Origin of the sequence: Pseudoalteromonas sp. A3, from assembly GCF_025942345.1 — a bacterium.
GTDB lineage: Bacteria > Pseudomonadota > Gammaproteobacteria > Enterobacterales > Alteromonadaceae > Pseudoalteromonas > Pseudoalteromonas atlantica.
In genome coordinates this window covers 346,030-461,372 of the sequence record NZ_JAPCKL010000002.1, presented here as the reverse complement: position 1 = coordinate 461,372, position 115,343 = coordinate 346,030, and the positions used below count along the sequence as shown (strand labels likewise).

The 115,343-nt window shown below is 39.8% G+C and carries 103 protein-coding genes and 1 pseudogene (2 of these 104 only partly in view); 34 read left to right on the top strand and 70 right to left on the bottom strand.

Annotation, left to right across the window (positions count from 1 at the left end):
- Window positions 1-2,042 carry the 5' portion of a bifunctional diguanylate cyclase/phosphodiesterase gene (locus OIZ54_RS05115; RefSeq protein WP_264389900.1) on the bottom strand. 31 nt of this gene lie to the left of the window's left edge, so only the first 2,042 of its 2,073 coding nucleotides appear in the window; its start codon is at window positions 2,040-2,042; the stop codon falls past the left edge of the window.
- Between the two features lie 143 nt (window positions 2,043-2,185).
- Window positions 2,186-3,976 (bottom strand): M61 family metallopeptidase, encoded by a 1,791-nt coding sequence (locus tag OIZ54_RS05110; protein WP_264389899.1) that lies wholly within the window; start codon window positions 3,974-3,976, stop codon window positions 2,186-2,188.
- 203 nt (window positions 3,977-4,179) lie between these two features.
- On the opposite strand from OIZ54_RS05110, the gene OIZ54_RS05105 reads away from it, so the two are divergent.
- The 6 genes from OIZ54_RS05105 to OIZ54_RS05080 all read left to right on the top strand — a co-directional run bounded on the left by OIZ54_RS05105 (window position 4,180) and on the right by OIZ54_RS05080 (window position 11,270).
- The gene (locus OIZ54_RS05105) at window positions 4,180-5,715 is read left to right on the top strand and encodes a GGDEF domain-containing protein (RefSeq protein WP_121638513.1); all 1,536 of its coding nucleotides are present in this window, start codon (window positions 4,180-4,182) and stop codon (window positions 5,713-5,715) included.
- A gap of 79 nt (window positions 5,716-5,794) precedes the next feature.
- A complete protein-coding gene (ppnN, locus tag OIZ54_RS05100; RefSeq protein ID WP_004586396.1) occupies window positions 5,795-7,138 on the top strand; it encodes a nucleotide 5'-monophosphate nucleosidase PpnN in 1,344 nt (447 codons plus the stop codon).
- A gap of 10 nt (window positions 7,139-7,148) precedes the next feature.
- Window positions 7,149-7,922: a flap endonuclease Xni gene (gene xni, locus OIZ54_RS05095; RefSeq protein ID WP_264389898.1), complete on the top strand. Its 774-nt coding sequence runs from the start codon at window positions 7,149-7,151 to the stop codon at window positions 7,920-7,922.
- 69 nt (window positions 7,923-7,991) lie between these two features.
- A complete protein-coding gene (locus OIZ54_RS05090; RefSeq protein ID WP_004586398.1) occupies window positions 7,992-8,378 on the top strand; it encodes a DUF3192 domain-containing protein in 387 nt (128 codons plus the stop codon).
- A 6-nt stretch (window positions 8,379-8,384) separates the two neighbouring features.
- The gene (locus OIZ54_RS05085) at window positions 8,385-10,073 is read left to right on the top strand and encodes a hypothetical protein (protein ID WP_264389897.1); all 1,689 of its coding nucleotides are present in this window, start codon (window positions 8,385-8,387) and stop codon (window positions 10,071-10,073) included.
- Window positions 10,074-10,262: 189 nt separating this feature from the next.
- A complete protein-coding gene (locus tag OIZ54_RS05080) occupies window positions 10,263-11,270 on the top strand; it encodes an isocitrate dehydrogenase (RefSeq protein WP_121638510.1) in 1,008 nt (335 codons plus the stop codon).
- Window positions 11,271-11,472: 202 nt separating this feature from the next.
- Here OIZ54_RS05080 and OIZ54_RS05075 read toward each other — a convergent pair whose 3' ends face one another.
- Window positions 11,473-14,472: an immune inhibitor A domain-containing protein gene (locus OIZ54_RS05075; RefSeq protein ID WP_264389896.1), complete on the bottom strand. Its 3,000-nt coding sequence runs from the start codon at window positions 14,470-14,472 to the stop codon at window positions 11,473-11,475.
- Window positions 14,473-14,916: 444 nt separating this feature from the next.
- On the opposite strand from OIZ54_RS05075, the gene OIZ54_RS05070 reads away from it, so the two are divergent.
- Window positions 14,917-16,641, top strand: a complete 1,725-nt coding sequence (locus OIZ54_RS05070) for an acetolactate synthase 3 large subunit (protein ID WP_004586402.1) — start codon at window positions 14,917-14,919, stop codon at window positions 16,639-16,641.
- Window positions 16,641-17,138 (top strand): acetolactate synthase small subunit, encoded by a 498-nt coding sequence (gene ilvN, locus OIZ54_RS05065; RefSeq protein WP_004586403.1) that lies wholly within the window; start codon window positions 16,641-16,643, stop codon window positions 17,136-17,138. Before OIZ54_RS05070 ends, ilvN begins: the two co-directional genes overlap by 1 nt.
- A gap of 206 nt (window positions 17,139-17,344) precedes the next feature.
- Here ilvN and OIZ54_RS05060 read toward each other — a convergent pair whose 3' ends face one another.
- From OIZ54_RS05060 to OIZ54_RS04985, 16 genes are all read right to left on the bottom strand, one after another.
- Entirely contained in the window at window positions 17,345-17,620 is a 276-nt protein-coding gene (locus OIZ54_RS05060; protein WP_004586404.1) for an HU family DNA-binding protein, read from the bottom strand.
- Between the two features lie 206 nt (window positions 17,621-17,826).
- A complete protein-coding gene (locus OIZ54_RS05055; protein WP_024031747.1) occupies window positions 17,827-18,366 on the bottom strand; it encodes a DUF3833 domain-containing protein in 540 nt (179 codons plus the stop codon).
- Window position 18,367: 1 nt separating this feature from the next.
- Complete coding sequence (locus OIZ54_RS05050) at window positions 18,368-18,841, bottom strand: chalcone isomerase family protein (protein ID WP_264389983.1); 474 nt, start codon at window positions 18,839-18,841, stop codon at window positions 18,368-18,370.
- Window positions 18,842-18,891: 50 nt separating this feature from the next.
- Entirely contained in the window at window positions 18,892-19,404 is a 513-nt protein-coding gene (locus OIZ54_RS05045; RefSeq protein WP_264389895.1) for a DUF2878 domain-containing protein, read from the bottom strand.
- Entirely contained in the window at window positions 19,379-20,641 is a 1,263-nt protein-coding gene (locus OIZ54_RS05040; protein ID WP_004586408.1) for an SAM-dependent methyltransferase, read from the bottom strand. Before OIZ54_RS05040 ends, OIZ54_RS05045 begins: the two co-directional genes overlap by 26 nt.
- 53 nt (window positions 20,642-20,694) lie before the next feature.
- Window positions 20,695-21,432, bottom strand: coding sequence for a DUF1365 domain-containing protein (locus OIZ54_RS05035; RefSeq protein ID WP_264389894.1), 738 nt, complete (start codon window positions 21,430-21,432; stop codon window positions 20,695-20,697).
- Complete coding sequence (locus tag OIZ54_RS05030) at window positions 21,425-22,681, bottom strand: NAD(P)/FAD-dependent oxidoreductase (protein ID WP_264389893.1); 1,257 nt, start codon at window positions 22,679-22,681, stop codon at window positions 21,425-21,427. Before OIZ54_RS05030 ends, OIZ54_RS05035 begins: the two co-directional genes overlap by 8 nt.
- Window positions 22,678-23,388 carry an SDR family NAD(P)-dependent oxidoreductase gene (locus tag OIZ54_RS05025; RefSeq protein WP_264389892.1) on the bottom strand — a complete coding sequence of 237 codons (711 nt, stop codon included), beginning with the start codon at window positions 23,386-23,388 and terminating at the stop codon, window positions 22,678-22,680. Before OIZ54_RS05025 ends, OIZ54_RS05030 begins: the two co-directional genes overlap by 4 nt.
- 2 nt (window positions 23,389-23,390) lie before the next feature.
- On the bottom strand, window positions 23,391-23,819 hold the full coding sequence (locus tag OIZ54_RS05020) for a nuclear transport factor 2 family protein (RefSeq protein WP_121638505.1): 429 nt from the start codon (window positions 23,817-23,819) through the stop codon (window positions 23,391-23,393).
- Between the two features lies 1 nt (window position 23,820).
- On the bottom strand, window positions 23,821-25,212 hold the full coding sequence (gene phrB, locus OIZ54_RS05015) for a deoxyribodipyrimidine photo-lyase (RefSeq protein WP_264389891.1): 1,392 nt from the start codon (window positions 25,210-25,212) through the stop codon (window positions 23,821-23,823).
- Entirely contained in the window at window positions 25,212-26,165 is a 954-nt protein-coding gene (locus tag OIZ54_RS05010; protein WP_096042971.1) for a YbgA family protein, read from the bottom strand. The genes phrB and OIZ54_RS05010 overlap by 1 nt, the downstream gene beginning before the upstream one ends.
- An 8-nt stretch (window positions 26,166-26,173) precedes the next feature.
- Window positions 26,174-26,854 (bottom strand): ChrR family anti-sigma-E factor, encoded by a 681-nt coding sequence (locus OIZ54_RS05005; RefSeq protein ID WP_264389889.1) that lies wholly within the window; start codon window positions 26,852-26,854, stop codon window positions 26,174-26,176.
- Window positions 26,847-27,470 carry a sigma-70 family RNA polymerase sigma factor gene (locus OIZ54_RS05000; RefSeq protein ID WP_264389888.1) on the bottom strand — a complete coding sequence of 208 codons (624 nt, stop codon included), beginning with the start codon at window positions 27,468-27,470 and terminating at the stop codon, window positions 26,847-26,849. The genes OIZ54_RS05005 and OIZ54_RS05000 overlap by 8 nt, the downstream gene beginning before the upstream one ends.
- A 69-nt stretch (window positions 27,471-27,539) precedes the next feature.
- Window positions 27,540-28,121: an LON peptidase substrate-binding domain-containing protein gene (locus OIZ54_RS04995; RefSeq protein ID WP_004586417.1), complete on the bottom strand. Its 582-nt coding sequence runs from the start codon at window positions 28,119-28,121 to the stop codon at window positions 27,540-27,542.
- Window positions 28,122-28,344: 223 nt separating this feature from the next.
- Window positions 28,345-28,623: a hypothetical protein gene (locus tag OIZ54_RS04990; RefSeq protein WP_055254108.1), complete on the bottom strand. Its 279-nt coding sequence runs from the start codon at window positions 28,621-28,623 to the stop codon at window positions 28,345-28,347.
- 225 nt (window positions 28,624-28,848) lie between these two features.
- A complete protein-coding gene (locus tag OIZ54_RS04985) occupies window positions 28,849-29,208 on the bottom strand; it encodes a hypothetical protein (RefSeq protein ID WP_121638501.1) in 360 nt (119 codons plus the stop codon).
- A 167-nt stretch (window positions 29,209-29,375) separates the two neighbouring features.
- Between OIZ54_RS04985 and trhA the strand changes: the two genes are divergently transcribed.
- Complete coding sequence (gene trhA, locus OIZ54_RS04980) at window positions 29,376-30,005, top strand: PAQR family membrane homeostasis protein TrhA (RefSeq protein ID WP_121638500.1); 630 nt, start codon at window positions 29,376-29,378, stop codon at window positions 30,003-30,005.
- A 609-nt stretch (window positions 30,006-30,614) separates the two neighbouring features.
- Complete coding sequence (locus OIZ54_RS04975) at window positions 30,615-31,514, top strand: SDR family oxidoreductase (RefSeq protein WP_264389887.1); 900 nt, start codon at window positions 30,615-30,617, stop codon at window positions 31,512-31,514.
- Between the two features lie 271 nt (window positions 31,515-31,785).
- Here OIZ54_RS04975 and OIZ54_RS04970 read toward each other — a convergent pair whose 3' ends face one another.
- From OIZ54_RS04970 to OIZ54_RS04960, 3 genes are all read right to left on the bottom strand, one after another.
- Window positions 31,786-32,337: a diguanylate cyclase gene (locus OIZ54_RS04970; protein ID WP_264389886.1), complete on the bottom strand. Its 552-nt coding sequence runs from the start codon at window positions 32,335-32,337 to the stop codon at window positions 31,786-31,788.
- A 544-nt stretch (window positions 32,338-32,881) separates the two neighbouring features.
- On the bottom strand, window positions 32,882-33,193 hold the full coding sequence (locus OIZ54_RS04965; protein ID WP_264389885.1) for an MGMT family protein: 312 nt from the start codon (window positions 33,191-33,193) through the stop codon (window positions 32,882-32,884).
- Window positions 33,183-34,079 (bottom strand): LysR family transcriptional regulator, encoded by an 897-nt coding sequence (locus OIZ54_RS04960; protein WP_054981916.1) that lies wholly within the window; start codon window positions 34,077-34,079, stop codon window positions 33,183-33,185. Before OIZ54_RS04960 ends, OIZ54_RS04965 begins: the two co-directional genes overlap by 11 nt.
- Before the next feature lie 123 nt (window positions 34,080-34,202).
- Here OIZ54_RS04960 and OIZ54_RS04955 point away from each other — a divergent pair, with 123 nt between their 5' ends.
- From OIZ54_RS04955 to OIZ54_RS04945, 3 genes are all read left to right on the top strand, one after another.
- Entirely contained in the window at window positions 34,203-35,285 is a 1,083-nt protein-coding gene (locus OIZ54_RS04955) for an efflux RND transporter periplasmic adaptor subunit (RefSeq protein ID WP_024031767.1), read from the top strand.
- 2 nt (window positions 35,286-35,287) lie between these two features.
- Window positions 35,288-38,368: an efflux RND transporter permease subunit gene (locus OIZ54_RS04950; RefSeq protein ID WP_264389884.1), complete on the top strand. Its 3,081-nt coding sequence runs from the start codon at window positions 35,288-35,290 to the stop codon at window positions 38,366-38,368.
- A gap of 333 nt (window positions 38,369-38,701) precedes the next feature.
- Window positions 38,702-39,286: a hypothetical protein gene (locus OIZ54_RS04945; RefSeq protein WP_029774483.1), complete on the top strand. Its 585-nt coding sequence runs from the start codon at window positions 38,702-38,704 to the stop codon at window positions 39,284-39,286.
- Between the two features lie 9 nt (window positions 39,287-39,295).
- Here the strand turns inward: OIZ54_RS04945 and rluF are convergent, their stop codons facing one another.
- The 10 genes and pseudogenes from rluF to OIZ54_RS04895 form a co-directional block, all read right to left on the bottom strand.
- Complete coding sequence (gene rluF / locus OIZ54_RS04940) at window positions 39,296-40,282, bottom strand: 23S rRNA pseudouridine(2604) synthase RluF (protein WP_029774482.1); 987 nt, start codon at window positions 40,280-40,282, stop codon at window positions 39,296-39,298.
- A 76-nt stretch (window positions 40,283-40,358) separates the two neighbouring features.
- Window positions 40,359-41,438 (bottom strand): DUF418 domain-containing protein, encoded by a 1,080-nt coding sequence (locus tag OIZ54_RS04935; RefSeq protein ID WP_264389982.1) that lies wholly within the window; start codon window positions 41,436-41,438, stop codon window positions 40,359-40,361.
- A 34-nt stretch (window positions 41,439-41,472) separates the two neighbouring features.
- On the bottom strand, window positions 41,473-42,687 hold the full coding sequence (locus OIZ54_RS04930; RefSeq protein WP_029774480.1) for an EAL and HDOD domain-containing protein: 1,215 nt from the start codon (window positions 42,685-42,687) through the stop codon (window positions 41,473-41,475).
- 91 nt (window positions 42,688-42,778) lie between these two features.
- On the bottom strand, window positions 42,779-44,314 hold the full coding sequence (locus tag OIZ54_RS04925) for a glycogen synthase (protein ID WP_264389883.1): 1,536 nt from the start codon (window positions 44,312-44,314) through the stop codon (window positions 42,779-42,781).
- 41 nt (window positions 44,315-44,355) lie between these two features.
- Window positions 44,356-45,657: a glucose-1-phosphate adenylyltransferase gene (gene glgC / locus OIZ54_RS04920; protein ID WP_004586432.1), complete on the bottom strand. Its 1,302-nt coding sequence runs from the start codon at window positions 45,655-45,657 to the stop codon at window positions 44,356-44,358.
- 14 nt (window positions 45,658-45,671) lie between these two features.
- Window positions 45,672-48,210 (bottom strand): annotated as a pseudogene (locus OIZ54_RS04915) (glycogen/starch/alpha-glucan phosphorylase).
- Complete coding sequence (glgX, locus tag OIZ54_RS04910) at window positions 48,203-50,266, bottom strand: glycogen debranching protein GlgX (RefSeq protein ID WP_248450241.1); 2,064 nt, start codon at window positions 50,264-50,266, stop codon at window positions 48,203-48,205. Before glgX ends, OIZ54_RS04915 begins: the two are co-directional and overlap by 8 nt.
- Window positions 50,259-52,478, bottom strand: coding sequence for a 1,4-alpha-glucan branching protein GlgB (gene glgB / locus OIZ54_RS04905; protein ID WP_264389881.1), 2,220 nt, complete (start codon window positions 52,476-52,478; stop codon window positions 50,259-50,261). Before glgB ends, glgX begins: the two co-directional genes overlap by 8 nt.
- Window positions 52,471-54,468, bottom strand: coding sequence for a 4-alpha-glucanotransferase (gene malQ / locus OIZ54_RS04900; protein WP_264389880.1), 1,998 nt, complete (start codon window positions 54,466-54,468; stop codon window positions 52,471-52,473). The genes glgB and malQ overlap by 8 nt, the downstream gene beginning before the upstream one ends.
- A 9-nt stretch (window positions 54,469-54,477) precedes the next feature.
- On the bottom strand, window positions 54,478-54,780 hold the full coding sequence (locus OIZ54_RS04895; RefSeq protein ID WP_004586437.1) for an isoamylase early set domain-containing protein: 303 nt from the start codon (window positions 54,778-54,780) through the stop codon (window positions 54,478-54,480).
- Window positions 54,781-55,153: 373 nt separating this feature from the next.
- Here OIZ54_RS04895 and OIZ54_RS04890 point away from each other — a divergent pair, with 373 nt between their 5' ends.
- A complete protein-coding gene (locus OIZ54_RS04890; RefSeq protein ID WP_264389879.1) occupies window positions 55,154-56,077 on the top strand; it encodes a hypothetical protein in 924 nt (307 codons plus the stop codon).
- A 72-nt stretch (window positions 56,078-56,149) separates the two neighbouring features.
- Here the strand turns inward: OIZ54_RS04890 and OIZ54_RS04885 are convergent, their stop codons facing one another.
- Both OIZ54_RS04885 and OIZ54_RS04880 read right to left on the bottom strand, forming a co-directional pair.
- Window positions 56,150-57,322: a cellulose-binding family II protein gene (locus OIZ54_RS04885; RefSeq protein WP_264389878.1), complete on the bottom strand. Its 1,173-nt coding sequence runs from the start codon at window positions 57,320-57,322 to the stop codon at window positions 56,150-56,152.
- 128 nt (window positions 57,323-57,450) lie between these two features.
- The gene (locus OIZ54_RS04880) at window positions 57,451-57,879 is read right to left on the bottom strand and encodes an Lrp/AsnC family transcriptional regulator (RefSeq protein WP_031289416.1); all 429 of its coding nucleotides are present in this window, start codon (window positions 57,877-57,879) and stop codon (window positions 57,451-57,453) included.
- Between the two features lie 182 nt (window positions 57,880-58,061).
- Here OIZ54_RS04880 and OIZ54_RS04875 point away from each other — a divergent pair, with 182 nt between their 5' ends.
- The 6 genes from OIZ54_RS04875 (at window position 58,062) to OIZ54_RS04850 (ending at window position 65,080) form a co-directional block, all read left to right on the top strand.
- Window positions 58,062-59,267, top strand: coding sequence for an aspartate aminotransferase family protein (locus tag OIZ54_RS04875; protein WP_264389877.1), 1,206 nt, complete (start codon window positions 58,062-58,064; stop codon window positions 59,265-59,267).
- 45 nt (window positions 59,268-59,312) lie between these two features.
- Window positions 59,313-60,347, top strand: a complete 1,035-nt coding sequence (gene astA / locus OIZ54_RS04870) for an arginine N-succinyltransferase (RefSeq protein WP_264389876.1) — start codon at window positions 59,313-59,315, stop codon at window positions 60,345-60,347.
- 7 nt (window positions 60,348-60,354) lie between these two features.
- Window positions 60,355-61,821, top strand: coding sequence for a succinylglutamate-semialdehyde dehydrogenase (gene astD / locus OIZ54_RS04865; RefSeq protein ID WP_264389875.1), 1,467 nt, complete (start codon window positions 60,355-60,357; stop codon window positions 61,819-61,821).
- A 27-nt stretch (window positions 61,822-61,848) separates the two neighbouring features.
- On the top strand, window positions 61,849-62,652 hold the full coding sequence (locus tag OIZ54_RS04860) for a DUF1338 domain-containing protein (RefSeq protein WP_248462003.1): 804 nt from the start codon (window positions 61,849-61,851) through the stop codon (window positions 62,650-62,652).
- A 56-nt stretch (window positions 62,653-62,708) separates the two neighbouring features.
- Window positions 62,709-63,563 (top strand): transporter substrate-binding domain-containing protein, encoded by an 855-nt coding sequence (locus OIZ54_RS04855; RefSeq protein WP_264389874.1) that lies wholly within the window; start codon window positions 62,709-62,711, stop codon window positions 63,561-63,563.
- A gap of 293 nt (window positions 63,564-63,856) precedes the next feature.
- Window positions 63,857-65,080, top strand: a complete 1,224-nt coding sequence (locus OIZ54_RS04850) for a type III PLP-dependent enzyme (RefSeq protein ID WP_264389873.1) — start codon at window positions 63,857-63,859, stop codon at window positions 65,078-65,080.
- 159 nt (window positions 65,081-65,239) lie between these two features.
- On the opposite strand, the gene OIZ54_RS04845 is transcribed toward OIZ54_RS04850, so the two are convergent.
- Entirely contained in the window at window positions 65,240-66,520 is a 1,281-nt protein-coding gene (locus OIZ54_RS04845; RefSeq protein ID WP_256846284.1) for a flavohemoglobin expression-modulating QEGLA motif protein, read from the bottom strand.
- 146 nt (window positions 66,521-66,666) lie between these two features.
- Between OIZ54_RS04845 and OIZ54_RS04840 the strand changes: the two genes are divergently transcribed.
- The 7 genes from OIZ54_RS04840 (at window position 66,667) to OIZ54_RS04810 (ending at window position 73,437) form a co-directional block, all read left to right on the top strand.
- Complete coding sequence (locus tag OIZ54_RS04840; RefSeq protein ID WP_024031788.1) at window positions 66,667-66,924, top strand: DUF3081 domain-containing protein; 258 nt, start codon at window positions 66,667-66,669, stop codon at window positions 66,922-66,924.
- Window positions 66,924-67,229: a hypothetical protein gene (locus OIZ54_RS04835; RefSeq protein WP_024031789.1), complete on the top strand. Its 306-nt coding sequence runs from the start codon at window positions 66,924-66,926 to the stop codon at window positions 67,227-67,229. Before OIZ54_RS04840 ends, OIZ54_RS04835 begins: the two co-directional genes overlap by 1 nt.
- A 414-nt stretch (window positions 67,230-67,643) precedes the next feature.
- Complete coding sequence (betI, locus tag OIZ54_RS04830; protein ID WP_264389981.1) at window positions 67,644-68,219, top strand: transcriptional regulator BetI; 576 nt, start codon at window positions 67,644-67,646, stop codon at window positions 68,217-68,219.
- A 1-nt stretch (window position 68,220) separates the two neighbouring features.
- Window positions 68,221-69,684: a betaine-aldehyde dehydrogenase gene (gene betB, locus OIZ54_RS04825; RefSeq protein ID WP_264389872.1), complete on the top strand. Its 1,464-nt coding sequence runs from the start codon at window positions 68,221-68,223 to the stop codon at window positions 69,682-69,684.
- Window positions 69,685-69,694: 10 nt separating this feature from the next.
- Window positions 69,695-71,362: a choline dehydrogenase gene (betA, locus tag OIZ54_RS04820; protein ID WP_264389871.1), complete on the top strand. Its 1,668-nt coding sequence runs from the start codon at window positions 69,695-69,697 to the stop codon at window positions 71,360-71,362.
- A gap of 146 nt (window positions 71,363-71,508) precedes the next feature.
- Window positions 71,509-72,726 carry a BCCT family transporter gene (locus tag OIZ54_RS04815; protein WP_004586453.1) on the top strand — a complete coding sequence of 406 codons (1,218 nt, stop codon included), beginning with the start codon at window positions 71,509-71,511 and terminating at the stop codon, window positions 72,724-72,726.
- A 9-nt stretch (window positions 72,727-72,735) separates the two neighbouring features.
- On the top strand, window positions 72,736-73,437 hold the full coding sequence (locus tag OIZ54_RS04810) for a TorF family putative porin (RefSeq protein ID WP_004586454.1): 702 nt from the start codon (window positions 72,736-72,738) through the stop codon (window positions 73,435-73,437).
- A 260-nt stretch (window positions 73,438-73,697) separates the two neighbouring features.
- Here the strand turns inward: OIZ54_RS04810 and OIZ54_RS04805 are convergent, their stop codons facing one another.
- From OIZ54_RS04805 to fdxA, 3 genes are all read right to left on the bottom strand, one after another.
- A complete protein-coding gene (locus OIZ54_RS04805; protein WP_264389870.1) occupies window positions 73,698-75,605 on the bottom strand; it encodes a putative bifunctional diguanylate cyclase/phosphodiesterase in 1,908 nt (635 codons plus the stop codon).
- A gap of 237 nt (window positions 75,606-75,842) precedes the next feature.
- Window positions 75,843-78,089, bottom strand: coding sequence for a carbohydrate binding family 9 domain-containing protein (locus tag OIZ54_RS04800; protein WP_264389869.1), 2,247 nt, complete (start codon window positions 78,087-78,089; stop codon window positions 75,843-75,845).
- Window positions 78,090-78,229: 140 nt separating this feature from the next.
- Window positions 78,230-78,553, bottom strand: a complete 324-nt coding sequence (gene fdxA, locus OIZ54_RS04795) for a ferredoxin FdxA (protein ID WP_055254052.1) — start codon at window positions 78,551-78,553, stop codon at window positions 78,230-78,232.
- Between the two features lie 192 nt (window positions 78,554-78,745).
- Between fdxA and OIZ54_RS04790 the strand changes: the two genes are divergently transcribed.
- Window positions 78,746-80,353 (top strand): NAD(P)/FAD-dependent oxidoreductase, encoded by a 1,608-nt coding sequence (locus OIZ54_RS04790; protein WP_264389868.1) that lies wholly within the window; start codon window positions 78,746-78,748, stop codon window positions 80,351-80,353.
- 68 nt (window positions 80,354-80,421) lie between these two features.
- On the opposite strand, the gene OIZ54_RS04785 is transcribed toward OIZ54_RS04790, so the two are convergent.
- The 23 genes from OIZ54_RS04785 to dapA form a co-directional block, all read right to left on the bottom strand.
- Window positions 80,422-81,723: a DEAD/DEAH box helicase gene (locus OIZ54_RS04785; RefSeq protein ID WP_004586461.1), complete on the bottom strand. Its 1,302-nt coding sequence runs from the start codon at window positions 81,721-81,723 to the stop codon at window positions 80,422-80,424.
- 68 nt (window positions 81,724-81,791) lie between these two features.
- Window positions 81,792-82,223: an excinuclease ABC subunit A gene (locus OIZ54_RS04780; RefSeq protein ID WP_096042945.1), complete on the bottom strand. Its 432-nt coding sequence runs from the start codon at window positions 82,221-82,223 to the stop codon at window positions 81,792-81,794.
- Between the two features lies 1 nt (window position 82,224).
- Complete coding sequence (locus OIZ54_RS04775; protein WP_082430525.1) at window positions 82,225-83,028, bottom strand: MipA/OmpV family protein; 804 nt, start codon at window positions 83,026-83,028, stop codon at window positions 82,225-82,227.
- A 1-nt stretch (window position 83,029) separates the two neighbouring features.
- Window positions 83,030-84,259 (bottom strand): beta-ketoacyl-ACP synthase, encoded by a 1,230-nt coding sequence (locus OIZ54_RS04770; protein WP_264389867.1) that lies wholly within the window; start codon window positions 84,257-84,259, stop codon window positions 83,030-83,032.
- Complete coding sequence (gene fabG, locus OIZ54_RS04765; RefSeq protein WP_264389866.1) at window positions 84,259-84,984, bottom strand: 3-oxoacyl-ACP reductase FabG; 726 nt, start codon at window positions 84,982-84,984, stop codon at window positions 84,259-84,261. The genes OIZ54_RS04770 and fabG overlap by 1 nt, the downstream gene beginning before the upstream one ends.
- Window positions 84,981-85,436, bottom strand: a complete 456-nt coding sequence (locus tag OIZ54_RS04760) for a hotdog family protein (RefSeq protein ID WP_029772004.1) — start codon at window positions 85,434-85,436, stop codon at window positions 84,981-84,983. The genes fabG and OIZ54_RS04760 overlap by 4 nt, the downstream gene beginning before the upstream one ends.
- Window positions 85,429-86,598 (bottom strand): beta-ketoacyl-ACP synthase, encoded by a 1,170-nt coding sequence (locus OIZ54_RS04755; RefSeq protein ID WP_264389865.1) that lies wholly within the window; start codon window positions 86,596-86,598, stop codon window positions 85,429-85,431. Before OIZ54_RS04755 ends, OIZ54_RS04760 begins: the two co-directional genes overlap by 8 nt.
- A complete protein-coding gene (locus OIZ54_RS04750) occupies window positions 86,598-87,185 on the bottom strand; it encodes a DUF3261 domain-containing protein (RefSeq protein ID WP_096042941.1) in 588 nt (195 codons plus the stop codon). The genes OIZ54_RS04755 and OIZ54_RS04750 overlap by 1 nt, the downstream gene beginning before the upstream one ends.
- On the bottom strand, window positions 87,173-88,411 hold the full coding sequence (locus OIZ54_RS04745) for an NAD(P)/FAD-dependent oxidoreductase (protein ID WP_064387203.1): 1,239 nt from the start codon (window positions 88,409-88,411) through the stop codon (window positions 87,173-87,175). The genes OIZ54_RS04750 and OIZ54_RS04745 overlap by 13 nt, the downstream gene beginning before the upstream one ends.
- 4 nt (window positions 88,412-88,415) lie before the next feature.
- Window positions 88,416-90,662 (bottom strand): transporter, encoded by a 2,247-nt coding sequence (locus OIZ54_RS04740; RefSeq protein WP_264389864.1) that lies wholly within the window; start codon window positions 90,660-90,662, stop codon window positions 88,416-88,418.
- 29 nt (window positions 90,663-90,691) lie between these two features.
- The gene (locus tag OIZ54_RS04735; RefSeq protein ID WP_264389863.1) at window positions 90,692-91,213 is read right to left on the bottom strand and encodes an outer membrane lipoprotein carrier protein LolA; all 522 of its coding nucleotides are present in this window, start codon (window positions 91,211-91,213) and stop codon (window positions 90,692-90,694) included.
- Between the two features lie 14 nt (window positions 91,214-91,227).
- On the bottom strand, window positions 91,228-91,656 hold the full coding sequence (locus tag OIZ54_RS04730; protein ID WP_064387201.1) for an acyl-CoA thioesterase: 429 nt from the start codon (window positions 91,654-91,656) through the stop codon (window positions 91,228-91,230).
- Entirely contained in the window at window positions 91,649-93,211 is a 1,563-nt protein-coding gene (locus OIZ54_RS04725) for an HAL/PAL/TAL family ammonia-lyase (protein ID WP_413680439.1), read from the bottom strand. Before OIZ54_RS04725 ends, OIZ54_RS04730 begins: the two co-directional genes overlap by 8 nt.
- Window positions 93,195-94,154, bottom strand: a complete 960-nt coding sequence (locus tag OIZ54_RS04720) for an acyltransferase (RefSeq protein WP_264389861.1) — start codon at window positions 94,152-94,154, stop codon at window positions 93,195-93,197. Before OIZ54_RS04720 ends, OIZ54_RS04725 begins: the two co-directional genes overlap by 17 nt.
- Window positions 94,144-94,893, bottom strand: coding sequence for a glycosyltransferase family 2 protein (locus OIZ54_RS04715; protein ID WP_004586473.1), 750 nt, complete (start codon window positions 94,891-94,893; stop codon window positions 94,144-94,146). The genes OIZ54_RS04720 and OIZ54_RS04715 overlap by 11 nt, the downstream gene beginning before the upstream one ends.
- Window positions 94,886-95,251: a thioester dehydrase gene (locus OIZ54_RS04710; protein WP_264389860.1), complete on the bottom strand. Its 366-nt coding sequence runs from the start codon at window positions 95,249-95,251 to the stop codon at window positions 94,886-94,888. Before OIZ54_RS04710 ends, OIZ54_RS04715 begins: the two co-directional genes overlap by 8 nt.
- Complete coding sequence (locus OIZ54_RS04705) at window positions 95,235-96,605, bottom strand: AMP-binding protein (protein ID WP_264389859.1); 1,371 nt, start codon at window positions 96,603-96,605, stop codon at window positions 95,235-95,237. Before OIZ54_RS04705 ends, OIZ54_RS04710 begins: the two co-directional genes overlap by 17 nt.
- Window positions 96,592-97,056 carry a hypothetical protein gene (locus OIZ54_RS04700; RefSeq protein WP_264389858.1) on the bottom strand — a complete coding sequence of 155 codons (465 nt, stop codon included), beginning with the start codon at window positions 97,054-97,056 and terminating at the stop codon, window positions 96,592-96,594. The genes OIZ54_RS04705 and OIZ54_RS04700 overlap by 14 nt, the downstream gene beginning before the upstream one ends.
- Before the next feature lie 104 nt (window positions 97,057-97,160).
- Window positions 97,161-97,406: an acyl carrier protein gene (locus tag OIZ54_RS04695; RefSeq protein WP_004586477.1), complete on the bottom strand. Its 246-nt coding sequence runs from the start codon at window positions 97,404-97,406 to the stop codon at window positions 97,161-97,163.
- Window positions 97,407-97,428: 22 nt separating this feature from the next.
- A complete protein-coding gene (locus tag OIZ54_RS04690; RefSeq protein ID WP_004586478.1) occupies window positions 97,429-97,686 on the bottom strand; it encodes a phosphopantetheine-binding protein in 258 nt (85 codons plus the stop codon).
- Window positions 97,683-98,468, bottom strand: coding sequence for a lysophospholipid acyltransferase family protein (locus OIZ54_RS04685; RefSeq protein ID WP_264389857.1), 786 nt, complete (start codon window positions 98,466-98,468; stop codon window positions 97,683-97,685). The genes OIZ54_RS04690 and OIZ54_RS04685 overlap by 4 nt, the downstream gene beginning before the upstream one ends.
- Window positions 98,461-99,156: a beta-ketoacyl synthase chain length factor gene (locus OIZ54_RS04680; RefSeq protein ID WP_095206597.1), complete on the bottom strand. Its 696-nt coding sequence runs from the start codon at window positions 99,154-99,156 to the stop codon at window positions 98,461-98,463. Before OIZ54_RS04680 ends, OIZ54_RS04685 begins: the two co-directional genes overlap by 8 nt.
- Window positions 99,157-99,275: 119 nt before the next feature.
- Complete coding sequence (gene dapA / locus OIZ54_RS04675; protein WP_004586481.1) at window positions 99,276-100,193, bottom strand: 4-hydroxy-tetrahydrodipicolinate synthase; 918 nt, start codon at window positions 100,191-100,193, stop codon at window positions 99,276-99,278.
- Between the two features lie 172 nt (window positions 100,194-100,365).
- Between dapA and OIZ54_RS04670 the strand changes: the two genes are divergently transcribed.
- Window positions 100,366-101,028: a DUF6058 family natural product biosynthesis protein gene (locus OIZ54_RS04670; protein WP_264389856.1), complete on the top strand. Its 663-nt coding sequence runs from the start codon at window positions 100,366-100,368 to the stop codon at window positions 101,026-101,028.
- Window positions 101,029-101,136: 108 nt separating this feature from the next.
- On the opposite strand, the gene OIZ54_RS04665 is transcribed toward OIZ54_RS04670, so the two are convergent.
- The 3 genes from OIZ54_RS04665 to OIZ54_RS04655 form a co-directional block, all read right to left on the bottom strand.
- Window positions 101,137-101,424 carry a putative quinol monooxygenase gene (locus OIZ54_RS04665; RefSeq protein ID WP_004586483.1) on the bottom strand — a complete coding sequence of 96 codons (288 nt, stop codon included), beginning with the start codon at window positions 101,422-101,424 and terminating at the stop codon, window positions 101,137-101,139.
- A 65-nt stretch (window positions 101,425-101,489) separates the two neighbouring features.
- On the bottom strand, window positions 101,490-102,305 hold the full coding sequence (dkgB, locus tag OIZ54_RS04660) for a 2,5-didehydrogluconate reductase DkgB (protein WP_004586484.1): 816 nt from the start codon (window positions 102,303-102,305) through the stop codon (window positions 101,490-101,492).
- A gap of 154 nt (window positions 102,306-102,459) precedes the next feature.
- The gene (locus tag OIZ54_RS04655; RefSeq protein ID WP_264389855.1) at window positions 102,460-103,632 is read right to left on the bottom strand and encodes an MFS transporter; all 1,173 of its coding nucleotides are present in this window, start codon (window positions 103,630-103,632) and stop codon (window positions 102,460-102,462) included.
- Between the two features lie 114 nt (window positions 103,633-103,746).
- Between OIZ54_RS04655 and OIZ54_RS04650 the strand changes: the two genes are divergently transcribed.
- Window positions 103,747-104,634 (top strand): LysR family transcriptional regulator, encoded by an 888-nt coding sequence (locus OIZ54_RS04650; protein WP_264389854.1) that lies wholly within the window; start codon window positions 103,747-103,749, stop codon window positions 104,632-104,634.
- Window positions 104,635-104,900: 266 nt separating this feature from the next.
- Entirely contained in the window at window positions 104,901-105,944 is a 1,044-nt protein-coding gene (locus OIZ54_RS04645) for a metal-dependent hydrolase (RefSeq protein ID WP_264389853.1), read from the top strand.
- Window positions 105,945-106,132: 188 nt separating this feature from the next.
- On the opposite strand, the gene OIZ54_RS04640 is transcribed toward OIZ54_RS04645, so the two are convergent.
- Window positions 106,133-106,399 carry a hypothetical protein gene (locus OIZ54_RS04640; RefSeq protein WP_024031803.1) on the bottom strand — a complete coding sequence of 89 codons (267 nt, stop codon included), beginning with the start codon at window positions 106,397-106,399 and terminating at the stop codon, window positions 106,133-106,135.
- Window positions 106,400-106,623: 224 nt separating this feature from the next.
- Here OIZ54_RS04640 and OIZ54_RS04635 point away from each other — a divergent pair, with 224 nt between their 5' ends.
- Window positions 106,624-106,887, top strand: a complete 264-nt coding sequence (locus OIZ54_RS04635) for a type B 50S ribosomal protein L31 (protein ID WP_264389852.1) — start codon at window positions 106,624-106,626, stop codon at window positions 106,885-106,887.
- Window positions 106,887-107,021, top strand: coding sequence for a type B 50S ribosomal protein L36 (ykgO, locus tag OIZ54_RS04630; protein ID WP_264389851.1), 135 nt, complete (start codon window positions 106,887-106,889; stop codon window positions 107,019-107,021). Before OIZ54_RS04635 ends, ykgO begins: the two co-directional genes overlap by 1 nt.
- A 51-nt stretch (window positions 107,022-107,072) precedes the next feature.
- Here the strand turns inward: ykgO and OIZ54_RS04625 are convergent, their stop codons facing one another.
- Both OIZ54_RS04625 and OIZ54_RS04620 read right to left on the bottom strand, forming a co-directional pair.
- The gene (locus OIZ54_RS04625; RefSeq protein ID WP_004586490.1) at window positions 107,073-107,459 is read right to left on the bottom strand and encodes an OsmC family protein; all 387 of its coding nucleotides are present in this window, start codon (window positions 107,457-107,459) and stop codon (window positions 107,073-107,075) included.
- A gap of 200 nt (window positions 107,460-107,659) precedes the next feature.
- Window positions 107,660-108,049 (bottom strand): cytochrome b562, encoded by a 390-nt coding sequence (locus OIZ54_RS04620; RefSeq protein WP_264389850.1) that lies wholly within the window; start codon window positions 108,047-108,049, stop codon window positions 107,660-107,662.
- A 614-nt stretch (window positions 108,050-108,663) separates the two neighbouring features.
- Between OIZ54_RS04620 and OIZ54_RS04615 the strand changes: the two genes are divergently transcribed.
- A complete protein-coding gene (locus OIZ54_RS04615) occupies window positions 108,664-111,510 on the top strand; it encodes a TonB-dependent receptor domain-containing protein (protein ID WP_264389849.1) in 2,847 nt (948 codons plus the stop codon).
- Window positions 111,511-111,616: 106 nt separating this feature from the next.
- On the opposite strand, the gene OIZ54_RS04610 is transcribed toward OIZ54_RS04615, so the two are convergent.
- The 3 genes in view from OIZ54_RS04610 to OIZ54_RS04600 are tightly spaced (at most 24 nt apart) and all read right to left on the bottom strand, a layout consistent with a single transcriptional unit that may run on beyond the window.
- Window positions 111,617-113,395 (bottom strand): sugar phosphorylase, encoded by a 1,779-nt coding sequence (locus OIZ54_RS04610; protein WP_004586493.1) that lies wholly within the window; start codon window positions 113,393-113,395, stop codon window positions 111,617-111,619.
- 24 nt (window positions 113,396-113,419) lie between these two features.
- Entirely contained in the window at window positions 113,420-114,643 is a 1,224-nt protein-coding gene (locus OIZ54_RS04605; RefSeq protein WP_029771978.1) for a hypothetical protein, read from the bottom strand.
- Window positions 114,636-115,343 carry the end of an HAD-IIB family hydrolase gene (locus tag OIZ54_RS04600; RefSeq protein WP_264389848.1) on the bottom strand. It continues 1,038 nt past the right edge of the window, so the window shows 708 of its 1,746 coding nt (coding positions 1,039-1,746); its start codon lies beyond the right edge, outside the window; the stop codon is at window positions 114,636-114,638. The genes OIZ54_RS04605 and OIZ54_RS04600 overlap by 8 nt, the downstream gene beginning before the upstream one ends.

The window sequence follows — 115,343 nt, the reverse complement described above, 5'->3', positions numbered from 1 at the left end:
GCAGGCAGCGGTTTACTAAAATAGTAACCTTGAATCAAATCGCAATTTAGCTCGGCTAGTAATTTTTGTTGTGCTGATGTTTCTACGCCTTCAGCTACCACACTTAAGCCTAAGCTATGCGACATTGCAATTGTGGCTTTAACTAAGCTGTAGTCTTCTTGGTTTTCGGTAATACCACAAATAAAGCTGCGATCTATTTTTAATACCTCAAACGGATATTGCCTTAAATAGCTAAGCGATGAGTAGCCTGTGCCAAAGTCATCCATGGATAGTTTAATACCGAGCTTATTAAGTGCATACAATGACTCTGTAATATTGGTTTGTACGCTCATTAACACACCTTCAGTTATTTCAAGCTCGACATTTTTAGCACTTACTCCGGTTTTTTCTAACGTGCTTGCTATAAAACTTAGCAGCTCTGAATCTCTAAATTGGCTTGGCGATAAATTAATTGCCATGCTGTAGTTTTGTTGAGAGCTTGCCTGCCACTGCGTTAAAAATGCTAATGCCTGCTCAAAAACAAACTTTCCAATAGGAATAATTAAACCTGTTTGCTCTGCTAACGGAATAAATTCATCGGGCATAACCTTACCAAGCACACTATTGTTCCAGCGTAATAGCGCCTCAGCCCCAATTATTTTAAGTGTTTTAGCATCGCATTTAGGTTGGAAATACAATTCAAATTCATTTTTTTCAAGAGCAACATGCATCTGCTCTTCTATTGCTAACCGCCTTTTTATAGCGGTATTCATTTCGCTGGTAAAGCAGGCGTAGGTGTTTCTGCCAAGCGCTTTTGCTTGGTACATTGCTGTGTCTGCATGGCGTAATAAATCAGAGGCTGTTACCCCATTATCAGGGTACAAAGCCACGCCAATACTTAACGTTAATAACAATTCGCGGCCATCTATTTCAAAGGGGGTTCTAAAGCTTTTAAGTAAGCGTGTAACAATCGCATCTAGCTGTTTTTTACTTTGTAGCTCTGGTTGTAAAATAATGAATTCATCGCCCCCCAACCTGCCTACGGTCGCGTTTTCATTAACTATTTGGCTCAGTTTATTAGCGGCGCTGATAAGTAATGAATCGCCAATTTCATGCCCGAGTGTGTCGTTTACTTTTTTAAAGTCATCTAAGTCGATAAAAATAACAGCGGCTAAAGTATTTTTTTCGCTCGCAGTGCTAATCAGCTGAGTAAGTCGTTTTAAAGAATAAAAACGATTAGGAAGTAGCGTTAAGCTATCGTAATAGGCTTGTTTACGTATAAGTTTGTTTGACTCATGCTGATCTGTTATGTCGCGAATTATCAGCATGACTTGGTCTGAATGATGTAAATAACTCACTCGCGCTTCGAAATACAACACGCCTTTGGGTACTAAAAGTTCGTATTCAAAGCATACATTACCTTTGTGAATTAACAGCTCTTGAATATTGTCTTTAAACATTTTGGCTACAGTATAGGGCAATACGCTAAACATCGATTTATTTAAAAATTGCTCAGGCTGTAAATGTAAGTTGCTCAAATCATTTGCATGGTAATCAACTATGGTGCCATCCGGTTTGAGTAAAAAGTACAAATCAGGAATGGCTTCAAATACTTTTTCGAGCATCTGCTGTTTATCCATAGCTTGCGCTTGTGCTTGTTTTACATCGCTCAAGTCTATGTCGATGCAGTACATCTGTTTTACCCCATGCTGATTTGTAAACATAACATGGCTTGAAAACACAGTAACATTGCTGCCATTTTGATGCTGTAATGTAAGCTCAGCCGCGGGTATTTCGATATCGTTTATGAGCCACTCACGATGAGCATCTATAACCGCATCTTGCATTGGGGGCGGAATAATTAAATCTTCTAGTTTTTTTCCGGTTGCGTATTCCTTTGTATAGCCATAAAGCAGCTCACTGCCTTTATTCCAATAAATAACGCGGCGCTGCTCATCGTATCCTTGCACAGAAATACTGTGTATCGCATCAAATAACTGATGCAGCGGATCGTTAAGCACAAATTGATGTGAGAGGATTTGAGTGGTTTTTAATGACTTCATTTATACGCAACCTAGAGTCGTTATTAACACAATAATAGGACGTACTCTTAAAATTAGCACTTTTAGGTTGGTTTTTAAGTGATATACCTTTGCATAAGATATAAAAAAAGGAGCCAAAGCTCCTTTAATAGAACGCTATTATGTTAATCAGCTTGCACATTAATGGGGTGCTCTACCCCCACCCATGCTTTAAATAAGGCCCGTTGAGATAAAGTTGCATTTTTATCAGCAACCACCTTTTTAGGTTTATCATAATCTTGCGATAAAATGAGGGTTGTCGATTGAAGTGCATCGCGACGAATAAAATCGATAGTGACTTTTTCACCCGCTTTAAATACTTCTAAGCTCGATTTTAAATCTTTTCCAACATGCTGCTTGTTAACCGCCACAATTTTATCGTCTGTTGTGAGGCCCGCTTGCCATGCTGCTCCGCCTCTGCGAACGTGGGTAAGTGTTAATAACTCGCCGCTATTTTTTGCAGTGGCATCAATGCTTGCTAATGGCTTAGCGCTCTCAGGGCGAGTAAGCTTTAAGCCAACTTTACCTAATAAAGCATCAAAATCTATATTAGCTGGGGTGCTCACGTTATCGTGCCACCACGTTGTGTAGTCTTCACCTGTTAGGTCTTTTAATATTGCCAGTACATCTTGCTCAGTAAACCCTTGTGGTAACGTGTGCTTGTTGTATAAAGCATTGTGTACTTGGCGGTAATTAACTTTTGCCTGGGTTGTTTCTAATAAATGTATATCGAGCAACATAGAAAGCAATGAGCCTTCTAAGTAAATATTGGTGCTGTAATTACGCGCGTGGTCGCCGCCTTGGTTTATCCATTTATCAAAGCTTGTTTCGCTGGCACTTTGTACTTCTCGACCTGGTGTTTGTAAGTGGCGATTAATCGTTTTACTCATCACTTTAAAAAACTCATCGGTGGTTTCTATGCCTGAGCGCACTAATAGATGATCTTCAAAGTAGCTAGTAGAACCTTCCGAAATCCATAATAAATTTGAGTAGTTCATGTTGGTGTAATCATAAGGCGCCAGCCCTTTAGGGCGGTAAGCTTTTACATTCCAAGTATGAATAAATTCATGCGCGGCGGTACTTATAAAGCCTAAGTAGTCTTCGCGGCTACCAAAACGATTCCGTGGGCGCTGTATAATGGTTGAGTTTAAATGCTCAGTTGCCCCGCCAGCACCCGATGTAGCATGCACCATAAATACATAACGCTCATACGGGTAGCTATCCCAAATAACATTACCTGTGGTCACTAATTTTTTTAAATCAGTAAGCATTAGTTGCTCATCGTAGTTGCCTTCGCCCCATATAACTAACTCGTATTGGCGGCCATCTACTTCAAATTTATGAAGTTTGTTAATTCCTGTTTCTATTGGTGAGTCTACCAGTACATCGTAATCTGCGGCTTTAAAACTGTGTTTATTACTCGCATTTTCCATGCCTGATACAGAGCGCCACGCTTTTGGCACCTTTAAATCTACGGTAACTGGTTCTTGGCGAAACGATTCACTAAACATAAAAAAGCCAGATGCATCAATAAACGCATGGCTATCGTCTATGTGGCGTGCACGTTTACCTAACTCGTTTGCATATACTTGGTAATCAATATTCACGTGTGTTGGCTCAGCTAAATGCACTCGCCATGTGCTGTGATTAATTTTTTCCCATTTTAATGCATTGCCATTGTCGTCTGTGGCCGCAAAGTAACGTACCCCATTGGCTAAATTTAATATTTCGTAGCGACCAGTGCGCCATGCAGGCAATTTAACATCGATATGCGATTGCGCCGACTTTGGAAACTCTACACTTACATTACCTAAATGATGTTGTGGCTGTGTAATACTTAAAGAATAATTTACATCGGCTAACGCGGGGGCTGCAAAACAGGCCGCTAACATTGACAGGACTAAACGCTTTTTCATAATGACTCAAGGTTACTTATTATTTGAAATAAGCCTAACAAGGCATAAATTAAAAGTGAATTAAAAACGACAAACAACCTAATAGCTCAGTTTACATGCAGGGTCTAAGTAAAAATGCTAAGTTTTTAATTAGATAACTACACTTAATATGATTTTGTTGTAAACTGAAGGTAATGTAATTAATACGATGGCGGTATGCTTAGGTGTCTGAAAACTCTAACGCTGTAGATAAAAAGTTAAAGCAAGCAATTGAAGCAAGGATAGCCATTGAAAATGCGCGTAAGCTCCAAGTTGATACTTTATCAAATCTAACTGCAAAACTGTCTTTAAGCTGTAAAGGGCTTGATATTGAGCTTGATAATAAACTCGCCAAATTTAGAAGTTCGCTAAATAAAGGTGTCGGGTTTGAAATATTATCCCCTTTAATAGATGACATTTTATTGTTACTGCAAAACCAAGAGGCGTTACAAACAGCCCATCAGCGAGAGCTGTTTTCGAGCGTACAAACAGCCGGTAAGCTTTTACAAAAAACCAAAGGCTTACCAGATGATACCCGCCGCACCTTAAGACATTTACTCGACCACGAAATTAATAATGTACAGTCTACGCACGACTACATCCCGATATTAAATCAGCTTATTAACTTTTATCACCATGCTTTGCATAGCAAGCTTTCAACCACGGATGAAACAAGTACCAATGCTTCTCCTCGTATGGCTAAAAAGCTGTTAGAGCTTGCTAATGAGCTGGTGTTAGAGGATGAATCGACTGAACAAATTAAACAAATAAAAAATGCAATTACCGAAAACGATAATGTAGAAGCCCTGCTGCAAGCTGCTTTAAATATAATAAGCGTCGTGGTCAAAAATATCAGTAAAGAGCGCCAATCGGCACAAAGCTTTTTAGTCTCGCTTAACCAAACATTAGAAGAGTTGCACTCATCAATTGTATCTACCAGCCAGCACTCTAAATCAATGGGGGAAGAGTTCGATACACTAAATAAACGTATTGAAGGAAAAATAAAGCATTTAAACGAGCAAACCCAATCTGCTACGTCTATTTCCTCTTTAAAAGAATTAGTTGATAACGAGCTAAAATCACTCAGCCAAGACTTTATTGCTAAAGAGCAGCTAGAAAGAAAAGACCGCGAAACGCTGATTGCCAGCTTTGATGAAATTAACGAGCGAATCGGCAGCTTAGAAGGCAAACTAACCAAATATAAAAAACGCCTAAACGAGCAACGCTTTAAAAGTTTACTCGACAGCCTTACAAAACTTCCTAACAGAGCGGCTTTTGATGAACGTTACAATCACGAGCTTCACTTATTTAATGTCCAAGCCTCGGATGTTACCCTAGTGGTTATTGATGTGGATCACTTTAAGTCAATTAATGATAGATTTGGTCATACTGCAGGCGATATAACCTTACAAGTTATTGCAAAGGCGCTGCAAAAATCAGTAAGGCAGTCTGATTTTATAGCCCGCTACGGCGGAGAAGAGTTTGTATTACTAATGCCTGGGCTTTCGTTGTTAAACGCAGCGCAGCCGCTTGAAAAACTTAGAAAAGTGATTAAAAATATTCCTTTTAAATTTAGAGAAAAAGAAATAGAAATCACCATTTCGTTAGGCGCTACACAATTTAAAAAAGGCGATACACCGCTCAAAGCATTCGACAGAGCAGATGACGCCCTCTATGAAGCAAAGAAAACGGGTCGGGATCGCCTTTGTATGAGTAAATAATGTCATAATTCTCAATTAGTTTGAGTGCTAAAGTAGATGACATGCAGTTTTTACAATTTAAGCAGCAAGGAGAATGCCGATGTTAATACAGTTAAACCCGACTGGGGTTTTAGATTTACTGTCACAATTGGAAGTTGATTTATTAGAGCAATCTTCAGCCAGTGAACGTTATCGACTTTTTAGAAACTGTGCCTTAGCCGTCCTTAACGTAGGCAGCCACACAGACGCAAGTAATGAAATTTACGACAAATACCAAGACTTTGATATTCGTTTAGTCAGTCGCGAGCGCGGCATTAAAATTGAATTAGAAAACCCTCCCGAAACCGCCTTTGTTGATGGCGAAATAATTACCGGTATTCACGAGCATATTTTTTCGGTGATCCGCGATATTTTATTTATTTGCCAAAAATACGAAAAAGATCTTAAAGAACAAAAAGCCATTACCCACATGGTATTTGATATGCTTAGAAACGCCGGCGCGCTGCGTGTTAACAGCGAACCAAATATGATTGTGTGTTGGGGTGGACATTCAATTAACGAAATAGAATATAAATACACTAAACAAGTAGGTTACGAGCTTGGCTTACGTGGTTTAAATATATGCACTGGCTGCGGCCCGGGGGCAATGAAAGGCCCGATGAAAGGTGCCACTATTGGCCATGCTAAACAACGAATTAGCGAAAACCGTTATCTTGGTTTAACCGAGCCTAGTATAATTGCCGCAGAGCCACCAAACCCTATTGTAAATGAGCTGGTGATTTTACCCGACATTGAAAAGCGCCTTGAAGCATTTATTAGAACGGCGCATGCAATTATTATATTCCCAGGTGGTGCAGGTACTGCAGAAGAATTACTTTATTTATTAGGTATTTTGCTGCACCCGGATAACGAAAAACAGTGTTTGCCTGTTATTTTAACCGGCCCTAAAGAAAGCGAAGCGTACTTTAGCGAGTTATGTAAGTTTGTAGAGCTGACATTAGGCAAAGAAGCCCTTGATAAGTTTGAAGTAATCATTGATGATCCAGCTCTAGTAGGGCAAAAATTAAAATCAGCTATGGCAAATGTACGTAATTATCGTAAAAGCCAAGGCGATGCCTACTACTTTAACTGGACACTTAAAATCGATAACGATTTTCAGCAACCTTTTGCACCTACGCACGAAAACATGGCAAGTTTAGATTTGCACCTAGAACAGCCCAAGCAGCAATTAGCGGCTAACCTACGTAGAGCGTTTTCAGGAATTGTTGCTGGCAATGTTAAAGATGAAGGCTTACGCGCTATAAAAGCACATGGACCCTATGTGTTAAGTGGTGAGCCTGATTTAATGAAAGATATGGATAAACTATTACAAGCATTTGTAGACCAAGGTCGTATGAAGTTACCCGGTAGTAAGTATATCCCTTGTTATGAAATAAAAGCATGAGTTTGACTATTTGAAACCCCATTTACTTTTAATTGATGCGCTTAATTTAATTAGGCGCATTTACGCAGTTGACGCTAACCAAACACACCATAGTGAAGAGCAGATGCTAAAGGCCAGTTGCGCGCGCGTAGCACATGCTTGCAAAAAGCTTTTACAGTCAACAAATGCCACTCACGCTATAGCTGTCTTTGATGGCGACAAAAGCTGGCGCTACCACTTTTATAAGCAATATAAACACTCTAGGGCCCCCATGCCCGACACGCTTAAAAATGCGCTGCACTACTTTAAAGAAGCTATAGAGCAAACGGGTATCGTTGTATTTGAACCGCTCAACGATGAAGCCGACGATATCATAGCCACCTTAGCCGACAAAGCTGCAAAAAATAAGATAAACAGTACCATTGTTTCTACCGATAAGGGTTTTTTACCTTTTTTGAACGACTATATTTGTGTGTACGATTATTTTAAAAAGAGCTACCTAGATTGCGACAGCATTGAGCAGCGCTTTGGTATTGAGCAAAGTAAACTTATTGATTTTTGGGCCTTAGCGGGCGATAAAACTAACGATGTACCCGGCGTTAAAGGCATAGGGACTAAATCGGCTCAGCTTATTGTAAATACCTACGAAAGCATAGATAGCGCCATAGAAGATGATGCCCTATCAAGCAGTATTCAAAAAAAGCTAGTTGAGCAAAAAGACATGTATGTTATTTCTAAACAATTAGTCACTTTGCGTACAGATATACAGCTAGGTTTTAGTTTAAAGCAGTTAAGGTTGCATTAGTCGCATGTTGATAGCACTGTTTAAGCGCACAATATATACTCACTTTATTGTTGCGAGTGTGAGTTAAAAATGATTAAAAAGTTTATAAGATACTTAATATTAGGGTTAGGCTTGTATGCACTCATTGCGACTTTAGTGATCACCTTTTATAAAGATGACCCGCAAGCAATGATTTGGCAAGACCGTGAGGCCTTTAACGAGCGCTACATAAGAAAGCTGTCTATTGATGAGGCGGTTACTTTAAACAGTGTACTCGATTATTTAGGAAGCCCCGATTTAACCTATGCCAAACGTAATAAAGACCAAGTATGGCAGATTGTTTTTTACCGTACTCAGCACCAAACTTCAGATGGCATAACCACGATGGATGAATGCACCGGCTTATTATTTAAAAATGGTGAGTTATTTTTATGGGGCCCCAGCGCCTATACAACTTATCAGGAAAAGATCAGGTGATGGCCAATGGATGAGCCTATTTCAAAACAGTTAGTGCGGTTACTGCATAACACACATCAAATACTAACAATTTATAGTGACAAAACGCAGTGGCAACATCTTTATCCGCTTGTTGTACAAACAGCCCAGCACTATCGCGTTTTGTATCAGCAACACCCACACGCTTTACAAGCGCGTTTAAGCTTGTACACAAGCCAATACGACTTTGCTACAAACCTCGTTATTAACCAGTGTGTTATTAGCACCGCACTGTGCGCTAGCCAACAGTTTGATGATGAACTAACCGAGCTTTATATTGGTGTTGCATTAGTAGAGCATTGCTGCGTTGTAGCGCAACATAATAAAATTGCGCAGCAGCAAATGCTTACACTCAGCGATAAAAAAATATGGCGTTTTCGCCATCAGCTAGCAGCAAAAGTGTTGGTCAGTGCACAGCACCCTACCCAAAATAGCGTGCGTATGTTGGCTAAACTAAATAAGTATAAGCAAGCTTTACTCAGTACTAGCGACATAATGCTATATGACAATGCCATAACCTTGTGTGCATTAAGTAATATTATCGCGATGAACATCACCTATACATCGAAAAAGAACCCATTAAATTTTTACAAAGCTTTGGGTGAGTTGTATGTCAAAACAGCTAACCCATTTGCGCAAAGGTTAATTAAGGATTTAATAGCGCATATAGGCCCACACCTGCCAGGCAGTAAAATTGTTTACAGCGACCAAGCAATGGTTTACCTAGCAAGTGATGAGGCTAATAAGCATATACTTATTAATGCCAATAATGAGAAAAAACTGGCGTGGTACAAGGTTAAAACCTCACTTAAAGATCAACCAATGCAATGGCTATGTACTGATAAACGGGTATTATTTTTAGCCTGGAACAATGAGCACCTGGTACGTAAAGCCCCGGCGCAGATAAGTTCAAAGGCCGAATTAATAGCGTTAGTGAGTCATATAAAAGTAGCGCATGAATATAGTTTTAAAGGCTTAGATAAGTTACTAGCCCCTTTTAGTGAAATAACACAGAAGCTCTGCCAAGCCGTCAGGCCCTATAACAATCAGCACCAAGCCGCCAAAGACTTACGCCATAGCTTGTCGATGGTCGGCTACGATAATGCACCGGCGATTATTCAGCGGGTTATATTTGAGCAATTAGTGGATACATCACATCATCCGCACAAACACATCGTACTGAATAAACTTAATAGCTTTATTAGTATTTTAGCTTTAATGGTAAGTAATAACCCAAAACAGCAATTCGAACATATAGCCTTGCCCATCTATGGTTACGTACATTATTTATTAACCCATTGCAGTGCACAGCTCTGTGCAAAAGTAACCATAAGTAGCGTGCCTAACCAAACTTATAGTGCCCCATTAGCTGCCTTTTTTGGGGTGGAAGCGATTAATAATGAACATTTAAATACAGAATTAACACAACTACTGAGTGATAATCCATGGACCAAGCCCCTACTCGATGCTGAACAACAACCTAAAAAAGAGCTAAACGAGCAGCACAAATTATGGATTAGTTTAAAGGTCGTGGCGCAAACTATTTTTAAACCCGCTCTGCCTTTAACGCCTTGGCAAAAACAAACTTTAAATGCGCAGCTAAAAGCACAAGGCTTTAAATCTGAGGATGATTTTTTTGCGCAACTGCAAGGCTTATCGCTATATAACAGCATTTAAGTCACTTATGCTGACTATAAGCACAGGTTATACCCTGTATTTATAGTATAAACTGGCAAAATGGGCGATAAGTTGGTATAAATGCGCCCTCAAAATATATCCACATACGTCACATAAATGACCTAACAAGCAGTTACTATTATTAGTAATAATTTATGTGCGTTTTTTATTCTTTTAAAGGAAAAGTCAATGGCCAAACAAACCATCACAGTGATCAAAGGCGACGGCATCGGTCCGAGCATTATCGACTCAGCACTTGAAATATTAAAAGCCGCAGGTTGCGATTTTGATTATGAATTTGTTGATGCAGGCCTTGCTGCACTAGAAAAAACTGGCGAGCTACTTCCTCAAGAAACAATTGATACAATCGCTAAAAACAAAATCACTCTTAAAGGTCCACTAACGACTCCGGTAGGTGAAGGTTTTACGTCTATTAACGTAACATTACGTAAGCAGTTTGGTTTATACGCAAACGTACGCCCTGTTAAATCATTTGTTGGTACTAAAGCACGTTACGATGATATCGATATCATTACTATTCGTGAAAATACCCAAGGTATGTACTCAGGTGTAGGCCAAGTAGTAAGCGAAGACGGTAACGAAGCAGAAGCTAAATCTATAATTACTCGCGAAGGCGCTGAGAAAATCATCACTTTTGCCTACGAGTTAGCAGTACGTGAAGGCCGTAAAAAAGTAACCGCAGTACACAAAGCAAATATCTTAAAATCTACCTCTGGCTTATTTTTAAAAGTTGCACGTGAAGTTGCTGAGCGTTACCCGCAAATTGAATCAACTGAAATGATTGTTGACGCAACATGTATGAAGCTAGTAATGACACCAGAAGAGTTTGACGTTGTAGTAACAACTAACTTATTTGGCGACATTTTATCTGATCTTTGTGCTGGTTTAGTTGGCGGTTTAGGTATGGCACCAGGTGCAAACATTGGTGAAGATGCTGCTATTTTTGAAGCCGTTCACGGTAGTGCACCAGATATTGCTGGCAAAAACCTAGCAAACCCTACTTCAGTAATTTTAGCGTCTATCCAAATGCTTGAGCACTTAGATATGGGCGACACGGCTGAGCGTATTCGTAGCGCTGTAGCTGATGTAATTAAATCTGGCGATCGCACAACACGTGATTTAGGCGGCAGCCACGGTACAACTGATTTCACTCAATCAGTAATCGACCGTTTATAATTTAACAAGGTTAATCTTGTTTTAAGCCTAAAAGCCAGCATATTGCTGGCTTTTTTGTATTTTAACCTTTGCTGATAACATCACTTGGCATAACTACGCTATTTATTTTAAATAGAGTTTTTAATGCAGCGAGCATCATATTTATACCACTGGTGTTAAGTTATTAGACATTTAATTCGATTGGTATTACTTCACAAAATCATTAAACTTTATTGCTGGTACGCCGGTAAAATCCACTTATCACTAATAGCACAATTAAATAACCTATTGCCCCACCACTTGATGACGATTCACTTTGCGCTTCTTGTACCGAGACTGTTAGCTCACTACTTATAACTTCATTGGTTTGACTGTCTGTGAGCACAAGTTTTACTGAATAACTACCTGCACCTTGGTAATTATGACTTGGGTTTTGCGTTGTACCTAGTGGGCTGCTATCGCCATAATCCCAGCTATATGTATAATTACCAGATCCACCTAATGGTGAGCTATTAAATTGTACCGCTAAGTTATTTGCCGTATGGCGTGTACTTAATTGCAGCGGTGCATTAACACTCAAAGCATGTTGTTGGCTAACACTTATCCCTTGCGTATCAGTTACTATTAACGCGAGGGTGTAATCTCCAGAGTAGCTAAATTGGTAATCTAGGTTTTCAGTTTGCGATACGGGTTCACCATCTATAAGCCAACTCATGTTGTAAGGAGCTTCTCCGCCAGTTACGATTGCTTGAGCAGATAAAGTCGCACCGTTTAACTGATACGTTAAATTTTCAATTTCTAGCGGCTTTGTGATGGTAATTTGTTTAGTTTGTGTTTGCGTAGTCGTTTCACCCATTGCCGAAAAGGTAACGCTATAGGTGCCGTAATCGGCATAGGTATGTGTAGGACTTAGCTCAGTACTCGATTGCCCATCACCAAAGTCCCATAAAAATGTATCTGTTGGGGTTAACTTTAAACCGGCTACATTAAAGCTAACGGTTGCCTCGTTTACTGTTGTGGTTATTTGTTGTAGCGCATCATAGCTAAGCAAAAGCTCTGCTGTTTCACTTTCAGGGTGTTGGCTGACTATTTCAAAGTTAAACCCTTGGGGAGTAAGCACCACACCTGATTCAGCCTGCTGCGTAAAGCTGTAATCAAAATGATCATTAAACTCACTAATGGCAGCCAAGTCTTGATCGCCTAAACCTGCACTTTGCTGATATAAACTAAATGCAGCATCACGTACTTGTATAGGTGTATCTGCAAGTGTGGTGCTACTTGTACCGCGATAAATTGGCTTTTGATCCGCATCAACCACTAAATTAAAACCACCCCCAGGGTGATCAGTTGTGTTGTTGTTATCAAATGCACTATTGCTATACCACAATAAAACTCCCGGTGAATATTGCTCTGCTTGTAAGCCGGCATCCACACCTCTGTGCGCACGTAGCTGTAAATAGTAGTGGGCTGGTTTAGCATAAATATAACTACTCACGCGGCTAAAACCATTTAACGCTAAGTTAATACTTGGCTGCTCTGCGTTATTTTGCCAAATCACAGTATTGTTGTTTGTTATTTTTAAATCATCGGCTACAAAACCATAATACTGTGTGTTTGTATCGGTAATATACTCAATACTTAGTGTAATGGTTTGTCCTGCATATTGTGTTAAATCAAACTCATGCATTAAAAAACCATTAGGTTGCTGCGCATCTGCATGTAAAAACGAATCACCAGTTATATACGGGCCTATATCGCCATAATAAGGATTTGTCTCGATTGTATAATTACCAGCTAAAGGAGTTTGATTTACCTTTACTTGTACAAGGTCATAATCGCGCTCAATACTGTAGTAAGCTAAAAAGCTAAGTGTCAGTGGTGTAGCCGCCTCAGGTAAGGTCACGGTTTGTGAGAGCGTGTGTGTTAGGTTGTTACCTGTACCAGAGTAAAATTGAAAATCACCTTCAACCGGGGTTTTAAATTTTTCTAGCTGCTGCGCAAGTGTCACTTTAATTTGGCTTTGTTGCTGAGAAAGTGAGCTAGTATAAACAAGTGATTGCTGAGGCTGGCTGTTCACTTCCTCCATGGTTAAATTAAGCTGGTTCACCCAATTGCCTTGGTATCTGTTTTGTAAATACTCAAGCCCTTGTGCACTAAACATAACGGGCTTTGAGCCCCGAGGCCCACCAGCCCAGCTACCAGTAGACATTATTGACCAAGACGATACAGGCTCACCCACAGTATTTGACTGTAAGTCGTACTCATCTGCTAAACCTAAGTCGTGACCAAATTCATGCGCAACGACACCTATGCTGGCATCTATTGGGTTTATCGTATAACCCGATAACTTAACGCTACTACCCGCAATACTGACAGGTTCACTGTTTTCATCAAATACGTAGTAGCGGTGAGACCAAATTGCATCAACGCCTAAATAGCCTCCACCGGATTCTTCACCAATACTGGAATGAAAAACCATAACATGGTCGATAATGCCGTTTGGCTCGTTGATAATGCCATCGCCGTCAATATCATCTAAATCTGTTAAATCATATTGCGTTAAATCAATATCAAATTGTGCAGTGGCTTTTTCGACTGCTTCTTTTATCAGTGCGGGGGCATTTATATCGCGTGTGTTACCTACGCGCTCACCATAGGTTTTTGCATTACTATCTGCCCTAACCCACCCATATACTTGCCCGCTAAAAGTTAAGCTAGCGCCTGATGCGTCGTAATAATAATCGTATACGCTGCTAAGCGTTTCATTATTAGGACCAACAAAGCCACCTTCATTAAAAAGCAATTGTTGGTAATGCTCCTTTGTATAATTTTCGTAATACATATCGGTATCATCATCAACTAGTTGATTGTCATCGTGCTTTAAATCAGGAAAATCAATTAAAATAGCCAGTACTTTAACCTCATTTAGCGCGATGCTAGGGCTAGCCGCACTTGCATATTGCAGCTGCTTATTGGCTTGCTTAGCGGTTAAGCGGGCTTTCATGGTAGAAACAGGTTTTAACTGCAAAGGGTTAAGCCGTGCAGTATTCGCTAAGTAGCTTTCAACCGTTGGCTTGTTAGTGGTTTGTTGGGTATCAGCGCGTTTATTTAACCAATACTCTATTCTTTGTTTGTTAATAATACCTGGGTCATGCGCGCTGGTATTTGCTGCGTTAAGATTTAGGCTGCAAAGGAATAAGCCAAGCCATATTATTTTTTTCACTGTATCTTCCCCAGATAAATTATTGCTCTATCATACCTAATATATGCATTAAGCACAGCGCTCAAATCACCTATTTACCCATTATGGCTACTCGCTAAAATTAGCATAATTTCTTCATATTTTTTATATAACTACAAATAGCGTGCAACTTTTTAGTATTAAAACAAATTAATTTGAAATTTTAATCCAAAACAGCTCTTTCAAGGTTGACATAAGCACGTAAAACCCTTAAAAATAACCCCATATAGAATTTTTAATCTAAAGCAGCATTTTGCTTTTTATAAAGTGACAATTATGAAAAAACAACTTCACCTTTTAATCGTACTCGTAGTGGTCTTAGTGATAAGCCCAGCGGGGATGTATTAAAAAGTGAAATTGCTTTTTAAAAACCCTCGCACTACGCGGGGGTTTTTTTATGCATAAACAGCGCACAGAGGAATGAGGATGAGCAAACAAGAATATAATGGTTCTGAACTAGTTGTTCAGGCATTAAAAGAGTTGAAGGTTAAGTATATTTTTGGCTACCCAGGTGGGTCGGTTTTAGATTTATACGATGCACTTTTTCAACAAGAAGACATTGAACATATTTTAGTGCGTCACGAACAAGCCGCAACCCATATGGCTGACGGTTATGCCCGTGCTACTGGCGAAGTTGGTGTTGTACTTGCTACCTCAGGCCCTGGCGCAACTAACTGTATTACAGGTATTGCCACCGCTTATATGGACTCAATTCCGATGGTGGTATTATCGGGGCAAGTACCTACTAGCTTAATTGGTGACGATGCATTCCAAGAAACCGACATTGTTGGCTGTTCTCGCCCGGTTGTAAAACATAGTTTTAACTGCAGAAGCGCTGAAGAAATTCCGGCTATTTTGGCAAAAGCGTTTTACATTGCAAGTACTGGCCGCCCAGGACCCGTTGTTGTTGAGCTACCAAAAGATATGCTTAACCCTGCTATTAAGTTTGAGTACAACTTCCCTAAAACAACAGAGCTTAGAACCTACAGCCCAAATACAAAGGGTCACTCTAAACAAATTCGCAAAGCGGTTACCGCAATTTTAGAAGCTAAAAAACTGGTTATATACTCAGGCGGCGGTATTATTTTATCTAACACATCTGAGCAATTAACCCGCTTAGTTGAATCGCTCAATGCACCTATCACTAATACATTAATGGGCTTAGGCGGTATTTCGGGTATTCACCCAAATTACGTGGGTATGCTGGGTATGCACGGCACGCTTGAAGCCAATAAAGCCATGGCAAATGCCGATGTAATTTTAGCACTGGGAGCGCGTTTTGATGACCGTGTAACCAATAATGTTAAAAAGTTTTGCCCTAATGCAACCATCGTTCACGTAGATGTAGACCCGACCTCTATTTCTAAAACGATTAAAGCACACATTCCGGTTGTGGGCTGTTTAGCCACTGTGATGGAGCAACTGCAAACCGGCATAGATAAAAGTAGCATTCAAATTGATCGCAGTGCACAAGAGGATTGGTGGCGACAAATTATTAGCTGGCGCGAGCAAAAGTGTCTAAGCTACAACACCGATGGCGATAAAATAAAGCCTCAAGCTGTTATAGAAGCAGTGTATAAAGCCACTAATGGTGACGCATATGTAAGCTCTGATGTGGGTCAGCACCAAATGTTTGCAGCGCAATATTATCCATTTAAAAACCCTCGCCAATGGATCAATTCAGGGGGCTTAGGCACCATGGGCTTTGGCTTACCAGCAGCTATGGGTGTTAAGCTTGCCTTTCCTGATAAAGAGTCAGTGTGTGTAACCGGCGATGGCTCAATCCAAATGAATATTCAAGAGCTATCAACATGCTTACAGTACAACTTGGCTGTAAAAGTGGTTTCACTAAATAACCGCTCATTAGGCATGGTACGCCAATGGCAAGATATGATTTACGGCGGTCGCCATTCATCTTCATATATGGATTCATTACCTGACTTTGTAAAACTTGTTGAAAGCTATGGCCATGTAGGCATAAAGGTAGATACTTTAGATGAGCTACAACCTGCTATAGATAAAGCCATGAGCATTAACGACCGTTTAGTATTTTTAGATATTAACGTTGATGAAAAAGAACATGTATACCCAATGCAAATTAAACTAGGTGGCATTGATGAGATGTGGTTACGTAAAGGAGTAAAAGCATAATGCGTCGTATATTATCTATTTTATTAGAAAATGAACCGGGAGCCTTATCTCGCATTGTTGGGCTTTTTTCACAGCGCGCCTACAACATAGATAGCTTAACAGTGGGTACAACTGATGATGAGTCACTGTCACGTATCACCATTACCACTATGGGTGATGATAGAATCGTTGAGCAAATTACCAAACAAGTTAATAAATTAGTTGATGTACTTAAAATTATTGATTTAACCGAAATGAGTCACATCGAACGTGAATTATTACTTGTTAAAGTATTTGCCCAAGACGAAACCACCCGTGCAGCGGTTACACGCGTGGTAGATGTGTTCCAAGGTGCTATTTTAGATATGGGACGCCAAAGCTACAGCTTACAACTGGTAAGCAGCACAGACAAAATAGAATCGTTTTTAGACACCCTACGCCATGAAACCGACATTATTGAAGTGGTGCGCTCTGGTGCTGTAGGGATCGGCCGTGGTGACAAAGCGTTAAAAGCGTAATTAATTAAAGCTTAAGCGTTTAATATTAAATCCCTGCTAAGCAATTAGCAGGGATTTTTTATGCTAAGCCTTGCCTTACAACGCTCTGCATTAATACCTAATTAGGCATGTGGAAATAAGCTTAACTTAGGTAAGCTCGCTACTTTAATACAGGCAAAAAAAAAGAGCTAAATAGCTCTTTTTTAAAAAATTCTGTAAAACGCCAATTAAGGGTTTACTTGGTCTTTAAGACCTTTACCTGCTTTAAAGCTTGGGATAGTTGCCGCTGCGATTTGGATCTCAGCACCCGTTTGTGGGTTACGGCCAGTACGTGCTGCACGTTCTTTAACTGAGAAAGTACCAAAACCTACTAATGCAACTGAATTACCTTCTTTTAAAGAAGAAGTTACAGCGCCAGTAAACGCGTCAAGTGCACGTGTAGCAGCAGCTTTAGAGATTTCTGCATCAGTAGCGATTTTTTCAACTAATTGAGCTTTATTCATTGTTAGATTCCTATTCGTTATTATTTTGCCTTCGCAAAACCTATCTTTATGCATTTTTAAGGAGTTAGCAACAGCAAATTGCATTTTTTGCTTAAATACTTCGAAAATGCGTAAAATTTTAATAATTCTCGGTAAAATACAGCGTGTTGGGTTAACTAAAACTTAATTTAAGTACACAAAAGGCACACTTTAAATAACACACTGCTCTATATTTTTTCGATAACTAAGGTCACTTCCCCAACCTCGACACCAAACTTAACAATAGACGTTCGGTTTATCAAGCGCGATTGTGTAACCAGGTACATCCAATCATCAAAATTCACCTCAAGCGTACTACCGTCATAGGGTAAGGCCACATTGTAGTTCCAATGAAACACACTGCCTGCGCTTTTACCGGTTGCAATGCCAAGTACATCATCAGCACGTCCCACTAAGCTATTATCGTCATTAAGGGTGACATACCAAATACGCTTTTGTGTTTCACCATCGTCATACACAAAGTCTTCCTCTATAACGCCCTCGTTACCTTCCCAGCGCGCATTCATAGTGACAACAAGTTTACGTGTGAGTTCGCCTTTATAATCTTGCACAACGCCGTATGCTTTCAAATCGCCACTAAAAAACGCTTTAAAATCAAATTCTGGGTTGCTGCTATTGTAGTGCTCTACTTTTGGCGCGGAGCAGCTCACTAAAAATAATGCGGCCATTAAAATACATAGCTGTTTAAATTTATTTATATTGCGCATGTTAAATCCCTAATAATTGTTTTCTAAGTACTGGCTCTGAGGTGTTTGGGCTTAGCCAAATAGCTAAAAACTGGTTGGCAAATTGCGAGTCACTAATTTCACCTAACTTTTTATCATTATGATAAAAAGTAGCCTGACCGCTTGGTGATGTTTGTAAGCTTAACGACTCGCCTTTTTTAATGTCTGGCCAAAGAGCGAGTAATTTATCAGCATACTTAGCTGATAAATCACTTTTACCTAAATGCTGCCATTGCTCTTTAGTGGCTTTAACAATGTCTTTTGCTGCAAAGTCTCGCAAATAGGTGAGCGTAAATTTAACGGGGTGCGCCCCCTGTTTGTAACTCCCTGAGCGGGTATATAACGTTGCATCGTAAACATCCCAAAATAAATATTCCATGCGCGCCTCGCCCACTTTTTTAAAGTCAGTTTGCTCTTCGCTAAAGCTCAATGGGGTAAAAAAAGTAGCCATAATCATTGCGGCCGTTATTGCACATATTTTTGCGGTGATATTCATACAAGCTCCTGTTATTGCTTGCTAAAATTTATAATCGCTTTAATTTTTTGGTTAATAATAAGAATTAATGTAAAGGCAGCAGCCCACAGTGCGCCGTACAGAAGCCAAAACATCCACACAGGTGAATAAATACTAAGCACGCCAAATTGAGCGCCTGAATAATAACTAATTGGCGCCAAGGCTAAGCACACTAAATAGCCTTGCCAAAGTTTTAGATTAGTAATAAACGCCATTGATGTGTTTAAGCAAAGCAATAATGCTGCCCATAGCAAGGCTAACCAAAGCGGAAAAGGGGATACTTTAAATTCCAAAAGGTTTAGCTGCACAGCAAGGTATTCACATAACAGCGCAATTGGTAAAGCTTTTACTAAAAGCAACGCGTCGAGCTTATGCTGCTTTGATAAAACAAACATAAGCACAACAATACCAGAGGTGTATAAAACAGATTGAGCTTCTAAAAACAGTGATAAAAACCACACTGTTTGAAAAAGCACAAAATTAATAATTAAGGGCAATTTCGTCATTTTGACTAGTAAAACGTGGTTTACGTGCCGTTAAATGAACGGTACTGGTTGCTCGCGTTCTAAAAGCGCCTTCGCAGTAAGCAAAGTAAAATAACCATAATCTGTAAAAACGCTCATCAAACTTGTCACTGTCTAAGGTGTGCCAGTTATCAATAAAGCGTGTGCGCCAATCGGCTAGTGTTCTAGCATAGTGCGCGCCTATGTCGCTTACAGTATGAATAACCATATCGGTATTGTTCTTAATTTGCTCGCTCATCTCATTAATTGAAGGCAAACAACCACCGGGGAAAATATACTGCTGAATAAAGTCAGAGTTTTTTAAATAATGTTGATAACGTTGATCGCCAATAGTGATCGCTTGGATAAGCATTGCACCGTCTTCTTTAAGCAAGCTATTACATTGCTTAAAAAAGCTTGGTAGGTATTCATGCCCTACTGCTTCTATCATCTCTATTGATACAAGCTTGTCGTATTGACCTTCTAATAAACGGTAATCAAGCTTGAGCAAAGTTATATTATTTTCAAGTCCTAACTGTTTAACCTTGTTTTCAACATAGGCATATTGCTCATCAGAAATCGTTGTTGTGGTCACATGGCAGTTGTAATGTGTGGCCGCGTAAATCGCAAACGCCCCCCAGCCTGTGCCAATTTCAATAACTGAATCGCCTTCGTTTATCTCTACCTGCTCACAAATTTGTTTCAGCTTATTTTGTTGAGCGTCCTCAAGAGAGGCGTCTTTTGATGGATAAACAGCGCAGGAGTAAAGCATTTCCTCGCTTAAAAATGACTCGTATAAATCGTTACCTAAATCGTAATGTGCAACGATATTCTTTTTCGACCCAGATTCTGAGTTGCTGTTTTTAAGATGGTTAAAACGGTGGGCTAGGCCACTAAAAAACGAGAATTTTTTTTCAAAAGCATCTAGTTGTTTTTGGTTTATGGCAAAAATTTCGATGAGTTTGGTCAAGTTATCACATGACCATTGCCCAAGAATATAAGACTCACCAGCACCCACACTGCCAGATAGCGCAAATGCTTTGTACATGGCAGTGTCGTTAACGGTAATCGTGGTTTTTAAGTCTGAATGTTGTTGACCGAATACTGTTGAGCGACTGTTTTCAACTAACACTATTTGGCCTGTTTCAATACTTGCAAAGGCTTTGGTGACTAGCTTTTTATATAAGTTTGTAAACCAACCTGTTTGCTCTTGGCAGTTTATACTCGAGACTTTTTCCATCTTAAACCCTTTATAATTGTATCGCTACCCGCAACTAAGCTTGTTTAACTATACTAAGGTTTTCCTGAATGACCTAAAAAAGGAACCCTTTTAATAAACAGCTTAAGTGCTTGCACATAAATACCTTTGAAAATAGATAAAGTCATCGCAGGAAATTTTTTTAATAATTTATTAATTTCTTGCTTCGTTAACTGACTTCGCTTTAATCGTAAAGACGCGTCGAATAACAACTCATCCCCACGTTTATTTTCTATATGAATTAATGTGTTATCGGCTGTATGTTGTACCTGCCAATGGTAGTCCATATCTAAATTCATAAAGGGTGATACGGAGAAAGCCTTCTTAAAGTTCACTTTTTTTTGTAAGGGCACCAAATAATAATGGCGCTCATTCCACGGCGTATTGCTTACCTCAGCAACCATATATTTAAAGTTATCGGTGCTATTACCGTAAAAGTAAAAATTTACAGGGCTAAAATAAATGCCCATACACCTAAGCTGGCCAAGCATATAAATATGCGAAAACGTTTCTTTAACACCTAGTTTTTCTATTTGGCACTGTGCACGTTCAATAATACTTAATGGCTCTGAGTTTGACTGTGTGTTTAAATAATCGGATTGATTAAAACGCAGTGCTTTAAACCCAAAAGTACCTAGCATAGGGTGAATGTTATTAAGCAATAACGGATTTTTTAAATCTACCCACATCATATAAAGCGGGTATTTAAACTGATGGTTTTTTACCGCAAAGCGCCTGTGCCTTACATCGCCTAAGTATACAGCGCTATTCAAATTCAACACCTAATTGCTTAGCAACATCTACCCCACTGCGAACACCATCTTCATGAAAACCGTTATACCAATAAGCACCACAAAAATAGCTATTATTTTGACCATCAACAGTGTGCTTGAGTTTTTGTGCGGCAATGGATGCTTCGTTAAAAACAGGGTGATGATAAGTAAACTCACGTAATATATTTGCTTTGTTAATCCCTTCTAAGTGATTAAGGGTTACACAAAATTGTGTATCTGAGTCTATACCTTGCAGTATATTCATTTGGTATGTAACAACCGCTGCTTTGTCGGTGTTTTCGTTTAGTAAGTAATTCCAGCTAGCCCAGGCGGCTTTTCTATCTGGCAGTAAACTGGTATCTGTATGCAGTACTACCGAGTTTTCGGTATAAGGGATTGCACCTAATACAGCCTGTTCTTGCTCAGTCGCATCACCAAGTAATGCAAGGGCTTGATCTGAGTGACACGCAAATACCACTTTATCAAATTCAGCTTGTTCGCCATTTTCAAGAGTAATAATTACTTTATTATATACACGCGTAACCGTCTCAATGTCGGTATTTAGTTTTATCCGCTCTGCAAAACCTTTAATAAGCGGCTTAATGTATTGCTTAGACCCACCAGGGATTACATACCACTGCGGCCTGTTTGTAACATCAAGTAAGCCATGGTTGTAAAAAAAGTTTACAAAAAACTCAACCCCTACATTTTGCATCTCTTTGATGCTGGTTGACCAAATTGCCGCCCCCATAGGTAAAATGTAATGGTATTTAAAAAAGTCATTAAAGCCGTGCGTATCTAATAACTGACCCAGCGTTTGATCTTTAGGGTAGTTTTGCTCGCTGTGCATTGCTTTACATAATTTATTAAACTTAACTATATCGCTCAACAAGCGCCAAAACTTAGGCCTAAATATATTTCTTTTTTGAGCAAATAAACTTGCAAAGGTGTGTCCGTTGTATTCAAAACCACTTGCTTGATTATGAACACTAAAGCTCATTTGTGTTTCTTGTCTGTCTACGCCAATGCGCGCGAGTAGTTTTTCAAAGTACGGGTAGGTGCGGTCATTAAATACGATAAAGCCCGTGTCTATTGCGCGTTTAACCCCAGCATCCGATATCTCTACTGTCGCGGTATGACCACCAATGTAATCGTTTTTTTCAAATACAGTAATATCGTAATGCTTATGCAGTAAATGAGCACAGGTTAAACCCGATACGCCAGAACCTATTATTGCTATTTTTTTCAACGGGCTAATCCTTTTGCTAAACGTAACCAAAGTGGTAACGGTAAAATACGTAATGCTTTTAAAATAAGCGTAAACCGATAAGGAAAATGAACTTCTTTACGGCGTTTATTGATCCCCTTAATCATATAATCGGCGGCCTCTGTTGCAGTAACAGCCATAGGCATTGGGAAATCGTTTTTATCAGTAAGGGGGGTTTTAACAAAACCAGGGTGCACCAACGTAACATCAACATCATTTAAGTCGATTGCTAAACTTTTCGCTAAATAGCTTACCCCGGCTTTAGATGCGCCATAAGCCTCAGAGCGTGGCAGAGGTAAATACGTAACGCTTGAGCTAACAAGTACAAGTTGTCCGCCCGCACTAATTTTTGGTAATAGTGCCTCTAGGCAGTAGCCCATCGCCAGCAGGTTTACTGAAATAACTCGCTCAAACAAAGCGCTGTCAAAGTTACGGGCATCATCTACATACTCACAGTTACCAGCGTTAAGAATAACCTTATCAAAAGCACTAAACCCAAGGGTTGCTTGCTTTATGTCTTTAAGGTCTGTGGCATCAAACTGACACGTTTTAATATTGGTGTGTTTTTCAAGCTCAGCTAACTTTTCAAGGTTTCTACCGCAAGCAATTACCGTGTTGCCTTGCTGTGCGTACTTTATTGCAAGCTGCTCGCCAATACCTGAGGTTGCACCTGTAATTAAAATATTCATCGCTACCCTGCTCGTTTATCTATGTAATTTATAACGCCACCCAAAATGGGAATATGCTTGTATAGCATTTCAGCTACATTAAAATAGTCGCGGTGGTTAATAATTTTACCTTCTTTAAAAACCAGCTTACTGTGCCCTTCTACCGATATAGTTTTGCCAGAAGCCAGTTTTGGGTGGGCGTAATGCATAGTCCAATACAAAAATGCTTTGTCATCACGCTCGTAGGTGTCGCTAATATCAAACTGACAATGCTTAACATTACTATATAGATTAGAAAAATATCGGGTAAGCTCGCTTAGCCCGTGTATTTCGTGCATTGGGTCTTTAAATTTAATTTGCTCGCTGTAAATATCATTAAGCAAATGCAGGTTTGATTTATCGAGTTGTTGATATATTTCTACAAATTTTGCTACCGGTAATGCTGTTTCCATATCACCCCTTAAATGCAGCTATTGCACGCTCGCGAGCTGCTTTATGATCTACGATTGACGGCCAGTAACATTGCTTATCAGCCCCTATTGACGCTAAATAAGCATGAGGAAAATGAATATGTTTATCTGGCACTTTTTCAAGCTCTGGTAAATATTTACGTATAAATTTACCATTAGGATCAAAGCGCTCACTTTGAGTGATAGGATTAAATACGCGAAAATAAGGCTGCGCGTCACAGCCAGTGCTTGCAGCCCACTGCCAACCGCCATTATTAGAGGCTAAATCGCCATCAATAAGGTGCTGCATAAAAAACTGCTCGCCTTCACGCCAATCAATTAATAAATGTTTGGTCAAAAAGCTGGCGACCACCATTCTTAAACGGTTATGCATCCAGCCGGTTTGAACTAACTGTCTCATCGCTGCATCAACGAGTGGGTAACCTGTTTTTCCCTCGCACCAGGCTTTAAACTCAGCCTCGTTTTTACGCCATTTAACGCCATTGTACTTTTCGTTAAAGTTATCACCACGAGAAAGCTTAGGAAATTGCGCAATTAAATGACGATAAAATTCGCGCCAAATAAGCTCGTTTACCCAAGTAAAAGTTTTACTTTTAGATGTTGTTAAAATATCTGGGTAGCGGTTTTGAATATTAACCAGTAACTGCTTAGGGCTTATAATACCCAGAGCTAGATAAGGGCTTAAACCCGATGTTCCTTTAATGCTGGGTATATCACGCTGATCGTCGTAGCTACTTAATTTGTCGCAAATAAAATTATCAACAATGGTTGCTAAGCTTTCATCATCAACTGGCCATTTTTCTGAGCTGCCATCACTTTTAATTGCCTGTGCGTTGTTATTTATCGGCTGTTTTTTTAAAGGCCACGGTAATAAGCTAAAGTGAGTATCTTGGTGTTGTTTAAGCCACTGTTTTTTAAATGGCGTAAACACTTTGTACATTTCGTTACTTTGGTTTTTAACACTGCCTACAGGCGCTATTACATCTCCCTCATAGAGGGTAAACGTAATATTTTTATCATCACACTTTGCAAGTATTTGCGCATCACGATTTACTTCATTTAACTCATACTCTTTATTAGCAATTACATGTTCTACTTGATGTTTATCGCAAAATGATAAAAGCGCACTTTCACAATCGTCAAAGTAAGGAGCGTCAAAAATATGCAGCTCTATTGCGTACTGTGCTAGCTGCTCGCGTATATAATTGAGGCGTCTTTTTAGTAAATCTATTTGAATGGGAGCGGCGTTGTGTTGTTGCCATTGCTTTTCGCAGATAAAAAAAATGGCCTGTTTAGCGCCATTATTTAGCGCTTCAATAAGCGCTTCGTTAGAAAAAAGGCGCAAATCGCGCCTAAACCAGAAAAGTGTATTCATTATATGCCGTAACGTAATTTTAGTTCATTAGGGTAAGGATTAAAAAACACCTGCTTTTCTAGGTATTCATTAGGGTGTACTTTCAGATGATGTTTTAACAAAGTAAGCGGTACGTACAAAGGCACTAAACCTTGACGGTATTCATCGATGGCATCGCGTAGCTCTTGCTTTTCAACCTTAGATAAGTCTTTTTTAAAGTAGCCCTGCAAGTGCATTAACGTGTTGCAGTTATTCCTACGTGATGCAGGCTTTTTAAGGCCGTTCATTAACCCAAGAATGTACTCATCTGCTAAAGCGTTAATATCATCACCTTTATAAGTACCAAGTAAATTACCTAAGTCGCGGTAAGCTTGATAATTATGAGCCATTAATAAGTACTTATATTGCGAATGAAACTGGGTAAGCTTATGCACTGTGAGCGGCTCAGAAGCTAATAACTGCCACTGTTTGTACGCGTACACGCGCATTACAAAGTTTTCGCGTAAATGCATGTCGTTTAAGCGGCCGTTTTCTTCACATGGCAGTAATGGATTGTGCTTCATTATTTGCTCAGCAAAAAAACCAACGCCTTCAGAGGTATTGCCGGTGCCCGCCTCGTTATAAATTTTAATTCTTTCCATACCGCAGCTTGGGCTTTTCGCACAAAAAACAAAACCACTTAGGTTTTTAGCTTGCTCTGTGGCTACTTTTTTACCGTATTCAGTTAGCTTAGGCCCAACATCGCCAGTGCCATCTGGGCGACACACTTTTATTGTATCGCCTACGCGTACTTGGCGTATGGTTGGCCTAGGAATAGGTAACCCTACGGCTACCTCTGGGCAAAAACGCGTGTACTCTACATGTTTTCCAAGTTCATCCATACAAAAGTTAGACTTTTTATGGCCTGTATCAAAACGTACTTTTTCGCCTGCTAAGCAGGCGCTAATACCTATTTTTATTGTGTCTGTTTGCATAAATTCTCTTAATAAATCAAGTTACCTATAGGATTAAGTAACTTACTGAGCCCTTTATTAAAATGTAGCGCACTACTGACTACTGTAAAGCATAAACAGCCATCTTTTGTAAGTGGGGTGTGCTGATGAGAGCCATCTTGCCAAATAAAGTCTCCTGGCACGTAACTGCCCTCTTCATCACTAAATTCACCATCAAGTAGCAAGGTTACTTCAAAACCAGTATGAGTATGCTCGGGGATTTCGCCCCCTGCGCCAATATGTAAAAGGCTTGAGCGCAATGGGCCATCATCAATAGCAACGCGAGAGCGAGCAAGCTTACCCACTTGCGTAAAACGGCCATGCGAAATGCGTGTTAAGGCGCGTGGTAATTCGTAGTTATGCTCATTAACTTGTACGGTTACCGGCTCAACTTCGTAAACTTCATCAATGCTAGCATCGGCGGTTATCAAATCTAGCAGGTCGGCGTCAAAATCTGGCGATTGTAAATCATTGCTTAAATTTAATGTATCAGGGGCGTATGACGCATCGCTAAATACATCCTTTGCATTAGCGGCTTCAAGTTTTGCCACTTTTGCTTGGCAAACTGGGCACATATCAACGTGTATAGATACCGCAACGCTTAACGATGCAGGTAACTGCGCTGAACAATATTGTGCTAGTAAAGATTCACTAGGGTGATGTTTAATCATGCTGATCTCCCATTTCATTACGTAATTTTTGCAAGGCTAAACGCAATCGTGATTTTACCGTGCCTACAGGAATATTTAATTGTTGAGCAAGTTGCTCTTGCGACATATCTTGGAAATAAACACCTCGGACGACCTCTCGCTGTGCGGTTGGTAGTTTGTCTAGGTAACGTTTAATTTGTTGATCTTCCAAGTGGTCGCTAAATTCGAGTGTTGTATCTTGAGATTCGTTAATAAGTGGCCAAATATCTTCGCTTATATTTTCTTCTTTATTACTTTTCATTTTACGAAGCATATCAAATGAGGCATTACGCATTACGGTATATACCCAAGTCGTCGCAGCCCCTTTTTCGCTGTGATACAAATGCGCTTTACGCCACACTGAGGTTAGTGTTTCTTGTACAAGCTCCATTGCTTGTGCCTCAGAGCCAAATTGCTTAATTCCAAAGCGTTTAATTTTTGGCGCAAAGTATTCAAATAAGTAAGCAAACGCTCTTTTGTCTCGCGAAGTAGCTACATCAAGCAGAGCTTGCATAAGCTCTGCACTTGGCGTTTCTGGCATGGCAGTATATTTACCTGTATTAGGTTCACAACGTGGTGAGGGTTGTTGACTTACCATAATAATTAATCCCGTGTATGCTTTTGTATATATCTATACGCCAAGCAATTAAACGCAGATCACATTATTTTAGGCAAATTCATTGTTAATCACAGTATGGAGGAAGTTTAGTAAGTTAGCAAAGTTACTTTCGAACGCAAGTTGCTGTTTTTTATCGATAGATATAGGTAACAGTTCAAGCCAGCGCGCAGCTACCCAGGCTAAATTATCAAACTTGGTTTGCCTATATAAACTAGAAAGCTCTTTATTGTTTAAAAATATGTCCTGCAAAGAATCAGACAAGCGTTGATTATCAGCCGAAATTTCACTGTGGGAGTCATTGTACCAATACGGCGTATTGCAATCGCTTAATAAGCCATGGCGCAATTCACTTTCATCTTGGTATACGTCATTTATTTGCACGCTTTTAGCAGCGTACACATCAATGAGTAGCATATTGCTAGGGTCTTGATCAAAGTCGATAATATCGACCAAACAGCCCTGAGCGCTAATATTAAATGGCGTGTCGTGCTGGTAGGTGCACAGTACAAAACCGACATTATTTTGTAGTGCGGTTTTTACCATGTTTAAATACCTAGGCTCAAATATACGCAAACGCGTATAGCCTTCTGGTAACACAAATATTGGTAATGGGAAAATCGCACGTTTCATAAAGTCTACTTCTTTAAATTACACTGCCTTTATTTACGTGCGCTTTTACTAAGTCGATCAGCTTACTCAAATCGAATTATTTACCTATAAATTAAAAGTTGATCCAACTTCCCATACTTTTTATTACTTGTACCATATAGTAAACACTAATCATGCTTACAACAGGCGCCAACATAAGTGCAAATAATCCTAATTCGTTACTCATCGTCTTATCCTTTTACACTTATTTAGCTTTAACTTGCGTAGTTACCGGCATTGAAGACTGCGTGGTAACGTCAGCTTGTTCTTGCGCTTGATTTACAAATTGCTCAAGTACTGCCTGGGCATCAAAACTAAGGCTCTGCGAAATTGATTGTTCAAGCTCTGCCGTTGCTTGATTAATATAGCTTGTTACGTTTTGCGTTATAATATCAGTTACATCTAGGTCCACTTCACTCGCATGTACTTGCGAAGAACCTAATACTAATAAACTTGCCATAGCGATTTTAATTGAATGTTTCATAATGGTATTCCTTGTTGTGTATATTGTTTAGACGCAATAACATAATCAAGGGTTGTGCCAACAGAAAAATAAAAATTAAATCATTGATATATAAAGACTATATTAAAAACCATACAGCAACGCAGTATTCAGGCTTGGTTAATTTAACTAACCTTTTTAATTTTTTGACTAACTATTAGTAAATATTTTTAGTTCACTATTTGCAGTTTAAAACAACGACTACCATTACTTTTTATTTTGCGTATCGGGTTTAACTTTTTTACCTAACCGATAAGCATCAACCATACTTAGTAACCAAATGACCACCATTAAAGGAAGATATTTATATTCCCCAAGCTGAGCACATTCACCTGATGGATTACGGGCGGCTTGTAAAATGCCTGAAGCCGTCATCGGAATTTTACCTGCTAAAATTTCATTTGCGCTACATTGCGCTATAGCCAAAATATCACCTAATGTCATAAACAAAAGTAGCGTAAATACACCTGCAAAAATACAGCCTATAAAATGCTTTTTAAGCGAAAAATGCCCTGCCCCAGGATACACAATGGCAGTAAGTAAAACGGCTTTGAGCTCTTTTTTCATGATAAACGTGCCTTAATTAATTGAGACTATACGACCACACTATACCCGATTAATTCCCTTTAAAATCAATAAAAGTACGGTGACAAATTTACAGTAATAATGCTGACATTGAAACATTGAGCGTACACCTGTACACTCAAGTTTAATTAATAAGTGGTAGGACTAGTATGACTATAGAGGCACCCTATTCTCGCAAAGAAGAAAAACTCAATGTATTAAGCCATGCACTGGGTATCTTTTTTGCTGTGTTTGTAATGTGGGATTTATTTAAACAAGCCACCAGCGTAAAAGCTTATATTAGCACCGCTGTATATGGGGCTAGTTTATTTGTATTGTTTTTATCATCCACACTTTATCACGCCAGTGTACAGCCAAAATTACGCGCTTTTTATAAAAAGTGCGATCACTGCGCTATTTACGTATTAATAGCGGGTACGTACACCCCATTTTTATTGCTATCTCTAAATGGATTGTGGTCTTGGGGGACACTGAGTTTTATTTGGGCAGTCGCGCTTGGTGGCGTTGCTTATAAAGTGCTGGTTAAAAATGGTAATAAAAAAGTTTCGCTGGCTACCTACTTACTTATGGGCTGGTTTGCCCTTGCGATTGTATACCCACTTTATTTAAATATTGATGTAAAAGCACTGTACTGGTTACTGGCCGGTGGCATTTTTTATAGCTTAGGAACATTATTTTATAGCGCTAAAAGCACTCAATTTAGCCACGCAATTTGGCACCTCTTTGTAATAGCTGGGTGTGTTTGCCACTACATTTCAATTACTAATTACGTGTATTAATACATGTAATTAGTAATTTACTGCCACGCACATAAACCTCAATAATTTGGCTACCCTTCTATATAAAAGTGCGATAAAAGCGCGTTGTAGTTTAGGCGATATCACCTAAGCCTTAATTAAAAACGCTGTTATTTACGGCTTTGACTATAAGCCATTCACTGTCCTTACTCACCTAATTAACTAGCTCGATAAATAGCGTGTAACATTTTCGGTACTCTTATCCATTTTTTACCCATTTTTTTCACTTACTCCTTTCCTAGTTTTAAAATTAATGCTTTAAAATAAGTAATATAGCTTCATATTGTAAAAATAACGCTATGGCATATCTATTGCTCCTTCAATATACATGGTCAGTAAAACCTTGGCCAAGCAAATACGTTAAAGGAGATACAAAGTGGGCGCATTTCAAGCTGACTCTACAATTGAGGCAAGTGCTAGATTAGTAAGTTGCTACTTATACTCAATATTTTACAACCACACTCACTTTTACGTCTATTCCCGCCAAGCAAAGACATAGGTAACACGCATTGCTGCGTTATCTACCATTAGGCTCTTTGCGATTACATGCAGTTAATCCAACTTAAACTTTACGTTAAAGGAGACGTTGATATGCCAACTAACCAATTTACGATGCAAGACCCTAGAAGCCAATATCAAATGGGACGGACCGAAAAAGACAGTGAACAACCAGACCCAGGCCTAGATGAAATTTTAAAACCTAAAGCAGATCACGGCGAAGATACCTATGTAGGTAGCGACAGATTAAAGGGTCGCAAGGCGTTGATCACCGGGGGCGACTCGGGCATTGGCAGAGCGGTTGCCATTGCATTTGCCAGAGAAGGTGCCGATGTAGTTATTAATTACTTAGCCAGCGAAGAAGCTGATGCGAAAGAAACACTCGATATATTAAAAGCCAGCGGTAACAAAGCATGGGGAATTGCAGGCGATATCTCTGATGAGAGTTTTTGTAACGACCTTGTGGCGCAAAGCGTTGAAAACTTAGGCTCAATCGACATATTAGTGAATAATGCGGGTAAGCAACAGTTTGTTGCAGAGTTAGACGATTTATCTACCGAGCAATTTTGCCAAACATATGCAACAAATGTATTTGCTATGTTTTGGATAACAAAAGCGGCGGTAAAACATATGCCACCGGGCGCTAGTATTATTAATACAACCTCTATCCAATGCTATCAACCCTCTGCTGGGCTTCTTGATTACGCATCGACTAAGGGCGCAATTACAAGCTTTACTAAAAGCTTAGCAAAAATGGTGATTGATAAAGGCATTAGGGTTAATGGGGTTGCTCCAGGGCCAATTTGGACCCCGCTTCAACAAAGTGGCGGCCAACCGGCTAAAAAATTGCCTGAATTTGGTGATAACGTACCATTAGGCAGACCAGGTCAGCCTGCTGAACTAGCACCCACCTATGTATACTTAGCATCGCAAGAGTCAAGTTACATTACCGCGGAAATAATGGGCGTGACAGGTGGGCAGCATCTACCTTAATCATGCTGGTTCACTCATATTAGTTAATCTTAGCTTATTGATTTTATAAAATAATAGCGGCGTATTTACGCCGCTACTTTTACCTAGCCTTTTTCAATTATACCTAAATAAGCCCCACTAAGGATTGGTGAGGCTCTGGTCAACAATACCTTAGACAGCATCTTAGCTTGGTACTAAAACCTGTGTTCATACAGCACTATTTAGCTCAGTGTAAGCACGAGCGTGCCTATTTAGACACGCATAAATTAACTGCATAAATAACTTAAGCCGATTAAGTGTTATCTTTTTTAGCACGTATACCGCGAATGAACTCTTCTAAATAAGGCGTAAATTCTAGCGCAAGTGCTATAAATAGCACCGTTGCCAAGTAAGTTATTGGTAAAGGAGAGGCTTTTAATTGCAGCGTAAAGTCAGGAGGAAAGCCCCCTGGAGTAAATAAAGCGGTAAATTGCTCCCAGTGGCGCGCAATAATTAATACCAAAGCTAATAGGGGTATCATTTCTAAAAAACTGTGTATATGCTGCTCTACCGGCCCTACCCTTCGCTTACTTACCGCATAAGTTACATCCCACATTGCTGTAAGCTCATGCAGAAAAAACAACACAATACAAATGGCAATAATCAAACTATTAACTTCAAAAATTAAAACGAGGATTAACGGAATGCCCACTTCGGCAAACATTAATAAATGAATAAATGACTCTTTAGCACCGCTGGTTGTAGAAATATTACTACGTCGATGACAAAACCAATCAGCAATACCAGCAGCAAGCCAAACAGGGATCACAAAATACATCAAAATCAATAAAGTTGGGTCAGTCATAGTTTGTTAGTCCTTAATATTTGGTTTTAATAACCCCAATGCTTAAAACTAAACACTTACACTTCATCAGCTGGATTATTCATCACTAGCGATGTGAAAAACCGTATTTTTCAAATAATTTATCAGTCACTTTTAAGATGGCTTGAGGATTACTTACGTTTTTACGCTTTTACCTTTTGTAAATGAGATACCATTTTTAAACGCGCCCTTGAGCGAGCATTTGGTATGCTCAATATCTATTTACAACTAATAAGTAGTTCAAGTGTTATGCCAAATCTCGACGCTTAATTGATTTAATGCCATTTTAGCTAATAGGTAGGTGTAGAGGTGTTTTTTACTTTGCCGAATATATTTTTGTTGTGTAAGAAATAGAAAATATATCGCTTATCATTGTAAGTTTTTCATTCACAAAGCTAGATAAGAAGGTTGTGTTAAAGGCTGAATAACCCTATTTGTTGTAGATTTACGATAGCTAAAACAAAAAAGTAAGCCGCACACTTGTAATAAAGCAGCCTTTAAAAGCTTTTTTACGATAATACGTTCACTACAGCCATCTACACTCGCGCATATTTACTTTGTCGTTTTTAAAGCTAACCCCTTCTAATAATAGCTTTTGGCGCTGCTCTTGGTATTTATCACTGCCTGCAGGAAATGATATTTTACCTTGGCTATTTACTACTCTGTGCCACGGTATAACAGAATCATCTGGCATTTGCTTTAAAAGGCGCCCTACTAAGCGTGAATTTTGCGGATAACCGGCAAGCGTTGCTACTTGCCCGTAACTTGCTACAAAACCTGCAGGTATATTTGCAATAATGGTGTAGATTAGGGTTTCTTTATCAATATCAGCGGTCATTAACGTACGCCTCACTGAGTACTTTAAATTGCTCCCAAATAGAGCGCGCAACAGGGCCATGGTGTATTGCATCACGCCTAAATGCACGTACTTCTATACCAAACTCATCTTCTCTGTCGTTTATCTGTATTTGCTGCAACAGCCCGGCTTCTATTTCAGGGGCGCAATAGTCTATGTTCATCATTGCCCAGCCGGCACCAGCAAGCAAAAACGACTTTAAATTGGTTACATCGTCAATCTTCATTAAGGCAGAGCCTTTTGAGTAAGAAAGCTTGTCGCTGTCTATGCTTAAGTCACTTTCAAACATGGCCAAACACGGGTAATTTTGTAGCTCGTTAAAGGTCATGTACTTAGGAAACGCTTTAGTAGATGCAATAATTCCAATGTTTAATTTACCAATAGGTAGGCTCTCTAAGTGCCCTGTTGCATGAAATAAGTCAAACCAGGGGCCTATGCCTAACTCCACTTGCCCACTATTTACTTGCTCTAAAGAGACAAAGCGTTTGCCACTGGTTAAATTAAACTCTGTACGCTTAAATAGTCTAAAAGTATTACTTATGATCTCGTTATAACTGTCTTTTTGACAAATTTGCTCATAGCAAATTCGATATTGTGGCTCGTTACCCAGTGCAAGCTCTTTAGCAAGCTGAGCTAGCTCATCATTTGCATGCAATAATTGTTGTGCTTCGCGATGAAAAACACGCCCTTTTTCAGTTAACTGTAATCGGTACTTACTTCTATCGAGTAGTTCAAAGCCAATTTTTGCCTCTAAGTTTTTAATTGCTAAGGTAAGCGCAGGCTGAGTTTTATGTAATTTAAGCGCCGCGCCACTTAAACTTGCACTTTGTACAATGGCATCTAAAATTTGTAATTGATTCAGCTTCATACTGCGCTCAACATGATCATAAATAAAACTTATTATGTTTCTAAAATTTAATGAATTTTATTTTATATGGTTGCGGCGTATCCTGCACTTAATTATTTTGCCCATCATTGCCACGGAGAAGACATGAAACTCTTTCGTCTATGTATACTTACTACGACTTTACTTACCTTAATGGCCTGTTCAGAGCCAGAAAAGCAAGTAAAAGAAGAGCCCATTAGGCCTGTAAAGTTATTCAATATAGGACATGATTCGCAAACAAATGTGCGCAGTTTTCCTGCTGAAGTGGTTGCTAACCAAGGCTCGTACTTAGCATTTAGAGTCAATGGTGAACTGGTAGAGTTTCCGGTATTAGCAGGTGAAGAAGTTGAAAAAGGACAACTTTTAGCAAAGCTTGACCCAGAAGACTTTCAATTACAATACGATGATAGAAAAGCCCGTTATGAGCTTGCTAAATCACAACTTAGCCGCATTGAACAATTACTTGAAAAAAGAATCGCGAGTCAATCAGAGTACGATGAAGCATTAGCCAATATGCAAGTGGCAGAGTCTGCCTTTAAAATTGCCGAAACCAACCTAGAATACAGCGAACTGCGCGCCCCATTTGCAGGGACTGTAGCCAAAGTATTTGTTAAAAACTTTGAAAACATTCAAGCCAAGCAAAACATTTTACGCCTAGAAACCCGCGATTTAATGGATGTAGAAATCCAAGTTCCTGAAAAAATAATAGCGCGCATTAAAAAAGGCAGCGACTACCACCCTACCGTTGTGTTTGACGGTTATGATAACAAAGAGTACACCCTTGATTTAAAAGAGTGGGATACGCAGGCCGATCCTACTACGCTTACCTACAAAGTTGTTTTTTCGCTACCAGTGCCTAAAGACTTTAACCTACTTGCAGGGATGACAGGGCGTGTATTTATCGATTTATCAAAAGTAACCAGCTCGCAAGTGGCTTACACTATTTTGCCGGTTGAGTCGGTTTTTTCTGAAGCTAAAGAAAGCGTGTCAGATAACGCCTATGTGTGGATATATAACCCAGAAACCGGTGTTGTTAATAAACAAGCCGTTAAAGTAGGCCAAGTACACCGCGACGGTATTGAAGTCCTAAGCGGTATTAAAGAAGGCCAAATTGTCGTTTCTGCTGGCGTACACTCATTAGATGAAGGCATGAAAGTACGTCCATGGAATAAAGAGCGAGGCTTATAATTATGAGCTTTGCGCAACTCTCCATAGAGAAAAAAGTAATTAGCTGGATGTTTGCACTACTGCTGTTAATTGGCGGGAGTGTGTCGTACTTTGATTTAGGCCAACTAGAAGACCCAGAGTTTACGCTTAAAACCGCCATGGTTATTACTATGTATCCGGGTGCATCGCCACAACAAGTAGAGGAAGAAGTCACCTTCCCTATCGAAAATGCGATTCAGCAACTCCCCTACGTAGATTATGTGACCTCTATTTCATCAAATGGTAAGTCGCAAATATCGGTAGAAATGAAAAGCACCTACCGAAAAGAGCAGCTGCGCCAAATTTGGGATGAAATGCGCCGCAAAATTAACGATTTAGCGCCTTCACTCCCGAGTGGCGTTTACCCAAGCACCATTTTAGATGACTTTGGTGATGTATACGGCGTTATGTATGCGGTTACCGGCGATGGCTACTCTTATGATGAACTTAAAGATTACACCGATTACTTAAAGCGTGAACTCGTACTCGTTAAAGGTGTGAGTAAAGTGACCATTGCTGGTGAGCAACAGCCTCAAGTAATGGTTGAAGTGTCTACCCGTAAATTAGCGCAGCTCGGTATTGCCCCAAGCCATATTTTTGGTTTACTGCAATCGCAAAATACAGTCTCTAACGCAGGTAAAATTAGAGTGGGTGATGAGTCTATACGCTTTCACCCAACCGGCGAATTTAAAGATGTTAAAGAGCTCGAAACCCTACTTATATCAAAACCCGGTGCTAGCGAGCTTATTTACTTAGGTGATGTAGCCAAAGTATTTAGAGAATACGCAGAAGTACCCAGCAATGTTATTCGCTACAACTCAGAACAAGCGCTTTTAATTGGCGTTTCGTTTATGAATAGCGTGAACGTAGTAGATGTAGGTAAACGTATTGACGAGCACTTAGCAGAGCTTGAATACCAGCGCCCACATGGCATACATGTTGAATCGGTATATAACCAACCTAAAGAAGTAGAAAAATCGGTAGATGGCTTTATTGTCAGCCTAGTAGAGGCGATTGCCATTGTAATCGTGGTACTGCTTATATTTATGGGGTTAAAAAGTGGTATTTTAATTGGCGGTATTTTATTACTCACCGTTTTAGGCACCTTTATATTTATGAAGTTGTTCGCCATAGACCTACAACGTATTTCTCTGGGTGCGCTTATTATTGCCCTTGGTATGCTGGTAGATAACGCCATAGTAGTAACCGAAGGCATATTAATAAATTTAAAGCGTGGCCAAACTAAGTTAAAAGCTGCAGTTAATATTGTAGAGCAAACTAAATGGCCGCTACTAGGCGCTACAGTTATTGGTATTACTGCGTTTGCCCCTATTGGCTTAAGCTCTGATGCGACCGGTGAATTTGCGGGTAGCTTATTTTGGGTATTGTTTATATCGCTTTTACTAAGCTGGATCACCGCCATTACGCTTACGCCATTTTTTGCAAATTTAATGTTTAAACAAGATGAATTTAAAAAAGCTAAAAATGCTGAGGGCGAAGAGGAAGATGACGACCCATACCAAGGCTTTATTTTTACCGGCTATAAAGCACTTTTAGATGTGTCTATGCATTACCGTAAAACCACACTTGTACTTATGGTCGTGCTACTTTGCTCGGCTGTGGTTGGTTTTGGTGCGGTTAAACAATCGTTTTTCCCCGCCTCTAACACGCCTATGTTTTATGTAGATTACTGGCAGCAACAAGGCTCCGACATAAGAGCAACGCTAGAGGGAATTAAAAAGCTTGAAAACTACCTTCAAAAAGAAGAGCTAGTTGAAGAAATAACTAGTACTACAGGCCAAGGTGCTCCACGCTTTATGCTTACTTATGCACCGCAAAAGTCGTATTCGTCATACGGGCAGCTCATTATTAGAGTAAAAAACCGCGAGGCGGTGGCTGTAGTAATGCAAAAAGTGCGTGAATACTCGCAAAATACACCGCTTTCAGCTGAGCTTAAAATTAAGCCTATGGAAATTGGCCCCTCAACCGATGCTAAAATTGAAGCACGCTTTACAGGCCCCGATCCGGTAATACTGAGACGATTAGCCGCCCAGGCAGAAGAAGTTATCGCACTAGACGACGGCGCTTATAATATTCGTGATGATTGGCGCGCACGCACTAAAATGATTCGCCCACAATTTAACGAACAAAAAGCGCGCCGCTTAGGTATTAGTAAGTCAGACCTTGATGATGTTCTGCTTACTAGCCTTTCGGGCAAGCAAGTGGGTGTATATCGTGATGGTACGCAACTTCTGCCAATTATTGCTCGCTCACCGGCAAATGAGCGCCTAAATGTAGAAAGCGTTCACGATTTACAAATATACAGCCCTGTACTGGGTGTATTTGTGCCAGTAACACAGGTGGTTGACGAATTTGTGGTTGAATGGGAAGACAGCCTAATTATGCGCCGCGACCGAAAGCGCACAATAACGGTAATGGCCGATCACAACGTATTAGGCGATGAAACTGCCGCTAAGTTATTTGCACGCGTGCGCGGACCCGTAGAAGCAATAGAGCTACCGCGTGGCTATAAATTAGAATGGGGCGGCGAGTATGAGTCGTCATCGGATGCACAAGCCGCTATATTTGGTTCATTACCGCTGGGTTATTTAGCGATGTTTGCGGTAACCGTACTGCTGTTCAATTCACTTAAACAGCCTTTAGTTATTTGGGCTACAGTGCCACTTGCCATTATTGGTGTGAGTGCGGGCATGTTAATAATGAATGCGCCATTTAGCTTTATGGCACTACTTGGATTACTAAGTTTAAGCGGGATGCTGATTAAAAACGGCATAGTGTTGGTCGATCAAATAAATCTTGAGCTTCGCGATGGTAAATCGCCTTATCAAGCTGTGTTTGAATCTGGCGTTAGCCGTGTACGCCCTGTAGCCATGGCGGCTATTACCACCATTTTAGGTATGATCCCGCTGTTGTTTGACGTGTTCTTCCAGTCAATGGCGGTAACTATTATGTTTGGTTTAGGTTTTGCAACCATACTCACGCTTATTGTAGTGCCTGTGCTTTATACTGTTGTATTTAGAATAGACTACGAGCCTAGAAAGTAATTTAAAAGCCTTAAAGGACATTTAAAACGCAGCTTACCTCACAGTAGCTGCGTTTTTTATTATTTAAACCGAGGTTAAAGATGGACTTAATAAACTAGGTTGTATTTGTATTCTCTTTGGCTATTTTAGCTTTATAACCGACGAAAATGGCAATGTAGATTTAAACAACTACCGTTTCACGGGCGGTATTGCACTGGTAATAACAGGCATGTTTGACGGTACTTACGATTTAATTAAACGACTGCGCTCTAAAAACAGCGTATCTGCATTAGCCATTTATTTAGGGCTTTTTTTACTTTATATTGGCGTTGTGTTTTATAAATAACCCCTCAAATGACAGCAAAACAACTTTTTAGAATAATAATTACCGCTAGTTTACTATTCCCACCCCTATTTTTTATTGCTTGGGATGAAAATCTCGATCCCCCCTTTATTGCCAATACCGCTTATGATTTTTTAACACATAAGCTGCTTCCTGTTTTGTCAGTAATAATTAGTATTGCAGGGGGGATGTACGGATACAAAAAGTACAACGCATGCATAACATTTAAATCAAATTTTAAAGACTACTTAGAGGATGATGGGAAGCTTAGGGGCTGGCTGGGTATTTTGTTTATACCGGTTTTGGTTTATTTATGGCTGTGGGCTAGTTTTTGTATTTCAGTAAAGTTATGGACGTATTATTATAGCGACAATAGCTGGCAGCAAGAGTACCAGCTACTGGCTGTAGAGGCGTGTCCGAGTGATTACGAATACAGCTGCGCAAAACTGGTTGTGCTTGATTTACAAACTTACAGAAAGCGCTCTTTTAGGTGGTATTTAGATAAACCAGCATTAAAGCGGCTAAAAAATGAGAAAATAAACATCGTGGGCGTTAAAAGCCCACTAGGTAACGTCGTGCATCAAATACAATGGTAAGTGCGCACGCTATTTTTTTAAACTTAATGTGCCAGATGAACGCGCTTTACCGTTTGCTGGCTTTTTGTTGTTTGCGCTTTTGCTATCGCCTTGCGTATTTTTACTAGCTCCGCCTTTACCTACATAGGTGGTGGAGCGCTTTTGAAAAGGGGTGTTACTTCTTTGAGTGCGAGTGCCTCGCTCATTATTAAAGGCACGTGGGTTTTCCCCCTGAAAATCACGCTTTTTAGGCTCGCCTTTGTTATTGGCATTTTGCTTATTGGTATCAACCGAATGCTCTTGCGTTTTACCCGAATCGGCAATGGAGTCATTAATTTGCGCCATTTCTACGTCGGTTAAATGTCGCCACTGGCCTACTTTTAAGCCCTTTAACGTTACATTCATAATGCGGGTACGTTTAAGGGTTACAACTTCATAACCTAGGTATTCACACATACGGCGAATTTGGCGGTTTAAACCCTGCGTAAGCACAATTTTGAATTCTTGCGGAGCTGTTTGCGTCACTTTACATTTTTTTGTAACGGTATCTAAAATAGGAATACCGTTGGCCATTTTGCTCACAAATTGGCGATTGAGTGGTTTATCAACTGTCACCACGTATTCTTTTTCGTGGTTATTACCCGCTCGCAAAATTTTATTAACGATATCGCCTTCGTTAGTTAAAAAAATCAATCCTTCTGAAGGTCTATCTAAACGGCCGATAGGAAATATACGGGTGGGATAATTAACGGCTTTGACAATATTACTTTGAATTTTACTCTCGGTGGTACAGGTAATACCCACTGGCTTATTATACGCTATGTACACGCGTTTTGGTTTTTCGCGCAGCGGTTTTCCATCTACTAAAACAGTATCGGTATCAGCCACTTTTACGCCCATTTCAGGCGTATTACCATTAACTGTTACACGACCTTGCTCAATATATTTATCGGCTTCACGGCGTGAACAAAAACCTGTTTCACTAATAAATTTATTTAAACGTTTTAATTCGGTCATGGCACTGAATGGTCCTAATTTTAAAGGCGACTAGTGTAAACCACACGCCATTATTTTTCGCCCCTAATTTAAACCTTTACGCATTAATTTTTGCAATTTTTGCTTGAGTTAACCTGCGCCAAACATATTCCAGTGGCCCTTGCTCATAATAGCGACAATATAAAGCTGTAAACAATAGCTGCACGCTAACTAGCCCAGTCGCGACTATCCAATAGTCTATTCGGTTAAAACTTAATACCCACTGCGGATACAACACTTTATAAAGCAACAGCTGCATAAGTGTTTGGCATATATATAAGGTAAAAGCTAAGCGCCCCGTCTGCTGAATAAGCTGGCCCACATGAGCACGGTTATTACAAAATTTAACGATGAGATGAATATAAAATACAGCCATGAACAATGCGGCAAAGGTATTTATAAACTCTTGTATGGCGAACCCTGCTCCTCCTGTAAACTTTGACGCATAAAGCCTCATGCCTGAAAAAATAAAGGCGCCAGCTATGCAAACAATAAGGTGCGGCTTAGTTAAACCTTTACTAAAAACCTCATTTTTATATAAATATATGCCAATCAGCATTAGCCCTACGCACAGCCACATGATCATGATAGGAACAGCTACCAGCATTAATACATTCATACCTAGGTTACTCAAAAAGTAATCGACGTAATGCGGGCTATATAAATCGATATACTGTGCTGAATCACGATAAACGACCTCATCAGGCGCACTAAAAAGCACCAACCCCGTGGCTACACAACCAATTAAAAGAAACTCCCCTGCCCTTTTTACAAGCAGTTGGTCATTACTTTGTAAATATTTTAGGGCAAACCAGCCAGATACACCGTACAAAAATAAAATGTCGCCAGCCCAAAGTAAAAAACCATGTACCAAACCAAAAATGATAAGCCAATGCAATCGCGCTTTTAAAGGCGCTGTTGATTTAACTTTTTGCCATTGAATATAAAGCCCTGCACCAAACAGTAAGCTAAACAGCGTTCTAAATCGGCCATCAACAAAAAAAGTACTCACAGCATGGATAAGGGTGTCGCTAAAAGGCGGGGTAGATAAAGGAATATAGCTATAATCCATTAAGCCAAACGCATAGCCATTCATATACACTAAGCAAAGCACGGCAATGCCGCGAATAAAGTCCATATTATAATTTCGCATAATGAGCGGTTACTGTCCTCTAACTATTATTTTTATAATTATCTGCCCAATCTACGGCTTGATTATATAACCCTGGCAGCACATCACTTTTAACATTAAGTAATATAACGGCTTTTTCTAATGTCCACCAGCTTCCTGTTTCGTACGCTTGTACTACATTTAAAATATAATATAGGGTGTTTTTTTCGTTTAATAATGCCGCTTTAATATCATCAGGAAAAGGTAACTTTTCGACTAATAAACTCATAGGTTGATCGAGTATCGCATCTAGTAACGAAAACAAGCCGGTTAAAAACGCCTCACCCGCCAACGATTTAGACACCTGCTTTGCTATTAGCTCACAAAAGCGTGCTCTAACTACACACACTTGCATTAGTTCTGCAGGCTTTTTACCCGCGGTGTGTGCGGTAACAATTAAACTAACAAACTTTTTTAAACGCTCATGCCCTAAATACACTAACGCCTGCTTAATAGATGATATTTTACTCTGAATAGGAAAAACACCGCTGTTAATTAGCCGCATAAGCTTATAAGCCAAGGCCGCATCGGCTTCAAATAACGCACTAATTTGCTTTATATCTGGGCTTGGTTTCATTACTTGCGCGTAAATAGCCACAACTAACGCATAGTTATAATCAATGTCTTGCTGTTCGTGCATTGTGGGCTTGGCAAAAAAGTAGCCTTGAAAGTAATCAAACCCCATTTTATGTGCTTGGTGATAATCGGCTTGGGTTTCAATTTTTTCTGCTAATATTTTTATTTTTTTATGCTGTTTTAGTTTTTCTACAATCTCAGCAATATCTGATAAAGGCGTTTGCGCAATATCAAACTTTACTAGCTTAATAAACTTTAAAAATCGCTCCCATTGCTCGTTATAAACAAAGTCATCTAATGCGAGTTTATAGTTTTTATGAAAAAGCTCTCTGCAAAGCTGATAGTTATCGTCGGTGGGTTCAATGGTTTCTAGCAGCTCAATGACCACATCTTTGCAGGGTAAAAAGTCACATAAATTGTGCTTTAAAGAGTCTGGGCCTATATTTATCAGTGCCGTTTTACCTGAGGTGATGTGGCGTGTGCCTAAATTAAGCTGGTTTTCCATTATTAGGCGAGCAGTTGCTTGACCTTCTTCTATATCGGGAAAAAAGTTTTCAGCACTATTACGAAATAAAAGCTCGTAAGCAACTACATTTTGCTTACGATTGAATATTGCTTGCCTTGCAACAAATACAGACACATTACCTACTTCTTATTTATATACTCAAACTAAGTAATTAATAGCGTAAATAGGTATAAATGTCACTTCTACTGCGTTTAATTTTAATGATTTAGCAATACATGCTTGAAATATAATCAGCAGCGACCGTTTCCCACGAAAAACGTGCTCCTTTAGCATTAGCTGTAATGTTACTCCATTGCTTAGGATTTTGCTGTTTTAGCGTAAGGGTTTCAGTCAAGCATGTCATTAACCCATCAACTTGTTCATTCAACGAGCCGCCAGAAAATGAAAAGCCATTGTTGTTATGGCTTACGGTGTCTTTTAAACCGCCAACACTGTGTACTAAACAAGGTTGCCCTGCGCGCATAGCAAGCATTTGACTAATTCCGCATGGCTCAAACGAGCTTGGCATTAAAAATAAATCCCCAAGCTCATATAGGCTATCGCCAATACCTTGCCCATAACCTTTTAAAAACAATAAGTTTGCATTGCGTGCCATGGCCTTGGTAAAAATGCTTTCAAGGGCTTTGTCACCAGAGCCTAAAATAATAAGACGACCTTTAAAACGGTTAATTATTTCACACACGTTATCAAGCGCTAATGCATTACCGTATTGTTGGCAAAGTAATAACACCTTTTGCTCGGTCAGCCTGCCAACACTTGTTACGAGGGGCCCATCTATTGGCGTGTTTTTAAACTGCAGCATGCGCTGATGCGCCACATAGTAGCTCGTTTCAAGCTGCTCATGTTTTGCCATCCAGTTAAATAAAGTATGTTCAATACGCTCATACAAGAGCGATAAAGTAACCTGCTCAGGGTTTTTCTCAGGGTATTCACAGCCATTTAATATTCCCACCACCTTGCCTTGAGCCGATTTATTTTGTAAATCAAGCTCTAAGCCTTCTCCACCAAAAAAACCTTGCTGATAATTACTCGGCTTTAGTACCTCGGTACTGTAAGTAGGTGAGACTAAATGAACTTTATCTGCCAAATTTATAGCACTGCGCATAGGATTAAAACAGTGTGGGTAACGAGGGTCACACAAATGTTGCCCGTTATAACCTAACGAAGGAAACCAAGCCTCTAAACTCGAGTCGTCGTGTTTAAAAGGCCTGATCCCTTGCAGTGCTAAATTATGAACTGTATAGGCAATATGTAAATTAGCGAGGGTATCGTAGCGTTTATCAAATTTTAATAATACGGCGACACACGCGCTATGCCAATCATGTAGATGCAGTGCTTGAGGGCGCGTTATTAAACCCTGTAGCAGCGCTTCACATAGAGCTGCACTAAATAATGCATATTTTGTTGCATCAGTAGCAAAAGGTCGCCCGGGTTCGTCATTGCAATACACCGAACCCGATTGGCTAAACAATGGGTGCGAAATAACAAATTGATTAATGTGTGTGTTGTCATCACTTATTTTAAATAAAGATAATACCTGTGGCTGCGCTCTAAATATAACAGTGACATCACCTATATATTCACGTTGCAGTTGCTCAAACCCATAATCAGGAATAACAACATCTACGCTCACGCCTTGTGCTGCTAGTGCTTTTGGGGCATCTCTGACTACATCTGCTACCCCGCCCACTTTAGCGTTTGGTAAAGCATCGTTTTCTGCGGCAACCATTAATACATGCATTTATTTACTACTTCCTTAACCTTTGTTATTCGCATCCGATTTTAAGCGAACTTTTTATTTTCGTGTGCTTGACGTTCAAGCTTTTTAGCAAGTTCCGTGAGCATATCACGGGTGACTAATACGATGCCTTTTTTAGACACCCTAAAGCCATTTTCTTCATCGGCTTTTCTATCGTAGCCAATTTCAAGCCCTGCGGGTATTTCACAGCTTCGATCAATTATGGCTCGCTTAATTTTACAATGACGATTAATGAGAGCCCCGGGTAAAATAACCGATTGCTCTATTTCGCAAAATGAACGCACGTGCACGTTTGAAAACAGCAGTGATTTTCTAACCACTGAGCCCGATACAATACACCCTCCCGATACCGTAGAGTCTACCGCCATACCTCGTCTATCTTCATCATCGAAAATAAACTTAGCCGGTGGCAACTGCTCTTGGTAAGTCCAAATAGGCCAGGTTGGATCGTATAAATCTAGCTGTGGCTCGGGCATTACCAATTCCATATTGGCTTCCCAAAACGAGTCTAACGTTCCTACATCACGCCAATAAGGTTGCCCTTCTTGCATGGGATCTCTAAACGGAAACGCATACACACTGTGCTCTTCTATAATTGCCGGAATAATATCGTGCCCAAAGTCGCGGCCAGAACCTTCATTTTCAGCATCTTTTTTTAGCTGCTCAAATAAAAACTCAGTATTAAACACATAGTTGCCCATAGAGGCTAAGCAGGTACCTGGCTTACCAGGGACAGAGCTGGGGATCGAAGGCTTTTCATCGAAGCGACATACCCGATTTTTTTCATCAACGGTCATTACCCCAAAGGTATCTGCAGCCTCTTCAACAGGTACTTCAAGGCAACATACAGTCATGTCGGCGCCTTTTTGCACATGCTCGGCTAATAGAGCGCCGTAATCCATTCGATAAACGTGATCGCCTGACAAAATCATCACATATTTTGGCAGTTCGTGGCGAATAATATCCATGTTTTGAAAAACCGCATCGGCAGTTCCACAATACCACTCATCACCATTACGCTGAGATGCGGGTAAAATTTCAACCGACTCCCCCAGCTCCTTTTTAAAATGGCCCCAGGCGCGATTAACATGGCGAATCAAAGAGTGCGATTTATACTGTGTGGCTATGCCTACACGCCTCACACCCGAATTGATACAATTTGATAATGGAAAATCGATAATACGGTGCTTACCGCCAAAATAAACAGCGGGCTTTGCGCGCCAATCTGTCAATTCGTGTAAGCGTGAGCCGCGTCCACCAGCCAGTATTAACGCGTACGTATCTCGGGTTAAGCTACTTATGTAACGATTTGCATAACTAGGCATAATACTCTCTCCGTTTAGTCTGTGCTCTTAGTGGCATGGCTCGTAGTTGCGTGTAAGTCTGTTTCACTAATAGTTAGGGGGGGTTAGGTGCCAAATATCTTCACTGTATTGGCTTATGGTTCTATCGCTTGAAAATATGCCGCTTGCGGCCGTATTTAAAATACTCATTTGCGTCCAATGCGTTTGGTCTTTATACGCAGCCTCTACCTGCTTTTGCGCTGCCACATAGCTTTCAAAGTCATGTGCAACCAACCACGGATCGTGAGGGCTTTTAATAGCATTTATAATGTCGTCAAATAAATTAGGCTCAAACAGGTTAAATTGCCCGCTTTCGAGTAACTGCATTACATGGCTTAGGTCGCTGTTTTGCTCTATTAAATGTGAAGGGTTATATCGCGATTTAATATCATCAATTTGATGAGCCTGCGCACCAAACAAAAAGAAGTTATCAGCGCCAACAGCGTCTCTAATTTCAATATTCGCCCCATCTAACGTACCAATAGTAAGCGCACCATTCATCATAAACTTCATGTTACCAGTGCCTGATGCTTCTTTACCTGCGGTCGATACTTGCTCTGATAAATCGGTTGCAGGGCAAATAGTTTCCATTGCGGTTACATTATAATTTGGCAAAAACGCAACTCGTAAATAAGGCGCTGCAAGTGGGTCTTTATTAATAACCTCAGCTACGTTATTAATTAACTTAATTATTTTTTTAGCCATGTAATAACCAGGGGCAGCTTTACCCCCTAAAAGCACACAACGAGGTACTAAGTTTGTAGTATCGCCCCGGCGTATACGGTCATATAAATGAATAACATGAAGTACATTTAATAACTGGCGTTTGTATTCGTGAATACGTTTAACTTGTACGTCAAACATCATCTCTACATCAAAATCAACACCACAGCGCTCTTTCACCAAATCGACGAGACGTTGTTTGTTTTCGCGTTTAACATTTTGCCATTGCTGATGAAATGCGGTGTCGTCGAAGTAGCGGCGTAATTGGCTTATATCTGCAAAATCGCTAACCCATTTTGAGCCAATTTTTTCTGTAATTAAATGACTCAAGGCCGGGTTGCAGTGTGCTAACCAACGCCTTGGGGTAACCCCGTTGGTTTTATTATTAAACTTGTTAGGCCAAAGCTCATAAAAGGTTTTAAATAGCCCTTCTTTTAAAAGTTGGGTATGTAGCGCGGCCACACCATTTACCGAATAGCTGCCCACAATTGCTAAATAAGCCATGCGTATTTGCGGCACGTCGCCTTCTTCAATTAACGAAAGCGCACGCTGCTTACTTGCATCGCCTGGCCAATGCTGAGCCACTTGCGCTAAAAAGCGAGCGTTTATTTCATAAATAATTTCTAAAATTCGCGGCAATAGTTTTGCAAAAAGCGGCACTGACCATTTTTCTAATGCCTCTGGCAATAGCGTGTGGTTAGTGTAAGCCATTGTGCTGGTTGTAATTTCCCAAGCGTTATCCCAATCAAGCTCGTAGTCATCAACTAAAATGCGCATTAACTCTGCCACGGCAATACTTGGATGCGTATCATTTAATTGAAACACATGATGTGCAGCAAAGTCACTAAAGTCTTCGCCGTATTGTTCAACCCATTGCGATACAATATCTTGAATACTCGCTGATGATAAAAAGTACTGTTGACGTAATCTAAGCTCTTTACCATTTTCACTGCTGTCATTTGGGTAAAGCACCATTGTGATTTGTTCTGCTAGGTTTTTTTGCGCTACCGCTTCTGAATAACTCCCCGCATTAAACTCGGTTAAATTAAATTCGTCGGTCGCTTCTGATTTCCATAGCCTTAGCGTATTAACAATGTCGTTTTTATAACCAGGAATAGGCACATCATATGGCACAGCTAATACGTCGTGACAACCAACCCATTGACGGTGTTCGCGCCCATGTTTGTCGGTATAACTTTGTACGTGCCCAAAAAACTTCACTCGTTGTGATTGCTCAGGCGCGGCAAGCTCCCACGGGTGCCCCTCACGAAGCCAGTTATCGGGTTGCTCAACCTGGTGGCCATTTTTTAATGATTGGTTAAACATACCGTATTCGTAGCGAATACCGTAACCAACCACGGGAAGCGCAAGGCTTGCACAACTATCTAAAAAGCAGGCAGCTAAACGCCCAAGGCCACCATTACCTAGCCCTGCATCGTGCTCTGCCTGGGCTACGGTTTCAATTGTGGTGCAATACTCTTGCAGTGCACTGGAGACTTGTTCGTCTAAGTCGAGATTTAAAATTGCATTACCAAGTGCTCTACCCATTAAAAATTCTAGCGATAGGTAAGCGGTTTTACGGCGTTTTTCTTGCTTGATTTGTTGTTTGGTTTCTCTGCAACGTGCAACCAGCCGATCTCTGATTGTCAGCGCAAGCGCATGATATAAATACAGTTGCGACTCACCCACTTTGTCACGCCCTAAACTGTAATAAAAGTGCCGAGTTAAATCATCTTTTAAAGTGCTTTCATCAATTACAGGGCCTTCTTGCCACCCTTTTACCACACACACATTTTCGTCTTGCTTAGACATGACCATCGTCCTCTAAATTTGCACTAAAAACCCAGCTGCTTTGTGCTGAAATTTCGACTATTGCATCCTCTTTACTACTCACCGATGCGTTATGTACACTTGATAAAACCATCTCCCATTGCGCCGCGATAGGCGATGGGGGTAACTTACAAAAAACTGTTTTTTTACTCGCATTTAAAATGATTAATAAGGCGTATTTATTTTGCTTATCTAACAAGCTATACATTAAAAACTGGCGCTGTGGCTCGTGCCAATGCTCGTTGGTCATTTTTACGCCTTGCTCGGTAAACCATTTAACCGTAAAGCGCTCGTCAATATCTTCTGAAAACACACTGTGTTTAAACGCACTGTGACCACGCCTTATTTTTAGTGCATCGTCAATAAATCGGGTTAGTGAATGATTTAGCTGTGAGTCTTTCCATGCCAACCAGCTGGTGCGGTTATTTTGACAATACGCATTATTATTGCCCCCTTGCGAGTGACCCATTTCACTGCCTGAGGCAATCATAGGCACCCCTTTTGAGAGTATTAGCGTAAGTAAAAAGTTCTTTTGTTGCTGCCGCCTTAGGGCAATAATTTTGGCATCATTAGTAAACCCTTCAACACCACAATTGGTGGAATGATTAGCGCTGTGGCCATCGCGATTTTGCTCGCCATTCGCTTCATTATGTTTATGCTCATAACTCACCAAATCGGCAAGCGTAAAACCATCATGGCTGGTAATAAAATTAATACTGTTTAGCGGCCCGCGCTGGCTGTGCTCAAAAATATCAAATGAGCCATGAATACGTTTTGCTACATTTGCAATAACGCCTTCTTCGCTTTGCCAAAATCGGCGTATGACATCTCTGTATTGGTCATTCCACTCTCGCCAAGGTGCAGCAAAAGCCCCTAGCTGATAGCCACCTGGCCCTATATCCCAGGGCTCACTAATAAGCTTTACACGACTCAATACAGGGTCTTGTTCAATGGCTTGAAAAAACGCATGGGCGCTATTAAAACCATGGGCATTTCGGCCTAAAATGGTGGCTAAATCAAACCTAAATCCGTCTACTCCCATTACTTGCACCCAATAACGTAAGCTATCAAGTACCAGCTTTAAGGTTTTAGGATGATCAATATTAATGGTGTTACCGCAGCCGGTATCGTTTATATACACCTGAGGCTTATCAGCCACCGTTCGGTAATAAGCTAGGTTATCTAGCCCTCTGAGAGATAAAATCGGCCCATCGGCGCCCGCTTCTGCGGTGTGGTTATAAACCACATCTAAAATAACCTCTATATCCGCTTTATGAAGCTCGCTAACCATGCGCTTAAATTCGTTAATGTCATCATCAACTAAATAATCTTTATGCGGAGTAAAAAAGTTGAGTGTGTTGTAGCCCCAATAATTTTGCAGCCCTTTTGCCGTTAAAAACTGCTCACTTATAAAAGCATGTACAGGGAGCAGCTCTAGTGCGGTGACCCCTAAATTATGCAAATGCTCAATAAAGCTAGGGTGGCTTAAGCCTAAAAACTTACCTTGTAAATTTTTAGGGATATTAGGGTGTCGGCACGTGGCGCCTTTTACATGGCACTCATAAACAACGGTATTAGACCAGCTATGGTTTGGCTTTTTGTGTTTATAAGGCTGGCTATTAACAACCCGTGATTTAGGTATATCAATGGCATTATTAACGGTGCTTTTCGTGCCAATAGGCATTTGCCCATAGTGGCGCTCACTCCATGTGAATTCGCCAAATAAGTCTTTTGCATAAGGGTCAATCAGCAACTTGTGCTCGTTAAACAGCAGGCCTTTTTCAGGACTGTACTCCCCTTCTACGCGATACCCATATAATGCGCCTTCGGCTAATGGCGCTACATGGGCTGTCCATATACCGCCTTCGTTGATATGCATGGTTACTTTTAATATTTCAGAGTGCCCACTTTTATCAAATAAGCACACATAAGCTTGTGTTGCTTTAGGTGCGTACAAGCTAAAGTTAACGCCGCCACTGCTAATAGTTGCGCCAAGTGGATGTGGTTGCCCATGTGAAACCTCAAATCGATTACTCATCTTCAACCTTTTGTAAATAAATACTCGTTAACCCGCCCATTGCAATTTTAATGCTATGCGAAAAGCCATGAGCGCTTGCCTTAACGCTACTAACCGTGGCGTTTTTGTTTGCTGTTACTTTAATACCTGAGCCAAAAAAAGCGTCATCATCGGTGTTTAAAATAACCTTATATTTACCCGCTGCGGGTACCCCAATTTCATACTCTTGATAAGAAACAGGCGTAAAGTTTGCTACTACTACAATAAAGTCGTGGGCATTTTTAGCATAACGTACAAAACTAAATATACTTTGCTCATTATTGTTGTTATCTATCCATTCAAAACCCGCAGGGCTTGAGTCCAGTTCATACAGTGCAGGCGACTTTTTATAAACAGTATTAAGCGCTTGTACAGTGTTTTGTATACCGCGGTGGCTTTTATGCTCTAGCAAATGCCAATCAATAGAATGATTGTGATCCCACTCTTTTCGCTGTGCTATTTCGCCGCCCATAAACAGCAGCTTTTTGCCTGGGTGCGCCCACATAAATGCGTAATACGCACGTAGATTGGCAAATTTTTGCCAATCATCACCAGGCATTTTTTCAATTAATGAGCCTTTACCATGTACAACTTCGTCATGACTTAGCGGTAAAATATAATTTTCACTAAATGCGTACACCATAGAAAACGTCATTTCGTGATGATGATGCTGCCTATAAAGCGGGTCATGTTGCATGTAATGAAGGCTGTCGTTCATCCACCCCATATTCCATTTGTAGCCAAAACCTAAGCCATTGTGATCAACACTTTGAGTGACTCCCGGCCACGCGGTCGACTCTTCAGCCACCATCATAATGCCCTGATTATTTTTATAACTACGCAAATTTACCTGCTTTAAGCACTCAATAGCGCCTAGGTTTTCTCGCCCACCATAACAATTGGCAACCCATTCACCTTCTTTGCGGCTGTAATCTAAATAAAGCATTGAAGCCACCGCATCTACGCGCAGTCCATCAAGGCTAAATTGCTCTAGCCAATACATCGCATTAGAGATTAAAAAGCTTTTAACCTCTGGGCGGTCGTAATTATAAATATAGGTATTCCAATCAGGATGAAAGCCCTGTCGAATATCGGCATGTTCAAATAAATGCGTGCCGTCAAAGTGGTGTAAACCATGCGGATCACTAGGAAAATGCCCAGGCACCCAATCAAGTAGCACGCCTAAGTTTGCTTTGTGACACTGCTGAACAAAGTATTTAAAACTGCTGTAATCACCAAAGCGACTAGTTGGTGCAAATAAACCCACCGGCTGGTAACCCCAAGAGCCATCAAACGGGTATTCACTTATTGGCATTAATTGAATATGCGTAAAGCCCATTTCAAGCGTGTAATTAACAAGTTTGTCGGCAAGTTCGCTATAGCTTAAATAGCGGTTTTCTTCAGCCCTTTGCCATGACCCTAAGTGCACTTCGTAAATACTTATGGGCGCGTCTATATGGTTACGCTTTTGACGATTTTTAAGCTCGCTATCACTGAGCGAAATAGGCGTTGCTTGCTGTTGTAACACACTGGCCGTACCCGGAGCTTGCTGCATTTTAAAGGCAAACGGATCTGCTTTTTCAAGCACATCGCCTTGCTGTGTCACAATAGAAAATTTATAACAGGTATCGGGCTGAAGCCCTGCGATAAAAAGCTCCCATACACCACACGCAGGATGAAAGCGCATATAATGACGATTAGCTTGCCAAAGGTTAAATTCGCCAATAACAGATACACTGGCTGCATTAGGCGCCCACACACAAAAACGCACTCCATCAACCCCTTGTTGATTAATAAAGTGTGCGCCTAAATGTTTATATGCATGCTCTAAACTGCCTTCGTTAAATAAATACATTGCATCTGTATCTAGGCTGCTTACAAAGCTATATTCATCGTAAAAACATAATGCTGAGTTTGCATATTCAACGTTGCACTTATAAGGCTGGGAGGGCATTTCGTTGCTTGTTGCAATAAATAAATCGCTACTGTTATAACGCTTAGCAATAACTTTTTTATCATTAATAATAATATTTACATTTTTAGCCGCGGGTAAATACACGCGTATTTCGTAGCCATTTTTATAAGCATGTGCCCCTAAAAAACTAAAAGGGTCTTTAAATCTGCCGCCTTGAAGTGCAGTTACCTGTGCGTCGTAATGGGTCTGTAATGAATCCTTTGGTGCGGTACTACTCATATCCTTTCCTTATTGAATTAACTGCAGCCAAAGTACTGGCATTATTTTTAAAAATAGCGTTGCTTGAATGAGTTAAAACACGGCGCCAATTTGGGTATTCGGTATTAGTACCGGGTATATTCACCGGATACGTTTGTTTATCTAAATCATCAAGCTGAAGTGCAAATAAACGGGTCTCACTGTGTGCAAGTGCTTTGGCAAGTTCACCGTAAACGCACATAGCATCGCTAGTTTCGCTAAGTTGCTCTGCGCTATGTAACTGTATAAAACGCAGTAATCGTTGTTTTTCTTGTTGTCTTTCGTGCAATTGCTGTTGGTACTGCTGATCATCAATAAGCTGATACTGACGTTTAATATCTAAATCATCTGTTTGCCACCAGCCGCAAAATGGCGGTACGTCATGATTCGCTATCATAATTAAACAATGCTTAGGTAATTCTTGTAACGGTAAAAACTCGCCATCATGTTGTTTTTCAAAATAAAATAAGCTATTTGAATAAATACCACTTACAGCAAGTGCGTGTTTTACCTCGGGCGGGACTATGCCTAAGTCTTCACCTATTACTATGCACTGATTAAGGTGAGACTCTATTTTTAAAATAGCCAATAAGTGCTCGAAAGGGTAATAAACATAACAGCCATCTTGTGTATGGTTATTTTCAAAGCACCACCATAAGCGCCTTAGTGCCATAACGTGATCAATGCGCAAACCGCCAACGCCTTGCATGTTTGCGCTAATAAGTGAGCGATAAAAGGCAAAGTGATCATTTTTTAATTGTTGCGGGTTAAGCGCAGGCAGCCCCCAATTTTGCCCTGCTTGCGCCCAAGGGTCTGGCGGCGCGCCAATATTGGCATTATCACTAAAAAGTGATTGCTGTGATTGATACTCAACGCCATCTCCTGCACAACCAACAGCAAGGTCATTAATTAAACCTATTGCCATGCCTTTATTTAAACAGTGCTGCTGACAATGGCTTAATTGTAATTTAGCCTGCCATTGTAGGTAGTAATCAAAGGTAGGGTTAGCTGAATTTAGCGTAGTTAGGGTCTGGGCGTTTTGTTTGCAAAACTGGGCAAACTCATCGCGTCGTGAAGCGCTGGCATGTGCTTCAAAATGACTAAATAGCGCTTTAAATAATGTATATTTAACTGCGCTTACTTTTTCATAATTTATAAACTGTTCATTGCTGTTAAAAAGCGCTTTTACCTCATCACTGTGTAACAAAGCATCTAATTGTGGATTGTTTTTAGCATCAGCTGATAGTTCAACACAAATGTACAAAGGATTTAATAACGCACGGCTATTAGGGCTATAGGGACTGGCTCGCTCACTTTGCTGTGCAAACAGTAAATGTAACGGATTGAGTAATATGTAGTCCATGTGCTGCTGAGCACATAAATCACATAGCTCTAGTAAATCATTAAAATCCCCTACACCTAGGCCTGCTTTGTTTTTAACTGTGTACAACTGCAGCGAAAGCCCAGTGCGCTTAGTATCATCTACTTGAAAAACTTTTTCTGGGGTGGCCCACAATTGAATCTCTTTGCTTTGCTCCCCTACACTAACCAGCGCCTGATGATAACCTACCGGAATAGCCCCTAACGGCACTGCTACTTCAATATAACGCACGCCATGTACATAGTAATCGCCAGTGATGGCCAAATTATGTAAATTAGCACGCTCATAGGTAACGTTTAACTTTGGCAACGTTATCGCAACAGGTAAATCACGTTGACGCTCATCTATGCGAATATAAAAAAGGTTATCAGTTAAATTCACTAAGCTGGTATCGGGTGCTAACTCTAACCAAGGCGCAACATCTAATTGATAATTAAGCTGTGCTATTTGGTGTTCATCTTCGGTATTTACACCACAACATTGTAAGGCACGTTTGCGCGTGTCTTCGCTAAATATAACCTGCTCGCCCGTGTATTTAGTAAACTCATAACCGATACCGTGCAGATAAAACAACTGCGAAAGTGCGTCCATTTACTCGCCTTAATTTATGCGTTGAGTGTTCACTATGCTATTTTCTGTGCCAAATGTATTAGGTAGGTAGTCATCTGCTTGGTGGTCGTTATCCCAAATATCACCATTAATTAAATAACGAAAATGAAACTGCTGATCAACTGGCAAGCGTTGCTTACATTTAAATACCCCTTCTTTTTTATTAAGCTTCATAGGCACCGGCTGCCAATCGGTAAATTCGCCAAGTAAACTTACTTGCTCTGCATCAGGGTGGGTAAACTCAAAGGTAACTTCAGCTTCATTTTTTGTTTTGAAAAAACGTTTATTCAACATAGTAGGCTCCAACTAAACCAAAATGGGTACTTAATCTTTGCCACAGGGCCGATACAACACTTTAAAGGGCGATGTGGGGTGTATTTAAACATCATTAAACGCGGGTAATTTAAACAAATTTTTATTTACGCATTATTACAGTGCAAAAAAGTTTTTAGCTGCACATATAAGGTGCGATTACGATAAAAATTTTCGCTTATTAATGACAAACTAATGTACAGCAAGTATTAAACCAACTTAATCATTTTTCATTATTAATATATTGAGCAAAAAATCGTATAAAGGTTCACACTGACCTATAAAATTCTTTCGTTATCAGTGTGCTTAAGTAATAATACACAGCATCTTACGTCTCTGAAATACCAAAAATTTCATGTTGAAAAAAAGCATTTTATTTACTACGGTAATTGTATTTATTGCACTTGCCTCCTTTGTAAGCCTTTCTATACATACCCTTTATAGTAAAAAGCAATTATCAGTAGACCCTAAATTAAAAGAAATTTCAGGCATTGAGTTTGATAAAAAAAAGCGTTTGTGGGCGATTAATGATGGCGGTGACGACCCAAAACTTTATCGCCTGGGCGAAGATGGCGCTATTGAAAAAGAAATCCTTGTTACGAATGCTAAAAATATAGACTGGGAAGACATGACGCAAAATAAATTTGGTCATTTTTTCTTAGGTGATTTTGGCAATAATAAAAACGACAGAAAGTGGTTAACTATCTATAAAATAGAAAACCCAATAGATATAAAAACAGAGACCACCGAAGCCGAAATTATTAAGTTTACCTATCCTGAAATGGACGGCACTCCCATTACGCCTAACAAACGCAACTTTGATTTAGAAGCCTTTGTAGAATACAAACGCCATTTATATTTATTTACCAAAAATAGAACCGAACCTTTCGATGGCATAACCAATGTTTATAAAGTGGGCGATCATGCAGCCAATTTTGATGCTCAGTTAATTGATTCATTTAAAACATGCACAACTTTAGAAAAACTCTGTTGGATTACATCCGCTGCTCTTAGCCCTGACAGGACTAAACTTGTATTACTTGATTCTACAAGCATTTGGCTGTTCGAAAACTTTAAAGGCGACAAGTTTTTTTCTGGTGACGTGTCTCGAATCGATTTAGGTATTGTTACGCAAAAAGAAGCGATCACCTTTTATGACGATAATACGCTTATTTTTACCGATGAAGAATTTAAAGGGCTGGTAGGAGGAAATGCTTACGTTATTAAATTAAACGAAGCACAAAAAACCGTTATCAGACAAGCGCCAAAGGCTCTGTAAATAAATAGTTATACAATATTTACACAAAATTTTGCTATACACGCGGGCTTTAATAAGACGCTGCTCACGCTATTAATTTAATGCGTTGTTATTAAATGAGTGCAGCGCTTTTTCTACATCAACTCCCAAAATAATAACGCCAATATGATCGCCCTTGGCATTTTTTATCGGTAGACTTAATTGCACCTGAAAATGATGTGTTGAAGCATCATATTCAACACTGTCAAAGCGATATGCTAAAGACTGCTGGTATACGAGGCTAAATTTATTCTCATCCCCTTGCCAATAATCACTGGTGATTTTGCTTATAGCCACATTTTTGCCTTGCTTATCAGTCACTATAGTTTCGGTAATTATGCCTTTGAACTGCCTTTGCCATTGTTTTAAATATAATGAAGCATCAGTAAATAGCATATTTTTAGCTAAATCATGTTGATGTGTTTTAACTTCTTTTATCCAATGCTCGTCAGCGAGTTTAAGCGCTTTGTTAGTCAGCTTTATATGGTTACTTTGCGCCACGGCATCGATAATTATGGGCTGTGAAATTAACGCCTTTATTGGCTCTAACAACGTATTTAGTATTTGTACTTGTTCACCCTGTGATAAATAAAACGGTGCAGGGGCACATTGAGGAATCGTTTCGTCGAATTTTTCTAAAAAAGAAGGGTGCGAATTAATAAGCTTATTAGCAGCAAAAACACCTAAAGGCACATAACGATAAAATGAGCGCGGGTAGGCAGATGCGTCAATACCTAAGTGATCGGCAGCATTATTAAAATCATCTAAATCAAGTAATACTTTGTCTACTCTATGATGGTGAAGTACGTTTACTATTTCTTCTAGCGAGTTTACTTCAAGCAGCGAGGTAATATTTTGCGTTTTAAACCAATTAGCCTGATAACTGCCATGGACCACGCCATAACGTAATTTTTTGGGGTCTTTATTAACGCTATCGGGATGAGTAAACCAGTACCAATTTTCTAGGTAAATAGGTGATGACAACTTACCATACTGGCTCATCTCAGAGGTTAAATGCGTTGTAAAATACCCATCTAACCTATCTTGTTTTACCTCGCGACGAGCCCTCAGCCAAGGTAACGATTGCAACTCAAATGGCATATCCATATTGTGTAAAATACATTGCACTTGGTTAACCGCATTATCTGGTGTTGTAAGCGATACATTGGTACCAAATTTTAAGGGTTCAGTTAAAGTTAAAAGTGCTAAAAATAACGTTGGGGGCATAATCCATTGCTAAATAATTGTGTTAATTACAATTAGTATAGTAAGGCTTTGCCAAAATATCTAACTTCGATAAAATTAAATATTAAGTTAAATCAATAGGTAACCATTCGCTTCAGTAACACTTAACTTTAACGCTTAAATTTTGTTTCTAAAATCACTGACGATGTTGTGCGCTCTACCCCATCTAAATTACCTATATCATCAAGTAAATGGCTTAGCTTTTCTAAGTTTTGCGCTTGCACTACAGCAATTAAATCGAACTCCCCACTTATGGCATAAAGCTGAGAAATAGCATCAATCTGTTTAAGTTCTAAATTGGTTTTAGTGGTGAGTTTTTGCATCACCTTTATAGATACATGAGCCGAGACCATACTGGTCAAATAGTCTTCACCGTAGTCTACGCTATAGCCTTTTATAACTCCTGTTTCTTCAAGTTTTAACATACGGCTTTGCACGGTAGAGCGCGATAAATTAAGCATGCGTGCCAAGTCAGAAATACTGGCTCTTGCATTGGTTTTTAAAATTGAAAGTAGCTTTTCGTCTTGTGAAGTTATCATATTGCTTATTAATTTCGTTATTTTGACTTTTATTGTAATCATTTTTCACAAAATAGCACTGCAAATTTAACCTACAACCTTCGATAATAGTGCTTAATAACAAAAATTACCTAGCTGAGAAAACGCTAACGTTTTTATTTTGCTAATCTTTATTCAATATTCACAATTTTTAGGTGTACATAATGCAAGTAACAAGAGACTTATTTAACGATGTAATGGTGCCAAACTACAATCCGTCGGCAGTTATTCCTGTGCGCGGCGAAGGCTCACGTGTGTGGGATCAAAATAACAATGAGTTTATTGATTTTGCAGGCGGTATTGCCGTTAATTGTTTAGGCCACTGTCACCCAGCGCTTGTATCTGCTTTAAAAGAGCAAGGCGAGAAAATTTGGCACTTATCAAATGTAATGACTAATGAGCCAGCCCTGCGTTTAGCACAAAAAATGGTTGAAGCGACATTTGCTGATAAAGTGTATTTTGCAAACTCAGGCGCAGAAGCCAACGAAGCGGCTCTTAAGCTTGCTCGTCGTTTTGCACTTGACGAACACGGCGAAGAAAAATCGCAAATTATTGCCTTTAATAAAGGGTTTCACGGCCGTACATTTTTTACTGTAACGGTGGGCGGACAAGCTGCTTACTCTGATGGCTTTGGCCCTAAACCTGGCGACATTATGCATTGTGATTATAACGATATTGCAGCATTTGAAGCACTTATCAGTGATAAAACATGTGCCGTAATGATGGAGCCACTACAAGGTGAAGGCGGCATTATTTCACCAACAGATGAATTTGCTAAAAAAGTACGCGAGTTATGTACCAAGCACAATGCACTGCTAATTTTTGATGAAGTACAAACAGGCGTTGGCCGCACTGGCGATTTATACGCTTACGAAGGTTTAGGTGTAGTGCCCGATATTTTAACGACAGCTAAAGCTTTAGGCGGTGGTTTTCCTATTGGCGCTATGATCACTCGTACTCATATCGCAGAGCACTTAAAAGTTGGTACGCACGGCTCTACGTACGGTGGTAACCCACTAGCTTGTGCAGTAGCAGAAGCTGCATTTGACACCGTAAACACACCGGATTTACTCAACGGCGTTAAAGAGCGTGAACAACTATTTCGCGATGGTTTAAATGCAATAAACGAAAAATACAACGTATTTAGTGAAGTACGTGGTAAAGGTTTACTTATTGGTGCGGTATTAAACGATAAATTTGAAGGCCGTGCACGTGACTTTTTAGTTGCCAGTGCTAACAATGGTTTAATGAACCTTGTTGCAGGCATGAATGTTATTCGTTTTACCCCTTCTTTAGTTATTCCATTTGAAGATATTAAAGAAGGCCTAGCACGCTTTGAAAAAGCAGTAAGCGACGTAGTAAACGGCTAATTTAATTAAGCGCGCCTTAGGGCGCGCTGTTGGAGCAAGTAATAAATGCAAGTATTACGTCCTATTACCACTGAAGACTTTGCTGCACTTAAGCAAATTGCGATTGAATCGGGCCATGGGTTTACCTCACTTCCGGTGGACGACCAGCTATTAAAAGACAAAATAGACCGCGCCGAAAAAAGCTTTGCTAAAAATATCAATCAGCCGTTAGATGAAAGCTACCTATTTGTTTTAGAAGACAGTGAAACAGGTGAGGTTATTGGAACAACCGCCATAGAAGCCGCTGTTGGCTTATCGGTGCCGCTTTATCATTACCATTTAGGTAAAACAGTACACCACTCGCCTACACTTAATGTTTATAACACCGTTGATATTTTAAGCATGTGTAACGATTACACCGGATGCTCTGAAATATGTACTTTGTTTTTGCGCGAAAACAGCCGTAAAGGCTTAACCGGGCGCTTTTTATCACGCTCACGCTTTTTATTTATGGCGCAGCACAGCGAACGCTTTGCCGATACCGTGATTGCTGAAATGCGCGGCGTAAGTGACGAAGATGGTCATTCACCGTTTTGGCAGTGGCTGCAAGAGCACTTTTTTAGTATTGAGTTTCCCAAGGCCGATCATTTAGTGGGGCTTGGCGATAAAGTGTTTATTAGTGAGTTAATGCCTAAATACCCTATTTACGTCAATCTACTCAGTAATAAAGCCCAAGCAGTGATTGGCAACGTGCATGAAAAAACTAAACCCGCACTTAAACTGCTCGAAAAAGAAGGCTTTGAGCACCGTGGCTACGTTGATTTGTTTGATGCAGGCCCAACGGTAGAAGCCAAGCTTGGTAATATTCGAAGTATTCGTGAATCTCAAGTATGCCCTATTGCTATTGGCGAGCTGGAACATATTAGCCAGCACAGCTCAGATACTTTAGCCGTTTGTAATCAAGGTGTAAGTGGGTTTAGAGCAACCTTTACCCAGCACGCCCACTATAACCACGCTAAGCACACATTAGTAATAAGCCAAGAAGTGGCTGATGCCCTTAATTTATCCCAAGGAGATGCAGCGCGTTTTTTCCGCCTGTAAAACAAGTATGAACACACACCTTATAAATAACCAATGGCATACAGGCCAAGGCCCCGCTTTTAGCTCTGTTAATCCGAGTAACGGCGAAGTTGTATGGCAAGGTAATGGCGCAACAGCTGAGCAAGTAGATGCTGCAATCAATGCAGCTAGAACCGCACAAGTACAATGGGCAGATACGCCTATTGAGTCGCGTATAACCATACTTGAAAACTTTGTAACACAATTAAAAGAGCACAGCGAAGAATTTGCAGCCATTATAGCGCGCGAAACCGGCAAGCCTCTTTGGGAAACACGCACAGAAGTAGGCGCTATGACAGGTAAAGTGGCCATTTCGATTAAAGCGTACAACGAGCGTACCGGCACCACTGAAAACCCAATGCCGGGTGCTAAAGCCTTTATACGCCATAAACCACACGGCGTTGTGGCTATATTTGGCCCGTATAACTTTCCTGGGCATTTACCTAATGGCCATATTGTACCGGCTATTTTAGCGGGTAACACCGTGCTATTTAAACCGTCTGAGCTAACCCCTCACGTTGCTGAATTTACTTTATCACTTTGGTTAAAAGCAGGCTTACCAGCAGGTGTTATTAACCTAGTGCAAGGTGAAGTAGAAACAGGTAAAGCTCTTGCTTCGCATCAAAACATAGACGGCTTATTTTTTACCGGCAGCTCAAACACCGGCCATTTATTACATAAACAGTTTGCAGGCCACCCAGGTAAAATATTAGCGCTTGAAATGGGCGGTAATAACCCATTAATCGTTAAAAATGTAGCCGATGTAAGCGCTGCAGTGCACGATATTATTCAATCGGGCTTTATTACTTCTGGCCAGCGCTGTACCTGTGCACGCCGCGTGTTTATTGAAAAATCGCTCAATGGCGATGCTATTTTAGAAAAACTTGTTAGCGCAACTAAAAACATTGTTGTTGATGACAGCTTTGCAAGCGATCAACCATTTATGGGTGCCATGATCAGCGAAAAAGCCGCCTTAGGCATGGTTGCAGCGCAAAAAGAATTAGTTGCAAGTGGTGGCGAAATACTTGTTGAGCTTAAGCAGCTAAAAGCAGGCACTGGGTTTGTAAGCCCAGGTATTATTGATGTAACTAACATTACAAACATGGCCGATGAAGAACACTTTGGCCCGCTTATAAAAGTGTATCGCTACAACGACTTTGACAGCGCAATAGCAGAGGCTAATAACACCAGCTTTGGTTTATCTGCAGGCTTACTTGGCGATAACGAAGATGATTACAGCCACTTTTTAAAGCGCATTCGTGCCGGCATCGTCAATTGGAACCGCCCTATTACGGGTGCCTCTAGTGCAGCACCGTTTGGTGGCATAGGCGCAAGTGGTAACCACAGAGCCAGTGCGTATTATGCCGCTGATTATTGTGCCTACCCTGTAGCATCAGTTGAGGCCGATAAGGTAAACCTGCCACAAACTTTAGCGCCAGGCTTAGTAATTGAATAAGTGAATAACCCAATTTAAGGATTTAACATGCACACTAACGTAAATACATTATTTGAAAACCTATGGGATAACTATTTAGCCGTTACCCCCTCGGCAGATAAAATTCATGATTTATTAGGCTCAACGCAAAAAGATGACATTATTAACGACCATATTGCGCTGCGGACCTTTAATATTGAAAAAGTAGGCCTAGAAAAACTAGCCGCGCACTTTTTAGCACTTGGTTATACAGAGTGTGGTGAATACCACTTTGAAGCTAAAAAGCTCTATGCTAAACACTACGAGCATAGCGATCCTAAGCAACCTAAAGTATTTATTTCAGAGCTATTAGTTGAAAAGTGTTCACCAGAGTTACAAGCCATTGTGACAGATATGGTAGAGCAAATAGATGAAAACGCAGTAACTGCCGATAACTTTTTATACTCAGGTACCCATTGGCAAGTAAGTAGCGACACATACAAGCAGTTACTTGCTGAAAGTGAGTACGCAGCGTGGATGTCGGCATGGGGCTACCGTGCAAACCACTTTACTGTAAATATTAATATGCTTGCTAAGTTTGACAATATTCAGGATGTTAACCAAGCACTTAAAGACGCAGGCTTCGCCCTAAATACATCAGGCGGCGAAGTAAAAGGCTCACCAGAGGTATTATTAGAGCAATCATCAACCCTTGCAGATGAGTATGCTGTCACCTTTAGCGACGGCGAACTGCGCATCCCTAGCTGTTTTTATGAGTTTGCCATTAGATACCCTAAAGCCGATGGCGAGCTTTACACGGGGTTTGTTGCAGCCTCTGCTGATAAAATCTTTGAAAGTACTAACGCGCGTTAAAAATAAAACATGCCTTAATGTTTTAACTTAAAAAAAGCCCGTTTGGGCTTTTTTTTATGACAAAAATATTTAGAACATTTACACTAAGTTTTATGCCTGTATTTACTAAATTTTTGATTATCTTGCATGTACTGCTTATATCATCATTGAGCCATGCAAATGAACCACTTACATTACTCTCTAGAGCGAATGCGTCTAGTGATGGCTTTTTAAACTCAGATAAAACGTTCGAAAGCCTGCTCAATCATACAATTAATACTAAATTGCAGTGGACCAACCAAGCTCGTTTAATCAAGCGGCTTATGGGTAATGAAGCAGTGTGCAGCTACGATATAATAAAAACGCCCGAGCGTGAAAAACATATTTTGTTCTCAAATATACCAACTACTATTTACGAGCAACGAAAAATATACGCATTTAAACGCACCTTACAAAACTTTCCTGAACGAGTCTCTGTTGCTCAACTACTAGAAAAAGACTTTACCCTTGCCGTAGACTCAGGAACGAGTTATCAAAAACTTGAGCCTGTTTTAACAAAGTATAATGAGCAAATTGCAGCGATAAGCTCAGAAGATACCAGCTCTCAACTACCTCAACTTCTCATCCATAATAGAATAGACATGATTGTTGATTACGAGGTTAACGTACTTGGTGCACTCACCAGTGAGCAACTAACACAAATAGATAGTCGTGAAATAGCTGAATTTCCAGAATTTGTTAATGGCTACTTTGCATGTAGTAAGTCAGAACTTGGCGAAAAAGTAATAAAAACCATCAATATTTTAATGAACACCCCCGAAATTTACGAGCGCTTACAAAAAAGTTTACAGCAAGCCTATAGTGCTGATACATCTAGCGCTATGATGCTTGCTTACTCTCAAGAGCACGTATACTTAACCTCTGATGAGTAAAATCAATCGTCAAGATAAACACCACAAATCAATATAAATTAATGATTTTAATAACAAATAAATTATTTTAAATTTATTTAAAATTTTTATTGCGCTGAATAAAAACCTACATTATTATCTCGCCGCTTCTTGATGATAGCCAATCCGAGTACATTACAAACCCCGTTTGTAGCAAGGCGATAGAGCAACTATCCAAGAGTGAATTTGACTGTGCGTTTGCACTATTGATCTCACTCAACTGACTCGTGGATACACCATACCCGAGCAGTTGCTTAATTGACTCGGAAAATAAAATGGCTTTATCAACACAACGACAAGACACCGTAACTAAAGTACCTGCAGCAGCGGTTGCTGCAAATCAAGCAATTGATTGCGCGCAACCGAGTATTGCCCACATTGAACAACTTGCTTCACAATATGGCGCACCTCTAATGGTGCTTGACTGCGACGCTATACGCCGTCAATACCGTGCACTTAAACATGCACTGCCTGGCGTTGTGTTACATTTTGCTTTAAAGCCTTTACCGCATGCTGCTGTCGTGCGCACTTTGTTAGATGAAGGCGCAAGCTTTGATTTAGCAACCAGTGGCGAAGTTGACTTAGTAGCAAGCCAAGGCGTACCAAGCGAGCGTACAATTCATACGCACCCAATAAAGCGCGACAGTGACATTCGCGACGCACTTGCCTACGGCTGTACAGTGTTTGTGGTGGATAACATTAACGAGCTTGAAAAATTTATTGCCTATAAAGATCAAGCCGAAATTTTAGTGCGTTTAAGCTTTCGTAATAAAGATGCATTTGCTGATTTATCTAAAAAGTTTGGCTGCAGCCCAGAGGCGGCAATCGACATTATTAGCCTTGCCCAGCAACTTGGTATTCGTATTAAAGGGTTATCGTTTCATGTTGGCTCGCAATCACCTAACCCAACTAAATACGTTGAAGCGATAAATGCATCTGCAAAAGTGGTTAAACAGGTGGCTGAGTTAGGCTTACCAGCACTTAGTACGCTCGATATTGGTGGTGGGTTTCCTGTGCCGTACAGCGCAGATGTGCTACCAATTGATGTATTTTGTGCGCCTATTAATATCGCGCTGGCACAATTACCAGAAACAATGCAAATTATTGCTGAACCTGGCCGTTTTATTGTAGCAAGTAGTGTAACCAGTGTTGCCTCTGTAATGGGACAAGCCACGCGCGAAGGTAAAACATGGTACTACTTAGATGATGGCGTTTATGGCTCTTTTAGCGGTTTAATGTTTGATGAAGCAGCCTACCCTATCGATAGTGCAAAACAAGATGGCGAGCGTTTTGAGTCGGTACTTGCAGGCCCAACATGCGACAGTATAGATGTAATAAGTGATTCAATTATGCTGCCAAAACTAAACAATGGCGATTTAATTATTAGCCGTATGATGGGTGCCTACACACTTGCTACAGCAACCGACTTTAACTTTTTTAAACGTGCTGAGGTCGTTGTATTAAACGAGCAAATGCACAGCCAAGTATTAACAGGTTAAGAAAATAAGTTCCTCGCTATAGGTACGCTGGCTTGTACCTATACATTTCAACGCAGTTGCTCATTCCAACTGCGTTTTTTTATTGCGTTAAATAACTGGGGCTTGTTTACCTTTTTGATCAGCAAAGCAGGCTCTAATAAAAGCAACCTGCGCTACTAATTACAAAAATAGTGGTTTATAGTCGTTTTCTAACTGTTCAAACGATAAGTCACCTATAAATCTGCCAAAGCTTAGCCACGTTGCTAAACCTCGTAAATCTTTAAAATGTGGTGGTACAAATTTTGGGCTTTCTATTACACCTAAACTATGTAATTGCGATATAAGTCTAAAATCATCAATCGATATTTTTCCGACCAACAATAATGGCAGCTGATCAATGCGCCCAAGCTGTATAGCAACACGAATTAAGTTATATACCAGCACAAATCCTTTAATGTAAGCAATATCCTTAGTAAAAGGTAAGCCTGTTGCCGTGCTGCCCCTAAAAACACGTTGTGCTAACGTATAGCTTTCATCTTTTGAAAGCCCTTGCGCTAAGTAGTCACGGTATATATCAACAAACTCTGCGCCATCAATCACTTTAGTAACTGCTTGAATACGATTTACTAACTTTGATAAACGCCTAGGCGTTGATTTAAGGGTAATTATTTCTGTTAAAACAGCTAAGCCTTCTTGAGTCACTGTTGAGCTTGGCGTCCCTTTACTTAAACAGGTTAAATAAGGCTGAGCGAGCCCGTTTTGCGTTGTACCTACGTGTATCCACCCTTCGTGCACTTCTAAAATATCAAGCTCACGCTGGGAGAATTTAACATCTTGATTTAGCTTAATGTTATTTGCACCTGCAGCAGCATCACTGACAATCCCATCGCTGAGCATAACCTCTACATTAATACCCGCCATACTGCTATTCACTTGCTCAGACAGAATACGCACGGCATCACTTGCATTAATATTTTTAGGATCATCAGGCAAAATATCGGCTATTAATAAGTTTTGCAGTGGTTTTTCTAACATATTGGCAAGTTCGAACAGTGAAGGTTCACCTGCATGAAATAAATCTTTTGGGTGACCAAAAAGCTCTACCGACAAATCATGAAACTCAGGCGTTCCTCTATACTCAAGCATACTGAGCACCGTTTTATACTCGCTACACATTTTACCCATGTATTGAGAAATAGGATTTAGCTGACCTAACTGGTTAATAATATTGCGGTGCAAGTTAGAAAACGCTTGGCGTAATTCGCTGGGGACAAATCCTAAATCTCGTTGCTGGTAATAGGCGCTATCGATTAGCGGATTTTTTTGGCACTTTTGCCTAAAAAACGCCTCTTTGATTTGTTTATCCCAGTTAATGGCATCGAGTATTCTAATGGGTGTTTGTAAAGCAATTAATTGCTCTGACAGTTCGCGAGTTTTAAGCAGTAAAGCCTTGTCTATCATGGTGTAAGCTCAACAAAAAATGAGGCTTGAGCATAAGGTAAAACCAGTTAATAGCAAGATTATTTTAGCGCTTATTAGGCATTGTTTTTACGGTGATCGACCCTCATATATAAAACGTAATAGGTTTAAACAATAAAGGGTTAATGATGAAAAACGAACTCGATAACAAGCAGATCCTCTCTGTGTACGAACGTATTCAGCAGCGCGGTAAACAAAATGATATTGGTAAACATTATCAAGGTGTTACGGCTTACTCTGACATTGACGGCTACACTATTTACTTAGAAGGTAGCGGCGTATTATTGCGCTTTGGGTTTCATAATGCTTATCACCTAGATTATGAGCATGACAAACATAAAGACGACTTTTTAAAAAAGCTATACAACATTGCTAATGAGGAATAATGCAGCCAAGACGCATTCGTAAACGCACCACAAACAAGCAAACCACCTCGTTTATAAATCAGGTCATTACTGAGCTGCAAGCGCACCCAGAAAAGCTGGAGATAATCCGTCGAAACCTAAATGAATACCGCGAACAGACTCACCTTAAACGCGGTTTTTTACTGGCTATTGAACGCTTTGACTGGGTGTTTGAGGCCAGTAACGATGTTAATTTTATATGCCAACAAATCTTAGCCGATGATTACATAGGTAATCGCCTTAGACGCTACCCGCTATTATTTAAAGGCGTTATTAATAGCGCCTAATTTACACGCCTTTTTTAACCTTAACTCCTCCTCTTATAACCAATACACACTGCTACTTTTTTAATTAGTACACCAATTAAACATGTAAAATGGTTACGTTTGCTTATTTAAAATACCCTTCGTACTCTAACTATTACCATTCTAACGAATATTTATCTTTTTTATTACTCATACCCCGTAAACAAATCCTTACTATTTTTACCATTTAAAAATAGAAACATAACTCATTGAATATAAGCAATTTTATTAATCAAGACCTGCATATGGCACTACTACAAATTAACCCGTTTTTATTAATAATCCATCTACATCTTGGTATCTGGTTGTTTACTTGTGCCTTGAATTGTTAGAGCTATTACATTAAGCTTATCTTTATTGAACGTTCAATTAATAAAAATTATGCCTAAAGTCGGAATGGAACCTGTCAGGCGTCAGCAGCTAATTGACGCGACCATTGAGTCAGTTGCACAGCGCGGTTTGCAAGGAACAACAATTAACACCATCAGTAAAAATGCGGGTTTATCATCCGGCATTATTAGCCATTACTTTGGTGGTAAGCAGGGGTTAATAGAGGCAACCGTTAGGTATTTGTTATCGAATTTAAAAAATGAATTAATTGAAAAAGTTGAGCCAACCACCAACGCAATTGAGCGTTTGATGTTTATTGTTGAGGCCAACTTTGCACTTGTTCAACAGCGCAATGACACCACGCGTACGTGGTTAAGTTTTTGGGCGCAGTCAATGCATGATCAAGAGCTGCACAGGCTGCAAAATGTAAACAGTAATCGCTTGCAAAGTAATTTAGCATTTTCTTTTAAGCAACTAATGCCCGTAAAGCAAGCAAAACAAGCTGCAGAACTTAGCGCCGCCATGATTGATGGCCTATGGTTAAGAGCAGTATTAAGTCAATCTGACGAAAACCAATTTAAACACAGTGAAACATTAGCAAAAAGCTATGTACATTCACTCATCAAGCAATATGGAGCCTAGCGTGACTACACCTGTCTATCAAAACTTTATTAACGGCCACTTCCTTGCAAACCAAAGTGGTGAAACTTTTGATGTAAAAAACCCAGCCACAGATGAAGTTATTTACTCGGTAGAAGTTGCCGACGAATTTATTCAAAACGCGGCTATCGAAAGTGCAAAACAAGGCTTTGCTCAATGGTCAAAAATGAGCCCAATAGAACGTAGCCGTATTTTATTAAAAGCGGTTGCTTTATTGCGTGAGCGTAATGACGAGCTTGCCTTAGTTGAAGTGCTTGATACAGGTAAACCAATGCAAGAAGCTAACTGCGTTGATATAGAAACAGGCGCAGATGTAATTGAATACTTTGCAGGCCTAGCACCAGCGCAAGTTGGCCAGCAGCAAATGGTTGGCGAAGACTTTTACTATACCCGCAAAGAGCCACTAGGCATCTGTGCTGGTATTGGTGCATGGAATTACCCGCTGCAAATTGCATGTTGGAAATCGGGCCCTGCCCTAGCCGCAGGTAATGCGTTTATTTTTAAACCTTCTGAAGAAACCCCTTTAGGTGCTATTAAACTAGCTGAAATTTTTGTTGAAGCAGGCGTACCTGCCGGCGTATTTAACGTTGTGCAAGGTGCGGGTGATGTAGGTCAGTGGTTAACCTCTCACAGTGAAATAGACAAAGTGTCGTTCACTGGTGAAGTAGGCACAGGTAAAAAAGTTGTGGCAAGCGCTGCCGGTACATTAAAAGACGTAACAATGGAATTAGGTGGTAAATCACCTTTATTAGTGTTTGAAGATGCCAATATTGAGCAAGCAGTCAGTGCTGCCATGCTAGGTAACTTTTATACGCAAGGCGAAATTTGTACTAACTGTACCCGTATTTATGTTCATAAAAATGTCTATCAACAATTTATTGATGAGCTTAAAACACGTACTGAGCAAAATATTATTGCCGGCGACCCACAAGATTTAAATACTAACTTTGGGGCATTAATTTCTAAAAAGCATCAAGAATTGGTAATGAGCTACATAGAAAGTGGCTTGGCCGAAGGTGCAACACTACTTACTGGCGGTACAACTCTTTCTCCTGAATCAGCGCCTAATGGCTACTTTGTAGCACCTACGGTATTTACCGATTGCAACGATGACATGACTATTGTTAAAGAAGAAATTTTTGGCCCAGTTATGAGCGTGCTTGTTTTTGAAGACGAAGACGATGTTATCGCCCGTGCAAATGGTACACACCTTGGCTTAGCCGCAGGCGTATTTACTAGCGATATTAAACGTGCGCACCGTGTTATTCACCAATTAGAAGCCGGTATTTGTTGGATTAATGCTTATGGTAATTCACCTGCTGAAATGCCTGTTGGTGGTTACAAGCAATCAGGTATTGGCCGTGAAAATGGCATAGAAACGCTTGATCATTACACGCAAACTAAGTCTATTTATGTGGGCATGGCCGACATAGAAAGCCCGTTTTAAGGTGGCAACTATGAGTAACTCTTACGACTATATTATTGTTGGTGCCGGTTCTGCAGGTTGTGTACTTGCAAATCGCTTATCTGAAGATACAAACAATAAAGTGCTATTGCTAGAAACCGGTGGTAGCGATAAAAGTATATTTATAAAAATGCCAACTGCGCTCTCTATTCCTATGAATACAGATAAATACGCATGGCAATTTCACACTCAACCAGAGCCGTATTTAGATAACCGAGAAATGCACTGCCCACGCGGTAAAGTGTTAGGCGGTTCGTCATCAATTAATGGCATGGTATATGTACGTGGCCACGCGAAAGATTTTGACGAGTGGCAGCAACACGGTGCTAACGGCTGGGATTATCAGTCGTGCTTACCTTACTTTAAAAAAGCAGAAAGCTTTTATTTAGGTGAAAATGCGCACCGTGGTGGCGCAGGCCCGCTTGGCGTTAATAACGGTAACGAAATGCAAAACCCGCTTTACACCACCTTTATAAAAGCAGGTGTAGAAGCAGGGTATGCACACACAGGCGACTACAACGCAGCTCAGCAAGAAGGCTTTGGCCCGATGCACATGACTGTTAAAGACGGTGTGCGCAGTTCGGCCTCGCGCGAGTATTTAGACCCAGTAAAATCACGCAGTAACCTAACAGTTATTACAGGTGCTTTAGCACAAAAAGTGATTTTAGAAGGCAAAAAAGCCACAGGCATTGAGTACACAGTAAATGGCACTCTTAAAACGGCGCATGCGACTAAAGACGTTGTATTAAGTGCAGGTCCAATTGGCTCACCTCATATTTTACAGCTTTCGGGGATTGGCGATAAAGCCATACTTGAAGAAGCCGGTGTTGAGGTAAAGCATCATTTACCAGGCGTAGGTCAAAACTTACAAGATCATCTTGAGTTTTACTTTCAGTACAAGTGTAAACAACCTATTACCTTAAACGGTAAATTAGGTCTTATTTCAAAAGGCTTAATTGGCGCTAAATGGCTACTGACCCGAAAAGGCTTAGGTGCAACAAACCACTTTGAGTCGTGTGCGTTTATTCGCTCAAAACCAGACGTTGAATGGCCAGATATTCAGTACCACTTTTTACCAGCGGCGATGCGCTACGATGGGCGCAGTGCATTTGCGGGTCATGGTTTTCAGGTGCATGTAGGTCATAACAAACCTAAAAGCCGTGGTAGTGTCACTATTCAATCAGCTAATCCTGAGCAACCGCCGAAAATTTTATTTAACTACTTGCAGCATAAAGACGATATTGAAGGCTTTAGAGCGTGTGTGCGCCTAACTCGTGACATTATTGAGCAAAGCGCATTTGATGACTACCGCGATGAAGAAATTCAACCAGGTAAGCACATTCAAACCGACGAAGAAATAGATGCCTTTGTACGCCAAGCAGTAGAAAGTGCCTATCACCCGTCTTGTTCTTGCAAAATGGGCGAAGATGACATGGCCGTGGTTAATTCTAATACCCAAGTTCACGGTATTGAAGGGCTGCGTGTTGTTGACTCGTCAATCTTCCCTACGGTGCCAAATGGCAACTTAAATGCCCCTACAATTATGGTTGCAGAAAAAGCAGCTGATCTAATTTTAGGTAAAACCCCACTTACACAGGCATCGGTAAACGTTGCCATGAGCAGTAATTGGCAAACATCGCAACGTAATAGCGAGATTTAATTAAGCCATAACGTGCCTAACACTATGTAGGGCACGTTCAACTTGCAGTGGCTCACGGCGTAAATTGGTTACGCGGTGTTTGTGCAAGTAATAAAACAAAAACGGAGAACTTATGAGTTACTTTTATTCATTTTGGGAGGGCGATAATGACTATATGGCTTAGTGCTGGCATTATATTTACGCTACTTGCTGTTATTACTATTTTATTTAAATGGGGTAACGTACGCGTAGTAGGCGTAACACCAGTGAGAACTTTTACCTTTATCGCAATCTTATTTACCTCAGGCCTAGACGTTGGCCTAATCATGTTTCCATTAACCGAATTTGCAGGTTATGCAGACATAAAAGCAAGCCCAGAATACGCGTTTGCAAACCCACTGGCTATTGAGTTTGGCTACTGGGGATTCTTGATCTGGGGATTTTACTTTCTTACGTGCTTTTATTTCTGTGTAATAGAGCCCAAAGTTAAATTTTTCGAAATTTCATGGGTTAAGTTCATTAATAACGTAGTTATTATTGGCACATGTGCCTTTACAGCTTACCTACTGCTTTCTAACTTGCCGTGGTACTTACCAGAGCTAGGCGATGGTTCGAGCGTTATACCTACCTTCTACTTTATTGTATTTGCAGCTATTTGCTTTGCTGTGTACTCAAGTACAGATATTAAATACGTGCGCTTTTTAAGTATTTCTACAACGTGGTTATTTATCGCATTAATTGCCTTTATGTGGGCAGGTGCCTTTGTCGTTGGTGATAGCGAAATGTCGGCATTTACCAATAACCTTGCTGAAATTGGTACTTACTTTGCCAATATAAATCAGTTTGTTTTACCGCTTAATGACTACCATGAATTTTATCTATTTTGGTGGTTTGCGTGGAGCATTATGATTGGTCAATTTACGTCTCGTTTTGTAGGCGGCCTTAAAACATACCAAGTATTAGGTGCAATGTTGATATTTCCATCTATTCCGATTGCGATTTGGTTTAGCGTACTTTATCACTACCACGAAATGGGTATTTCAACAGCGGGTATTAAAAACTTTGCGATGGTATTTGTTGGGATAGTGTTTGTTATTAATTCGCTTGATTCATTAATACGCTTATACACAGATAACCTTAACTTAACGGTTAAACGTTTAGGTAAAATGAACTATATGATACTCAATATTGTTGCCCTTTCGTTACTAACCCTATTGTTTAAGCTTGAGTTTTTACAAATTCAATGGGTTGGCGCGTTAGTAATTGCACTGTTTTTTGGTTGTGCTGCGTTTATTGGCTACAGCAAATTTAAAACGGTTAACAATATAGACAGTTCGCCAAAAGCAAACAAAATAGATTACACAAAAATAGAAACTGTACATTAGGGATCAACAATGAATAACAAACTAAAACAACTAGCAGTAGCGCTACCTTTCGCTCTTTTATCAACTACGGTGTCAGCTAACTGGTCAACAACCATTACAGCAGCATCTGACTATACTTTTAACGGTGTAACACAAACTGATAACGACCCTGCAATTCAAGCAAGCCTTGATTACGCGTTCGACAGCGGTGTGTACGCAGGTGCATGGGCATCTAATGTAGATTTTGGTGATGACACTGATTTTGAACTTGATGCCTACCTAGGTAAATACGTGCAATTAACTGACACGGTTAGCGCTGATTACGGTATTGCTTATTACACATACCAAGGTAATAACAGCGATGGTAACTACGCCGAAGCCTACACAAAATTTGGCTATGCAAGTGAGTATGGTCAAACAGAGCTAAACTTTTGGTATAGCTGGGATTACTTTGGTACAGGCGCTGGCCATGTTATTTCTATGATTGCCCACACCTTTGAAATTGCCCCAAATCATGCCATTCGTGCAAGCTTTGATATTTCTAATTCGCTTGATGGCGAAAAATGGGCATGGGATGTAAACCAAAAGAAATCATACAAACATTACCGTCTAGCGTACCAAACTAGCTACGAAGGCTTTGGTATTGAGATTGCTGCTGAAGACACAAGCCTAGATTACGATTACGCTGATGAGCGTATAGTACTTGCTATATCACGCACATTCGATTTATAAATTTGTAGTTGTTAGATTCTACAAACAAAAATGCCACTTTTAAAAGTGGCATTTTTTTTACTAAATTTTAAGGCTGTAGCCCTAAAGAACTTAGTTTTATTTAGGGGCAATTAAGCACAATACAGGGTTTAACGTTTTGTGGGCTAAATAGCTGGGCCAGTGAATGCTTAAGTTAATCGCTATCGGTAGGGGCAATTTCATACCATAGCCTTAGCCTAAAACCCTACATAAGCTATTAAATTACCTATAATAAACAGGCTCTAACTTTCTATTTCCCACGCGCTGGTGCCCGCTGCAGATAAGTTAGCCGTATTTTTACGCAAAACTTTGTTACCCACATTGATAGAGGATTCTGGGCGACTAACCAAATAACCTTGCACAGAGCTTACTCCCATGCGTTTTACAAGTTCAAACTGCTCGATTTCTTCTACGCCCTCTGCCACTATTTTAAGTCCTAACTTTTGACCTAATTCGCTAATCGTATTAAGGATGTCATTGTACTTTGGACTTTTATCGGCTTGAGAGATAAACGAGCGATCTATTTTTATTACATCAATGGGCAAATCAGCCAATGTACTTAATGAACTAAAGCCGGTACCAAAATCGTCAATAGCAATTGTCACACCTTCTGCACGAAGCCGCTCAAGCTCTTCAATCATACTTTTACTGGCTTTAATAAACGTAGACTCAGTTATTTCTAGCATTAAAGAATGCGATGGCAGCCCTGTGTTTTTTAGGTTTTTCATTATCCAATCGTACACTGAGCGGTGCTTTAATTGCACACCCGATACATTAACCGAAATTTTTACTTTGCGCATTCCGGCATTATGCCATGCCGCCATTTGCCTACACGACTCATGCATAATCCAATCGCCAAGCTCTAAAATAAGGTTAGACTCCTCGGCAATAGGTATAAACTCCGCCGGTGAAATCATCCCTTCTATAGGATGATCCCAGCGTGTAAGCGCTTCAAAATAATCTATCATGCAATCTTCTACATGCACGATAGGTTGAAACGATAAGTAAAAGTCTTTACACGCAACCGCTAAACGCAACTCTTCTAATAAATAGTGATAGCGGCGCATTTTATTACCCATCTCTGGGGAGTACACTTTAAAAATGCCTTTACCATCGCTTTTTGCACGGTACATTGCCACATCGGCCAATTGCAATAATGCTTGTGGTGTTGATGCGCTCTCTGGGTACGCCGCTATACCAATACTGGCGCTAATTTTTATTATTTTATTACCCAGTACAAAGTCTTTTTCAAGTTCACTGAGTACGTGCTTAGCAATATCGACTACTTTATTATCGGTATCTACCGACTCAATAAAAATTGAAAATTCGTCACCGCCTAAACGTGATAAATTTTGCTCTAACTGATTCGCCTCGTTAATATTACTTAACTTATGATGGCGTAATACGTTAGCTAGGCGCGTAGCAACCTGTACCAAAATTTCATCACCAAAGCTGTGGCCAAACGAGTCATTTACCTGTTTAAACCCATCTAGGTCAATAAACAATAAGGCGCATTTAAGCTGCTCTTCATCAGTAAAATTTATTTGCCTATCTATATGCTCAATATAAGCATGGCGGTCAATGAGCAAAGTTAGCTTATCTTGGCAGATACTTGTTTGTGTTTGCTTTAAATAATTAGCAACATGGGTATTTAAATTGTTTATTGACTGGCTTAAATTACCCAGCCCTGATGGGTTGCCGTGTTGGGGTTGTAGGTTAAAGGCTACAAGCAATTGATTAGCGTTGTTATTTAGCTGTGCAATTTGATGCTGATAAGAGATTTTTTTACGCTCTTTACGAATAATTGTAAAGCCAACAAACAATACCATACACACCAATATAAAGTTTATTGGCGACGTTAACGTCATTAAAATAAGCTTTGTTGCGTTTGCAGCGATAAATTCCGTGTCGGTAGTTTTAACTAACAAAAAATCGGCAGAAGGCTGGTGTATTAAATAGTGCCCATTGAGCATAGGGTTATACCAAGGCGCCATTTCGAGCGTTGTATCTACAATATCAAAGTGGCGTAAATCTATATCAGGGTTGAATAAATTAATGCGGTTAATCTGGTTTGTTAGTTCGATGTTTAAACAAAAGCAAAACAAGATAAATACAAAAAAAATGCCGCCTAAGGGTTTAAATTTATTCATCAACAAAATCCATCTAAATTACTTATCCTATAAACCCGTTACTAAAAGACGATTATATCGCCTATTTTTAGTACTAAGCAAGCCATAGCACAGTCCTTATTCATTAAAATTTTTAGAACTGTACTCAAAAGAATAAATTAATACTTAATAATTAATAATTAACTAATTAACTAATTATAGAGTGTGATGAATCAAAATAAACCACTTTGTTAAAGTTACATATTTTGGCCTAACAACTTATAGCTGCCATGCATAGCTCACTTTTGTAAAAAATGTGCGTTGATCTCTTTCAACGTGTTTTAGGGAATCGTCTTGATAGCTTTTATCTGAGTAGCCTAAATAAAATAATGTTTGAGCATTAATTTTGTACGAGTAAACTAATTGGCTGCCGTAGTCTTTATTAATGTGGCTAACTTGGTAGTAGTAGGCGTCTTTATTTCTATCAACGTCTTCAAATTGCAATATAAGCTTGAGCATAGCGCGCATGCTAAATTTATAATAAAGCCTAAAATCTAATAAGTTAGCAGTATAAACTCGCTCCCCTTGAGGGTTATCTAAAACGCTGTAGTTATGCGTAGCGTCTACTTGCCAATGATCGTTTATATCCCAAGTAACTTGCGTTTGCGTAGCATACGAATCGCCAATTTGCTCATTGGCGTAATCAATGCGGCTGCCATACTCACCATAAAACGAAAGCCATATATTATTTTTAGGTTTAAAGCCCGTATAAACAAAGCCAATATTTTGATTATAAAAAGCATCATTATAGTTTTCATAACGATGCAGTAAGCCAATTTCAAAAATAGACTGCTTTTGCCCTTTTAATGTTATAAACCCTTGGTATTCTTCTTCAAGTAGGTCGCCATTTTGCGCCCATGTTTTATCCCAATCAGCCTCATAAGACCATGACGTTAATAAACCAGATTCATCTGCATACCAGGTTTGTCCGCCCCCAAAGCCTACGTTCTCATAATCTACTTTTTCTTGATAACCTAAGTCAGTGCGATAGTCTTTACCTATGTTTTCGTAGCTGGCAAACAAATTGTAGTCACGTTTATCACGGGTAAACTCTATAGCGTACGCTTCATCAGATTGAGTTTTAGATAAGTTATAGTTACTTGTTAAAAAATCAGAGTTTTTAGAATCTGTTGTAGCTACCTGGTAGGTCAGTAGATCTGATTGATTAAACCAATAGCTGCCATCGACTGAAAGCACTGTATTGTAGTAATCATCGCTTTCGCGGTGAGTCGTACTTAGCCCTATAGTGCCTTGTTGGCCAATATCGTATTGATAACGCGCCGCTGCTGCATGGGTTTTATCCTCTAAAATTGCAAAACCAGAGCCTTGATTTGTTGGCAATAAAATATTGCTATTATTGTCATCGGCATACATAAATGCATAGCTATGTTGCCCTGTTTTACCTGTTAATTTTGCCCCTGCTTCAGGCTCTGCAATAGTGCGGGTATACAATAGTTCAAATAAACTGCTTTTAAAGTAGGATGCGCCATCTAAAAAAAATGGTCGTTTTTCTGCATAATAAATTGAGTACGTGGTATTTACATCAAGGGCTAACGCATCGCTTTCTATTTGCGAAAAATCTGGGTTTATAGTGGCATTAATTACCGCATCTTGTGTAACCCCCCAGCGTAAATCAAGGCCAGCCTCGGTGTCTATATCACCATTATCCCACTGCCCTGGCAAGGTAGCTTTTGAATCATTTCTGAGCGCCGTAAGTGTAGGCGTTAGTTGCAGATTTTTGCTGGCTTTTATATTTTTAAAACCATTTAGTTTATCAAACTGACATAAACTGCATTTTATATCTCGGTCAAACCCCATATTTGAAAGCTGATACAGTACATCACGTTGGTAATTTCGCATAAGGGCAAAGCCCCATGTTAAATCTGTTTTATTCTCAGGAAATCTTAGCGCTTTAAAAGGTATACGCATTTCAACCACAAACCCTTGGGCGGTAATTTGCCCTGCGCTATCCCATATTGCATCCCAAGACGGGTCTGATTGCCAGCCATCGGTGTCACTCATCCGCGTATCACCTTGCGCACCCAATGGATTTACATAAAATTCGTAAGCTGAACGTTCGTCGTTAAAAGTGTCAATAATTAAAATAACCGTATCATCTTGCCAAAGCGTATCTCTGTCACGTAGAGAAGCTGTAATTTCGCTCGGCTGTGGATCTTCGGCTACAAAAGCAACATATAAGTTGCTGCCATCTTCATACATGTAAGCATCAGTTTTAACCGGTGGGGCGCCCTTTTCGTTAGGCTCATCTTGAAATGCTATAGGAACTAAAGTGGCATTTTGCCAGTGGGGCTCATCAAGTACGCCATCTACAGTAATATCTGCATTTATATGTACAAGAGAATGCTGCTGTTTTTCACTGGCATAAAGGTGGTTAGAAAATAAAAGTGCTAATAAGAAGGGGAATAAAGCACTGCATTGTTTTTTTATAATTATTAAGTACTGCATAAACATCCATTTAGACGTGTTTACCCTTAAAAGGTAAACTTATTTATGCAGTGTAATTTAAGTCAGTACATTTGTTAATAGTTTGATACTAAAAACAATAGCTTTTTTAACTAATTAATATTAAAGGCTTAATTTAAAAGCTAGGTTTCAATTAATTTAAGCTTATTAGCCACGCCATTCCAACTATCGGCATCAGCAGGCGCTGGTTTTACCTCAACAATGCGTGGCCACACCAATGCAAGCTCAGCATTAAGCTCTGTAAACTCTTTTTGCTCTTCTGGCAGCTCGTCTTCTTGGTAAATTGCTTCAGCTGGGCACTCAGGTACGCATAATCCACAATCTATGCAATCAATAGGGCTTATTGCTAAAAAGTTAGGGCCTTCGTAAAAGGCATCTGCAGGGCACACTGCCACACAATCTGTGTATTTACACTTAATACAGTTTTCGGTGACCACAAACGCCATAATAGTTTAAACCTAGTAATTAATTATCTAAAGCGAGGATCATACCCAACCCCATTAAAAACACAATAAATATGTGCCATCTGCGGTCAATTTAACGTAATATATGCGCCCTTAATGTATAGCCATTACGTGCCCTACACTTCTTATTGTGAGCGGATAATATTACCGCTAAGACACCTAAAAGAGATAACAATGATACGTTTAACCGAAATAAAGCTGCCGCTTGATCATAACGAAGACGCTATAGGCCAAGCCATAGTTGATAAACTAAAAATACAGCCAGCGCAGCTACACAGCTACAATGTGTTTAAACGTGGGTACGATGCACGTAAAAAAACGGCTATTTTACTTATTTATACCCTCGATATTGAAGTAGATAACGAAGAAGCGCTGTTAAACGCATTTGCTAAAGATCAGCACGTAAAACCTGCCCCTGATACCTCATACAAATTTGTTGCCCAAGCCCCCGCTAACCTTACTGAGCGCCCTGTAGTAATTGGCTTTGGCCCGTGTGGATTATTTGCGGGCTTAGTGCTGGCTCAAATGGGTTTTAACCCTATTATTTTAGAGCGCGGTAAAGAAGTACGCGAACGCACCAAAGACACCTTTGGCTTTTGGCGTAAACGTACCCTTAATACAGAGTCTAATGTGCAGTTTGGCGAGGGTGGCGCAGGTACATTTTCAGACGGTAAACTATACAGCCAAGTGAAAGATCCAAAACATTACGGGCGTAAAGTTATCACCGAATTTGTAGAAGCCGGCGCACCAGATGAAATTTTATACGTAAGTAAGCCGCACATTGGTACGTTTAAACTTGTTACTATGATTGAAAAAATGCGCGCACGTATTATTGAACTTGGCGGCGAAATCCGCTTTAGCAGCCGCGTAGACGACATTCATATAGATGATGGACAAGTAACTGGCTTAACGCTTTCAAACGGTGAAAAGCTCAATACCCGCCATGTAGTACTTGCTGTGGGACATAGCGCCCGTGATACCTTTAAAATGATTCACGATAAAGGCATTTATGTAGAAGCTAAACCGTTTTCTGTGGGCTTTAGAATCGAGCACAAGCAATCGATGATTGATGAGTGTCGTTTTGGGCCTAACGCGGGTAACCCCATTTTAGGCTCTGCTGATTATAAACTCGTTCACCATTGTGATAATGGCCGCACGGTTTACAGTTTTTGTATGTGCCCAGGAGGGACTGTTGTAGCCGCCACCTCTGAAGAAGGCCGCGTAGTAACAAACGGTATGAGCCAATACTCTCGTAGTGAGCGCAATGCAAATAGTGCCATTGTAGTAGGTATTACACCTGAAAAAGACTTCCCTGGTCACCCGCTTGCCGGCATAGATTTGCAACGTAAACTAGAAGAGCAAGCCTATGCATTAGGCGGTAGCAACTACGATGCACCAGCACAGTTAATTGGCGACTTTTTAAAAGGAAAAGCATCGGGCGATTTAGGTGATGTACAACCGTCGTTTACACCAGGAATAAAACTCACCGATTTAGCAAATGTACTCCCGCAGTTTGCTATCGATGCAATACGCGAAGCCATTCCAGCCTTTAATAAGCAAATTCGTGGTTTTTCTACAAACGACGGTTTATTAACAGGGGTAGAAACCCGTACATCATCACCTATTAGTATCAAACGCGATAAAAGCTTCCAAAGCATAAATACTAAAGGTTTATACCCAGCGGGTGAAGGCGCCGGTTACGCAGGTGGTATTTTATCTGCAGGCATTGATGGTATTAAAGCGGCTGAAGCCGTTGCACTCTCAATGTTAGAAAACGCTTAACCCTTTTAAGTTATTAATCAAAAACCTCACTTAGTGAGGTTTTTTTAGAAGCGTTACACTTTGTAAGCTTACTTTTTAAGGGTAAGCTTGGCGCCTTTTAAGCTTTTACGCACATTTGAAATACGTGAGCGATTTACCGCACGTGCTTCGCCTGTTGCTTGGCCTGTTGGCTTATTCGTACGGCTACGACGTAAATGCGCTGGTTTTTTACCTATTTTATCAATAAGTACTTCACGGCTACTTACTTCATAACCCTCTAAGTAAACACGTTTGATTTTTTGGCCAATTAACGACTCTATTTCAAACAAGGTGTTTTCTTCTTCGCGGCTTACAAACGAAATTGCTTGGCCTTGATTACCAGCACGACCTGTACGGCCAATGCGATGTACGTAATCTTCTGCAAGCCATGGTAAATCAATATTAATTACTCGTGGTAGGCCTTCAATATCAATACCACGCGCAGCAACTTCGGTAGCCACTAAAACACGTACTTTGCCTTCTTTAAATTCACGAAGTGCACGGCGGCGGTTACCTTGCGATTTATCACCATGACATACAGTGGCAGGAATACCATCAAGGTTAAGCTCTTTAACCAGCTCATCCGCCGTTTCTTTCATGTTTACAAACACAAGTACCTGTTGCCAATTCTTTTTACCAATCAGCTCAGAAAGCAGCTCTTGCTTACGGCGCTCTTCAACTGGGTACACAACATGCTGTACCGTACTTGCAGTACTATTAGTTTGATCTACGCGAACAATTTCAGGCTGTTTTAATACTTTTGCTGCAAACTGCTTAATAGCCGCTGGAAAAGTGGCTGAGAAAAGTAAAATTTGGCGCTGCTCGTCACAACTTTTAATAACACTTTGCATATCTTCAATAAAGCCCATATCAAGCATACGGTCGGCTTCATCAAGTACTAAGTGTTTAACACTTGCTAGGCTTAAATTACCTAAACGAATATGATCAAGTAAACGCCCTGGAGTTGCAACTACAACATCTACGCCGTCTTTAAGTGCATTTGCTTGGCCTGCGGTATTAACACCGCCAAATAGGCTCACTACTTTTAAAGCGGTATGTTTTGCATAGGCTTTAAAGTTATTTGCTATTTGCTCTGCCAGCTCACGAGTAGGCGCAAGCACTAACGCGTGCGGAGCATTGCTTGTGCTTAGCTCAGATTCAGTTAATTTTTGGATGATAGGTAAAGCAAACGCAGCCGTTTTACCTGTGCCTGTTTGGGCACTTGCTAAAACGTCTTTACCTTTACGAACAGCTGGAATAGCTGAACGCTGAATGGGCGTAAGGGTGTGGTAATTAAGTTCGTCTAACGCCTGAATAAGTTCAGGGGAAAAACTAAAAGATTTAAAATTCATGCTGTATAACCTGCGGCCACATTTATCAAGGGTCGCAAATTATACAGCAAAAATGAGTCAACAGTTAGTTATAACTTAACTAAAGTGCCTTTTAATGCAACGCCAGCGATAATTGTACCAGCACCGCATTCATATTCCGTGCTACTTACAAACTTACGCTTTTTATAATATGATTGTATATTTACAACTGCGTTCATGCCTTCTTTTATGGCACGCTCTTGTAGTGCTTTTAAAGCACTAAGCATGACCCACTCGCACGCTTCACGATCACTTTTATTAAATGCGTTAGTTTTTTTATTAGTGATCACTTCACCGTATTTACTGCTCTCACTACCGTAGCTTTGATCAGCAAAGTAAAGAGGTACATCTAATAGCGCACTTTTGGCTTTACTGGTTTCTAGCAGTGATTGAATAGGATATTTACCTATATCATCACGTGCTTCAACCGCACTCACTGTTAACAAAGATGTAGCTAATAATAAGCTTGTCATTAATTTCATTTTATATTCCTTCTTTTGTATAGAACTTCCATGCAACTCCAAAACCAAACGAGATATTACTATCGTGTTTCACTAAGGGACTACGTTGCTGTTTGCTTTGGGCTAAGTGGTGATATTTAATAAAGCCACCTAGCCAATATTTTTTACTATCTAAATTAAGCCCCAGCGAAATATCGGCGCCCGAATACCCCGACTGAGTATTAAACTTTGAACGTGAATCATGCGTATCTGATGCTGATATACTATAATAATAATTTAAGTAACGACCGTCGGCAAAATTGGCATTTGCTCTTACGCTAGTGGTAATTTCATAAGTTGGGGCAATAAACACCGGGCTTTCATAGTAGATGCTCGGCCCATAACGCCAACCGACGTTAGTCACTGAGCTAAAATCAGTTGCCATAGCTTTACGGGTGAATAAGCCAATATAAAATTGTTCTGCCGCTTGGGGATCACCTTTAAAGTAATAATTTAGCGAAGGTCCAAGTTCAAACACCCAATCTAAATCATCCATGCCTTCTCGAGCTTGGTTATCTGCGCTGTCAACGGCTATACTAACTCCAGCAGATATATCTAGGTGTACATTATCAAAATGCCATAAGTAACCAGTAAAGCTATTGCGGTCCACATCTAACTCATCACTTTGATAACGAACATAAGGCACAGGCATTATGTATTGCTCACTTTGATCTGATCCTAGATAGTGGGGGATATCAGCCACAAACACACCACCGCCTATTTCTAATTTAGATGTAGCAAAACTCAATGGGCTAAATAAACACAAAAATAACACTAACCAAGGCATATTACTCACCTTTAAAGCGTTTAAAAATCAATGAGGTATTAATGCCACCAAATGCAAAGTTATTACTCATTATATAATCGGTATCTATTTCACGGCCATGTTCTGTAATATAATCTAAAGGCGCACACTCATTGTCTACTTCTGTCAAATTAATTGTTGGGGCAAACCAATTATCAGTCATCATATTAATAGTAGCCCATGCTTCTATTGCACCACACGCCCCTAAAGTATGCCCTAAATAGCTTTTTAAAGAGCTAATAGGTTTAACTCCCAGCGCATTAAAAGTGGCATGAGACTCAGCAATATCACCTCTATCGGTTGAGGTACCATGCGCATTGACATAACCTACTTTATCAGGTGATAAATTGGCATCTTGCAATGCCATTTCAATAGCTATTTGCATGGTATCTGAAGATGGTTGAGTAACATGTTGTCCATCAGAGTTACAGCCAAAACCGACAACCTCAGCTAATATATTTGCCCCTCTAGCTTTAGCATGCTCATACTCTTCAAGTATTAAAGTACCGGCACCTTCTCCTATAACCAAGCCATCACGGTTTTTATCAAATGGGCGAGGCGTATTTTTAGGGGAGTCATTTTTAATACTTGTAGCATACAGCGTATCAAATACAGCTGCTTCGGTAATACAAAGTTCTTCTGCCCCCCCTGCTACCATTATTTTTTGACGACCAAATTTAATTGCCTCATAAGCGTAGCCAATACCCTGCGAGCCAGACGTACATGCCGAACTTGTGGTGATCACTCGTCCTTTTATGCCAAAAAATACGCCTACATTTACTGGCGCTGTATGTGCCATCATTTGAATATAGCTTGTAGCTGTGACTCCAGACATTGAGCCACTTTCCAACATATTTGCAAATGCGAGAAGTGGCGGTGTTGAGCCGGTGGATGAGCCATATGCTACACCGGTAGAGCCATCTGTAAGACTTTTATGTTCAAGTAAATCAGCTTGCTCAAGCGCACGCTCAGTTGCACGTGTGGACATAAGTGCCACTCGCCCCATTGAGCGTATTTGCTTACGTTTATAATGGTTAGGTTTTTCAAAATGGGTGACAGGGGCAGCTAAGCGCGTATTAAGCCCATCAGCTTTATCCCATTCACGCATTGTTACAACTGCATTTTCACCTTTAATCAAGGCGCTTTTAAATTCATCCCAATCATCGCCCAATGCGGTTATAACCGACATCCCTGTAACAACAACACGTTTCATTAAACCATCCCGCCGTTAACCGAAATAACTTGGCGAGTGATGTAAGCAGCATCATCAGACATTAAAAATGCAACTGTACCAGCCACTTCGTTCACTTTTCCCATACGTTTAAGTGGAATCATTTTCATCATTTCAGCAACCGGAAGCTCATCCGTCATTGCTGTTTCAATTAAACCAGGCGCTACACAATTTACAGTAATTTTTCGCTTAGCTAGTTCCAGCGATAGGGCTTTGGTAGCGCCAATAATACCTGCTTTCGCTGCGCTGTAATTTACTTGCCCTCTGTTGCCCGCAATACCCGACACTGAAGCCATAGTAATAATGCGCCCACCTTTACGAGTTTGTACCATGGGCATAACTGTTGGGTGCACAACATTATAAAAGCCATCTAACCCAGTTCTAATTACGCTATCCCAATCATCGCCCTGCATTGCCGGAAAAGCCATATCGTTGGTAATGCCCGCATTACACACCACACCATAGTAAGCACCATTGTTTGTAATATCTTGCTCAATTTGTTGCTTTGCCGCTGCTCTATCGCATACGTCAAATTGTAGTAGTGTAGTGCTTTGTCCAAGTGCGTGTATTTCTGCACATGTTTGCTGAGCTTGCTCTAAACCAGTTCTGCAATGAACAGTAATGTCATAGCCTTGAGCTGCAAGTTTAAGTGCAATAGCCTTACCTATACCCCGGCTAGAGCCGGTCACTAAAATTCTTTTATTCATTGGTTTTCTCTTATAAATTCCAGCGGATCTTCTGGCTGAAATACATTTATTTTTGCATCACACAGTATTTTTTTATTTTCACTTATTTGGCATTCAAACACACTTAAACCAGATTCTTCTTGGTAAAGCTTGTGAACATAAATAGTTAAGGTGCTGTTTTTATAAAACATGGCCTGATGTGTTTTATATTTTCGCGTGCCGATCAAAAAGCCAATTTTAACCGCTTCATTAATATCGTTAGCTAATGCTCCAGCATAGGCAGCTATAGACTGGGCCATATATTCAACACCGATATAACTTGGCACTCCCTCAATTTGCTCATTATAAAAAGGGCTTTGGGGTGTAATAGTCACAGAGCAGGTTGCACTTTCATCGCTGTATTCAACTAACTGATCTATTAAGATCATAGGAGCATCGTGGGGTACAACCTGCTCTATAGAATAATTATTCATTATGAGTACCTAAAATCAAACTAGCATTATTACCACCAAACGCAAATGAGTTAGATAGACAGTAATTTAATTTAACCGTGCTAGCTTGCTCAATAACGTTAACATCTGCCAGCTTATTTCTGTGTGTGCATTTATTAAAAGGCAAAGTAATATTTCCTCTCCCTCTGAGCAACAGCCAACAAATACCTGCTTCAATTGCACCAGCTGCACCTAAAGTGTGCCCAGTTAAGTACTTACTGGAGCTCAGCGGTGTATTGTTGCCAAACACACTATTAATTGCAAGGGCTTCCATTTCGTCATTTTTAATTGTCGCTGTGCCGTGTGCATTTATATAGTCAATATCACTAGGTAATAAGTCAGCAACGGCCAGAGCTGCTTTCATTGCCGATTTTGCACCATTACCGCTAGGGTCTGGCGCCGAAATGTGATGAGCATCAGAGCTTTCACCACCACCTAAAAACATGACGCCATTTTCTAACGGTGCTTCTTTACTCATGACAAATAACGCAGCACCCTCACCAATATTAATACCATCTCTGTCATCGCAAAAAGGCTTACACATTCCAGTGCTCATTGATGCCAAGGCATTAAATCCATTAATGGTAAGTTTGCAAAGGCTGTCTACGCCACCACAAATTACAACGTCTGCTAAATCAGCAGTTATTAAAGCTTTTGCGCTAATGAGAGCTTTAGCACTTGAGGTACATGCCGTTGAAATACTATAACAAGGACCTAACGCCCCTACTTTTTCGGCTATGTAATGCGAAGGAGTAGCAAGTTCTTGATCAGCATATAAAAAGTCACTTGGCCACACACCTGAACTGTCGTGTTCAGCTCGAGCTTGTTCGCCATCATGCACCCCAGATGTACTTGTACCTACCACAACAGCAATTCGTGATTTATCAATATGTGAAAAACGATTAAGTGTTGGGGATATTTGCTCAAGGGCTATATCAATTAGCGTATCAATACGGTGCTTTTGACTTAGAGGAACGCAGTCCACGTGCCCAACATAAAATGGCAAACCCTCTGTGCTTAAATCTTTTGTCTTTAAAAGCTGTGGGGCTTCATTATTTTGTAAGTTATTTAGGCTAACAATTGTATCTTCAACGCCTTTGCCCATTGCACTTACAATGCCTAAATCATTTAACCAAAAAGTCACTAGTTTACCTTCTCAAATGTAATTTGATAATGTCGCTCACTATTATTTAGTACTGTTTTATTATTGCTATAATTTATTGTAATAATCGAGCGGTTATTTTTTACTACACGCCTTTGTGTGGCTATCTGCTTTATAATCGCCCCAGATATTTTCTCATTAAGAAATAATACAGGCCAATGCACTAAGGCAATATCTGCCAATATATAAGCTGGGTCTAAATCAACACCGACTATCATTTTAGTAACATTAGGTGGTTGGTTATTTAGTTTTTCAAGCTTTAAAATAGGTAAACCTTGTGTAGTCATTAACAATAAGTTGATAGTACCCTGCTTGTTTATTTCTAATTGTGCTAATAATGTATGCTCTTTCTCATTGTTTTGAATATATAAAACATGCTGCCAATTTTGATCAAACATTTGTACAGGCACATGCGAAATATCAAGTGTAGTGGCTGCAGAAATATCAATACGCTCACTGCTTTTATATGTGCTACTACATGCTGTTATGCAAACACACACTAAAGCTATAAAAGTACATTTTAAAAAGTGTCTGATATGAGCCTCAATAACTGGGATTAATTTTGACATAGCTGCGCTAATACATTTAAACGACGCTCACTTTGAGCAACAAATGGATTATTTTTATCCCATGCGTAACCCGCTAAAATAGCACTGATCATTTCACGAACCTGCGAGTTTTGCTCTGAATAAAAAATAACGTCTTGAAATCGGGTATCGTACCAACCTTTAACAAAGGTTTTAAAACAATCAACTCCTGCCTGCAATGGCTCGGCGTAACATTCCTCAAAATCAATTACTTCTCCATTTAAATAATCATCAATAAGGGGGGCAATTAAGTGTGCAGACTTTAAAGCAATAGTCACCCCAGATGAAAACACCGGATCTAAAAATTCACCCGCATTGCCTAGTAAAGCAAAATGCTTTCCATGTAGCGTACATACATTAGCAGAGTAACCACTAATGCTACGCGCTTGTGTTATAGGTACGCGATTAGCTAAAAGTTTTTTTAAGTAAGGGTCTTGCTCTATAAACTGTTTTAAGGTGTCAGCTTCACTACTCTCATTAAAGCGTGTTTGCTTTGCAACAACCCCAATGCTGGACGTGCCATCACTAAAGGGGATGAGCCAATACCAAACATCATTAAATTTAGGGTGAACGGTTATTAAAATTTTATTTCTATCAAACAGCTCGTCAGTAATGCCATCATTAAAGTGACTGAAATAAGCACTACGCACAGGAAAAGTAGAAGGTTTTTCTAAATTTAAAAGTTTTGGTAAAACTCGGCCGAAACCACTCGCATCAAGTACAAACTTAGCCCTTACATCATACGTTTGATTTTTATTATTTTGCACTTGCAGCGTCGCACTAGCAGCTTCATCAGTAAAACCAATAACACTATGCTGATAGCGAATTTCAACGCCTTGATGCTGCGCTCTATCAGCAATCAGCTTATCAAAATCAGCCCGTTTAACTTGAAAAGTAGTGCCCGGCCCTAGGCTAAATTTTTCAGTAAAATTTATAGCTGTATTTTGGCCATTACGATGAAACGCAGCACCATCTTTAAATTGAAAGCCAAGCTCATCTGCATGTTCATGTATTGTGTTAACTAGCCCAGCATCAGCTAAATACTCCATACATTGAGGTAATAAGCTTTCGCCAATTGAAAAACGAGGAAATACTTGTTGCTCTAGCACCAGCACTTTCCAGCCTTTTTGTACTAATAAGCTACTTACAAGTGCACCTGAAGGCCCTGCTCCTATAACCACAACATCATACTGCTCAAGGTTGTTCAAATTATTATTCCTTTTGAGACTTTAATACACTTAACGGAGATAAAATATATACGGCTAAAATCCCTACCATAACAGTAAGGCCAAAACTAAAAATGGCGGGGGTATCTGAAAAGGCGAGCATACCAAACACACACATCGAAGAGGCGGCCGACAAGCTAATGGCCAATACATTTACCGCCGTTAAGTTGTTAATTTGGTAAAACACTAAATAATCTATGGCTAGGCCAATAATGAGTAAGCCACCTAGCAGATTAAAAATTGAGATACTTCCTTGCGCTGCATTACATACCCAAAGCATAGTCAATAGGCTGGCACTTAATGTTATCACCTGCACAGTGCCAATCCGAAGGCCAAATTTATAGCTAAATAAAACAAAGCAAATAACAATGGCCACGCCCAATGTAAGCAATAAATACTGGCTGTAGTTTTCAAGTAGGCTACTGATTTGCTCAGGCTTGTTATATATAAACGCATCTTCATAAGCATTAACGCTAGAAGTTAACGCGTGCGTGGATATTCCCGATACAGAAAACCAAGTAACAGCCTTATTAGGCTCAACAAACATTTGTGCATTTAAAAGTGCTGAAAAATGACTATTTGCTAAAGCGTCGTAACTCAAAAGTTCTGTGTTAGCTGACTCAACTTTTATCCCTGTATATTTTTCAGTGATAATTAACACATCGTTTTTAACAGCTCCGTTAAAGAGCGCTAAATTATTTTTTTGCGTGCGCTTACTAGGTAACCAACGCTTAATAGCATTGTGTTTAAGATGTGGGTTAATACGCTTTAAATCATCTATTAGTTGCTCTTGCTTTTGCAGTAGTTGTTCAGCATTTGATGCAAATAAAAATACAATGTGGGCATCTAACTGTCCCAATAAAGTTAAATGCTTTTGCTCATTAAGTATTAGTTGCTGTGGGCTTGCATTTAGTAAACGTACATCGTTGTTAAATGAAACCGGTTTAAGGTAAAACAAAAACATTAACACCAGCCCCAATACGAGTAAAACCGATTGCTTACAACGGTTAAAGCGCACCATTAAACCTAATAACTGCTGACTTTTAATCAAACTTCGCTCAGAGAGTACAAGCTTAGATTGCCAGATAGGTAATATAATTAATGTGAATAACCAGGCGCTCGCAAGCCCAGCAATTACAAACACTGCTACTTGCGATAAAAGTGAAATTGGCGCACCTAATAAACAGCTATAGCCGAGGCCTGTTGTAATAAAAGATAAAAGCAAAGCTGTTTTTGTGCCTTTACTTAACCCACTACTTTGGTAAAAACTGTTGCCATACGCTAAATCAGTCATCGCATGAAATGCATAATCAATAGCTATACCAATTAGGGTTACAGCAAAAACCAGTGTTAATAAATGAATCGAATTAAACACAAATACCATGGCCGTAGCACCACCAGCCAGTGCACTAAGTACGGTTAAGCTTGCAAGTAAAATGCTACTGACTTGCCTAAATACCCAAAACACCATTAAAAGTAATGCGATTACACTAAGGCCACCAAATAAGCTCATTTCATACTTAGCTTGCTGAGCGTTTTCAGCTGTATGAAAAAGAGCACCTGAATAGCGAATAGTGGTCTGTGGGTACGTATCATTTAAACTTTCAAGCTTATTTTTAATGCTGTTCGCAAGCTTAATAGACTCATCAATTGGGAGGCTATTGTTAGGAATGGTAGCCAATATAACAGCATAATCAGTATGCTTTAAACGGCGCGTTAACCGCTCATTTCTTAAAGAGAATAACTGACTTTGTTTTAAATTATCACCTATAAATGCAGCAAGACTTAAACTAATATCGGCTTTTAGTGTGGCACTTACAAAAGGGTTTCCTAATTGATTTAATTGAGTAAGGTAAAATGACTCAAACTGTGCTTTATCAACCATACTATTTTTATAATTTTCGCTGAGCAGCGCATGTTGATACGCAGAGAACACTGAAGATAACTGCTCAATGCTTGGCAGTTCAAAGCTATTTTTTATATCACGTTTTAACAGCCATGATTTAAGCTCGTCATGTGCTAAGTTTTTACCATCACCAGTAAATGAAAACATAATACGGTTTGCATTTTTTTTAAAAAAGACCTCTTCGCCGTACGCCAATTGAGAATGTGATTTTGGTAATAAACTAAACATATCAGCATTTAATACAGGCTTAGTGATATACAAAGCAGCACAAAGTAAAACAGCTAAAAAACCAAACCATGTAATAAGTACACTAATACGTTTAATCACATCACTTTTCCGAAGGTTACTTACACTTATTAATTATTAGGTGTATTTGCATAAGAAAACTCTATTACTGTGTTGCTACCCGAGTGCTCATTTAAGGTTATACTTTGTACACGCTGGTTATTTTCACAAAGAATAAAATGGCTAAACAGCTGTTTTAATAGCGTATCTTTTGGCTTTAATAATAAACAGCCTGTTTGATTTGTTACATCAAACCGTGCATATAAGGCTTTCATATCTAATGCGAGTAAGTCAGTTAATAAGCCTACAAACTGCTCGCTGCCAGGCTGAGGAGTAAGTTCACCCTCTTTATTTTTCACAAATACTTGGCCATTCTCGATTAGTAATGTACTTTGCACTGGTGTTTTTACATACCAAAGCAGCTTTTCCCCTTCAAGTGTAAACTCCCCTTTAGAGATGAATGGTTTAGAGAAGCCGGCAAAATACTTTAATTGCTTAAATTCACCCGAAACTGTCGTAGCAGCTAATAAACTGGCACTAAAAAAAACAAAATAAAGACAACTTACAAACACACAATTTTTTAAATAATTCATAGTATCATCCAATATTAGCTAAGTACTTTTGCAAGCTTATCAACTATCACCGCTGGTGAGGCAAACTGCATTTCTTTAGTCGATATCTCAACAGCAACTTGAGTAGTAGTCGCTTTAGTAATACGCTTATTCGTTATGGCATCTGTAATTACATAATCAATTTTTAATCGGTTTTCGAACTCTTTTAAATGCGCGGTCACTTTAATTTTTTGGGTAAATATGGCGGATGCCACGTACTTAATTTGCATATCCACTATTGGCCACGCATAACCCGACTCCATCATTTGAGGATAGTCGTAATCAAATAATCGCAGTAACTCACAGCGAGCCACCTCTAAGTAGCGAGGGTAATTACCATGCCATACAACATTCATCGGATCGCAGTCATGAAATGGAATTTCAATTTCCACTTCATGAGTTAGCAAAGCGCCTTTACTATTCATATAAAGCCCAACGTTTTTCTTGAATATAACTAATGGTTTGTCTAAGTACCGCTTCCATTGGCCTATCTTCAGTTAGGTTTTCGAAATAATGAGTTATGTCAGTATACATCGCTTGCATATCTGCAGTTAAACTTGAAAATTCGAGTTCGCCTTGTTTAATACGCAGCCTCACCCCTTGAATACTTGCTAGTAACGTACTTGCAATAACCTGCTCTGTAAGCTGTAAAATACGCAAACAATCACGTGAGGCAATAGTCCCCATACTTACTTTATCTTGATTATGGCACTCAGTAGAGCGAGAAAATACACTTGCAGGCATCGTTAACTTAAGTGCTTCAGCAGTATAAGCACTGGCGCCTATTTGCACGGCTTTAAAGCCATGATTTATGTAACGACGTTCAGCCTCACTGTCTGATAAATTTGATGGTAATCCATTATTAAATTTACTATCGACCAATGAAGCGATTTGCCTGTCAGCTAAATCTGCCAGATTTGCAATCGCCGTTTTCATACTATCCATTGCCATTGCAATGTGGCCGCCATAAAAATGGCCACCATGAAGTACATGCTCACCCTCGCCATCAATAATAGGGTTATCGTTTGCAGAATTAAGCTCGTTTTCTATCATCTGCCTGAAAAATGGCAAACTATCTTGCAATACACCAATAACATGCGGTGCACAGCGAATAGAGTACCTATCTTGCAGTCTATCAGCGTTACGAGGGTGGTCATGATGGTTTAAATCATCTCGTATCCATTTAGCAACTTGTTGCTGCCCAGGATGAGGCTTAACAGAGAATAAAATTTCATCAAAATGATGACTATTACCTTTGAGAGCAAGGCTAGACAATGCAGTAATCCTACTTGCAAGTTTTGCTAAATAATTAGCTCTATCAAACGCTAAACAAGCCAGTGCGGTCATCACAGCTGTACCATTCATAACTGCAAGCCCCTCTTTTGGGCGAAGCGTTAAAGGCTTTAAACCAGCCGCTTGCATTACCTGCGCGCTGTTAAGTATTTTATCTTTGTAAAAAACATCACGTTCACCAACCATAGCACCTGCTACATACGACAGTGGGGTTAAATCACCGCTAGCGCCTACCGAGCCTTCTTGAGGAATAACAGGTACTATATCAAGGTTTAAATAGTCTTTGAGAAGATTAAGCATTTCCCAGCTTACGCCAGAATAGCCTTGTGAAAGTGATGCTAAGCGCGTAGCTAAAATTGCACGCCCTTGTACTTTATTAAACACATCGCCTAGTCCACAACCATGAAAGCGCGTTAAATGTAATGGTAGCTCATCAACTAAGTTAAGTGGTACAGGAACCGTGACTGAGTCACCATAGCCTGTAGTTACCCCATAAATCACACCATCTTCTTTGAGTAGAGAGTCTAAAAAGCTAAGCGCGCTATCAATCTTTGCGCTAAATTGCTCGCAGCCACTTAATTGCACCTGAGTATTTTGATGTGCAATATTAACAATATCTTCAATAGAAAGTTGTTGGTTTCCAAAAAGCTGTACTTCCTGAGCTGACACTCTACTTCTCCTTTGCATTGCTGCGTTCTACTTGCTGATCGTTTTGCCAAAAATCATAAAAATTAAACCACTGATAAGGATACCGCGCGGCATAAAAGCCTAAACGTGCAGAAAAATCTGTAATTACAGTGGTTAATAGACCTTGCCTTTGTGAGCGGGGTATTTTTAATGTTTGGCTATAATGTTCAAAAATCACATGATACTTTTTTGTTTTTTTATCTTTTAAGCAAAATAAAAAGTAAACGGGGCAATCTAATAATGCAGCTAATATAAAAGGCCCTTGAGAAAAAGATGCTGGCTTACCTAAAAACTCAACACGTGTTGATCGCTCACCCGTTGTAGCGCTTGTTCTATCACCAACAATAACGACTATTTCACCCTGCTCTACTTTATCTTTTAATAAAATAGCTAGATCAGGCCCCATATCGCTCACTTGAATTAAGTTAACCGACACCGCGGGGTTAACTTTTTTAAGCATTTTATTAAATTCAACAGCGTGATGAGTAAATACAAGCACATTAATTTTTTTACTGCTGCGATGCTGGCTCAGTGCTCTACATACCTCAAGGTTACCCAAGTGAGAGCCAATAAAAATGGCCCCTTGCTGTTGCTCATTTAAATCAATAAACAGCTGTTCATTAGTATATTGGATATCCTTTTTTGAAATTCGACCGAGCCAACCATCAATTTTATCAAGGGCGCTATCGGCAAAACTACAAAAATGCATAAGCTGTTGTTTAAAAGTTACTTTACGCTCAACATTATTGTAATTATTAACTTGGACTAAAAACTGCTTAGAAGCCGCGCGTGCAACTTTACCGGTAATAAACAAATAGCAAACAACCGGGAATAAAATAACCCACAACCCTTTACGGCCAAGTACTTTATGGGCAAATAGTAATATTTGTATACCTAAAAAGTTACCTCGCTCTTGCATTTTAGACCAATGTTTAACGGCCATAACGTCTCTTATATTTATGCCATAGTAAGACAGGTGAACGAAGCAGCATGCCAAAAAATAAACGCGTATGTAACCACGAAATACGCACATTATCTTGGAGTGGCTGGAAGTGTGACAAGCCATTTTCTGGGTAAATAACCTGGCTTGGTAAAAAAACAAATGGAACGTTGCGCCAATATAACCTAACCAGTATTTCTGGATCAAAGTCCATACGCTTACCGAGATTAACCTCACTTATAAGCTTATTAGTCACATTTAAAGGGTAGACTCTAAAACCACACATTGAGTCCACAATTTTAAAGCTGAGCGTTTCTATCCATACCCACACATGGGTCAAATAACGGGCTAAGTAACGGTGCTTAGGAACCGATTCATCATACACTGGGCAACAACTAATTAATGCCTGTGGGTGTGTGTTTGAAAGCTCAATCAACTTTTTGATATCTGATAAATTATGTTGCCCATCTGCATCTACTTGTATTGCATGGCTATAACCTTGCTCATACGCGCAGCGCAATCCTGTTTGTACCGCACCGCCTTTGCCTTCATTTTGCTCATGCGATATAAGAGTGAGGTGGGCATATTTTTTCTCAAGAGTAGCAAAAAGAGATTTAGCCTGCACACTACTGGCATCATCAACCATTATTATTGGCAGCGTATACTCAGTTAACGTTGCAAGTACTTCATCTATAACACTTACATGATTAAAATTAGGTATAACAATACAAAAATTATTCATCTGTATCACTTTTAAACACTATACGCCCTGAGGCGTGTTGGCCTTTATCTGATTGATACGAAAAGCCATACTTACCGCCAGGCTTTTCTTCTACAGTTAATTTAATTGTTAGACCAGGGGTAATAACAACCTGAAACTTAAGCACTTCAATATCTTTTACTTCACGTTTAACATTAAAGTATTTTCGCACGGCATTTACGGCCCAATCGAGCTGCACTACACCTGCTAAAATAGGGCCTTGACTAAAGTGACCTTTAAAATAATCTAAACTTGGCGGTATAAAAAGCGTTAGGCAATGATTCTGTGTTGACGATACACAGTTAACAAGTTCAGGCTTTGTGTTAATCAACTTTGACAAAAAGAGACTCCAATACTTTTAAATTTATTTTAGCTTGCGTGTTGTAGGGTAATTGATTTAGAAAACGCCATTTTTTAGGCGTGCAGATCCCTTCAAAACGATTCAATGTATGTGTTTTTAAAAGCGTATTAGTCGCTAACTTTCCATTGGCGTTTAAATATGCTCGTCCTTTATGTGTAAGCACTATAACAGCGCCTAATACTAAACGTTTCCCATTTAGCGTTATTACTTTAGCTTCCTGTACCCACTCACTTTTGCATAAATGTAGCTCTAGTTCGTCAAGGCTTAAGCGTTTTTCTTCAAGCTTTATAATACGGTCAAAACGACCTAGTAATTCAAATTGGCCATTTTGAAATAATGTACCTCGGTCATCTAATAAATAGTTTGTTTGCTCAACTAAAGGCGAATTCAACACTAATCGTTGTTCAGAGGTACTGTGTAATGTGATCCCTAAAAATGGCTGCCAATGACTAACGTTCTCTAAAGACACAACCTGACGATATGCAATTCCGCCAGTTTCGGTGCTGCCAAATACTTGAGTAATGGGTTTATTTAGCTGTTTATTTAAAGTGACAGCGTCTTCATTTTGAAGCGGCCCACCGGATGAGAAAATCCACTGTAAATGTGACTTTTCTTCTATTAAAACGTTATCTTGATGCAGCCGCTTTAGCTGTGCCGGACTGGATATAAACACGGCCTGTGTAATTGTTTTAAGTTTAGTAGCAATATGCTCGGGGTAGTTAAGCAAGTCTGTATCAATTATGTGGTTATTGCTAAGCGGCCATAACACTCTAAATAACAAACCGTAAATATGCTGATGCGAAACACTGGCAATAAATACAGGGTTACGTTTTAAAGCAAACGTACTGTTGAGCGTTTTTATCTCTTTATTAAGCACTCGCCACGATTTAAAAATAGGCTTAGCTTGACCTGAAGAGCCAGAAGTATAAAAAACAAGGTTACCTTCACTCGGCCAAGCAATTTTATTGAACGGTGTGTAGTTAGGTGTCGTTGTTAAATTACCAATATTTTCAAATGGCGTAGTCGCATGTTCGACTAAATCACTATCGCCCAAATAGTAAGGGGTTTGCTCTAAAAGCGCATTGAGTGTTTCGCTTTGACCATTAGGCGGTAAAATTATAGTCCAGCCTTTATGCGCCAATGCAAAAAGGTTTACAGCAAAATCATAGCTACTACTGTTGAAAAGCACTGCCGATGCTTTAGTAGGCGATTGCGGAATTTTAGCCAAAACTTGATTAATATCATTAACAAATTGACGCTCAGATAACGCTGAGCCATTATGATTAAATCGAATATTTATGCTTGCGTTATCTAAAGTATTAAACACCTGCATTCCTTTTTACTTTTTTCCTTACTAACCACTCTACTGCAAATAAAACACCCATAATAATGTATGCAATAAAACCGTTATAAAATGCCCACACATCAAGAGCTGTAAACACACTAGTGTATAACGCTATACTGGCGTTAAAAACAAAAAAAACGCACCATATTTTAGTTACATTTTTAGTGTACGAAATGGCTCTTTTATCAAGCTTTGGCTCAGTGATACGCGCAAACGTTTCTATGATACTTGGACCTTTATAAAGCGAGTAAGCAAAAACAAAAAACATAACAGTATTTACAATAACCGGATAAAGCCGAATACCAAAATCACTGCCCATCGTTTTAGATAAGCCAATAGCTAAAATTCCAAGTAATGAGGCTGGCTTTATCCATGGCATTTTAGCTAATAAAGGCTTGCTTAACCAAAGCCTTATTATTAACAGTGTTAATAAAATCATAGTGAGTAAATAACTGTTGAAACGTGTCAGCCCTATATAAACAATGAAAGGGTAACAGGTTAAAAAAATCATTATTAACGCTGTTAAAAATGCCTTAAACATGCTTATTTAACGAGCTTTTCTATTTCAGATACAACATCTTGCACAGTGCGAACTTGTTTAAATGCGTCAGGCTCAATTTTCTTACCTGTAATTTCACGTAACTTAACAACTAAATCTACAGCGTCAATACTGTCTAAGTCTAAATCTTCGTACAGGTTAGCTTCTAAAGAGATATCTTCAGCATCTATTTCAAATTCATTTTCTAAAATGCCGTGTAATACATCATAAATTTCAGCAGCGGTTTTCATTATTATTCCTAGTGTGTGTTAATTAAGTACGTGATTGTTCTATAAATTGCGCTAAAGAGTTAACACTCGCAAAATGCGCTTTAGTTTGTTCTGAATTTGCATCAATTTTTACGTCAAATTCTTTTTTGATAGCAAGCCCGAGCTCTAGCGCATCAATGCTATCTAGCCCTAAACCATCTACAAATAAAGGCTCGTCGTCTTTTATATCGGCAGTGGTCATATCTTCAAGATCTAGGCTCGAAATAATCAATTGTTTAATTTGTTGTTTTAATTCACTCATATATAGCTAAGCTCTTTTGTAAAGTATTGTTGTAAGCCTTTCGTAAGCTGGCGGGACTGTATTGCAGGTACGTCGCTTGTATAAATAATATCGCTTTTGAAAGAATGTGGTGCTAGTTGCATAGAAAAATGCGCTTGGTATGGGGCTACTTTGTACCAAGGCGTCCCTTTAGTTAACGTATTAGGTTTCATTTTAATCAATACGGTGGTTATAGGGGCATGACATCTAAGGGCTATATTTGCAGCCCCTCTTTTAAATTTAAGCGAATTATGAGGTACTGAACGTGTTCCCTCAGGAAAAACAATTAAGTTATTCCCTCTTTTTAGTGTTTGCTCGCATTCTTTTAATAATTCTTGCGGGTCTTCATTGCTTATATAACCTGTACTTTTTATCACACCACGCATAAAAGGGTTTGTAAAAAGGTGTGCTTTTACAACGCAATCAACATTTTTAATAACCGATATAAGTACCACAACATCAATAAGTGATGGGTGATTAGCCAAAACAAGCTCGCCTCTCAAATTAGCTAAATGGGCTTTATCTTTAATATGAAAACGGATAGCGCCAGTGTGATGCATTAAAGCGACAAAAAATTTAAAGCTATAATGCACTACCGTACGCGCATTTTCTTTTTGCTTTACAGGACAGCGTTGAAATAAACGTTGAACGGGGAATAGTAGTAAGGCTAAAAATAGCCCACCTAAACCAAATACACTAAAACAAAGGCCAGTGGCTATAATGCGCCAAACAAGGCCTATTACTCTTATTATTGTATTAAGCATAGTGTGTTAACAACCAACCATTAGCACTGGCGCTTTGTTTGTTAAACATTGCTTTAGCAAGCTCTAAACTTAAAGGAGTAGTTGTTTGTTCGCTATTGTTAGTGGCTTGTTTAGTTAAACTAAAATGAGCTTCTTTTTCTGTAGCTAAACGTATAACTAACGCAATAGAATGTGTTATTTGTGCCTCATCAACAAATGTTGTGTACGGCTCTGGGAGTGACTCATCTGTATGCACAAGTAATATATGTGGTTGTTTATACTCAACCAACTTTATATATGCTTCAATCAAAGCGCAAGCAAAGCTATCCTTACCCGCTGCGATAGCGTTCATAGGTTGGGTGTTACCGCTAATAATGCTATACATACCAATCGCAGCGTTGTGCACACTTAAACCAAAGCCTGTCGGAGATAGAGGTTGTTTCTCACCAAGCTCTCCTAATAAATTAGCTGTTTTATGGAAATCGCCATGGCGTGATGAAAAAATAACAGGCATGTTTTCATACCCTTTATCATTTGTAACCTGGTGCGCAGTATGTAAAACCATTTTTACAAATGGTGTCATTCTTCTGCGCTGCATTGCAGGTACCCAACTTAATGTAATTGGTGATGAGTCGTACCAATTTTCAGAGGGGCTTTGTCGCTGTTCAGGCTTAATCCATGTAGCGAGTTGTTCAACAACAAATTTCACAAATAAACGTTATTTAGTAAGTAAGGGGGCGAGAATTTTACCGATATTAGCAATAAAAGTAAAATATTCATTAAATAAATGCCAGCACTTACTAACTGTTCAGCGCTGGCTCATATAACCTAAGAAAGCAAAGCAATATCACTTTGTTTTATACACTTAGCTTTATTGCCCACAATATCATCAACGTTAAGCTCGTTTATTAAGGCCTCGCCTTGTGCTTGTTGCTCATCGCTCAGTGGCACATACGGTAATCTAAATACGGGATTTACCGCGCCTGTCATCATCATTGCGGTGTTTATTGCAATCGGGTTTGGCTCGCAGAATAGCCAGTTCATTAAAGGTTGTAATGAGGTATTTAACGCATCATTTTTAGTATCCATTAACTGGCGGAACAACCCTGGTATAAGATTAGATGTGACCGATATAACACCGTGTGCATTGTGTGTGTGACGTGCATCGTGTGCTTCGTCATCGTTACCTGACCAACACGCAATGCCTTGCTGTTCGTAATGAGCAATACGCTCGTTACCACCACATTCTTTTACACCAATTAAATTAGGGTGTTTTGCTAATGGCTCAATAATATCAGGGGTTAAATCTTGCCCTGTGCGCCCTGCTACGTTGTAAATAAACGCAGGGCCAATATCCAGTACACGTTTAAAGTGCTCGTTAACACCAGCAATAGAAGTGCGGCCATAATATGGGTTAATTTGCAGCGCGGCATGCATACCACTTGCAAAGCCATACTTAGTGGCTTTAATAGCTTCGCGGGTATTATTGCTACCCGTATTCCCTACAATCACCAGCTTATCGCCATATTTATTTGCACTGTGCGCGATAAGCATTAAATGCTCTTCCCAGTTCATTAGCTGGCCTTCGCCGGTTGTACCACCAACCACAATGCCATCTACCCCCGCTGCAATTTGTATTTCAACGAGTTCATCGTACTTTGCTAAATCTATTTCACCATTGGCTAAGTATGGAGTTTTAATGGCGGTAATTAAGCTTGCTTGTTTAATTTGTTCTAGGGTGCGCATAAAAATTCATTATTTATAAAACTTGCGCTATTTGTAACATACTTGCACGCATTTTTGCAGGCCTAAGCGAATATTAAACGTAAAATGGCTTGTGTTATTTAGTTTGATAATACAAAATACAAACACTGTACATTTGAACAGTGTTTGTATTTTTAATTTTAAGCGAGCCATTATGCGTTTATCTGACTACTTAGCCACTCATTTTTATAACACCGATGAGCTTTGCCATGCTTTAAATATTGATGCCGAGCAACTAGATACATGGCAGCAGCAAAGTATTTTTCCTAAACCAAGTTATTGTATAAAAAGCCAATTAAGTTGCAGCTCGTACTCTGGTTTGTATGAATGTGAAGAGTACGATGACTATTACCCGCGCGGCTGTGTAAATTGGGGGCAAGGGCTAATAAAACAAAAAATTGAATCCTCTAGTAATGCCTTTAATTACTTTGCGCAGCAGTACACGGCAAGCCTGAGTAAACTTGCCCAGCAAGGTTTTAGTTTTAATGAAGAATTATTTGGCTGCGAAATAGACGAGCATTTACAGCAAGTGTGGCAACAGTTTTTATGCAGCAAATACGGCGTACTGACACAAAACGGTTTAATTGACGAAATAGTATGTGTGGATATAGGCCGCTTGCTGGTAGACGATATTACTGAATTGCGCACTAAAGGAAGTTTAAATCAACAAGAGCGTACGCAGCTTCACCCCGCGATGAAATTACTCAATAAAGCATTAGGCCACGGCGCCGATCACGAAAAACAACACACATTACGTGCCCGTTACATAGATGCACTTATTTTAAAGTACGATTTATCGATTAAATCAAATGGCTGAGGCTTTAATACGAGGTGGGTATTTAAAAGACTAAGTAACGCAAATGGCGATGTATGCTTACGCCGCCACTGTATTTTACTCATTAACCAATATTAAGAGTGCTTTTTACTAGCCGATGGTGTTGTACACATCAATATTACTGCTTGTTACAAGCCCGGTAACTTGGGTACCAAATGCTTTGTAGTGAGGCTCTTGTTTATGAGCTTCAAAGTGTTCTTGCGACGCCCACTGCTCACTTACAAGGTACTCGGTATTGTCTGAGTCTCGTTTAACCGACAACTCGTAACGCAAACAACCCACTTCTTGACGTGAATACTTTTGCAGATTTTCGAGCGCAGTTAAAACAACCTCTGCGTCGATATTTTTGCTCGCTATAGTGGCAATTACCGTTAACATAAGGAGTCCTTTTAAAAAAATAAAGGTGCAGCTTTGCTACACCTAATGTTGTTTTGCGTATTTTATTACTGATCCCACTGCGGCGCAAAATCAGGCGTTGCTTGGCGGTCGCCACAATCAAGTCCGTCAATACGAGCAATGTCTTCAGCGTCTAATTTAACATGGTCATTAAAGTTATCTTCTAAGTTTTTACGCTTAGTTGACGATGGAATAGTGGTCATGCCGTTGGCATTAATCCATGCAATAACTACTTGCGCTGGTGATGCCTCATGCTTATTCGCAATATCAATAATAGTTTGATCTTTGAGTACTTTACCAACTACAAATGGCATATACGCTGTAACGTGAATATCGTGTTGGGCACAAAAAGCGCGTAGCTTAGTATTGGTTAAATACGGATGTACCTCAACTTGGTTAGTAAATATTTCACGCGAATCAAGTGTTTGCATTGCTTCGTTTAAGTTGGCAATAGTAAAATTAGATACGCCAATATGTTTTGTTAAACCAAGCTGCTTAGCTTTTAAAAGCTCCGTTAGGTACTCACTCATTGGCTCATCATTTGAAGGCGCAGGCCAATGAATAAGCAGTAGATCGACAGAGTCTACTTGTAATTTCTCAAGTGACTTTTCAACGCTGGCAATAAAGTCAGTTTTGTTAAGTTTGTTGTTCCACACTTTGGTGGTTAAAAATATTTCGCTGCGCGGAATATTACTATCTTTTATGGCTTGGCCTACTTGCTCTTCGTTACCATAAATTTGCGCAGTATCAATATGACGAAACCCCACTTCTAACGCCATTTTTACTGAGTTGTAGGCGGTATCGCCTTCTAAACGGAATGTTCCCATGCCTAAATCTGGCATTTCTATTACACGTTGTGTCATGGCTCTGTCCTTATAAAATAATCGGTTAAAAATACAAACTGTTTAAAGTTTTACGAAATACACCTTTTACTTCTTTTGTGTTGTCACCTAAAAATTATGACCTCAATACAGGTAATGAGGTCATAAATTTAAGTTTCAACCTTAGCAGAATACTTTATGCTTGTTTCACTTCTCGCTTATCAAGCATGCCACTGTAACGAGTTACTACTAATGCTAGAGCACAAATTGCTGCGCCAATCCAAGCGGTATCTTGAAGTGACATGCTCTCTACTACACTGCCACCAATAATTGAGCCCAGTGCGATACCAATATTAAACGCTGCTATGTTTAAGCCCGATGCGACATCTACCGCATTAGGAGTGTGCTTTTGCGCCTGTTTTACGACATAAAGCTGTAAGCCTGGTACGTTACCAAACGCAAATGCACCCCAAACTAGAATAGTCAGTACGGCCGCTACTTTTGACTCCATCGTAAAAGTAAAAGCCAATAAAATAATTGTCAGCGCGCTAAATATAATACTCAGTGCGCTAATTGGGCCACGTTTATCAGCCAGTTTTCCGCCCCAAATATTACCAATGGCTACCGATACACCGTAAACCAGCATGATTAAACCAATCGCTGAAGGAGCAAAACCTGTTTCTTGCTCTAAAATAGGTGCTAAGTAAGTAAACGCAGTGAACGTGCCGCCGTAACCTAAAATTGTCATTAAATATACGAGTAATAAGCGCGGCTTAACAATAACCTGAAGCTGCTCTTTAAACGTTGCCGGAATAGACTGTTTTAAGTTTTTTGGTACTAAAATAGCGCTGCCAATTAAAGCGATTAAACCCAGTACCGACACCACTAAAAACGTTGCTCGCCAGCCAAAGTGTTGGCCAATCCAAGTGCCTAGTGGCACACCCGTCACTAGCGCTACAGTAAGTCCGGTAAACATAATAGCAATAGCACTGGCTTCTTTATCTTTACTTACTAAGCTTGTGGCAATCATTGAGCCAATTGAGAAAAACACCCCGTGAGCCAAGCCTGTTAAAATACGCGCTAGTATTAATGTTTCGTAACTAGGCGCTTGCCATGCAAGTAAGTTACCTAAAACAAATAAGCCCATTAAGCTTATTAGTACAATTTTACGGTTCCAACGCCCAGTTAGTGCGGTCAGTACTGGTGCACCAATGGCAACCCCTACTGCATATAAACTAACTAGCAAACCAGCTGAAGGTAGGCTTACGCCTAAATCGTTTGCAATAGTAGGCACTAATCCCACTATTACGAACTCGGTTGTTCCTATTGCAAATGCGCTTAAGGTGAGCGCCCACAAAGCCAATGGCATAATTAAATCCTCATTATTAGTTAAGACTTACAGTTTGACTAAAAATGTGTTTGCAAAAAATAGCATTAGTGACAAAATACTTTTGTAATTAATGCAAAAGTAAGGTGCTCACGTATGGCTCAGCATGCAAAAACCGAAGACTTAGAAATGTTTTTAACGGTAGTAGATAGCGGAAGTTTTTCAGCAGCAGCTAATTTGCTTGATCAGCAAGTAGCAAAAGTGTCGCGGGCCGTGTCTCGCCTTGAAAACACGTTACAATGTACATTACTAAATAGGACCACTCGCCGATTAGAACTAACCGAAGAGGGCCATACCTTTATTAAATATGTTCGCGATGGCTTAAACACTTTACAAACCGGCGAAGAAGCAATAAAGCTTTTAAAACAAGCCCCTAGTGGAAAATTACGTATTGATGCAGCCAGCCCCTTTGTACTACACCAATTGGTACCTTTAATTGCTGAATTTAATAAGCAATACCCCCACATTACGCTTGATATAACCTCCCACGACAGCATTATTGACTTGCTCGAACATAAAACCGACTTAGCAATTCGTATAGGCGAGTTAAAAGACTCCAACCTACATGCAAAAAAGCTCGGCGTAAGTAAATTGCATTTAGTTGCAAGCCCTAGTTACCTTAAACATACACCGACTATTTCGCACACCAGCGACTTAAACCAGCATAAACTCATTGGTTTTACCGACTCGCCCAAACTTAATAACTGGCCGCTAAAATCGCCCACAGCTTTAAATTTTGGCTTAACCGCCAGTAGCGGCGAGACTGTACGCCAGCTATGCTTGGCAAACCAAGGGGTGGCGCTGCTTTCGCACTTTATGATTGGTGGTGATTTAAAGTCAGGCAAGCTAATAGAAATACTGCCAGGGAGTATTAGCACGCCAAACAACCGCGAAATTGTGCAAGCGGTGTATTACAAAAACAGTGCTGTATCGTCGCGTATAATGGCCTTTTTAGACTTTATAAAACCACTGCTGAAATTGTAAGTGACGTTTTTATACCAAACGCTTAATTAAGTAATCTATATTGAGGCTGGGAAAACGTGTTGATAGCTAGGCAAAAAATTGGCTATTTCGTTGTTCTCAGCAATTGCTCCTGCATTGCTCTACCTTCTGCATCCATGCAGTCGTAAATTAAAATTTTTTAACGCAGGTAGCGACACGTTTAGCCCCGCAATATGATTAAGTATTATTGTGGATTGGTTTTAAGCCCAAGGGCAGTATAACTAACTCCCTAAATAAAAAGGAATAAAATGGACTCGTTAACGCAGGTAGTTTTAGGTAGCGCAGTAGGTTACGCCGTATTAGGTAATAAAATTGGCCGAAAAGCAGCTTTATGGGGTGCTGCTTTAGGTACTTTACCCGACTTAGATGTTTTTATTCCTTATGGCGGGCCAGTGGAGGCATTTACTTATCATCGCGGTTTTAGCCATTCGTTTATTGTGCACTTATTAATTAGTCCCCTTATTGTTTGGCTTATTTTAAAAATACACTCCGGTATGCAAATACATAAAGCCCGCTGGTTTTGGCTGGTATTTTTATGTTTATCGACCCATGCATTACTCGATAGCTTTACAGTATATGGTACGCAATTAATCTGGCCGCTTAGCGAGCACCCTTTTGCTATTTCAAATATATTTATAATCGATCCCCTGTACACCCTGCCGTTATTGTTGGCCTTTCTGTGCACTTTAATACCTAAAATACATACACCGCGCATTTATAAAATTAACGCCGCTATGCTTGTGCTCAGTAGCCTTTATTTATGTAGCTCTCTTATTTTAAAAGTAATAATTAACAATAAAATAGACGCCGCGTTTGCACATAAACACATACACATTAATAACTATGTAAGCACCCCCGCCCCACTTACGACCTTGCTATGGCGAGTTGTTGCGATGTCTGATGGGCAATATTACATAAGTTATGCCTCGGTATTTGACTCCTCTGAAGAGGTTACAATAAACCGCTATAACACAAGCCCCGCTTTGCTAAACGATATTAAAAATGAATGGGGCATAAAACGTTTGCAGTGGTTTACTAAAGGTTTTTATAGCGTGAAAGAGCAGCAAAATAAAATTGTTTTAGCTGACTTACGTATGGGGATGGAGTGTTATTACGTATTTAATTTTGCAGTTGGCGAAAAAACTAACAAAGGAGTGCAGGTAAGCAACTTTGAAAAACTAAATCAGCGCTCAAATTTAAGTAGCCTAAGTAAAGTGTGGGGTAGAATTTGGAACCCTGATGTCAGTTTAGCCCCGCCCTATGCAGACAAAAACTGTATGAAAACGCCTTAACACTCTGATTATAATTGCATTCATTAATCTGAGCTGTGGTTATAATATTTAAGTTTGCTTTCGCTAGCTAAAAATTTTATGTAAAACAAAACAAATTAGCAGCTTGAGATGATTTTATTATCAAAAGCTCAGGTTGGTGGTTAATTAATAAGGCGCAGCTAAGTGAATGTTTAACCGGCGCCTAAGTATTAATTTTGGTGTTCGTATTGGCCGCGGTATACCTCAAACACTTTTAAAACAGTGTGCTGTTCTTTATTTAGATTATCAAACCAATCGTCAAATAGTTCGTCGTTATCTTGCTCACTTAACGCCATATATTGTGCTAATAGCTCAATAATATCGTTGTGTGTACAGTCTATTGGATTAATTTGCTCAGATAAGACTGTGTGATCGCGCTCTCTAAGGGTTTCCATCACCCCTTGGTCTATTTGTTCTTGTTGTGCTGCGTCGCTCATAGCTTACCTCTAAACCGTAAAAATTTTCTTGTTAACACTTTTTATATAGTTATAACAGCCTAAAAACTAATAGCCAGTATTTTTGGTTTAAGTGGTTATTTTTTGAATTGTTTGCGCAATTAGCCAGCAAAAACGTCAGTAAATGAGAGTAAAAATCATTTGCACACATGCCGTAAACGCGATAACCTATAGTTATATTATCACATAACAACCTGAGGCGTATTATGAAACCTAATATCCATCCAGATTACAACGTGGTTGCTTTTCACGATACAGCTGCCGATAGCTACTTCATTATTGGCTCAACCATTAAAACAGACCGCACTATTGAGCTTGAAGGGAAAACGTATCCGTATGTGCCTATTGATGTGTCTAGCGACTCGCACCCATTTTATACTGGTAAGCAAAAAACAGTGGCTGGTGACGGCCGTGTCGCGCAGTTTAACCGTCGCTTTAAAAACTTATCTACTGCCAAAAAAGGTGAGTAATGAAAGTATTAAGCTCGCTTAAAAGCGCTAAGCAACGACCAGGATGTCAAATAGTGAAGCGAAAAGGACGTGTTTATGTAATATGTAAAGACAATCCACGTTTTAAAGCAGTACAAGGAATGAAGAAAAAATAACACTAATTCCGTGAAGTATACGGGTAAACGAACCATGTTTACCCGTATTTTTTATTTAACAACTACAGAAAACTCAGGTTGGGCCTGAATCACTTTTTTAACAGTACACGTATTAACCGCAGCAATAAGTGCTTTTTTATATTTTTGAGGAAAGCCATCTGGTAAATTAATTTCGATAGAAAATAATTTTTTACCTTCTTCATCTACGTTTTCATTATTTTGCGTAAGCGTCATCCCTTGTGTAGAGATATCGCGTTGCTCACAAAATTTACGTGCATAAAACCCAGCACATAGCACCATGCTTACTAAGAAGTAGTCAAACGGTTCTGGGTGTTCGGCACCGCCACCAGCATTAATACTTTGATCGCTTATTACTTCAAGGTCGCCAAATTTTGCACTTTGTTTTTGACCCTCTAACAATGACACTGAAATTTCCATTACTATTCCTTAATTAATCTGCACCCTAGATAAGAGCTTTACTAAAATATTGAAAAATGAGCATTCAAACTACTTAATCTGCAGCTATACATTTTATTAAAACATCACAAATCTGCGCATCAATAATGCGCTACTGCGAAAAAGTTAGCGTAGGTAGCGCTGAAATAACTGCTCGATATTAATTTACAAAAAAGCTTAGGTTAATTACCAAACAATAAGTCAAAAAAACCCGGAGGCTCGTGCAACTCATGATACTTCTTGCGTAAATCATCTATATTTTTAAGGGCAGGCTTTGCTGCATCAAGCCCGCGCTCATTCGCTAATTTTTTTGCCAACTTTGCTTGCGCAATAACTTTATCTAGCCCTTGTAGCGACATTTGTGCTTCTTTATGAAAGGTCGCTTTTTTACTGGTTTCAACCAAAGTAATAAACTTATCTATGGCGGTATTAAAGCCACCTATACCTACTGCTTGCACCGCATTTTTATAAGCAAGGCCAGTATTTTTCATATTAACTTCGAGATCAACTTCTTGCTCTGAAATGGCCGCAGTACTAAATAAAAAAGTAAAAATTAAAACTAAAAACTTCATGGTAAAACCTATTTATAAAAAACAGTATAAGTGTATCAAGTTTACGTAATAAAGTAACTCAAGGCGCATAGGAAGCTAGGTAACTGTAAAGGGGCTTTACAAAAATTGTGATACGGCAAGTTTTATAGTGAAAAATTTTCAAATTTAATTTTTATTCTTACTATTTCTCAAAAGTTGACTCATTTAACAAGTTAAATTAAACACATAAACCTTACAAATCCGCCTATAATTAGAGCACCTCATTTAAAGGTTAAAATACACTCAATGGTTATATTTAAGCCATTATCAAATCAAGGTGCTCAAAATAAACTCTTTAATATTACCAATACAATTCCAATGTAAATTAATTGACAGCAATTAACAAACAAACCGTAAACATCCATAAAGCTTAAACTCCTAACATTACCTCGCTTTATTGTTAATTTAACAACAGCTCACCTGTAACTTATTTCATGTTAGTGATTTAGGCTTATTTTAGTTGCTTTTAATAAAATAATACGCATGCAATAATCGCCGGCCCTATAACAAAAGTTATAGGGCTTAGGCTAAATGCACTGTGTATTTAGCTAAAAGATAATGTATTTAATTATTATAAAATCTCCTTTGGGAAACACATGAAACGTCATAATTTACTTTCTACTAGCATTAAATGTGCATTAATTACTGCTGCTGCAACAGCGAGTAATTCTGTACTTGCACAAGATGAGCAAGCGACAAAAATTGAACGCGTTGAAGTAACGGGTTCGCGTATTTTACGTGAAGGCGCTATTGCACCGGCACCAGTAACAGTTATAAGCGGCGAGCAGCTAATTAATACTGGCGCTGTAAACATTGGTGAAGCACTAAACAACTTACCAGCACTTGGCAATACATATTCAATGGCTAACTCAGGCCGCTTTATTGGTACTGCTGGTTTAAACATTCTTGATTTACGTAACATGGGTACCGACCGTACCTTAGTACTTGTAAACGGTAAGCGCCACGTATCTAGCTCAGCGGGCTCTCAAGCTGTTGATACAAATACTATTCCGAGCGTCTGGGTTGAGCGAGTAGAAATCATTACTGGTGGTGCATCAGCTGTATACGGTGCTGATGCGGTTACAGGTGTTGTCAACTTTATTTTAAAAGACAACATTGAAGGTATGGATTTTAGCGTTACCCGTGGTTTTGCCGATTTAAACAGCTACAACAACGAAAAAGCTACGTTCTCGTACGGCTCTAATTTTGATAACGACCGTGGTAATGCCGCTTTTGCTATTGAGTACTCAGGCCAAGATTCATTAAATGCACTTGACCACCCTTGGACTAGCACATCTTTTAGCAGCTTACCTAACCAAGCCCAAACGGATGAGAACAAAAATAGTGCTGACTTTCCTGATGATATTTTAACACCTAATGCGGGTTATTTCGCCATCAATGATGCAGGTGTTTATGCACTTGAAGATTCAAGTAAATTTATTAATAGCTTTAACCCGGATAGCAGTGCTCGTGACTTATACATAGGCAATAACGCAGATCCATATTCATGTGCAGAATGTGACTTTTTTAACCTAGGCCAATTTGAAGAAATACAACCTGAGTTTGAGCGTTACAACGTAAACTTTAAAGTTAACTACGATGTTACCGACGATTTAAACGTCTACTTTGATGCAAAATACGCAAACAGCCAAGGCGAAAGCATAGGTCAACCTGCGTTTTTCTTTTTTGACAGCGACAACAGCATTAAAATTGATAACCCTTACCTAGACCCAGATATCAAAGCGCGTATGCAAGAGGAAGGCGTTGATTCAATCATGATAAACCGCATGATGAGTGACCTTGGCCGCCGCGTTGAAAATAATACCCGTGAAACAACCCGTTTTGTTACAGGCTTAAAAGGGACTGTGTTTGAAGACTGGGAATTAGATACATCAGTTGTGTATGGTCAAACTGACTTAGAGCGCGAAAATGGCGCTAATATGATTTTAGCCAACTACTTTAATGCCCTTGATGCCGTTGAAGATGCAGGTGGCAACATCGTATGTCGCAGCGCTGCAGCACAAGCTGATGGCTGTGTACCGGTTAACATTATGGGTTTTGGCGCACCATCTCAACAAGCGATTGATTACATAAATACGGTATCTGTAGGTACGTCAACTATTAAGCAAACCGTGGTTTCTGGTTCACTTGCCAATGGCGCTATTTTTGAATTACCAGCAGGTTATGTAGGTGTTGCGTTTGGTGCTGAATACCGTAAAGAAGAAAGCGAAACAAAAGAGCCAGATAACGCAGAAGGTACATTTTTTAACGCTTTAGGCGAAGATAAAGGCTCGTTTAATGTGCGTGAAGTATTTTTTGAAGCAACTATGCCTATTTTAACTGACTTACCGCTTATTCAAGATTTAGTATTTGATACCGCAGTACGTCATGCTGATTACAGCACAATTGGCGAAGCAACTAGCTGGAAACTAGGCCTTGATTGGACTGTTAACGATGAACTACGTGTGCGTGTAACGCAATCTGCAGCACTTCGTGCGCCTAACATAAGTGAAGTATTTGGTGCAGCAAGCCAAACTTTCTACAATGTAGAAGACCCGTGCCGCGCTGAAAACATAGCTAATTTATCAAATGCAGCAACACGCACTGCAAACTGTGCTGCATTAGGTGTTGCAAGTGACTTTAATTCAGGTTACGACTCAGCCTCTTTAGATGGCTTAACAAGCGGTAACCGTGATGTTAAAGGTGAAGAGTCTACAAGTACAACGGTAGGTATTGTTTATCAACCAGAGTTTTTAGAAAACGCTGTGCTTACTATAGATTACTGGGAAATTGATCTAGAAGATGCAATTGACACAATCGACGCGCAAGAAATTCTTGACCGCTGTGTTGATAGCACAACAGGTATAGACAATCAGTACTGTAATTTAATTACACGTAATGCCAGTGGTGAAATTTCGCTGATTCAAAACTCAGTGCTTAACGTAGCTGGTCAAAAGGCGTCTGGTGTTGATTTTGAACTAGGCTATGACTTTGATGCGCCAGAAGGTAGCTTTAAAACACGTTTAATTGGTACTTACTTAATTGAACGTAAAGATTACCCGTTCCAGGATGATCCTAGTTCATATATTGAGTACGCAGGTACAACCGGCGAAGCGAAATGGCAAACTAACCTATCGGTTAGCTATGCAATGGATAACTTTTATTCAACGGTTGAAACACGCTTTATCAGCGAAGTTGATTTATACACAAATGTAGAGCTTGCGAGTAACTCGAACCCAAGTAACCAAATGTCTTACGGTAAATACTTTATTACCGATATGACAGTGGGTTACAACTTCGATAGCGGCTTAGGCGTTAAAGTAGGTGTTGATAACTTATTTAACCGTAAACTTCCGTACGGTACACGCGGGACAGGCGAAAACAGCGCAAGTTACGATAACATTGGCCGCTTTGGCTACATTAACTTAAGCTACAGCTTATAATTAGTAACAACGTTTATTAATTAAGTTAAAGGCTCGCACTGCGAGCCTTTTTATACCAATGCGCTTAAGTTAAGTGAGCTATTTTGCAAATTGGTATTACTGCACTTTATTTAATATTACTTAACCATACACTTTGATAAGGCTCTAGCTCTATAGTGAGTTGATCCTCGGTAATTGTTTCATTAGCCACTAAATCAAACCACTGCTGGGTGTTAATTAAGTTTAAATCTGCAAGGGTAAGTACTTGTGGTTTATCACTTATGTTATAAACGCAAAATATACTTTGGCGCCTGTCTATACTTTGCCGCCAAAAACCAAATAATCCCCCCGCTAAGTGCAGCGTAAATTGCGTGGCATTAGGATGAAATGCACTTTGTTTTTTTCGAATACCTAATAAATGCTTAATACCATTAAACACTTTGTGATGATGGCTATATTTATCACCTAAAGCCGATAATAGTTTTGACTCTTGCCAACGATGACGGTTAATTGCACGGTTATGCTGTGAGTTTTCAAAGCGTTCGTAATCGTTCGTTGTGCCAAGCAAGCTATGAATATAAAGTCCAGGGATCCCTTCAAGCGCAAACATAATGGCGTGTGCACACATAAATCGCTCAAGGCCAAACTTATCTTGTCCATTGTGCGTGCCTTGTAATGCATCAAAAAGTGCAATATTTAGTTCATACGGTGTGTGCGTACCATCGTTACTGGTGCGCATTGATACACGCCCACCAAATTGCATAGACGTACTCACCAATGACGCTACTTCGCTTGGTTGTAACAAGCCTTCTATTGGCCTAAGTCCAATGCCATCGTGCGAGGCAATAAAGTTAAAGTATGTGGTGCCGTTTTGCGCAGGCGGCATACTCATCATCCAGTGCTTAATGGCCGTGCTATCTCCACTGAGTAATGTATGCAGTAATAAGGGCGGTAAGGCAAAGTTATAAATACTGTGGGCTTCGTTGGCGTTACCAAAGTAAGAGAGGTTTTCTTGGTTTGGTATGTTTGTTTCGGTAATTATGACAACGCTTGGCTCAGTATGCTCTATTAGGGTGCGAATAAGCCTAACTGCTTCATGCGTTTGCGGTAAATTAATGCAATTTGTATTGAGCTGTTTCCATAAAAATGCAACCGCATCTAGCCTAAACAAGCGTACGCCGTTATCTAAATAATGGCGAATAATACTTATAAACTCTTTTAGAACTTCCGGGTTACCAAAATCAAAATCAACTTGGTCGTGGCTAAACGTACACCATACATGTTTTTCGCCGCTTGGTGTGGTTACCGTATTTAATAGCGGTGACGTACGCGGGCGTACTACATTAGATAAATCATCGGTTAAACTTGCCGTTTTAAAGTAATCTTTGCCGGGGTCTAAATCGTTTAAAAAGTTTTCAAACCATACACTTCGGCTAGAGCAATGATTAATCACTAAATCTGCCATTAGCTTTACATCTTTGGCAATATTTTTTATATCTTGCCAATCCCCTAGCGATTCATTTACTTGCACGTAGTTCATTACCGCAAAGCCTTCATCAGAGCTATACGGGTAAAATGGCAATATATGCAAAGCATTAAGCTGCATATCGCACTGCTCTTTTATAAACCGGTGCAAGGTTTTAAGCGGTGCTTCTACCGGTTTTGCAACAGCTTGATCTCCCTCATCGTGCTTAATAATAGAGTCGCCATAGGCTATTAGTATAATATCTTGCTCGTCCCAACGGTTTGTATGGGGTGTAGGGTCGCGCAGCGGGCTGTCGCCTAAAATTATAGTTATAAGCTGCTCAGCCAGCTCTGTAATACTTAAGGGCAGTTCAACATCTTTATAAATAATATGTAGATGTTGCTCTACCCGCTGTAAAAATAATTCGCTTACTGTATTCACACGCGCCCCTTATTATTGTTTTATTTATTCACTAAATTCTTTATTATCAAGATCAACCGCTTCTCTTAAGCGCTCAAAAACATCTGGCATGGCCGATACAACACGGTTCCAACTTGGCACAAATGGCGCTTCCATTGGGTTATCTAAAAAGTGCTGACCTGCTTCCATAACATTTTTGGCAAACATTTCTACGGCCTTTTCCTCTTGGTGCACATCTAAGGTTAAACCATTCATCAGTGCATCGTTATGATACGTTTCTATAAAGTCTAAACCAATACGGTAGTAAGTTGCTTTTAAAGAACGAATTGTTTCGCTGGTAAAAGTAACCCCTTGAGTGGCTAATTTTCTAAATAGTGCCTTGGTTATATCTATCGACATTTTAGATAAACCGGCGTTTTGGTCATCAAGAGAAAGTTCCTGGTGCTTATGATCGTAATTATCAGCAATATCCACTTGGCATAAGCGATTATGCGAATAATTACGGTACATTTCACTGAGTACGCCAATTTCAAGGCCCCAATCACTCGGAATACGAATATCGTTTAGCACATCACGTCTAAACGAAAACTCCCCTGCTAACGGGTATCTAAAGGTATCCATATATTCTAGGTAGTCGGTATTGCCTAAAATAGTTTTGAACGAGCGTAATAACGGCGTTACTAATAAGCGCGATACTCGGCCATTAATTTTGCCGTTTGCAGTACGTGGGTAAAAGCCTTTACAGAATTCATAATTAAAACGAGGGTGCGCTACAGGGTAAATTAAGCGCGCTAACAAACCTCTGTCGTAAGTTAAAATATCGCAGTCGTGCAGGGCTATCGACTCTACCTCTGAGGTGGCCAATTTGTAACCCATGCAATACCACACATTTCTGCCTTTACCAAGCTCACGCGGTGCAACGCCTAGCTCTTGTAATTCTTTATCAAGCGCTTGCAAACGAGGACCATCGTTCCAAAGCACTTTGTGGTTTTGGTTAAGCTCTTTAAAAAAGCCTAAAGCATGGCGGTATTGTGATTCGTCTGCCCTGTCTAAACCTATGGTAATTTGCGATAAATAAGGAACCTCTCTGAGTTCTTTTACAATGTTTTGCAGCGCTGGGCCTTCAAGCTCACTAAACAACGAAGGGAGTATTAACCCCATTGGCCGTTGCTTACTAAAACTAATTAGCTCTTCTTCAAGCGCTTCTACCGGTCTATCGGCGATGTTATGTAAGGTTGTGATGATGCCATTTTGATAAAAATCAGCCATGTGATTTTCGCTCCTCAATAGTATTTAAAATGCTGCTAATACAAGGCAATGTGGTTATTTCTTCAATCCAACCCAGTGGAGCGGGCGATTGCGAATAACGCGCCTTGTTATGTGTTAACTTAACCGGCTTTTTACTGCTTGGGTTATGTATGATAATGGCGATATCAGCTTGCTCTAGCATCTGCTTATCGTTGTCACTATCACCTAGTGCAATTACCGTGAGAGGCTTTCTAAAATGTTGTGAAATTTGTTTAACTAACCACTGCTGTGCAGCGCTTTTATCGGTGTTTTTAGCAATATGTATAAACCGCCCGCCTATTTTTATTTCGTAGCCGAGTGCTTTAACATCGTTTACAAACGCATTAAGTAATTCATCGCTTCCGTGCCAATAAAGTGGGTCTGAAAAATCGCGAGTTTGAGCGCGCCTTGCATGCGCTTCATCAAGTCCGGTGAGGGATGATATTTGCTCGCTCGACAAATCACTAAATAACTTATAATGCGATTTATATTCGCTGCTTAAGGAGTCTAAATCACTAAGTAAGTTAGATAAGGGTGATGCAAATGCATAACACCAATACGCCCCTACTTGCGTGCAGCCAATGGGTTTAAGCTCAAAATAATCTACGGGTAAATAAGCCGCCGCGCCATTTTCAACAATAAAAGGCTGTTGAATATTAAGCTCGTTTTTAAGTTCAACCAC

Bases quoted from the DNA above. Each gene is read 5' to 3' on its own strand.
- OIZ54_RS05110 (WP_264389899.1), bottom strand. From the start codon at position 3,976: ATGAAAAAGCGTTTAGTCCTGTCAATGTTAGCGGCCTGTTTTGCAGCC.
- ppnN (WP_004586396.1), top strand. From the start codon at position 5,795: ATGTTAATACAGTTAAACCCGACTGGGGTTTTAGATTTACTGTCACAA.
- OIZ54_RS05090 (WP_004586398.1), top strand. From the start codon at position 7,992: ATGATTAAAAAGTTTATAAGATACTTAATATTAGGGTTAGGCTTGTAT.
- OIZ54_RS05085 (WP_264389897.1), top strand. From the start codon at position 8,385: ATGGATGAGCCTATTTCAAAACAGTTAGTGCGGTTACTGCATAACACA.
- OIZ54_RS05080 (WP_121638510.1), top strand. From the start codon at position 10,263: ATGGCCAAACAAACCATCACAGTGATCAAAGGCGACGGCATCGGTCCG.
- OIZ54_RS05070 (WP_004586402.1), top strand. From the start codon at position 14,917: ATGAGCAAACAAGAATATAATGGTTCTGAACTAGTTGTTCAGGCATTA.
- ilvN (WP_004586403.1), top strand. From the start codon at position 16,641: ATGCGTCGTATATTATCTATTTTATTAGAAAATGAACCGGGAGCCTTA.
- OIZ54_RS05060 (WP_004586404.1), bottom strand. From the start codon at position 17,620: ATGAATAAAGCTCAATTAGTTGAAAAAATCGCTACTGATGCAGAAATC.
- OIZ54_RS05055 (WP_024031747.1), bottom strand. From the start codon at position 18,366: ATGCGCAATATAAATAAATTTAAACAGCTATGTATTTTAATGGCCGCA.
- OIZ54_RS05050 (WP_264389983.1), bottom strand. From the start codon at position 18,841: ATGATTATGGCTACTTTTTTTACCCCATTGAGCTTTAGCGAAGAGCAA.
- OIZ54_RS05045 (WP_264389895.1), bottom strand. From the start codon at position 19,404: ATGACGAAATTGCCCTTAATTATTAATTTTGTGCTTTTTCAAACAGTG.
- OIZ54_RS05040 (WP_004586408.1), bottom strand. From the start codon at position 20,641: ATGGAAAAAGTCTCGAGTATAAACTGCCAAGAGCAAACAGGTTGGTTT.
- OIZ54_RS05025 (WP_264389892.1), bottom strand. From the start codon at position 23,388: ATGAATATTTTAATTACAGGTGCAACCTCAGGTATTGGCGAGCAGCTT.
- OIZ54_RS05020 (WP_121638505.1), bottom strand. From the start codon at position 23,819: ATGGAAACAGCATTACCGGTAGCAAAATTTGTAGAAATATATCAACAA.
- phrB (WP_264389891.1), bottom strand. From the start codon at position 25,212: ATGAATACACTTTTCTGGTTTAGGCGCGATTTGCGCCTTTTTTCTAAC.
- OIZ54_RS05010 (WP_096042971.1), bottom strand. From the start codon at position 26,165: ATGCAAACAGACACAATAAAAATAGGTATTAGCGCCTGCTTAGCAGGC.
- OIZ54_RS05005 (WP_264389889.1), bottom strand. From the start codon at position 26,854: ATGATTAAACATCACCCTAGTGAATCTTTACTAGCACAATATTGTTCA.
- OIZ54_RS05000 (WP_264389888.1), bottom strand. From the start codon at position 27,470: ATGGTAAGTCAACAACCCTCACCACGTTGTGAACCTAATACAGGTAAA.
- OIZ54_RS04995 (WP_004586417.1), bottom strand. From the start codon at position 28,121: ATGAAACGTGCGATTTTCCCATTACCAATATTTGTGTTACCAGAAGGC.
- OIZ54_RS04990 (WP_055254108.1), bottom strand. From the start codon at position 28,623: ATGAAACATTCAATTAAAATCGCTATGGCAAGTTTATTAGTATTAGGT.
- OIZ54_RS04985 (WP_121638501.1), bottom strand. From the start codon at position 29,208: ATGAAAAAAGAGCTCAAAGCCGTTTTACTTACTGCCATTGTGTATCCT.
- trhA (WP_121638500.1), top strand. From the start codon at position 29,376: ATGACTATAGAGGCACCCTATTCTCGCAAAGAAGAAAAACTCAATGTA.
- OIZ54_RS04975 (WP_264389887.1), top strand. From the start codon at position 30,615: ATGCCAACTAACCAATTTACGATGCAAGACCCTAGAAGCCAATATCAA.
- OIZ54_RS04970 (WP_264389886.1), bottom strand. From the start codon at position 32,337: ATGACTGACCCAACTTTATTGATTTTGATGTATTTTGTGATCCCTGTT.
- OIZ54_RS04965 (WP_264389885.1), bottom strand. From the start codon at position 33,193: ATGACCGCTGATATTGATAAAGAAACCCTAATCTACACCATTATTGCA.
- OIZ54_RS04960 (WP_054981916.1), bottom strand. From the start codon at position 34,079: ATGAAGCTGAATCAATTACAAATTTTAGATGCCATTGTACAAAGTGCA.
- OIZ54_RS04955 (WP_024031767.1), top strand. From the start codon at position 34,203: ATGAAACTCTTTCGTCTATGTATACTTACTACGACTTTACTTACCTTA.
- OIZ54_RS04950 (WP_264389884.1), top strand. From the start codon at position 35,288: ATGAGCTTTGCGCAACTCTCCATAGAGAAAAAAGTAATTAGCTGGATG.
- OIZ54_RS04945 (WP_029774483.1), top strand. From the start codon at position 38,702: ATGACAGCAAAACAACTTTTTAGAATAATAATTACCGCTAGTTTACTA.
- rluF (WP_029774482.1), bottom strand. From the start codon at position 40,282: ATGACCGAATTAAAACGTTTAAATAAATTTATTAGTGAAACAGGTTTT.
- OIZ54_RS04935 (WP_264389982.1), bottom strand. From the start codon at position 41,438: ATGGACTTTATTCGCGGCATTGCCGTGCTTTGCTTAGTGTATATGAAT.
- OIZ54_RS04925 (WP_264389883.1), bottom strand. From the start codon at position 44,314: ATGCATGTATTAATGGTTGCCGCAGAAAACGATGCTTTACCAAACGCT.
- glgC (WP_004586432.1), bottom strand. From the start codon at position 45,657: ATGCCTAGTTATGCAAATCGTTACATAAGTAGCTTAACCCGAGATACG.
- glgX (WP_248450241.1), bottom strand. From the start codon at position 50,266: ATGAGTAATCGATTTGAGGTTTCACATGGGCAACCACATCCACTTGGC.
- glgB (WP_264389881.1), bottom strand. From the start codon at position 52,478: ATGAGTAGTACCGCACCAAAGGATTCATTACAGACCCATTACGACGCA.
- malQ (WP_264389880.1), bottom strand. From the start codon at position 54,468: ATGGACGCACTTTCGCAGTTGTTTTATCTGCACGGTATCGGTTATGAG.
- OIZ54_RS04895 (WP_004586437.1), bottom strand. From the start codon at position 54,780: ATGTTGAATAAACGTTTTTTCAAAACAAAAAATGAAGCTGAAGTTACC.
- OIZ54_RS04890 (WP_264389879.1), top strand. From the start codon at position 55,154: ATGTTGAAAAAAAGCATTTTATTTACTACGGTAATTGTATTTATTGCA.
- OIZ54_RS04885 (WP_264389878.1), bottom strand. From the start codon at position 57,322: ATGCCCCCAACGTTATTTTTAGCACTTTTAACTTTAACTGAACCCTTA.
- OIZ54_RS04880 (WP_031289416.1), bottom strand. From the start codon at position 57,879: ATGATAACTTCACAAGACGAAAAGCTACTTTCAATTTTAAAAACCAAT.
- OIZ54_RS04875 (WP_264389877.1), top strand. From the start codon at position 58,062: ATGCAAGTAACAAGAGACTTATTTAACGATGTAATGGTGCCAAACTAC.
- astA (WP_264389876.1), top strand. From the start codon at position 59,313: ATGCAAGTATTACGTCCTATTACCACTGAAGACTTTGCTGCACTTAAG.
- astD (WP_264389875.1), top strand. From the start codon at position 60,355: ATGAACACACACCTTATAAATAACCAATGGCATACAGGCCAAGGCCCC.
- OIZ54_RS04860 (WP_248462003.1), top strand. From the start codon at position 61,849: ATGCACACTAACGTAAATACATTATTTGAAAACCTATGGGATAACTAT.
- OIZ54_RS04855 (WP_264389874.1), top strand. From the start codon at position 62,709: ATGACAAAAATATTTAGAACATTTACACTAAGTTTTATGCCTGTATTT.
- OIZ54_RS04850 (WP_264389873.1), top strand. From the start codon at position 63,857: ATGGCTTTATCAACACAACGACAAGACACCGTAACTAAAGTACCTGCA.
- OIZ54_RS04845 (WP_256846284.1), bottom strand. From the start codon at position 66,520: ATGATAGACAAGGCTTTACTGCTTAAAACTCGCGAACTGTCAGAGCAA.
- OIZ54_RS04840 (WP_024031788.1), top strand. From the start codon at position 66,667: ATGAAAAACGAACTCGATAACAAGCAGATCCTCTCTGTGTACGAACGT.
- OIZ54_RS04835 (WP_024031789.1), top strand. From the start codon at position 66,924: ATGCAGCCAAGACGCATTCGTAAACGCACCACAAACAAGCAAACCACC.
- betI (WP_264389981.1), top strand. From the start codon at position 67,644: ATGGAACCTGTCAGGCGTCAGCAGCTAATTGACGCGACCATTGAGTCA.
- betA (WP_264389871.1), top strand. From the start codon at position 69,695: ATGAGTAACTCTTACGACTATATTATTGTTGGTGCCGGTTCTGCAGGT.
- OIZ54_RS04815 (WP_004586453.1), top strand. From the start codon at position 71,509: ATGACTATATGGCTTAGTGCTGGCATTATATTTACGCTACTTGCTGTT.
- OIZ54_RS04810 (WP_004586454.1), top strand. From the start codon at position 72,736: ATGAATAACAAACTAAAACAACTAGCAGTAGCGCTACCTTTCGCTCTT.
- OIZ54_RS04805 (WP_264389870.1), bottom strand. From the start codon at position 75,605: ATGAATAAATTTAAACCCTTAGGCGGCATTTTTTTTGTATTTATCTTG.
- OIZ54_RS04800 (WP_264389869.1), bottom strand. From the start codon at position 78,089: ATGCAGTACTTAATAATTATAAAAAAACAATGCAGTGCTTTATTCCCC.
- fdxA (WP_055254052.1), bottom strand. From the start codon at position 78,553: ATGGCGTTTGTGGTCACCGAAAACTGTATTAAGTGTAAATACACAGAT.
- OIZ54_RS04790 (WP_264389868.1), top strand. From the start codon at position 78,746: ATGATACGTTTAACCGAAATAAAGCTGCCGCTTGATCATAACGAAGAC.
- OIZ54_RS04785 (WP_004586461.1), bottom strand. From the start codon at position 81,723: ATGAATTTTAAATCTTTTAGTTTTTCCCCTGAACTTATTCAGGCGTTA.
- OIZ54_RS04780 (WP_096042945.1), bottom strand. From the start codon at position 82,223: ATGAAATTAATGACAAGCTTATTATTAGCTACATCTTTGTTAACAGTG.
- OIZ54_RS04775 (WP_082430525.1), bottom strand. From the start codon at position 83,028: ATGCCTTGGTTAGTGTTATTTTTGTGTTTATTTAGCCCATTGAGTTTT.
- OIZ54_RS04770 (WP_264389867.1), bottom strand. From the start codon at position 84,259: ATGAAACGTGTTGTTGTTACAGGGATGTCGGTTATAACCGCATTGGGC.
- fabG (WP_264389866.1), bottom strand. From the start codon at position 84,984: ATGAATAAAAGAATTTTAGTGACCGGCTCTAGCCGGGGTATAGGTAAG.
- OIZ54_RS04760 (WP_029772004.1), bottom strand. From the start codon at position 85,436: ATGAATAATTATTCTATAGAGCAGGTTGTACCCCACGATGCTCCTATG.
- OIZ54_RS04750 (WP_096042941.1), bottom strand. From the start codon at position 87,185: ATGTCAAAATTAATCCCAGTTATTGAGGCTCATATCAGACACTTTTTA.
- OIZ54_RS04735 (WP_264389863.1), bottom strand. From the start codon at position 91,213: ATGAATTATTTAAAAAATTGTGTGTTTGTAAGTTGTCTTTATTTTGTT.
- OIZ54_RS04730 (WP_064387201.1), bottom strand. From the start codon at position 91,656: ATGAATAGTAAAGGCGCTTTGCTAACTCATGAAGTGGAAATTGAAATT.
- OIZ54_RS04725 (WP_413680439.1), bottom strand. From the start codon at position 93,211: ATGCAAAGGAGAAGTAGAGTGTCAGCTCAGGAAGTACAGCTTTTTGGA.
- OIZ54_RS04720 (WP_264389861.1), bottom strand. From the start codon at position 94,154: ATGGCCGTTAAACATTGGTCTAAAATGCAAGAGCGAGGTAACTTTTTA.
- OIZ54_RS04715 (WP_004586473.1), bottom strand. From the start codon at position 94,893: ATGAATAATTTTTGTATTGTTATACCTAATTTTAATCATGTAAGTGTT.
- OIZ54_RS04705 (WP_264389859.1), bottom strand. From the start codon at position 96,605: ATGCAGGTGTTTAATACTTTAGATAACGCAAGCATAAATATTCGATTT.
- OIZ54_RS04700 (WP_264389858.1), bottom strand. From the start codon at position 97,056: ATGATTTTATTAACACTGTTAATAATAAGGCTTTGGTTAAGCAAGCCT.
- OIZ54_RS04695 (WP_004586477.1), bottom strand. From the start codon at position 97,406: ATGAAAACCGCTGCTGAAATTTATGATGTATTACACGGCATTTTAGAA.
- OIZ54_RS04690 (WP_004586478.1), bottom strand. From the start codon at position 97,686: ATGAGTGAATTAAAACAACAAATTAAACAATTGATTATTTCGAGCCTA.
- OIZ54_RS04685 (WP_264389857.1), bottom strand. From the start codon at position 98,468: ATGCTTAATACAATAATAAGAGTAATAGGCCTTGTTTGGCGCATTATA.
- dapA (WP_004586481.1), bottom strand. From the start codon at position 100,193: ATGCGCACCCTAGAACAAATTAAACAAGCAAGCTTAATTACCGCCATT.
- OIZ54_RS04670 (WP_264389856.1), top strand. From the start codon at position 100,366: ATGCGTTTATCTGACTACTTAGCCACTCATTTTTATAACACCGATGAG.
- OIZ54_RS04665 (WP_004586483.1), bottom strand. From the start codon at position 101,424: ATGTTAACGGTAATTGCCACTATAGCGAGCAAAAATATCGACGCAGAG.
- dkgB (WP_004586484.1), bottom strand. From the start codon at position 102,305: ATGACACAACGTGTAATAGAAATGCCAGATTTAGGCATGGGAACATTC.
- OIZ54_RS04655 (WP_264389855.1), bottom strand. From the start codon at position 103,632: ATGCCATTGGCTTTGTGGGCGCTCACCTTAAGCGCATTTGCAATAGGA.
- OIZ54_RS04650 (WP_264389854.1), top strand. From the start codon at position 103,747: ATGGCTCAGCATGCAAAAACCGAAGACTTAGAAATGTTTTTAACGGTA.
- OIZ54_RS04645 (WP_264389853.1), top strand. From the start codon at position 104,901: ATGGACTCGTTAACGCAGGTAGTTTTAGGTAGCGCAGTAGGTTACGCC.
- OIZ54_RS04640 (WP_024031803.1), bottom strand. From the start codon at position 106,399: ATGAGCGACGCAGCACAACAAGAACAAATAGACCAAGGGGTGATGGAA.
- OIZ54_RS04635 (WP_264389852.1), top strand. From the start codon at position 106,624: ATGAAACCTAATATCCATCCAGATTACAACGTGGTTGCTTTTCACGAT.
- ykgO (WP_264389851.1), top strand. From the start codon at position 106,887: ATGAAAGTATTAAGCTCGCTTAAAAGCGCTAAGCAACGACCAGGATGT.
- OIZ54_RS04625 (WP_004586490.1), bottom strand. From the start codon at position 107,459: ATGGAAATTTCAGTGTCATTGTTAGAGGGTCAAAAACAAAGTGCAAAA.
- OIZ54_RS04620 (WP_264389850.1), bottom strand. From the start codon at position 108,049: ATGAAGTTTTTAGTTTTAATTTTTACTTTTTTATTTAGTACTGCGGCC.
- OIZ54_RS04615 (WP_264389849.1), top strand. From the start codon at position 108,664: ATGAAACGTCATAATTTACTTTCTACTAGCATTAAATGTGCATTAATT.
- OIZ54_RS04605 (WP_029771978.1), bottom strand. From the start codon at position 114,643: ATGGCTGATTTTTATCAAAATGGCATCATCACAACCTTACATAACATC.